This window comes from Parapedobacter sp. GCM10030251 (assembly GCF_042666505.1).
Lineage (GTDB): Bacteria > Bacteroidota > Bacteroidia > Sphingobacteriales > Sphingobacteriaceae > Parapedobacter.
Genome location: NZ_JBHTDN010000011.1, coordinates 1 through 115,343, shown reverse-complemented (window position 1 = coordinate 115,343; position 115,343 = coordinate 1). Strand labels below are relative to the sequence as shown.

General features: G+C 48.8%; 91 protein-coding genes (1 of these 91 running past the window's edge). 63 read left to right on the top strand and 28 right to left on the bottom strand.

Annotated features, from left to right (window positions below):
• From ACFQRK_RS21080 to ACFQRK_RS21000, 17 genes are all read left to right on the top strand, one after another.
• Window positions 1–1,526: the 3' portion of a BNR-repeat neuraminidase N-terminal domain-containing protein gene (locus ACFQRK_RS21080; RefSeq protein WP_379010170.1), read on the top strand. It extends 133 nt beyond the left edge of the window; the window shows 1,526 of its 1,659 coding nt (coding positions 134–1,659); its start codon lies beyond the left edge, outside the window; it ends in the stop codon at window positions 1,524–1,526.
• Between the two features lie 37 nt (window positions 1,527–1,563).
• Window positions 1,564–3,510, top strand: a complete 1,947-nt coding sequence (locus tag ACFQRK_RS21075; RefSeq protein WP_379010168.1) for a fasciclin domain-containing protein — start codon at window positions 1,564–1,566, stop codon at window positions 3,508–3,510.
• Window positions 3,511–3,526: 16 nt separating this feature from the next.
• Window positions 3,527–6,754 (top strand): SusC/RagA family TonB-linked outer membrane protein, encoded by a 3,228-nt coding sequence (locus ACFQRK_RS21070; RefSeq protein ID WP_379010167.1) that lies wholly within the window; start codon window positions 3,527–3,529, stop codon window positions 6,752–6,754.
• A 13-nt stretch (window positions 6,755–6,767) separates the two neighbouring features.
• A complete protein-coding gene (locus tag ACFQRK_RS21065; protein WP_379010165.1) occupies window positions 6,768–8,312 on the top strand; it encodes a RagB/SusD family nutrient uptake outer membrane protein in 1,545 nt (514 codons plus the stop codon).
• Window positions 8,313–8,323: 11 nt separating this feature from the next.
• Window positions 8,324–9,760 carry a fasciclin domain-containing protein gene (locus tag ACFQRK_RS21060; protein WP_379010163.1) on the top strand — a complete coding sequence of 479 codons (1,437 nt, stop codon included), beginning with the start codon at window positions 8,324–8,326 and terminating at the stop codon, window positions 9,758–9,760.
• 23 nt (window positions 9,761–9,783) lie between these two features.
• The gene (locus tag ACFQRK_RS21055) at window positions 9,784–12,576 is read left to right on the top strand and encodes a SusC/RagA family TonB-linked outer membrane protein (protein WP_379010161.1); all 2,793 of its coding nucleotides are present in this window, start codon (window positions 9,784–9,786) and stop codon (window positions 12,574–12,576) included.
• Between the two features lie 177 nt (window positions 12,577–12,753).
• Window positions 12,754–14,262 (top strand): RagB/SusD family nutrient uptake outer membrane protein, encoded by a 1,509-nt coding sequence (locus ACFQRK_RS21050; RefSeq protein WP_379010160.1) that lies wholly within the window; start codon window positions 12,754–12,756, stop codon window positions 14,260–14,262.
• 10 nt (window positions 14,263–14,272) lie between these two features.
• Window positions 14,273–16,228 (top strand): exo-alpha-sialidase, encoded by a 1,956-nt coding sequence (locus ACFQRK_RS21045; RefSeq protein ID WP_379010158.1) that lies wholly within the window; start codon window positions 14,273–14,275, stop codon window positions 16,226–16,228.
• Window positions 16,229–16,485: 257 nt separating this feature from the next.
• Window positions 16,486–17,616, top strand: coding sequence for an exo-alpha-sialidase (locus ACFQRK_RS21040; protein WP_379010156.1), 1,131 nt, complete (start codon window positions 16,486–16,488; stop codon window positions 17,614–17,616).
• Between the two features lie 107 nt (window positions 17,617–17,723).
• Complete coding sequence (locus tag ACFQRK_RS21035; protein WP_379010154.1) at window positions 17,724–20,894, top strand: SusC/RagA family TonB-linked outer membrane protein; 3,171 nt, start codon at window positions 17,724–17,726, stop codon at window positions 20,892–20,894.
• Window positions 20,895–20,905: 11 nt separating this feature from the next.
• Complete coding sequence (locus tag ACFQRK_RS21030) at window positions 20,906–22,360, top strand: RagB/SusD family nutrient uptake outer membrane protein (RefSeq protein WP_379010152.1); 1,455 nt, start codon at window positions 20,906–20,908, stop codon at window positions 22,358–22,360.
• A 6-nt stretch (window positions 22,361–22,366) separates the two neighbouring features.
• Window positions 22,367–23,839, top strand: coding sequence for a sulfatase (locus ACFQRK_RS21025; RefSeq protein WP_379010151.1), 1,473 nt, complete (start codon window positions 22,367–22,369; stop codon window positions 23,837–23,839).
• Between the two features lie 178 nt (window positions 23,840–24,017).
• Window positions 24,018–25,424: a sialate O-acetylesterase gene (locus ACFQRK_RS21020; protein ID WP_379010150.1), complete on the top strand. Its 1,407-nt coding sequence runs from the start codon at window positions 24,018–24,020 to the stop codon at window positions 25,422–25,424.
• Between the two features lie 52 nt (window positions 25,425–25,476).
• Entirely contained in the window at window positions 25,477–26,409 is a 933-nt protein-coding gene (locus ACFQRK_RS21015; protein ID WP_379010148.1) for a dihydrodipicolinate synthase family protein, read from the top strand.
• A 35-nt stretch (window positions 26,410–26,444) separates the two neighbouring features.
• Window positions 26,445–27,545 (top strand): galactose oxidase, encoded by a 1,101-nt coding sequence (locus ACFQRK_RS21010; protein WP_379010146.1) that lies wholly within the window; start codon window positions 26,445–26,447, stop codon window positions 27,543–27,545.
• Window positions 27,542–28,771 (top strand): MFS transporter, encoded by a 1,230-nt coding sequence (locus tag ACFQRK_RS21005; RefSeq protein WP_379010145.1) that lies wholly within the window; start codon window positions 27,542–27,544, stop codon window positions 28,769–28,771. The genes ACFQRK_RS21010 and ACFQRK_RS21005 overlap by 4 nt, the downstream gene beginning before the upstream one ends.
• Before the next feature lie 2 nt (window positions 28,772–28,773).
• Complete coding sequence (locus ACFQRK_RS21000) at window positions 28,774–29,724, top strand: dihydrodipicolinate synthase family protein (protein ID WP_379010144.1); 951 nt, start codon at window positions 28,774–28,776, stop codon at window positions 29,722–29,724.
• A gap of 21 nt (window positions 29,725–29,745) precedes the next feature.
• Here ACFQRK_RS21000 and panD read toward each other — a convergent pair whose 3' ends face one another.
• Window positions 29,746–30,114 carry an aspartate 1-decarboxylase gene (gene panD / locus ACFQRK_RS20995; protein WP_379010142.1) on the bottom strand — a complete coding sequence of 123 codons (369 nt, stop codon included), beginning with the start codon at window positions 30,112–30,114 and terminating at the stop codon, window positions 29,746–29,748.
• A 31-nt stretch (window positions 30,115–30,145) separates the two neighbouring features.
• Window positions 30,146–31,195, bottom strand: a complete 1,050-nt coding sequence (locus ACFQRK_RS20990) for a DUF6695 family protein (protein ID WP_379010141.1) — start codon at window positions 31,193–31,195, stop codon at window positions 30,146–30,148.
• Between the two features lie 259 nt (window positions 31,196–31,454).
• Here ACFQRK_RS20990 and ACFQRK_RS20985 point away from each other — a divergent pair, with 259 nt between their 5' ends.
• Window positions 31,455–34,493: a ThuA domain-containing protein gene (locus tag ACFQRK_RS20985; RefSeq protein WP_379010139.1), complete on the top strand. Its 3,039-nt coding sequence runs from the start codon at window positions 31,455–31,457 to the stop codon at window positions 34,491–34,493.
• Window positions 34,494–34,610: 117 nt separating this feature from the next.
• Here ACFQRK_RS20985 and ACFQRK_RS20980 read toward each other — a convergent pair whose 3' ends face one another.
• The gene (locus tag ACFQRK_RS20980; protein ID WP_379010137.1) at window positions 34,611–35,363 is read right to left on the bottom strand and encodes a hypothetical protein; all 753 of its coding nucleotides are present in this window, start codon (window positions 35,361–35,363) and stop codon (window positions 34,611–34,613) included.
• A gap of 190 nt (window positions 35,364–35,553) precedes the next feature.
• Here ACFQRK_RS20980 and ACFQRK_RS20975 point away from each other — a divergent pair, with 190 nt between their 5' ends.
• Together ACFQRK_RS20975 and priA are read left to right on the top strand one after the other, a co-directional pair.
• Window positions 35,554–35,943 (top strand): DUF423 domain-containing protein, encoded by a 390-nt coding sequence (locus ACFQRK_RS20975; RefSeq protein WP_379010135.1) that lies wholly within the window; start codon window positions 35,554–35,556, stop codon window positions 35,941–35,943.
• Window positions 35,944–35,960: 17 nt separating this feature from the next.
• Window positions 35,961–38,444 (top strand): primosomal protein N', encoded by a 2,484-nt coding sequence (gene priA, locus ACFQRK_RS20970; protein ID WP_379010134.1) that lies wholly within the window; start codon window positions 35,961–35,963, stop codon window positions 38,442–38,444.
• Here the strand turns inward: priA and ACFQRK_RS20965 are convergent.
• On the bottom strand, window positions 38,438–39,175 hold the full coding sequence (locus ACFQRK_RS20965; RefSeq protein ID WP_379010132.1) for a hypothetical protein: 738 nt from the start codon (window positions 39,173–39,175) through the stop codon (window positions 38,438–38,440). The genes priA and ACFQRK_RS20965 overlap by 7 nt on opposite strands.
• 70 nt (window positions 39,176–39,245) lie before the next feature.
• Between ACFQRK_RS20965 and ACFQRK_RS20960 the strand changes: the two genes are divergently transcribed.
• A complete protein-coding gene (locus tag ACFQRK_RS20960) occupies window positions 39,246–39,902 on the top strand; it encodes a protein-L-isoaspartate(D-aspartate) O-methyltransferase (RefSeq protein WP_379010131.1) in 657 nt (218 codons plus the stop codon).
• A 20-nt stretch (window positions 39,903–39,922) separates the two neighbouring features.
• On the top strand, window positions 39,923–41,731 hold the full coding sequence (locus ACFQRK_RS20955; RefSeq protein ID WP_379010130.1) for a DNA mismatch repair protein MutS: 1,809 nt from the start codon (window positions 39,923–39,925) through the stop codon (window positions 41,729–41,731).
• A gap of 7 nt (window positions 41,732–41,738) precedes the next feature.
• On the opposite strand, the gene smpB is transcribed toward ACFQRK_RS20955, so the two are convergent.
• The 4 genes from smpB to ACFQRK_RS20935 all read right to left on the bottom strand — a co-directional run bounded on the left by smpB (window position 41,739) and on the right by ACFQRK_RS20935 (window position 44,686).
• A complete protein-coding gene (gene smpB, locus ACFQRK_RS20950) occupies window positions 41,739–42,194 on the bottom strand; it encodes an SsrA-binding protein SmpB (protein ID WP_379010129.1) in 456 nt (151 codons plus the stop codon).
• 55 nt (window positions 42,195–42,249) lie between these two features.
• Complete coding sequence (locus tag ACFQRK_RS20945; RefSeq protein ID WP_379010127.1) at window positions 42,250–42,912, bottom strand: metal-dependent transcriptional regulator; 663 nt, start codon at window positions 42,910–42,912, stop codon at window positions 42,250–42,252.
• Between the two features lie 99 nt (window positions 42,913–43,011).
• Window positions 43,012–43,890, bottom strand: coding sequence for a succinate--CoA ligase subunit alpha (sucD, locus tag ACFQRK_RS20940; protein ID WP_379010126.1), 879 nt, complete (start codon window positions 43,888–43,890; stop codon window positions 43,012–43,014).
• Window positions 43,891–44,143: 253 nt separating this feature from the next.
• On the bottom strand, window positions 44,144–44,686 hold the full coding sequence (locus ACFQRK_RS20935) for an RNA methyltransferase (RefSeq protein WP_379010125.1): 543 nt from the start codon (window positions 44,684–44,686) through the stop codon (window positions 44,144–44,146).
• Window positions 44,687–44,790: 104 nt separating this feature from the next.
• Here ACFQRK_RS20935 and rpsT point away from each other — a divergent pair, with 104 nt between their 5' ends.
• Window positions 44,791–45,045 (top strand): 30S ribosomal protein S20, encoded by a 255-nt coding sequence (rpsT, locus tag ACFQRK_RS20930; protein ID WP_379010124.1) that lies wholly within the window; start codon window positions 44,791–44,793, stop codon window positions 45,043–45,045.
• 73 nt (window positions 45,046–45,118) lie between these two features.
• On the opposite strand, the gene ACFQRK_RS20925 is transcribed toward rpsT, so the two are convergent.
• Together ACFQRK_RS20925 and ACFQRK_RS20920 are read right to left on the bottom strand one after the other, a co-directional pair.
• On the bottom strand, window positions 45,119–45,979 hold the full coding sequence (locus ACFQRK_RS20925) for a DUF1080 domain-containing protein (RefSeq protein ID WP_379010123.1): 861 nt from the start codon (window positions 45,977–45,979) through the stop codon (window positions 45,119–45,121).
• A 32-nt stretch (window positions 45,980–46,011) separates the two neighbouring features.
• Entirely contained in the window at window positions 46,012–46,824 is an 813-nt protein-coding gene (locus tag ACFQRK_RS20920; protein WP_379010122.1) for an AraC family transcriptional regulator, read from the bottom strand.
• A gap of 176 nt (window positions 46,825–47,000) precedes the next feature.
• Between ACFQRK_RS20920 and ACFQRK_RS20915 the strand changes: the two genes are divergently transcribed.
• The 4 genes from ACFQRK_RS20915 to ACFQRK_RS20900 are packed head-to-tail and all read left to right on the top strand — an operon-like array spanning window position 47,001 to window position 52,204.
• On the top strand, window positions 47,001–48,491 hold the full coding sequence (locus ACFQRK_RS20915; RefSeq protein WP_379010120.1) for a succinate CoA transferase: 1,491 nt from the start codon (window positions 47,001–47,003) through the stop codon (window positions 48,489–48,491).
• Window positions 48,436–49,419 carry a pseudouridine-5'-phosphate glycosidase gene (locus ACFQRK_RS20910; RefSeq protein WP_379010119.1) on the top strand — a complete coding sequence of 328 codons (984 nt, stop codon included), beginning with the start codon at window positions 48,436–48,438 and terminating at the stop codon, window positions 49,417–49,419. The genes ACFQRK_RS20915 and ACFQRK_RS20910 overlap by 56 nt, the downstream gene beginning before the upstream one ends.
• A 51-nt stretch (window positions 49,420–49,470) precedes the next feature.
• On the top strand, window positions 49,471–50,409 hold the full coding sequence (locus ACFQRK_RS20905) for a LysR substrate-binding domain-containing protein (protein WP_379010118.1): 939 nt from the start codon (window positions 49,471–49,473) through the stop codon (window positions 50,407–50,409).
• A gap of 1 nt (window position 50,410) precedes the next feature.
• Complete coding sequence (locus ACFQRK_RS20900) at window positions 50,411–52,204, top strand: chloride channel protein (protein WP_379010116.1); 1,794 nt, start codon at window positions 50,411–50,413, stop codon at window positions 52,202–52,204.
• Between the two features lie 82 nt (window positions 52,205–52,286).
• Here the strand turns inward: ACFQRK_RS20900 and ACFQRK_RS20895 are convergent, their stop codons facing one another.
• Entirely contained in the window at window positions 52,287–53,027 is a 741-nt protein-coding gene (locus ACFQRK_RS20895; protein WP_379010114.1) for a DUF1080 domain-containing protein, read from the bottom strand.
• Between the two features lie 199 nt (window positions 53,028–53,226).
• Here ACFQRK_RS20895 and ACFQRK_RS20890 point away from each other — a divergent pair, with 199 nt between their 5' ends.
• From ACFQRK_RS20890 to ACFQRK_RS20875, 4 genes are all read left to right on the top strand, one after another.
• Window positions 53,227–55,230, top strand: a complete 2,004-nt coding sequence (locus ACFQRK_RS20890; protein ID WP_379010113.1) for a DUF3857 domain-containing protein — start codon at window positions 53,227–53,229, stop codon at window positions 55,228–55,230.
• Window positions 55,231–57,132, top strand: a complete 1,902-nt coding sequence (locus tag ACFQRK_RS20885; protein ID WP_379010111.1) for a DUF3857 domain-containing transglutaminase family protein — start codon at window positions 55,231–55,233, stop codon at window positions 57,130–57,132.
• Between the two features lie 69 nt (window positions 57,133–57,201).
• Complete coding sequence (locus tag ACFQRK_RS20880; RefSeq protein ID WP_379010109.1) at window positions 57,202–59,541, top strand: carboxypeptidase-like regulatory domain-containing protein; 2,340 nt, start codon at window positions 57,202–57,204, stop codon at window positions 59,539–59,541.
• A gap of 2 nt (window positions 59,542–59,543) precedes the next feature.
• A complete protein-coding gene (locus tag ACFQRK_RS20875) occupies window positions 59,544–60,329 on the top strand; it encodes a DUF4249 domain-containing protein (RefSeq protein ID WP_379010108.1) in 786 nt (261 codons plus the stop codon).
• Between the two features lie 11 nt (window positions 60,330–60,340).
• Here the strand turns inward: ACFQRK_RS20875 and ACFQRK_RS20870 are convergent, their stop codons facing one another.
• Window positions 60,341–60,946 (bottom strand): polysaccharide deacetylase family protein, encoded by a 606-nt coding sequence (locus tag ACFQRK_RS20870; RefSeq protein ID WP_379010107.1) that lies wholly within the window; start codon window positions 60,944–60,946, stop codon window positions 60,341–60,343.
• 146 nt (window positions 60,947–61,092) lie between these two features.
• Between ACFQRK_RS20870 and ACFQRK_RS20865 the strand changes: the two genes are divergently transcribed.
• Window positions 61,093–62,379, top strand: coding sequence for a TolC family protein (locus ACFQRK_RS20865; protein WP_379010105.1), 1,287 nt, complete (start codon window positions 61,093–61,095; stop codon window positions 62,377–62,379).
• A gap of 19 nt (window positions 62,380–62,398) precedes the next feature.
• Entirely contained in the window at window positions 62,399–63,745 is a 1,347-nt protein-coding gene (locus ACFQRK_RS20860) for an efflux RND transporter periplasmic adaptor subunit (RefSeq protein WP_379010104.1), read from the top strand.
• On the opposite strand, the gene ACFQRK_RS20855 is transcribed toward ACFQRK_RS20860, so the two are convergent.
• Entirely contained in the window at window positions 63,742–64,014 is a 273-nt protein-coding gene (locus ACFQRK_RS20855; RefSeq protein ID WP_379010103.1) for a helix-turn-helix domain-containing protein, read from the bottom strand. The two genes, ACFQRK_RS20860 and ACFQRK_RS20855, sit on opposite strands and share 4 nt — an antisense overlap.
• 285 nt (window positions 64,015–64,299) lie before the next feature.
• Between ACFQRK_RS20855 and ACFQRK_RS20850 the strand changes: the two genes are divergently transcribed.
• The 8 genes from ACFQRK_RS20850 (at window position 64,300) to ACFQRK_RS20815 (ending at window position 75,423) form a co-directional block, all read left to right on the top strand.
• Window positions 64,300–64,524 (top strand): hypothetical protein, encoded by a 225-nt coding sequence (locus ACFQRK_RS20850; RefSeq protein ID WP_379010102.1) that lies wholly within the window; start codon window positions 64,300–64,302, stop codon window positions 64,522–64,524.
• A gap of 112 nt (window positions 64,525–64,636) precedes the next feature.
• Window positions 64,637–65,839, top strand: a complete 1,203-nt coding sequence (locus tag ACFQRK_RS20845; RefSeq protein ID WP_379010100.1) for an HlyD family secretion protein — start codon at window positions 64,637–64,639, stop codon at window positions 65,837–65,839.
• An 11-nt stretch (window positions 65,840–65,850) separates the two neighbouring features.
• Window positions 65,851–68,064, top strand: coding sequence for a peptidase domain-containing ABC transporter (locus ACFQRK_RS20840; protein WP_379010099.1), 2,214 nt, complete (start codon window positions 65,851–65,853; stop codon window positions 68,062–68,064).
• 68 nt (window positions 68,065–68,132) lie between these two features.
• Window positions 68,133–68,501: a hypothetical protein gene (locus tag ACFQRK_RS20835; protein ID WP_379010097.1), complete on the top strand. Its 369-nt coding sequence runs from the start codon at window positions 68,133–68,135 to the stop codon at window positions 68,499–68,501.
• Between the two features lie 116 nt (window positions 68,502–68,617).
• On the top strand, window positions 68,618–69,142 hold the full coding sequence (locus ACFQRK_RS20830; RefSeq protein WP_379010096.1) for a ferritin: 525 nt from the start codon (window positions 68,618–68,620) through the stop codon (window positions 69,140–69,142).
• Window positions 69,143–69,287: 145 nt separating this feature from the next.
• The gene (locus ACFQRK_RS20825; RefSeq protein ID WP_379010095.1) at window positions 69,288–72,020 is read left to right on the top strand and encodes an outer membrane beta-barrel protein; all 2,733 of its coding nucleotides are present in this window, start codon (window positions 69,288–69,290) and stop codon (window positions 72,018–72,020) included.
• 38 nt (window positions 72,021–72,058) lie between these two features.
• The gene (locus tag ACFQRK_RS20820) at window positions 72,059–73,027 is read left to right on the top strand and encodes an NAD(P)H-quinone oxidoreductase (RefSeq protein ID WP_379010094.1); all 969 of its coding nucleotides are present in this window, start codon (window positions 72,059–72,061) and stop codon (window positions 73,025–73,027) included.
• Between the two features lie 104 nt (window positions 73,028–73,131).
• Window positions 73,132–75,423: a GH92 family glycosyl hydrolase gene (locus tag ACFQRK_RS20815; RefSeq protein WP_379010093.1), complete on the top strand. Its 2,292-nt coding sequence runs from the start codon at window positions 73,132–73,134 to the stop codon at window positions 75,421–75,423.
• 20 nt (window positions 75,424–75,443) lie between these two features.
• Here the strand turns inward: ACFQRK_RS20815 and ACFQRK_RS20810 are convergent, their stop codons facing one another.
• On the bottom strand, window positions 75,444–76,310 hold the full coding sequence (locus ACFQRK_RS20810; RefSeq protein ID WP_379010092.1) for an AraC family transcriptional regulator: 867 nt from the start codon (window positions 76,308–76,310) through the stop codon (window positions 75,444–75,446).
• A gap of 169 nt (window positions 76,311–76,479) precedes the next feature.
• Between ACFQRK_RS20810 and fucP the strand changes: the two genes are divergently transcribed.
• Genes fucP through ACFQRK_RS20775 form a run of 7 tightly spaced genes read left to right on the top strand, consistent with a single transcriptional unit; the run spans window position 76,480 to window position 83,075 of the window.
• Entirely contained in the window at window positions 76,480–77,739 is a 1,260-nt protein-coding gene (gene fucP, locus ACFQRK_RS20805) for an L-fucose:H+ symporter permease (protein ID WP_379010090.1), read from the top strand.
• An 18-nt stretch (window positions 77,740–77,757) separates the two neighbouring features.
• A complete protein-coding gene (locus ACFQRK_RS20800) occupies window positions 77,758–78,111 on the top strand; it encodes an L-rhamnose mutarotase (protein ID WP_379010089.1) in 354 nt (117 codons plus the stop codon).
• On the top strand, window positions 78,104–79,762 hold the full coding sequence (locus ACFQRK_RS20795; protein WP_379010088.1) for a UxaA family hydrolase: 1,659 nt from the start codon (window positions 78,104–78,106) through the stop codon (window positions 79,760–79,762). Before ACFQRK_RS20800 ends, ACFQRK_RS20795 begins: the two co-directional genes overlap by 8 nt.
• A 45-nt stretch (window positions 79,763–79,807) precedes the next feature.
• Window positions 79,808–80,578 (top strand): SDR family NAD(P)-dependent oxidoreductase, encoded by a 771-nt coding sequence (locus ACFQRK_RS20790; protein WP_379010087.1) that lies wholly within the window; start codon window positions 79,808–79,810, stop codon window positions 80,576–80,578.
• Between the two features lie 3 nt (window positions 80,579–80,581).
• Window positions 80,582–81,436, top strand: a complete 855-nt coding sequence (locus tag ACFQRK_RS20785) for a fumarylacetoacetate hydrolase family protein (protein WP_379010085.1) — start codon at window positions 80,582–80,584, stop codon at window positions 81,434–81,436.
• Between the two features lie 17 nt (window positions 81,437–81,453).
• On the top strand, window positions 81,454–82,290 hold the full coding sequence (locus ACFQRK_RS20780) for an amidohydrolase family protein (protein ID WP_379010084.1): 837 nt from the start codon (window positions 81,454–81,456) through the stop codon (window positions 82,288–82,290).
• Window positions 82,291–82,292: 2 nt separating this feature from the next.
• Window positions 82,293–83,075, top strand: coding sequence for an SDR family oxidoreductase (locus ACFQRK_RS20775; protein ID WP_379010083.1), 783 nt, complete (start codon window positions 82,293–82,295; stop codon window positions 83,073–83,075).
• A 23-nt stretch (window positions 83,076–83,098) separates the two neighbouring features.
• Here the strand turns inward: ACFQRK_RS20775 and ACFQRK_RS20770 are convergent, their stop codons facing one another.
• A complete protein-coding gene (locus ACFQRK_RS20770) occupies window positions 83,099–84,052 on the bottom strand; it encodes an acetyl-CoA carboxylase carboxyltransferase subunit alpha (RefSeq protein ID WP_379010081.1) in 954 nt (317 codons plus the stop codon).
• A 184-nt stretch (window positions 84,053–84,236) separates the two neighbouring features.
• Here ACFQRK_RS20770 and ACFQRK_RS20765 point away from each other — a divergent pair, with 184 nt between their 5' ends.
• Both ACFQRK_RS20765 and ACFQRK_RS20760 read left to right on the top strand, forming a co-directional pair.
• Window positions 84,237–86,402 carry a glucoamylase family protein gene (locus ACFQRK_RS20765; protein ID WP_379010080.1) on the top strand — a complete coding sequence of 722 codons (2,166 nt, stop codon included), beginning with the start codon at window positions 84,237–84,239 and terminating at the stop codon, window positions 86,400–86,402.
• 105 nt (window positions 86,403–86,507) lie between these two features.
• Entirely contained in the window at window positions 86,508–86,969 is a 462-nt protein-coding gene (locus ACFQRK_RS20760) for an OmpA family protein (RefSeq protein ID WP_379010078.1), read from the top strand.
• Between the two features lies 1 nt (window position 86,970).
• On the opposite strand, the gene murI is transcribed toward ACFQRK_RS20760, so the two are convergent.
• On the bottom strand, window positions 86,971–87,846 hold the full coding sequence (gene murI / locus ACFQRK_RS20755) for a glutamate racemase (protein ID WP_379010076.1): 876 nt from the start codon (window positions 87,844–87,846) through the stop codon (window positions 86,971–86,973).
• Window positions 87,801–89,225: a glycoside hydrolase family 125 protein gene (locus ACFQRK_RS20750; RefSeq protein ID WP_379010075.1), complete on the bottom strand. Its 1,425-nt coding sequence runs from the start codon at window positions 89,223–89,225 to the stop codon at window positions 87,801–87,803. Before ACFQRK_RS20750 ends, murI begins: the two co-directional genes overlap by 46 nt.
• A 200-nt stretch (window positions 89,226–89,425) precedes the next feature.
• Here ACFQRK_RS20750 and ACFQRK_RS20745 point away from each other — a divergent pair, with 200 nt between their 5' ends.
• Together ACFQRK_RS20745 and aroQ are read left to right on the top strand one after the other, a co-directional pair.
• The gene (locus ACFQRK_RS20745; protein WP_379010074.1) at window positions 89,426–91,066 is read left to right on the top strand and encodes a gliding motility protein RemB; all 1,641 of its coding nucleotides are present in this window, start codon (window positions 89,426–89,428) and stop codon (window positions 91,064–91,066) included.
• A gap of 72 nt (window positions 91,067–91,138) precedes the next feature.
• Window positions 91,139–91,561, top strand: coding sequence for a type II 3-dehydroquinate dehydratase (aroQ, locus tag ACFQRK_RS20740; protein WP_379010072.1), 423 nt, complete (start codon window positions 91,139–91,141; stop codon window positions 91,559–91,561).
• Here aroQ and ACFQRK_RS20735 read toward each other — a convergent pair.
• From ACFQRK_RS20735 to ACFQRK_RS20710, 6 genes are all read right to left on the bottom strand, one after another.
• Window positions 91,500–92,717 carry a multidrug effflux MFS transporter gene (locus ACFQRK_RS20735; RefSeq protein WP_379010070.1) on the bottom strand — a complete coding sequence of 406 codons (1,218 nt, stop codon included), beginning with the start codon at window positions 92,715–92,717 and terminating at the stop codon, window positions 91,500–91,502. The genes aroQ and ACFQRK_RS20735 overlap by 62 nt on opposite strands.
• A gap of 45 nt (window positions 92,718–92,762) precedes the next feature.
• Entirely contained in the window at window positions 92,763–93,590 is an 828-nt protein-coding gene (gene lgt / locus ACFQRK_RS20730) for a prolipoprotein diacylglyceryl transferase (protein ID WP_379010069.1), read from the bottom strand.
• A gap of 81 nt (window positions 93,591–93,671) precedes the next feature.
• Complete coding sequence (rimK, locus tag ACFQRK_RS20725; protein WP_379010068.1) at window positions 93,672–94,598, bottom strand: 30S ribosomal protein S6--L-glutamate ligase; 927 nt, start codon at window positions 94,596–94,598, stop codon at window positions 93,672–93,674.
• A gap of 43 nt (window positions 94,599–94,641) precedes the next feature.
• Window positions 94,642–95,061, bottom strand: a complete 420-nt coding sequence (locus ACFQRK_RS20720; RefSeq protein ID WP_379010067.1) for an ATP-dependent zinc protease — start codon at window positions 95,059–95,061, stop codon at window positions 94,642–94,644.
• 8 nt (window positions 95,062–95,069) lie between these two features.
• Window positions 95,070–96,248, bottom strand: a complete 1,179-nt coding sequence (locus ACFQRK_RS20715; protein WP_379010066.1) for an AIR synthase related protein — start codon at window positions 96,246–96,248, stop codon at window positions 95,070–95,072.
• Between the two features lie 9 nt (window positions 96,249–96,257).
• Window positions 96,258–96,803, bottom strand: coding sequence for an OmpA family protein (locus ACFQRK_RS20710; protein ID WP_379010065.1), 546 nt, complete (start codon window positions 96,801–96,803; stop codon window positions 96,258–96,260).
• A gap of 76 nt (window positions 96,804–96,879) precedes the next feature.
• On the opposite strand from ACFQRK_RS20710, the gene ACFQRK_RS20705 reads away from it, so the two are divergent.
• Complete coding sequence (locus tag ACFQRK_RS20705; RefSeq protein ID WP_379010064.1) at window positions 96,880–97,992, top strand: Gfo/Idh/MocA family protein; 1,113 nt, start codon at window positions 96,880–96,882, stop codon at window positions 97,990–97,992.
• Window positions 97,993–97,995: 3 nt separating this feature from the next.
• Here ACFQRK_RS20705 and ACFQRK_RS20700 read toward each other — a convergent pair whose 3' ends face one another.
• On the bottom strand, window positions 97,996–98,550 hold the full coding sequence (locus ACFQRK_RS20700; RefSeq protein WP_379010063.1) for a hypothetical protein: 555 nt from the start codon (window positions 98,548–98,550) through the stop codon (window positions 97,996–97,998).
• Window positions 98,551–98,562: 12 nt separating this feature from the next.
• Window positions 98,563–99,543: a GlxA family transcriptional regulator gene (locus ACFQRK_RS20695; protein WP_379010062.1), complete on the bottom strand. Its 981-nt coding sequence runs from the start codon at window positions 99,541–99,543 to the stop codon at window positions 98,563–98,565.
• Between the two features lie 170 nt (window positions 99,544–99,713).
• Between ACFQRK_RS20695 and lepA the strand changes: the two genes are divergently transcribed.
• From lepA to ACFQRK_RS20670, 5 genes are all read left to right on the top strand, one after another.
• Window positions 99,714–101,504: a translation elongation factor 4 gene (lepA, locus tag ACFQRK_RS20690; protein ID WP_379010060.1), complete on the top strand. Its 1,791-nt coding sequence runs from the start codon at window positions 99,714–99,716 to the stop codon at window positions 101,502–101,504.
• 47 nt (window positions 101,505–101,551) lie between these two features.
• A complete protein-coding gene (locus ACFQRK_RS20685) occupies window positions 101,552–102,430 on the top strand; it encodes a bifunctional 5,10-methylenetetrahydrofolate dehydrogenase/5,10-methenyltetrahydrofolate cyclohydrolase (protein ID WP_379010059.1) in 879 nt (292 codons plus the stop codon).
• Between the two features lie 137 nt (window positions 102,431–102,567).
• Entirely contained in the window at window positions 102,568–102,975 is a 408-nt protein-coding gene (locus tag ACFQRK_RS20680) for a hypothetical protein (RefSeq protein ID WP_379010057.1), read from the top strand.
• Between the two features lie 262 nt (window positions 102,976–103,237).
• Window positions 103,238–103,912, top strand: a complete 675-nt coding sequence (locus ACFQRK_RS20675; protein ID WP_379010055.1) for a response regulator transcription factor — start codon at window positions 103,238–103,240, stop codon at window positions 103,910–103,912.
• A complete protein-coding gene (locus ACFQRK_RS20670; RefSeq protein WP_379010054.1) occupies window positions 103,913–105,193 on the top strand; it encodes a sensor histidine kinase in 1,281 nt (426 codons plus the stop codon). It abuts the gene before it with no gap.
• Here ACFQRK_RS20670 and ACFQRK_RS20665 read toward each other — a convergent pair.
• Window positions 105,181–105,453, bottom strand: coding sequence for a hypothetical protein (locus ACFQRK_RS20665; protein WP_379010052.1), 273 nt, complete (start codon window positions 105,451–105,453; stop codon window positions 105,181–105,183). The genes ACFQRK_RS20670 and ACFQRK_RS20665 overlap by 13 nt on opposite strands.
• Window positions 105,454–105,947: 494 nt before the next feature.
• On the opposite strand from ACFQRK_RS20665, the gene ACFQRK_RS20660 reads away from it, so the two are divergent.
• From ACFQRK_RS20660 to ACFQRK_RS20645, 4 genes are read left to right on the top strand one after another with little or no spacing between them, the layout of a single operon-like run.
• Window positions 105,948–109,127, top strand: coding sequence for a SusC/RagA family TonB-linked outer membrane protein (locus ACFQRK_RS20660; RefSeq protein WP_379010051.1), 3,180 nt, complete (start codon window positions 105,948–105,950; stop codon window positions 109,125–109,127).
• Window positions 109,128–109,138: 11 nt separating this feature from the next.
• Window positions 109,139–110,653, top strand: coding sequence for a SusD/RagB family nutrient-binding outer membrane lipoprotein (locus ACFQRK_RS20655; protein ID WP_379010050.1), 1,515 nt, complete (start codon window positions 109,139–109,141; stop codon window positions 110,651–110,653).
• Between the two features lie 26 nt (window positions 110,654–110,679).
• Window positions 110,680–111,297 (top strand): DUF5011 domain-containing protein, encoded by a 618-nt coding sequence (locus ACFQRK_RS20650; RefSeq protein WP_379010048.1) that lies wholly within the window; start codon window positions 110,680–110,682, stop codon window positions 111,295–111,297.
• 21 nt (window positions 111,298–111,318) lie between these two features.
• Window positions 111,319–111,810 carry a lipid-binding protein gene (locus ACFQRK_RS20645; RefSeq protein WP_379010047.1) on the top strand — a complete coding sequence of 164 codons (492 nt, stop codon included), beginning with the start codon at window positions 111,319–111,321 and terminating at the stop codon, window positions 111,808–111,810.
• A 107-nt stretch (window positions 111,811–111,917) separates the two neighbouring features.
• Here the strand turns inward: ACFQRK_RS20645 and ACFQRK_RS20640 are convergent, their stop codons facing one another.
• The gene (locus ACFQRK_RS20640; RefSeq protein WP_379010046.1) at window positions 111,918–112,583 is read right to left on the bottom strand and encodes a hypothetical protein; all 666 of its coding nucleotides are present in this window, start codon (window positions 112,581–112,583) and stop codon (window positions 111,918–111,920) included.
• Between the two features lie 217 nt (window positions 112,584–112,800).
• On the opposite strand from ACFQRK_RS20640, the gene ACFQRK_RS20635 reads away from it, so the two are divergent.
• On the top strand, window positions 112,801–113,025 hold the full coding sequence (locus ACFQRK_RS20635; protein ID WP_379010045.1) for a hypothetical protein: 225 nt from the start codon (window positions 112,801–112,803) through the stop codon (window positions 113,023–113,025).
• 321 nt (window positions 113,026–113,346) lie between these two features.
• On the opposite strand, the gene ACFQRK_RS20630 is transcribed toward ACFQRK_RS20635, so the two are convergent.
• Entirely contained in the window at window positions 113,347–114,822 is a 1,476-nt protein-coding gene (locus ACFQRK_RS20630) for a M43 family zinc metalloprotease (RefSeq protein ID WP_379010043.1), read from the bottom strand.
• Window positions 114,823–115,343: the final 521 nt, after the last annotated feature.

Genomic DNA, 115,343 nt, shown 5'->3' with positions numbered 1-115,343 from the left:
ATAACCCAGTATTGCGAATCAACGTTAAAATGCCCGAGTCAGCCAAGTCGTCCAAGCTTGAATCGATACGGATATCAACTAAGGGAACGACAACTGTTAAGGATATCAAAGCGATCCGAATCTATTACTATGAGCGTGATTCAGCGGCCGGATCTATGAACGATGTGGAAAGGCCTCTTTTTGGCCAATCGACCAAGAGAGGTAAGGAGATCCGTATCCGCGGCGGGCAGCAATTGCATCCCGGCGACAATTTTTTTTGGGTATCTTATGAGCTATCCGGCGAAACGGATCTCGATCACGTTATTTCTGCGGGTTGTGTATCGGTGACTATCGATGGAAAGACGCAGCAGGTTGATGCGATTGCACGGCCCCTGGAGCAGCGCGTGGGGATAGCCGTGAGGCGACATAAACAGGACGGGGTACATACCTCCCGGATTCCGGGTTTAGCGAGAACCAATAAGGGAACCCTATTGGCAATATTTGACGCCCGCTACGAAAGCGGCCGGGATTTGCAGGGACATATCGATATTGGGCTGCATCGGAGCACCGATCAGGGACAAACCTGGGAACCTTTGCAGATTACGATGGATATGGGGGAGTGGGGTGGCTTGCCACAGAAATTTAACGGCGTGTCCGATGCTTGCATTTTGGTAGACCGGAATTCGAATACAATTTACATTGCTGGCTTGTGGATGCATGGGGTCATTAATGAAGAAGGCAAATGGCTTGCCGGATTGAACGAGCATAGTGATGACTGGAACCATCAATGGCGTAACAAGGCCTCCCAACCGGGGTTTGGCGTGCGTGAAACATCCCAATTCCTGATCGTGAAAAGTACCGACGACGGGAAAAGCTGGAGTGCGCCCATCAACCTGACCCGCCTATGCAAGAAGGAGGAATGGTGGCTCTGGGCACCTGCGCCCGGCAACGGCATTACCTTGTCTGACGGAACCCTGGTGTTTCCGACGCAAGGAAGGGACGAAAAAGGAAGGTCGTTTTCCAACATCACCTACAGCACCGATGGCGGAAATACGTGGAAAACCAGTAACCCGGCTTACTCGGGCACCACGGAGTGTGCCGTCGTGCAACTAACCGACAATCGATTGATGCTGAATATGCGATCCGGCAGGAATAAAGGCCGACTGGGAACCGACAATGGCCGGGCCATTGCGGTAACCGACGATTTGGGCGATTCCTGGACCGAGCATCCGTCGTCTTTCAACGCACTTCCCGAACCGGTCTGTATGGCGAGCCTGTATATGCACACCGATGGCACGGGCAAATCCATGCTGCTGTTTTCCAATCCGAACTCGAAAGAGTTCAGACACAACATGACCCTAAAAGTCAGTCACAACGACGGGAATACCTGGCCGGAAGACCAACAGATATTGCTGGATGAGGGCCGCAGCAGGGGCTATTCCTGTCTAACCACGGTGGACGATCGCCATATCGGCATTCTTTACGAAAGCAGTCAGGCGGACATGGTCTTCCAGCGGATTGACATTGGCGAATATCGACTTGACTGAGTAACCGCACTACTGTAACCGATTTACTATACTGATTATGATTACACATCAACGTTTATCTCGTTTGTTTTATGGCATGCTGTCGTGCATGATGCTGGCCGGATGTGCAAAAAACATAGCCGAATACTATAACCCGCGGAGCACCCTGGATAAGAACATCGTCCAGGTCTTGGAAGCAGACGGCAGGTTTTCCGAGTTTGTAGGCATCATCGACCGGCTGAATCTCCGGACCGTGTTGGGAGAGGCCGCCATCTATACGTGCCTGGCGCCCCTGAATGAACACGTAACGGCTTATTTTTCTCAAAAAGGCTATAGCTCAATGGATGCGGTTCCGGAAGAGGAATTGCGCAAATTCGTTAACTACCATTTCATCAATGGGATGTATTATCAATACGACATCGAGCAGCGATACACGAACGCCACTACGGCGATTGGAAGGAGCCGGGCTACGCAGTACCGGTCGCGTACCGAAAATAAGGTGCCCGGCAAAGCGGTACGGTTCTTTACGCCGCCTTTTTTTCAGCTGCAGTCGTCGGATCACGCCGATTTATTCGGTGAGATTGCAAGCCCGGGAGCGTTCATGGTGGAGGGCGCCCGCATATCGGACACCGACCGGGACATCGGTGCCAGTAATGGCGTCATCCATGTGCTGGAAACGCCATTGAACATACTGCCCAGGACCGATGAAGCATTGGCGGCCGATCCGGAGACATCGCTGTTCAGCAGCTGGCAGGAGAAACATGTGGCTTACGTACTGGGGGAGAAGGATGAGTTCGGCTGGGTAGATACCACCTTGTATAAAACGTACAGCGTGGGTCGGAACCTGGCTGACGAAAATGTGCAATCGACGTTGCTTGTGCCTACCGACGAAGCGATCCGGACCTATTTTGAACCTTACCTTCCGGAATTAGACAACACCATCGATTCGGTTCCGCAGCGGGTGATGGCATCGCTGATCCGTGCGTCCCAGATCCCGAACCTTTATTTTAAAAGCGACCTCATCAGCAAGGAAGACGGAGGACTCCGTGAAGCCAAGGCCTATGTATACCTAACGCCGGATATTGATCCGGTCATTTCCGGGTCGGTGCTGGCCAGCAATAGTGTGATCTATAAAACGAACACGTTGATCGAGTCGGCCGAGATGAACAGTGTGGAAGGTGGTATATACATGAAGCACAAGACATACAGCCAATGGTATTGGATGTTTGAACGGACGAATCTGAAAGCCGGGTTAACCGATGGTTTGTCTTTTCAGCACCCTAAAAAAACACTGCTCGTCCAGTCGGATGATGTCTGGGGATTTCCGTTGGCATCGGACATGCTTGCAGAAGAACGTGAATACCGATTCCAGCAATGCCGATCGGGTATATTGAATCTGGATATACGGGAGGACGGCGGTTTCCGTAAACGTTTTTATGCGACAGACTTCGGCTACGTACTGTATGATGACGGGCGTTTCTACGACCATACCGGTCATTCTGTACAGTTGTTGACCACTGAAGCGGTATGGGAGCGGACGAACGGCGCGATTTTCGAAATCGATGGGTTCCTGACGCCGTTGGATCCGTTGGATGCGATGCAGAGCAGCTACGCGAAAATTTTGGCAGACCCTGAACTATCGCTGTTTGCGGGCGCTATTGACCGTTCGGGAATGGCCGCCCAGCTGCAATTGACCGGTTTTTTTACGTTCACGATTTTCGCGCCATCAAATGCTGCGATCGAGGCTTCTGGCGTTGATCTCCAAGCCATGGAAACGGATGAACTATCCCGATTTGTCAACACGTATATCGTACAGAACCGCTTGATTTTTACCGACGGCGTTTTCAACGGGCAGATAGCCAACAAGAACGGCGACCGGCTGCGGATCGACGGCGCCTGGGATTCCTTTCGCGTCAGCGATGCAGCCGGTAAGACAATTTCCATCGCCGCAGGAAATGCACAAGGCAACAACGGGGTGATTCACAAGATTAACCAACTATTCTAAACCTTTCCATTAAGATATGAACAGAATACGTATCAAACTGACGGCATCGGTCGTACTGCTTTTAGGCTTGCTTAACGGTGCATGGGCACAGGAAGTGCTGCGGGGCAAGGTTTATGCCGAAGCCGTGGGTACGCCGCTTTCGGATGTTTCCGTTACCTTGGTCAATGCGAACAACCTGATATTGCGCGGCGGAAAGACAAACAACGATGGGATATTCGAAATAACCCGACACCCTGATGCGGAAAAAATCAGGTTTTCAAATGTTGGGTATCAGTCCCAGGAATTTCGGTTGCAATCGGGGGCAAATCGCACATTTGAGATTGTGCTGGTTTCCGACCACCATGAGCTCGAGGCTGTGGAAATCACTGCGCAGCGGGAACCGAAGGCCGATTTGGGTTTCCTGTCCATAGATCGGCGGGAATTGTCGAGCGCCATTGCCTCCGTAGACCTTACGGGCGTGGAAAATATGCCGGTGGCTTCGGTCGACCAACTGTTGCAGGGGATGGCCCCCGGTCTGCAGGTGGTGGCTGCCAGCGGCGACCCAGGAGCTTCGGCCTCCATCCGCATCCGTGGAATTTCGACCATTTCGGGAATCAATGATCCACTGTGGATCGTAGACGGGTCGGAAGTAATCGGAAGCAATTATCAGGTGGAAAGCATATCGGATTTTGGATTCAGTCCGATCGGCGACCTCGACCCTGCTGATATTGAATCGATCGATATCCTGAAAGATGCATCGGCCACGGCCCTGTATGGCTCACGCGGGGCAAATGGGGTAATCGTCATTAAGACGAAACGGGGCAAGCGGGGCAAACCGCAATTGACATTCAATTCACGCTTTACGCTGACCGAAGTGCCAAGAACCATCCCGATGCTGTCGGGTGATGAACAACGCATTTACTACCTGGAAAAATGGACCGGCGGTGCGGACGATGGGACAGCTCATCCGCAGCTGCGGGGAGATTTGCGGCGCGCCGATGCCTGGATATTCAATAATAATACGGACTGGATGGACGCCATCACGCGTACCGGTATTTACCAGCAATACAATACGGCACTGAGCGGCGGCGGCGAACGGATCAATTACTATTGGGGATTGGGGTATACCAATCAATACGGTACGACCAAGGGAACGGGATACGATCGGTTCAATACCCGGTTCAACCTGAACTATACGGTTTCCGATAAATTGAAGGTATCCGCCGACCTTACCTATACCAACTCGCTGACGGATAAGCGGGGGCAGAACCATCCGGTAAGTGTCGGTAGCCAGGGTGTGAACCCGATTCTGTTTGCACGTGAGACGCCCGCATATTTTCCTATCTACTCAAAAAATGGGTTGAATTACTTTGTGGACCGGAATGCCGGGGTGTCGGATCACTCGCGGTACAACCCGCTGGCACTCATCGATTATTCCACGTACTTAAGCCGGGCTAATCGGTTCATGGCGTCCACGGCGGTGGATTACCGGATACTCGATAACCTGGAATTCCGCACGCAGCTTTCCGCGGATTTCCGCGAATCGGCCGACGAATATTTTCTCCCGGGGTATGCCACGGATGCACGGCCCGGCGAGGTGCTCTACAACGCAGGGCAGCAAACGGAAGGATATCAGCTCATGATCAATAACAACAACCGGTTGGTATGGTCGGCCGTGCAGCACGAAAAGCACCGGCTTACCTTTACCGGTGTATTTAACTTGAATATCGACCGGGACAACTCTATGGAAGTGTCCTACTACAATGGCGGTTCGCCGCAATTGCGCGCGGCAGACGCGTCGGCGGTGATCGATGGGGCAAGGGGCAAATTCGGAATCCGGAAATACCTGGGCATGTTCCTGCAGGGACACTACGCACTGAACGACCGGTATTTCCTTACGGTGACAGGTAAGACGGAGGGCGACTCCCGTTACGGCAGCGATAATCCGTATTCCGTGTTTCCGGCAATCGGTGGTGCCTGGGAGATCGCGAAGGAGCCCTTTTTGGCCGATGCGGAATGGATCAATTCGATCAAGCCGCGTTTTGCCTTTGGGATTACCGGCAATCTGCCGAATGTCCTAAACCTGTATGACATCGCCTACAGTACGGGCGTGGGATATATGGGGGAAACGTACATCTATCCATCCAAGTTCGCCAACGACAACATCCGCGAGGAACGCACGACCGAGTACAACATCGGTGTGGACTGGAGTTTGTTCGATAACCGGCTGACCGGTCAGTTTGACTATTATACGCGTACGACCAACGACCTCCTGTTGCAAGAACGTCTCTCAACCACGTTGGGGTATGAAAATCAATACACGAATTTCGGTCAGGTACGCAACAGCGGATTGGAGTTCGGGGTAACGGCGGTAATCCTGAAAGGTAGCGACACGCGGGTCCGCTGGAAGTCATTCTTCAACATCGCGGCGAACCAGAACAAGCTCATGAGCTTACCCAGCCAGTTTGACGAAGATGCGTTTTCGGCCACTGTCAGCGGATTCTCTTCCAAGCTGCAACCGGGCGACGTCATCGGCGGTTTTTATGCGTATCGGGCACTGGGTGTCTATGCGACGGATGCCGACGCGATACTACGTGCGCCCGATGGAAATATCATCTATGAAGCTGACGGTGTTACGCCGAAATACATGCGTTACGGCTCCAATACCGGCCACCAGTTTAAGGGGGGCGACATGATTTTCGACGACATCAACGGCGACGGCATCATCAATCAACTGGATCGGGTACAGATCGGTGATGCGAACCCGTTGTTTTTCGGGGGATGGAACAATACGGTCAACTACAGAAACTGGGCGCTTACTGTCAATTTCCAATACCAATACGGGAATGACGTCATCAACGGTACAAGGATCCAAATGGAGCAGATGCGTTATTCCCATAACCAATCGCGCTCGTTACTGGCCCGTTGGCGGCGGCAGGGGGATATCACTGACATCCCCCGGGCACTGCCGGACGGCGAATGGAACCGCGTGGCTTCTTCGCGTTGGGTGGAGGATGCGTCTTACCTGCGCCTGAAAACGGTATCGTTAACCTACAATGCCGACCGGGAGTTTACGAACCGTTTGGGATTGGGGATACGCCAGTTGAGCGTATTTGCGACCGGGTATAACCTTTATACCTGGACGAACTACCTCGGTGTGGACCCCGAGGTACCGATTACCGGTGGCGTGCTGTTATTTGGTGTCGACCTGGCTACGACTTCACCGGCGAGACAGTTTACCCTGGGACTGAGGGCAACATTTTAACACGACAATACGAATGATGATGACAGCGAATATAAAATATGGAATCTTAGGGCTGTGCATGGTACTGACCGTCTCCTGCGACCGGATCCTCGAGGTGGACGTGCCGGATAATTTAGTCCACAACGAATTTTGGCAGAACCGGGATCAGGTGTATTCGTCACTGATCGGACTGTACACCTCCCTGCACAATAACCTGAATAGTTACCACGCTTGGGGCGACGTTCGGTCGAGCTTTTATGCCCCCGGTACGGGCGATTCGTTTACCGGCGCTTATGGGCAATTTATGGGACACGACGTCTACCCGGATAACGGATTGCTTTCCTGGGCTTCGGTTTACCGTTCCATCACCTGGATCAATTCGTTCATCAAGAATGCGCCGACCGCACTTGAACACGATAATACATTCAGTCCGGCCGAACTCCAATCGATGATGGGGGAAGCTTATGCCCTCCGGGCGTTGAACTATTTTTACCTGGTACGGGCCTTCAAGGAGGTTCCGATTATCAATGAGCCTTACGAGTCGGACAACCAAAAGTTCGATACGTCCCCTTCTTCCGAGGACGAAGTATTGGATTTTATCGAGGCCGATCTTCAGCAGGCACTCAACGATGCGCCGTCTACTTTTGAAGCGGTAAACCATCGCTACGGACGTATTACGAAGAACGCAGTCAGAGCCCTTTGGGCTGATGTGAAGCTCTGGCGTAACGACTACCAGGGATGTATAGACCTCTGTAACCAGCTGGAAGCACAGTATGCCGGTGCGCTGGTCAGTCCGCTGTCGTGGTATACCATTTTCAATCCCGGAAATTCCACGGAAAGCATTTTTGAGTTCCAATACGGTCAGCTGGGGCCGGCTTCGCCGTTGTATGGTTGGTTCGCGTTGGTCTCGCGAGCAAACGCGGACGGTGAAAAGTACCTGGCCAATGCAACAAACGTCAACATCAACGCGGCCGAAGTACTTTATCCGCCGGTGCTGCCCGGATATGCAAGCTCGGATACCATCCGGCTAAAGGCGTTTTCGTTGGTAAACCCGTCTCCGGTTTCCAACGGTTACGGCGCAGCCATGGAGGTCTATAAGTTTCTTGGGACGGCGCCCTACCAAGTATCTTATCGCCCCGCCAATGCCCGTGATGCTCATTATATCTTCTATCGATATCGGGAAGTATTATTTATGAAGGCCGAGGCCTATGCGATGCTGAACCGGTATACCGAAGCGGAGCAGCAGATCAACATCATTCGCGAACATTGCAACATCCCCGCACTTGCGCCCGGCGAGGGCGGCGAGGGAACCGAGTTTATGACCAGGCTGTTGATGGAGCGCGAATACGAGTTGGGCTTTGAAGGGAAAGAGTGGTTTGCCGCGGTGCGGGTGGCCCGCAGACCGGGATATGAAGGGGTTTTGCGGGAAAAGTCTGCCCTGAACAATTCGATGGGAATATCCTATCAGGTCGTCCGCGCGCGATTGCTCGACCCCGAAAGCTGGTTTCTGCCTTATCATTTGGCGGAGGTAGAGAACAATCCCCAGCTGGATCAGAAACCCTATTATAAAAATAAATAAAGCGCTAAACCATGAAATACGTATATCAATTGTTTGCATTGTGTCTCATCGTGGGCACGCAGGGCTGTGATAAGGAGCTGTCGGGAGCACGGTATGATAGCACCGATCAACTTCAGATTATGGACTACATCGACAGCCGGGAAGACCTGGCTACCTATCGGCAGTTGGTGGATTATGTGGGGCAGCGGAGTTTGCTGAAAACGGCCGGTACCTATACGGTGTTTGTTCCTACCAACGAGGCATTCCAGCGCCTGTTTGCTGAACTTAGGGACGACGGTCAGCCCGTCACTGCCATCGAGGATGCCAGTCCGGAGTTCTGGGTCGCTTATTTCCGGTATCATCTGCTGGATCGGAAGATTAATACCAATGAGTTCACCCATGGTCCGCTGCCTTATCCCACCGTATTCAACGACAAGTACGTCTTGGCCGATATCAGTGATTCGTACCAAGCCATCCGGTTGAATAACCTAGCCACCATCACCGAATACAATATCGAACTGAGTAACGGATACGTCAATATTGTGGACGATGTGCTGGCTCCGCCAACGCGGAGCGTCTACGAAGCCTTGGAAGCTTCGGGGAAATATAGCGTCATGCTGGACTTGATGGAAAAACACGGATACGGTGATTACCTTCGGGACAGCACAGTCACCCTGCTGATCGAAAGCGATGCGGCCTTGCAGCGCAGCGGTTTTTCGCTGGAGACCATTGACAATGTGGACGATTGGCTGAAATACCACATCATTCCTGACTCGGGTTATTTTCTTAACCTATTGACCGCACAGCGGTTTTATCCACTGTTCCGGGATGAGGCGCTAAGCTTCCAGGTAGATGAATTCGGGCAATATTATGTGAACAACGACTACCGGTTTGACCAGTCGCGGGATTTCGGAATCGATAAAGTTTCCAGCAACGGAATCTACCATACACTGGATACACTGCTGGAGGTTGTCGAGGCACGTCCATCGACCATCCGGTTGAATCTCTATCCTCCCGGAAGCCCATATGGTGCACAAAATGTATTTGCGGAGGCGCCTGCACGGATTTTACTGAACACGGGTACACGCAGTTATCACCAGAATCAGGAGTTCCGGATCACACAATTCGACGCGACCCAGGTGGGCGATTTTTTCTGGCTGACGGTACCGGATGTTCCGAAGGGAGATTACCGGATCCGCATCATGCACCGGGGCGGCGGCACGCGGGGAAGGTTCCTCACGATCTATAACGACGAGATCGTAAAGGAGGATATCGTGATGAGTAAGCAGGACGGGGTATTTGAAGAGTGGGATTACCTCATATACAATTATGGCGGTGATATTACCGTGGAAGATCGGGGAGACGTCACGTTGTATTTTGCTTTCGCCGGATTTGGTTCCAATTCAAACCCGGGTTATTGCTGCGATCTCTTGATGGATATGGTGGAGCTGATACCAATAACTAATTGAAGACCTAACAAATGGATATGTCAATGAAATTTTTATACACGAGGTTGGTTGCACTTGCCGTGCTTGCGAACGTGGTAGGATCGGCTTCGGGGCAAACGGGAAGGGATACCGTGGATATGGGCAGATTGCAGGACAGCGTAATCGCTGCTGTGACCCAGGTCCGCATCCCTGTACAAAGCGATGCGGTATCCTTTGCCGAGGCGCTATCGGGAAATGCTAAGATTCAGGTCACGGAATCCGGTGTTGTCGGTTCAGCGCCGCAACCGATGATCAGGGGGATGCATAGCATCCATTTAAATGTCACACCACACGTCTTTGTCGATGGGGTGCCGGTTCGGTATAACCGGGCGCTCCCGTCGTTTCTTTCCATATTCGAGCCTACGCGATTCAGTTTCGTTAACCCGCACGACATCGGTGCGATCTACGTGGCCAATGGTGGGGAGGAACTCGCCGAAATCGGTGGCCGGGGCGCAAACGGAGCCATTTATATCACGACCGAACGGGGTGAGTTTGGCGGCACGCAAATCGACTTTACGGCAAATTACGGTTTGTCAAACGCAAACTATCGGATAGACCGCATGGGTGCCGACGGGTTTAAGCGTTATCTCTGGGAATTCATGCGTGAGAACGGTGCGTCCGATGCCGAGCTGGCGGCAAATCCGGTATTCGATCCGGCTTTGCCGCAATATGCCTATCATACGGACTGGGTGGATATGATTACGAGGAATGCAGCGTTCAACGACTACCACCTGAAATTGAAAGGGGGCGATGCCGATGCGAACTACCTGTTCAGTGTAGGTTACACCGACAAGGAAGGAACGCTGATCGGTAATGATCTGCAGCGCATCAGCATGCGTTTTAACCTGGATTATCAGCTATCCCAGAAATTTAAAATTACCAATAACTTATCCTATGCCAACACGACGGCGGGTTACCTCGAACAGGGCAGCAATTGGGATGTCCATCCCATTTATGCGGCGGCAACCAAGGCACCTTTCATGGAACGCTATGCCTACACGGATGACCACCAGCCAACCAACCTGCTGGCCGGTGTCGATCTATTGGGAAAAAGCAATCCGTGGGCATTGGTAAGCAATATGGCCAACGACAACGAGGAAAACCGCGTGGATGGTTCCATCAGCGCCACGTGGCAGGCCGATGAGCGTACATCGTTGACGTCCGTGATGGCGGTGAATTACTTCAACCTGAAGGAGAAGCAGTACCGGCCTGCATTGGGCATCGTCAACGACCGCCACCGTATCCGACAGAATGCACAGCGATCGTCCAGTGAGTTTACGCTCCTGTGGAATACCCATCTTGATCGGAGGGGCACGATTGCCGACTGGGCACGGTATACGGGGCGTGCGGGAGCCTGGGTGGAACTGTTTGAGGAGAAAGCCGTCTACGCGCGGAAGATCAATGCCGGCACGGACGATTATGAAACCTTGGAGCAGGGAACGGTTGACAGTGCATCCAATAGTAAGTTTCAATCCAATCTGATGCGGTTCTACCTGAGTGGGGATTTGCGGATTTTGGATCGCGCGACGCTTTCGGCCAACGTGAATCTGGAAGGTACGTCCAATTTCGGGCCGCGCGGCCGCTGGAATGTTTACCCAGGCGTCAGTGCCGCGGTGGACCTGCTGCGGCCAAACGGCGTAAACAAAATGCAGTTGCGAGCTTCCTGGGGCCTGAGTGGCAACCACGATGTGCGCGGTTTTTATCATTACAATCTCTATTACCCCGTGGGGTATTTCGGATACGGCGGGGCTTACTTAGGGAACGTTGCCAACGCCGATATCGGTCCCGAAATCACCAATACCGTAGATGGCGGGATATCGGCCACGTTATTCCGAAATCGCGTTACGGTTGACGCGGGCTATTATTACAAGCGGACGCACGATCTCATTACCTCCAAGGCCTTACCTGTCGAAATTGGACTGGGACCTCAATTTGAGAACCGGGGTGTCCTGTATTCGGAGGGGCTGGAGCTCGCTCTGAATGTAAGTCTGCTGCCAGACGCAAGCCGGTTTTCGTGGTCGGTCTTCGGAAACCTTTCTACGCTAAATACGCAGTTGGAATCGCTGGCAAACGGGGAAGTGATCAAGACGTTGGGGAATGTCAACGGCGTGGCGCTGACCGGTTATGGGCTTGGTAGTTTTTACGGATACCGCGTCTTGGGTGTATTCGGTTCGGAGGAAGACGTTTACCTGAATAAGGCCGACGGAACAAGCTATCGGCCGGGCGATTACATCATCGAAGATGTAAACGGGGATTCGAAAATTAACGAGCAGGATCGGCAGGTCATCGGGTCGGCATTACCCAAACTCTTCGGCGGGTTCGGAACCACGGTGGGATGGGGGCGCCTTTCGATGAGTGCACAGTTTGCCTATGCTTACGGGCAGGATGTTTACAACAGCTTTAACCAGCGCATGCATCTGATGAGCGATTATTCCAATCAGTCGCCCGCGGTTGCCGGACGCTGGAAATCCGCAATCGAGCCAGGGGATGGGTTGAGCAGGGCGGCCTATGGCGATCCTTCTTTCAATGGTGTCGCATCGGATCGCTGGATAGCCGACGGCGGTTATCTGCGACTGAAGCATGTGACCCTAAGCTATGAAATCGATACCGAGGCTCACCTCCGGTTTCTGCGTGGGGTCAAGCTCTTTGTGACCGGGGAAAATCTACTAACTGTATCAGGTTACAACGGCTTGGATCCGGAAGTGGTTTCCTACAGCGATCCGTTGATGCGGGGGATTGATTTCGGGGCATCGCCTTTGTCCCGTACGTTCGTAATGGGTGTTAAATTGTCGCTTTAACCTTACATGATTGTTAGCATGAACCCGACATGATTAAAATAATGTTATTCACCTTCGTGCTTATTTCAAAAGGTGTTCATGAATGCTTCGCATTTAAGCACATAGGCAATGATTATTTTAATCATCAAAGGCTCCATCTGACAACTGAGAAGTAAAAATAAACAGATGAAATCAGTTATGAGAAAATTACTATGGATCGGCCTTATAGCGTTGTGCGGATGCTCCGACTTTTTTGAAGTCACCCCCTACAACGCCATTGAAGAAGAGGAATTTTACAAGAACCGGGAAGATCTGAACGCCGCCGCTATCGGCATGTATCAGTCCCTGTCAAAAGAAGTGCACAAATTTCTGCTGTGGGGCGACGCCCGTGCGGATATGGTGACAACCGGACAGCCGGAGCCGGATCCTTATGTCAACGAGTTTGTACGGAACAACGTAACGGTGAACAACCCGTATACCGACTACTCGGGTATATACGAGACGATTGCGCGCTGTAACCGGCAACTGGAACGGGTGTACAGCGTCAAGGAGCTGGACGATAAAATCCTTGATCGGGATGCCGGAGCATACTACGGCGAGGCCTTGCTGCTTCGAGCCTATTGCTATTATCTTCTGGCAAGGACTTTTGATCGCTTTCCGATCATTCGCTCTGACTATGCCGAGGAAATCCGTTTTGTGAATGAACAGGGCGACACGGTGTCCCGGTCGACCATGGCCTTGTCCATTCATGAAATCCGGGGGCTGTATCAATTCCCGGAAAATAAGCAGGAAGTGTGGCTGATGATTTACAACGATGTGCTCACGGTTTTGGGAATCCTGCCGCTGAACTATCAATGGGATCGCAATAGTCTGCCTGCCCAACAGCGATACGGACGGGTATCCCAGCCGATGGCCGCTACGTTCGCCACGGAACTCGCTTTGTGGCTTGGCGAATACCAATCGGCATCGGCCTTTGCCAATTCCCCCGTGCTGAATAATAATCACGGCCTGGGAACTTCGGGTAACTGGATTAACCAATTTACCGGATCTTTTGCGGCGCAGCATTCGATGTTCTTGGCGGGCTATCAGTATGAAAGGAGCTTTGAGACGAACCGGCTTCAGGAATTTACGTCACCGATTCCGGGTGATGGAGGGCGATATCATCTCAAGCCGGTTTCGCACGTTATCGATACGGTATTTTCTTATGAAGGGCCGGACATCCGGACGGATTTCAGCTTTAAGGTAATCGGCCAGGATACGGTCATTTGGAAATACATCGGTATGGACAACGTGTCGTCCAGGCGCCCGCCCTATCAGAGCAGTGCGAGCTGGCACTTTTACCGTAGCGCGGATGCGTACCTGCTCAAGGCGCTGGCCGACCTGATGTTGAACGATTATTCCTCTGCATTTAATTTTCTCAATATGGTACGGGAAGCAAGGGGGCTGCTGCCGCTGTTACCCGAGGAGACGGACTACACCAACAAGACCCTTATGATGGAGCTGCTTTTCCGGGAACGAGCGAGGGAATTTGCGTTCGAAGGGAAGCGCTGGTACGACCTGATGCTTTGGTCGAAATTGTCCGGCGAAAACAAGCTGGCACCGCATGTGGCGTCAAAGTACTCGCCGGAGATGGGGGGACAGATCAGAGATAAACTGCAGTTTGAACAGAACTGGTACATTCCGGTCGATCCGCTGCTTTGGAAATAAAAAGATGGCTATGAATACGAACGTCAAAAAAGTAACAACCATGGGGATTTCTATCGAAGAAAAATACGCCGTTCAGCGGGCTGCGTCTGTCGGTTTACTGCTGTTATTTTGTGCGATTGCCATGCTGTTTTCGGGATGTTATAAGGAGCAGCATTTCGGTTTTCCGGGTCCGTTTGATGAGGAGCAACAGTTGCCGGACAGCTTGCCTTTCCCTTTTGATCCGAATCGGGAGGCCGGGATATGGTTAATGCGAAACGGTGTGCCTGATCACGAACGGGTATTATTCAAGGGATATACCGATTTTTATCCGGCGGGCGATACGCTGTCGTGGGTGCCTGAATCGCAGGGAATGCGCTTGATTCCACACCGGAATTACTATCCGATTACCAACGCGGACCATTTCGGTGGCAATCCGAACAGCTATCAATTCAATTGGGTACACAGCAAATATTTTGTGCCAGTGGGCCCTGGAAAGAGTTTTTATATGTATACGAAGCTGACGGTCGGTACGTTTGCGGGGACTGCCCTTGGCTTGGTTCTGGGGAAAAACTGGGAGACCGGACAGGATTTTGTGTTGGGTATGGATGGATTTTCAGCGATCGCGCCGACTTTTTTCGTGAACCTATACGGAACGACGGTGAACGTGGACCCTAACCAAGGATGGCCTACGGTGAATGAAGTGATTGTGCCGGGCGTTCCCGCGGAAATTGAAGTGGTGATCCACGACAGCTTTTTTTATGTGAAGGTTAACGGGACGTTGTGTTTTCAGTTTAAGCTGCCGGGGGAGACATTTTATTTTACCCCGCACATCAGGCCCTGGCGGAATTTTGTCACGGTACACGATTATTATATCGAAAGCATGGACGCCTTTTCGGTGGATTATGCCATGCACGAGCAGGAGCAGGGCTACAACCGTATACAGGCGCCGGCATTGGCACAGGCAGCAAACGGTGATCTTTTGCTCTTCGCTGAAGGGAGGTCAAATCCGCGCTCCGCAATTGAACGCGTAGCGCAGCAGACCATGCCGGCGGGAAACACGGATATCATCCTGCGCCGATCTACGTCGCAGGGTACTTCGTGGGAAGCGCCACTTTCGGTGGTTGCCGGGCAAGGATCCGATCAAACATTTGCGTTCCCGCAGGTAGTGGCGTCCAACGACGGTCGGATCATTCTTCATTACAGTTCATTGGCGGGGTACGAAGAGAGCGGAAGATATACATACGATACAGGCCAACAGCGTGTTTACCAGGTAATTTCAAGTGATGACGGGCAAACATGGTCTTCGCCGACTGAAATTACCGATTTCCTGAAAACCGATGCGGGGTATTTGAGGAACGGCCCGGGCCACGGCATTCAGCTGGTCTCGCATGCATTTAAGGATCGGTTGGTCATGCCGGTCGCGTACGGCGATCGGCAGGTGCGCGTTGCACTTTCCGACGATGGTGGGCAATCGTGGCGGCTGTCGGAACCTGTATCCGGCAATAACCGCCTTTCCGGTGCGGTCGTAGAGCTTGCCGATTCCCGGTTAATGATGGTGCTTGGACATAACAATACGGCACCCCGGAACAGACTTGTAACCTTCAGTAGCGATGGCGGCGAAACGTGGGCCGCCCCGGAGAACCTCAGTTCAACCGTGGGTACCGGAGATTTCGGGCACATGTTCCATGCAGCACTGGTCCGGTCGGTGGATGGAACTGTGCATTTGATCACGCCCACTAACCGGGAATCCGACACCCAAACCTATAACGGTCCGGCTTACGGGGTCACACCCACCTTGTTTTCGAGCGTAGACGGTGGCCGATCCTTTGAGCAAGGGGTACCCCTGTTCGACCGACCGACGTACCGCACCTACAGTTCACCGATCGGCGCGATGGACGCCGTGGCATTGAGCGATGGAACTGTGGTCGTTGTGGGTGAAGGCGGCGTGGAAAGCCCCAGGGAAGGGATAGTAGTTTATCGGAAATAAAACGAATACGAGTATGAAAGGACTAATCGCGGAAACAGAGACAGACGGGTTTTCACCCTTTCGTGCAGGCAAGAGTTCGCCGGATTCCCGGTGCCAAGCATCCATGCCAGCGTCATTCGATCGATTACCATCGGTTCAACCTGGCTTAGGTAACGGACAGCGCAGAGTAAGGACGCAATTGTGATTATCGCTATCTTGCACGTCCCGAAAGGCAGTGACAAGCAAAAAGTTGAAATTTGATAAGGTTTAAGTTTATTATGAGAAAGAACATGTTAGGAATGAATTCAGTGGCAATCGTCGTGTGTTTGTTGTGTTTGCTACCTGTTGAACGAGCTACTGCCCAAGAAGGTATAAAAGTGTTTGAACCGAAATCGGGAGCATACTCATCGACGCGGATCCCTGCTTTGGTACTCACCAAAAAGGGGACACTCCTCGCCTTTGCAGCCGGCCGGATTGAAAGCGCGAGCGACTGGGCCGATATGGATCTGCTGGTACGGCGAAGTGAAGATGGGGGAAATACCTGGGGACCGATACAGGTTGTGGCCGAACGTGCGGGCAGTAAGCCGACGGACAATCCAACTCCGATTGTCGGGGCCGATGGTACGATACACCTGCTATACCAACGTGATTATGCCTACGCCTACTATACGCAGTCGACCGACGACGGACTCACGTGGTCGCCGGCAGTCAATATTACGCCGACGTTTGATGCATTTAAAGAGGATTACGACTGGAAAGTGCTGGCTCCTGGACCGGGCCACAGTATACAGCTTGAAAACGGCCGCCTGTTGGTTCCCGTTTGGCTTGCCGATTCTGATAAATTGAAACCGCATCGGAGTCACCGGCCTTCACGGATTGCCACCATATACAGCGATGACAACGGAAAAACCTGGCAGCGGGGAGCTCTGGTGCCCGATGCCGAAGGATTTAAAAATCCGAGTGAAACCATGGCTGTAGAGCTTCCCGATGGCCGCGTAATGCTGAGCATTCGAAACGAGTCGGAAAAAAGACGAAAAGGCGTAAGTTACAGTAAGGATGGAATTTCGGATTGGACGACGCCGAGCTATGACGAAGGATTATTCGAACCGATTTGTATGTCCAGTATCCTCGCGACACCCTATAAAGGAACCGATTACCTACTCTTCTTGAATCCAGACAGCGAAAATATCCCCAAGCATCCCCGTCAGAATCTGACGTTGAAAGTAAGTGCGGATAACGGGAAGACCTGGCCCGTGGAACATGTGGTCAATGCAGGAATTTCAGGGTATTCAGACCTTGCCATTGGACCTGATGGCACAATCTATTGCTTGTTTGAAACGAAGCTTAACCCTAAGGATAGCTGGTCGTTGGTATTGAAACGGCTTACGCTGGACAAATTGGTTAAATAATCAATAAGATAATTTTAATAATTATTTGGAACTGTCAAAAAGTATCTCCTATATTTGTTGATATGTTCTACATAAATACCAATTATCCAAAATAAATTAATTGAGCTATGAGGGGTGTTTCATTGTTTATTATGGTCCTTTGCGGCCTGGTATTTTCGAGCCAGAAACTAGCCGCACAGGATCGAAGGGTGACAGGTACCGTCGCTGGGGCTGACGGCAAGCCTTTGCCCGGGGTGACGGTGTCGTTGAAAGATACGGATCTGGAAACGACTACCGACGAGCGGGGTGTTTTTTACATAAACGCACCATCCAACGGGGGAGTCCTTGTTTTTTCGACGATCGGATTTGAAACGAAGGAGGTGACCATTCCGGTGTCGAACGAAGTAACCATTACGTTGGCTGAGGCGAACGAAAGCCTGGATGAGGTCGTAGTGGTGGGATATGGAACCCAATCCCGCCGAACCATTACGTCCGCTATTACAAAAATCGGCGGTGAGGCCTTGCGGGATATTCCCATCAGTACGGTAGGAGAGGGCCTGCGGGGCAAGGTTGCCGGCGCGCGGGTGTATCAATCCAACAACACCCCGGGCGCCGATGCGGTATTCCGGATTCGAGGCGGCTCTTCGATCAATAAATCGAATGATCCACTGGTGTTGGTAGACGGGGTAGAGCGCGCATTCTCCGGTATTAATCCCAATGATGTTGAATCCATTGAGGTGCTGAAAGATGCGGCCTCGACGGCCATCTATGGGTCTCGTGCATCCAACGGGGTCGTCCTGATAACGACCAAGCAGGGATCGGCTTCACAGGCGCCGCGTATTACGTTTGATGCAAGCCTGGCGCACCAACAACCTGAAACGCTGATCGATTTTATGAACGCCAGGGACTATCTAAATACCGTGAGACCGGCCGTGGCGTTGAGTCCAAATCCGCAGTACAACAGTGCTTCTGGATATTCGGCGAGTTCCGGCAACGATGAAAACTCACTCTATTCGACTCGCTACCTGCGGGATGGCGAAGCCGTGCCCGCAGGCTATAGTTCCATGCCGGATCCGCTAGATCCCAGCAAAACACTGATTTATCAGGATAACGATTATCAATCACTCATGTACCGCGACGTGCTCTGGCAAAATTATTACTTGGGCATAGACGGGGGAAATGAATTTCTTCGCTATGCAGCCAGTGGCGGATATACGGATGACGCCGGGGTTGCCTTAGGTACCGGTTATGCGCGTTACAGCGCCCGTGCGAAAGCAGACGTGAAGATATCGGACCGACTGAGTTTGAATACGGCGTTCGACTTTTCGTCGACGAGTTCAAGCCAGTTTGAAAATCAGATGAATGTAATCGCCCGCGGCCTGGCTACGCCGCCGACACAGAAAGTATATTATGCAGATGGTCGCCCAACACCCGGTTACAATGCGACCTCGCCCAATCCGGTTTGGTGGGATTATACCCGCGATGTAGCAAACAAGGATCGTCGGCTTTCCCTGATCGGTGGACTGAACTACCGGATTCTGGATCAGTTGAAGGCCAATGTTCAGATTTCGAGTTATAATCACGTTACGCAATACGATTATTTTGAAAAGGCGCATGAGTTCAGCGGATTGCGGACTACCGAGGCCGAATTCGGTGAGTTGGGAAGAACCAAGCTGGACGCATATCTTTCCTACGATGACACCTTTGGGCGTGCTCATTCCTTGTCTGGGATGGCGGGCTATTCCTATCAGGTGACTGACAACAAGGGGTTTTCAGCCAGTGCTACCGGTGCCAGTTCTGATAAAGTCCCCACGTTGACAGCTGGGCCGAACAAAACCGGTGCCGATAGTAAGTTTGAGAAGGAAGTGCTCATCGGCTATTTCGGACGCCTTTCGTATGACTACCTGAAGAAGTACCTGTTGATGGCCACGTTCCGGGTCGATGGGTCTTCGCTGTTTGCGGCAGAGAACCGCTGGGGCTTTTTTCCGGGGATATCGGGTGGCTGGGTGATTTCAGACGAAAATTTCCTGCAGGACAGCCGTGTCATCAACTACCTGAAGCTACGGGCCAGTTACGGGCAAACCGGTAACAACTCCATCGGGCTGTACGACGCATTGGGCCGGTATGCAACCGATGCGCGGTATAACGGGAATGCGGGTATCGTGCCCACGACCATGCCGAACAGGGACCTGACTTGGGAAACCTCGACGCAACTGGATGTTGGTTTTGATTTCGGTTTTGTCAATAATCGGATCTCGCTGAGTGCAGATTATTTCAATAAGGTCACGGAGGATCTGCTGTTTAGCATGGAACTGCCGAACACATCGGGATTCGATAATGTGCAAACCAACGTCGGCAAGGTGCGCTTCCATGGGTTTGATTTGGAGTTATCATCAAGGAATATCGAGACAGACGCGTTTTCCTGGGATTCCAAGCTTACCTGGAGCTTTGTGAAGAATAAGGTGCTTGAATTGCCGGATAACGGGCGCGACCGGAATCGCATCGGAGGGATCACCCTCGAAGATGGAACCGCTTATGGCGGTACAGCCGAAGGCGAGCCCCTGTACCGGTACTACGGCTATGTGGTAGATTACATTTTGCAGAATGCGGAGCAAGCGGCCAATGCGCGCTACGATGAGCGTGCCCGGGGTTTTGACCCGGCAGATGGGCAAAGTGTGCGCGGCAGAAAGCTGCCGGGCGACTACGAATGGAAGGATCGGGACGGGGATGGACGGATCACGGCCATGGATCAATTTGAGCTTGGGGTTACCGTGCCGCACACGACCGGAGGGTTGAATAACTCCTTTTCCTATAAGAACTTCAGCCTGAATGTATTTGTGGATTGGGCGTTGGGCCATTCAATTAACCACAACGCGTACATGCGCTATTTCATGAACACGTTCGCTAACAACTATACGATTGTAGATGCGGTAAAGGAAACGTGGAAGCAAGAAGGCGACCAGACGAAATATGCCCGGTTTACCGCCAACGACCCCGATGCGGGCAATTCAAATTTCTCGAGGACCTCCGATGTATTCAATTACAAAGGCGATTATCTGTGTTTGCGGGAAGTAACCCTGCAATACCGCATGCCGGAAAAAATGTTCGGTAAGTTGGGCATCAAAGACTTGACGCTGACGTTGTCCGGAAACAATTTGCACTACTTCTCGGCCGTGCAGGGGACTGGTATTTCGCCCGAAGTAGGGGCGGCCACCACCTATTCCAATGCCAGCGGAAATGCCTATTACAACTATCCGCCGATTAGGAGATTCTCGATTGGGGCCAAAATAACCTTATAAATCACAGCGTCATGAAGAATAGTCGATTTTATTATATCTATATAATGGCTGGCTTGCTAGGACTACAGGCTTGCCACGATAAACTGGATGTAGACCAGAAAAGTGCCATTACGGCGAACTCCATGTGGGAAGACGAGGGGGATGCCCAGGCAGCCGTTTACGGGGTGTACAACAAGATGCGCTCTGCATTTTCCGATGCCTACATTTTCTGGGGAGAGTACCGTTCCGGTTTATGGGGACCGGGTCTTGCTACCAACGCTACCTATAGCGATCCGTTTACCAACCAGTTGAACGCAACGCACGCCCATGCCAATTGGCAAAATTTGTATACGACCATCAACGATTGCAATCTTATCTTGAAATACGTACCGGACATTCCTTTTGTCAATGAGGCGGACAAGAATAAGGTACTGGCCAATGCCTTGTTCGTCCGTGCATTTTGTTACTACTGGATTGGCCGGGTTTGGGGCAATGCTCCCGTGCTGTTGAATGGTTTTGAATCGGGGCAACAAGAGGATTTGTATCCGTCGCGCGATCCGGCTGACCGCGTGTTTGATCAGGTTCGAATGGACCTGGAAACGGCCAACTCGCTGATGCCGGAAGATGTGACGGACCGGGATATGGCGTCAAAGGCAGCGATCAATTTGCTGCAGGCTGACTATTATTTATGGATGGCAAAAGTGAGGGGAGCGGGCACTGCGGCGCTGAACCAAGCAAAGCAGGCGGTTGACGCTGTGTTGAACAACGCGGGCTACGCGTTGATGTCGGACTTTTCTAGCGTATTCAGCAGTGAACTCAACCAGGAAATTGTATTTGCATGGAGCTACGTAATGGATGAATATACCGGCGGCTATCCGGCAGATCACTTGGTGCCTTTGCAGTACATATCGACACAGTATGTCGAAAATCCGATCAAGGTAGGGAGCCATCAGCAATGGATCTTTTTGACGGACGACTACAAAGCATTTCTTTCCGAAAACGAAGACGATCAACGGACCAACGTGAGCTTTCAGACCTTTTTTGATGCGCCAAAAAACGCGACCTTCCAATGGATCAATAAATACGCAGGAAGCTGGGAAAATCAGACGCGCGTTTTTGATGCCGATATTGTGGTCTATCGGTATGCCGATGCATTGCTGATGAGTGCAGAGATTGAAAATGCGTTGGGTAATTCTCCCTTGGCCGTGGAACGGTTGAATGCCATCGCCAAACGGGCTTATGACCGTGAAAACTTTTATTCTTCCGCGCTTTCACCGGCTCAGGTGGATCGGCAGATCTTGACCGAGCGTAAAAAGGAGTTCGTCTCCGAAGGAAAAATATGGTGGGATTTAATCCGTTTCGGCGTTGTGTTTGATGAAGTGCCCAGCCTGGCAGGCCATGAAGACGAAGCGCACATCCTGCTTTGGCCTGTACACAACAATTCCATTAATACGAATCCAAACATCAAGCAAACGCCCGGATATTAATAGCCTATGTGCAGGCTCGGAAACAACATAAAAAGGGGATGGTTAGGAGCCGTGCTTATTGTATGGCCGCTAAGCGATGCGATCGGGGGTAAGGCAACGGATCAGGTTCCTCTTGACCGGTTCAATGTGCTCTTTATTGCGGTAGACGATCTGCGGCCGCAATTGGGATGTTATGGAGATTCCATAGCGATTACGCCCAATATCGATCGATTGGCAGCAAGAGGTATGGTTTTTAACCGGGCGTATTGCCAGCAGGCCGTTTGTGCACCATCCCGGGCTTCGGTATTGACAGGCCGGCGGCCGGACGTTACAAAGGTCTGGGATTTGCAAACGCATTTCAGGGAGGCGCTTCCGGATGCGGTTACCTTACCACAGTATTTCAAAAAGCAGGGATATGAAACCCGGGCCGTCGGTAAGATTTACCACGATCCAAAAGATGCACAGGACCCGGTTTCCTGGTCGGTGCCCGAAGTGCTGTCGGTAACCGATGAAGCAGGCGGTAAATATGTCCTAAGCGAAAACCTCGCTTCAAAACGTTCGTGGAAGGCCGCGGCAACGGAGTGTGCCGAGGTACCTGACAGCGCCTACGTAGACGGAAAGGTACGCATAGCTGCCGTGGAGGCTATACAGGCAATGAAGGATACCAATTTCTTCTTGGCGGTGGGATTCAGACGGCCCCATCTACCGTTTTCGGCGCCAAAGAAATATTGGGATCTGTATAAAAATGTTGCCATTCCCAAGCCTACCCAGCCCATGCCCCCGACAGATGTTCCGCAGCTTGCTCTGCATGACGGTGCAGAACTTCGGGGATACACCGACATTCCGGATGTCGGGCCATTATCAGGGGAACTCGTCGAGCAACTGCCCCTGGGCTATTATGCCAGCATCAGTTTTGTCGATGCCCAGATCGGCCATTTGCTGGATGAACTGGAACGGCAGGGATTGCTCGATAAGACGATTATCGTGCTATGGAGCGATCACGGTTTTCACTTGGGCGAACTGGATCTTTGGTGCAAGACAACGAATTTCGAATTGGACACACGCGTGCCGCTGCTGATTTCGGTACCCGGCACGCCCCATCGGGGAAAGCACACGGAAGCCGTTGTCGAGTTAGTCGATATTTACCCGACTTTGGCCGATTTGGCTGGATTACCCGCGCCCCGCGAGGTAGACGGTGTTAGCTTGAAACCCTTGCTGGCCCGGCCGGGCAGGTCGTGGAAAAACAGGGCATTCAGCCAATTTCCGCGCCCTTGGATGTATACGGATACGCCCAACGTGATGGGATACAGTGTGCGGTCGGAAGCGTATCGGTATACGGAATGGCGGAACATCGGTGACAGCGCGGTGATCGCATCGGAACTTTATCGGTATAACGGGATCGGTATTGAAACCGAAAACGTGGTTGCGCAGCCCCGTTATCGAAAGGAATTGCGGAAAATGCGTGCGTTATTAGATTCGATGTGGAAGAAACGGTACTAGCATGCGACATAAATCTTTAACGCAATTCTGGCCGATGCGGACAAACCGAACAGCCCGTTTGAGAACGCTCATGCCGACAGTCTACGCCAATCAGGTGTCAGATATGGAAAAACCAGGTAACGTAAGGCACGTTGAATATGATTCCGCACAAGGTGGTATCACACAAAAAATAAGGTATATGCAACGGAATGTTTTAATAGCCCTAGTTATTTTTTTGCTCATAAGTGCTGTAAACAGCAAGGCATACGGTCGTATTGAATTGCCGGCAGTAATGGGCAACGGGATGATTTTGCAGCAGCAGGCAACCGTGCCGATCTGGGGAACTTCGGATGGTACTTCCATAAGGGCTACAACTTCATGGAACGGCAAAGAGTATCATGCCAAGGTAGGTGACAAGGGGAGGTGGCGGCTGATGATCGAGACCCCGAAAGCTGGCGGCCCGTATGAGATTTTTCTAAGTGACGAACGTGATAAAAGGGTGATAACCGACGTGCTGATCGGTGAAGTTTGGCTGGCTTCGGGTCAGTCCAATATGGGAATGCGGGTAGGAAATCCACCTAGAGACACGGTTTTGCATGCCGGTAAACTGATTGCGGAAGCGGGCAATCCGCTGATCCGTCTATTCCGGGTACCGGTAAAATCCGCGGTCCACCCGCTGGACAACTGTGATGCGGAATGGACGGCTCCCGATTCGGCATCGGTAGCAGCGTTCAGTGCGGTTGCTTATCAATATGCCTTGAACTTACAGCGTGAGCTTGGTGTGCCGGTCGGCATTTTGCAATCGGCCTATGGCGGTACCCAAGTGCAGGCATGGATGGACTCAACCACGCTGAACAGTTTTCCCGAATTGGCCGATCAGCCCGTACCCGGGAAAATTACAAAAAATACACCGACCGTGCTATTCAACGCGATGATCAACCCCATTCTGGGATATGGTATCAAAGGCGCGATATGGTATCAGGGAGAGGGAAACCGCGCCACGGCCAATCGCTACGAAGATTGGTTTGTTGGAATGGTAAGCGGATGGCGGCAACGCTGGAATCAAGGAGATTTTCCGTTTTACTATGCACAGATTGCTCCCTATAAATACGACGGAAAGCAACAGTCGGCTTACCTGCGCGAGGCTCAACTGGCAGCCGCAACAAGCCTATCGAATGCCGGCATGGTAGTCACCATGGACGTGGGTTCCGAACAGACGATCCATCCGCCGGATAAGACAACCGTCGCCCGGCGTTTGTCAGACCTCGCTCTCGCGGAAACGTATAAGCAGCAGCGGGGGGAAGTGCAGAGTCCGGTGGTTAAGCGCATCAAGTGGAAAGGTACGAAGGTGCGATTGTATTTTGACCACGTCGCGGATGGATTAACCGATTCAGGAAATGGGCTGCATGCGTTTGAGCTGGCGGGCGACGACCGCGTATTCTACCCTGCCGAGGCACGTATTGTAGGAAAGCACATTGTTGAGGTGCGCTGCGAAGAAGTCCCTAATCCGGTGAGTGTACGGTACGCGTTTAAGGATTGGGTACGAGGCGATTTATTTAATTCCGCGGGATTGCCTGCCTCGTCCTTCCGGACGGATAATTGGTAAAAAAGATGAGGGTTTAGCTAAAAAATTCACTTAATTTATATAACTATATACGATGATTAGAATACAGGGTCTTATTGCTGCTACATTTGCGACATTTCATGCCGACGGTTCGCTCAACCTGGACGGGATACCCCCTTTGGTTGAGAAACTGGTAGACGACGGATTAAAAGGGGTGTTTATCTGTGGCACAAATGGCGAAGGACCGAACCTGACGATTGAAGAACGGATGGCTGTGGCGGAAGCGTATGTTGCATCGGCAAAAGGAAGGTTGTTGGTGTTCGTGCATGTGGGCCACACGTCGATCGCCGAATGCCGCAAACTTGCTGCGCATGCAGCGGAAATCGGAGCGGATGCCATTTCTGCGGTGGCCGCGTTTTACTTCAAACCGGTTAACGTGGCGAATCTGGTAGATAGCATGGCACAGATAGCTGCTGCAGCACCTAACACTCCATTTTATTATTATCACATCCCTGCGTTGACCGGCGTTGGTATGGATATGGTGGATTTTCTCCGCCTCGGGGAGGAAAAAATACCGAATTTGGCAGGTATCAAATATACGGCGGCGACCATCCACGAATACCAGGCATGCTTGAACTTTAAAGATGGCAAATTTGACGTGTTGTTCGGCTATGACGAATTGCTGCTTCCCGCACTTGCTGTAGGAGCAAAGGGGGCAGTCGGCAGTACCTATAATTTTGCGGCTCCGCTATACCTGCGTGTCATGGAACTTTTTGAGCAGGGTGAGTTACACGAAGCGCAACAACAACAACTGCTGCTTGTCAATATGATCCGGGAGATGGTGAAGTTTTCACCCATACCCGCCCAAAAGGCGATTATGGAAATGATCGGGATGGACCTCGGCCCCTCACGCCTGCCGTTGGTGTCACTTTCCGGACAGGACAGGCAATTACTGCAATCCAGGTTGGAAGCCCTTGGTTTCTTCAATGCCTTGAAGCAGATTAAACCGGTGAACGATCGCGCATGAATCATTTGACACCTGGAAAAAACAGCTGGATAGTTATGATGGCATTGACGATCGGACAGGGCTGCCAGCCCGCCGGATCAGCACGTATTACATGGGAACAAGCCACACAGGTACCGGATGCCGTCGGTTTTGCGGGTGCCTACGCGGGGGTCAGCAACGGACATCTGCTCGTGGCCGGTGGAGCAAATTTCCCCGAAGGGACACGGCCCTGGTCGGGCGGCACCAAGCAATGGAGCGATAAAGTTTTTGCGTTGGCCGAAAAGGACGGGGAATGGAAGGAAGTTGGCCGTTTGCCGCGGCCGATGGGATATGGCGTATCGGTAACGTGGCAAGACCAAATAATCATTTTGGGAGGCGCCGATCAATCGACGCATTATGCGGACGCCTATTTGCTTCGGTATGAAGCGGGAAAGTTGATCACGGAAAGACTGCCTGATCTGCCTGCACCGAATGCCAACGCCTGCGGGGCTTTGTTGGATGGGGTTCTTTACGTGGCGGGCGGATTGACTCACCCGGCCGATACATCTGCTGCACTCACCTTTTGGTCGCTCGATTTGAACCGCCCCCGTACGGAATGGAAATGGTCCGTGCTGGAAAGCTGGCCCGGGCCTTCCCGGATGTTGAGCGTAGCCGGTGTTTTGGACAATGCGTTTTACCTGATGAGTGGCGTGGCGCTGCATGTACCGGAAGGCGATTCGCTGGCCCGTCGCACCTATTTAAACGATGCCTATCGGTATGCGCCGGGACGCGGTTGGGAGCGCATCGCGGATCTACCGCACGCCGTCGCTGCAGCCCCGAGCCCGGGCTTTTCATGCAATGCCGACAAGCTATGGCTATTCGGTGGCGACGACGGTAGTCTTGCCGACCGGAGCAGCGCGCTTCAGGACCGGCACCCGGGCTTCCGCAAAGACATCCTGTCGTATGAAGCAGGATCAGATTCGTGGCAGGCGGTGGGCGAGATGCTTACGGATAAGCAACCCGACCCGGAGAATCGTCCCAATGCCAGTACCTGGGCGCCAGTAACCACGCCGCTGGTGATTTGGAACGGACAGGTAGTTCTTCCGATGGGCGAGGTGCGCCCGGGTGTCCGTACCAACCGCGTGTTGATGGCTACACTAAATAAACAACAACCATGAAAAAAGCACTGAATACCCAATCCTGGTATCCTTGGGTACTGGTCGGCGTACTGTGGATCGTCGCATTCCTGAACTACCTCGACCGGATTTTATTGACCACCATGCGCGACCCCATTGTAGGCGAGTTCTCACTGACAGACGCCCAGTTCGGTTTGCTTACCTCCGTGTTTCTCTGGTCTTACGGGATATTCAGTCCGTTTGGTGGCTTCCTCGCCGATAAATACAGCCGAAGAAATGTGATCATTTTCAGTGTCGGGGTGTGGTCGCTGGCTACCGTATGGACTGGCTATGTGTCTTCATTTGAAGAAATGATTGCCGCACGGATCGTGATGGGGATAAGCGAGGCTTTCTACATTCCTGCGGGGCTGGCATTAATTACCGACTACCACCGCGGAAAGACGAGGTCGTTGGCTACCGGACTCCATTTCAGTGGGCTTTATACCGGATTGGCCCTCGGAGGGGTCGGAGGCTATATCGCTGAGCTGTGGGGATGGCGCTACGGATTCCACATCTTCGGAATTTTTGGTTGCGTCTACGCACTGTTGCTGTTATTCCTCTTGCACGATCGAAAAACAGATGACGTCGTTGTTGCCGATGGCGAGCCAGCAGGTTCGGTAAGGCTGGGAGCGTCCATTCGGTCGTTGTTGAATGAACGTTCTTACCTGGTTTTGCTGGTGTATTTCGTCGTTTTGGGTATCGCCAACTGGCTGATTTATGCGTGGCTTCCTACTTTCCTGAAAGACCGCTTTGCATTGGGACTGGGTGAGGCAGGCATATCGGCTACCTTATACCCCCAAATTGGGTCATTTATCGGCGTGGTGTTAGGCGGGATCTGGGCCGATCGATGGTCCAAGGCGAATCCCCGGGGGCGGATATTGGTGATTGTGCTGGGTTTTACAGTAGGTGCGCCGGCATTGATCTGGATGTCATGGACGAGTGTCTTTGTCATAGCCATCCTGGTGTTGTTGCTTTTCGGCATTGCCCGGGGGTTTAGCGACGCGAACCTAATGCCGGTCGTAAGACAGGTTGTCGACAGCCGTTATGCCGCTACCGCATATGGAATTCTGAATTTCCTGAGCACCCTAGCAGGCGGACTGATGGTTTACGTGGGCGGCGCGCTGAAAGACGCCGATATAAAATTGTCGGCTATCTATATTGTCGCCGCAGGACTTCTTTTATTGGGAACATGGGCACTTCTGCTTGTTAAGGTAAAAAGGGAATCGTAACCATGAGTGGGATTGAACAGTTGACGGCGGTGACTTGCCGGGGAAATTGGGGAACGTTGCTGTTGCCTATTAATGCAGACGAATCGATTGATTTCCATAGGTTGTCTGCCGAAATGGATGCATTGATCGCCGCACGGGTAGATGGTATCTATTCCAACGGAACAGCCGGCGAGTTCCACACGCAGACTGAAGCGGAATTTGATCGCGTAAATGAGTTGCTGGCTACGAAGTGCCAAGCCAGTAACATGCGATTTCAGATCGGAGCATCGCATCCCGTTCCGGTAACGATGGTGGAGCGCATCCGGCGCACGAAACACCTGAATCCGGCCGCATATCAGGTTATCCTGCCCGATTGGGTTCGGGTTACGGAGAAGGAGGCCATTGATTTCCTGACGAAAATAGCAGCCGAAGCAAGCCCCATACCCATTGTATTGTATAACCCACCGCATGCAAAGCACGTGCTGCAACCGGAACAATACCGTGCTTTGGTGGAACGTGTCCCCACACTGATCAGTATCAAATTATTGGATGGCGATGATAACTGGTACAAACGGATGAATCCCGTCGCGGAGAAAGTGGCGGTTTTTGTGCCCGGACATCATCTGGCTACAGGCGTTTCAAAGGGCATTGCCCGGGGTGCTTATTCCAATGTTGCCTGCCTAAACCCGTGGGCGGCACAACGGTGGTGGCAATTGATGCAGGCCGATATGAACGAAGCATTAGCCGTTGAACAGCTTATTCAACAGTTCTTTGCACGCTATATCGTTCCGTTTGCCGAACAGGGATACAGCAATCCCGCATTGGATAAATTGCTGGCTGCTGTGGGCAATTGGGCAGATGTTGGGACACGACTGCGTTGGCCATACCAATGGATATCAACGACGGACGTGTCCCGTATAAGGCGAGCTGCTAAAGAAATGTTACCGAAGTGGTTTCTTGAGACGGGATCCTGAAAGGAAACAAACTGGACCGAATTAATAATTATACCGTTCCACGGAAGCAATCTGGTTACCTTCCTTGGTGAACACCAATACCGGTTGGTAACTGTCGGCTTCCGTTTCGGTAACCTTAAAGAAGCTGAGGATGTGTACCGTGTCGCCTACCTTGGCATGTAATGCTGCGCCGCCATTCATGCAAACTTCGCCGCTGCCGCGTCTGCCGGGAAGCACGTAAGTCATGATGCGACTGCCGTTGATCGCGTTGTTAATATATACCTGTTCGTATTTTTTGATTTGCGCTGCATCCAATAGATCAGCATCTACCGTGATCGATCCATTGTATTCAACGTTTGCCTCGGTTACTTTAACGGTGTGGATTTTTGATTTTAAAATAGTTAACTCCATTTGTTGTTATTGTGTTTTTTTAGTTTGATTGTCATGCGGTCCGGACATAGCTTTCAGCGTGCTCGCACGTCTCCAAAAGAAACGACTGTTCGTGTTGAATCACAACATGCCGCTGATAATGGCAGTCGAACGTAAACCGATACGGCCGGGAAAGGTCTATCCCATCATGGGGCTGACAACGCACCTGATAATCGATCCGGCCATCTATCCCATACTTGACTACCAAGAACGTGCCAGTTTCTGTATCTTGTTCAAGCACGTACCAAGCGCCCTCACCAATGCCGCCTAACCATTGGGCACTTGCAGGTATGGATGCAGGTCTTGTTGGCTCTGCGGTATTGCCCGGATGGCGGTCGCAGGGGAGTTCCTTCGCTTTGGCCGCCGATACGTTGTGAAGCAGTAAATCGATTTGGAAGTGAAGCGATTGCCAGCGGGTCATCCGCTTGGACGTCAAATTGCCCCGGTGGTAGCAATACACCACCTTATCCGGCGACGCATTCACCACATTGCTCATCGGACTCGGTTTGAGGCTTTCGGGAAATTTTACCCGTTGCTTTGCCGGGTTTCCGGTTGCCCACCCGGCTAGCAGTACCTGGGCAACAAACCGCGAGCAGCTGTTATTGCCTTTGGCGACGGCCCCGTAAGGAATGGGCCCTTGATTCACCAGGTGTTCGGCAAACCGTGCGGCTTTTCCGTAAGAGAGGCTGTTGGCGATAGAAAAGAAAAGCCTGCCGCCTCCATGGGTGGCGTTTTCTTTCTGATGGAGTTCCGTTAGAATTTCCTGTAAATTTTGAAGGGTTCCATGCGCGTCGATCTGCGCACGCGTAGCAAGCGCCAGCCTTGGGTCGGATGCTGCCGACCGTGCCCGCCCACATCCACGCGGCGTGATGTACCGACCGAAATCATAATAATTCAGTAATCCATTTCGATGGTTTACCAATACGATTGCAGCGTGGCCTACCTTAAAGTTCAGGTTTTTTACAATTCCAACTCGTTTCAGGACGGCCATCCACTGTTCATCTCCACGTGCAGTTTGGTCAGGCCAAGCAATAACTAATGCTAAGTCTCGGTATTCTTCCAACGTATCCTCCGTTCACTACTTTTTCATCCAACTTGCGTTTTCATCCGCACGATTTACCTCTATCTGCAATGAAACCTGCGTCCGACCACTGCTGCCGCAAGTTGATCACAGATTTCACTGGCAGTGAAGTAACCCTTAGAATCTGTAAAGAATTGGGAATTTCGGGTCCTGCTTGAGGAAAGATAAATTTAATCATCATATTGTCATAGAAATTATCATTTTTGTAACCCAGATATTGCTAACGTGATAAAACCGTAACATGAAACATCTTAGAGCAGATATTGGCCGAATGCCTTTTATTTTTATCCTTGTTTTTGCCATCGTTGGCATAAGCTCTTGCAACAAGCGCAGTGGCAAGCCAAGGATATTGGTGTTCAGCAAAACAGCTGGATTCTATCACGAATCCATCCCAGCGGGTAACGAAGCCATACGCAAGCTTGGCGAAGAAAACGGATTTGAGGTAGATACCACCACAAATGCCGCATGGTTTACCGAAGACAGCCTGAAAAATTACTCGGCGGTGGTATTCCTGAGCACGACGGGTGATGTGCTCGACTATCGTCAAGAGGCAGCATTTGAACGGTATATTCAGGCGGGGGGAGGTTTCGTAGGAATCCACGCCGCATCGGACACCGAATACGATTGGGGTTGGTTCGGCCGTTTGGTTGGGGGGTATTTCGAAGGTCATCCCCATCCCCAGGACGCGAGCTTCCATGTACTTGACACCAACCATATGGCGACCAAAGGGCTGCCCGCAACGTTCCGGTATAACGACGAATGGTATAATTTCAAGAAGCTTCATCCGGACAACAACGTATTGATCACCATTGATGAAAAAAGTTATGAAGGGGGGAAAAACGGTGAAAATCACCCAATGGTTTGGTACCGTGAATACGATGGGGGCCGTTCATTTTACACCGCATTGGGACATTCTTCGGAGTCCTTCCAGGATCCCCTCCACCTGAAATTGATAGCGGGCGGGATTAAGTATGCAATTGGCAAAAACCAAAAGCTCAACTACGGTAAGGCAAAGACGCAGTTGCCACCTGAGCGGCAGCGTTTTACCAAAACACAGTTGCACCAGGGAGGACTTTTTGAACCTACTGAAATGGCTATATTGCCAAATTTTGACATCCTGATTGCTCAACGGCGTGGTGAATTGATGTTATATAAGCAGGAAAGCCGCACCGTGGAACAGGTTGGTTTCCTAAACGTATATCACCAATCCGGCGTACCTAACGTGAATGCCGAGGAGGGGTTCATGGGATTGGCCCTCGATCCGGACTATGAAAACAATAAGTTTATTTATGCTTTTTATAGTCCCGTGGATACATCGGTAAATCGATTGTCGCGGTTTGTTTTTGATAACGGCAAACTTGATTTAGCGTCAGAGAAGGTGGTTCTGCAGTTTTACTCGCAGCGGCAGATTTGCTGCCATACAGGCGGTTCCATTGCCTTTGGAGGCAACGGATTACTGTATCTGTCTGCAGGTGACAATACCACGCCTTTCGATCAGCCGGATCCTTCCAAATACAAAAATCACGGATTTGCACCGTTGGACGGGCGACCGGGCTATGAGCAATATGACGCCCGTCGGTCATCAGGCAATACCAATGATTTGCGGGGCAAAATCCTGCGTATAAAAATATTGCCCGATGGCAGTTATGAAATACCGGACGGCAATCTTTTCCCCAAAGGGACCGATAAAACCCGGCCGGAGATATACGTAATGGGTAACCGTAACCCTTACCGGATTTCGGTTGATCAGAAAACCGGCTATCTTTATTGGGGGGAAGTGGGGCCCGATGCAAACAACGATAGTCTGAGCACACGCGGTCCACGGGGTTACGATGAGGTAAACCAAGCGAGGCAAGCAGGGTTTTTCGGGTGGCCGTTATTTGTGGGCAATAACTACGCATACCGTGCCTTTGATTATACAACCGGCCGATCCGGCGAAGCGTTTGATCCTGAACGACCGGAAAACAACTCGCCCAACAACACCGGACTGACGACCCTTCCACCGGCACAACCGGCCTTTATCTGGTATCCCTATGCGGCATCGCCAGATTTCCCGCAGGTAGGTACCGGCGGCCGGAATGCAATGGCGGGCCCCGTTTATTACACCGACAGGTTCCCGGAAGAAACTCGTTACCCGGATTACTACAACGGTAAGTTGATTATCTATGATTGGATCCGGGGATGGATCAAGGCAGTCACCATGCAGGCTAACGGCGATTTTGACAAAATGGAACCTTTTATGGAGGGCGAGTCGTTCGCGAACCCGATTGACATGGAGGTGGGTAAGGACGGCAGGTTGTACATCCTGGAATACGGCAGGGGCTGGTTCGCTAAAAACAAAGATGCAGGTATCGTGCGGATCGACTACCTCTCGGGTAACTTGCCTCCACAGGTAGGCGAAGTGAGGTTGGAGAAGAAGAACGGTTCGGTTCCATTTACCATCCATGCTACCGTAGAAGCTACCGACCATGAAAACGATAAGCTGACTTATACCTGGAAAATCGGGGAGACCATCCAGGAGACAGCGGATCCGTCGATCACGTATACACTGGATCGATCAGGGGAATATCCCGTAAGCGTCACGGTGAGTGATCCATCAGGTAATCGGACCGAATCAAATCCCGCATCGATCTATGCCGGGAATGAGGAGCCGTCTGTTGAAATTATTTTGTCCAATACGACCGGCTTCTACACGCCGGGAGAACGCATTGAATATGAAGTGAAAGTGGATGATCATGGTCGGGAAATCGATCCGGCTAACTTGGTAGTATCGGTGGATTATGTAAAAGGTACGGATCTCGCCGGCGCTTCATTGGGGCACCAACAGGTATCTGAACTTGTTTTGGGCAGGAGTCTGATGATGGCGTCGGATTGCCAGTCTTGTCACAAAATATCAGAAAAAAGCGTGGGTCCTTCGTTTATGCAGGTAGCCAAAAAATACCAGGGCCAAAAAGATGCTACGTCTTACTTGGTGGATAAAGTTTTGAATGGCGGAAGCGGCGTTTGGGGAGAAGTTGCCATGGCCGCGCATCCGGGCATGAAAGAAGGCGAAGCTAAGCAAATCGTTCAGTGGGTACTGTCGCTCGCAGATGATCAAGCCGCAAAACAGAAATCGCTGCCCGCCAAAGGCGTAATCGTAGCTAAAAAGTCGGATGCAGGTGCTGAAGAAACGGTGCTACGCTTCCACGCCCAATATACAAATACGCCCGGCATGGGAATCCGGCCATTGCCCGGATCGAAGACGGTGGACTTGAAGTTAGCCCCAAAATCAGCTGACTGACGTTGGCTGATGGGGTATGACCGTTAAGGGTATGGTGGCCGGGGGTCGCCCCAAAAAAGGGGGGTGGGCGGCTCGCGGATAGTCCGCTTGTGAGGCTCAGACTACTTTGCAAGGAACTCAGTCGTAGCGATAGCAATACAATCTGCGATCATCGTCTTTACCACAAAGCAGGTAGTTGGCTTCATTGCCCACGAGCGGGCCATAGTAGGACAGTGGACCGCACCCCGTCGGCAAGCTATCGACCGGGCTGTTTTGGGGCGGATATTCATCGATGCCAGCGTTTGCCAAGTTCGCGCGGTTACTCCGAATTTGGAGACGCCTTCCCCGACCATCGAAAGAAAGAATGCGATTGCCTGCTTGTACGTTGATCCGGACGTCGCCGTTGTTCTCATAGGCAGGTGTGGCGCCGCTCTCGGTAGCTCTTTGCGGAAGCTGTAGCGAAAAGCCTGGTAACGGATCCCCCTCGTTGTCGATGCGGTATAACCGCTCGGCGGTGGTGAATAGCAGACTACTGTCGGGAAGCTGGTGTATTTTGCCTACGATGGCACCCGGAAGCTGAGCGTTCCATAATTTTTCGCCATTTGCCGAAACCGCATACAGAATGTGATACGCATCCTGCACCAATACAAACCGGTGGGCATCGTTCAGCAAAAAGACAGCGGGTTCGTTTGCCGGCTCCGCGTTTAAGTCAAAAGTCCATAAGGGAACGGCATGCTGAGCGGTTGCATCTGCTGCCGATGTATCCACATCGGCAATTTCCCCGCCTTCTTGCCAAAGCTGGTCCTTCTTTTCCAGATTCGAGAAATAGACGTACGAGGTGACAACGATGGCAATGAACACAACCGAAGTGATGATGATCAGATTCCTCATTCTTACAAACTTAGTTAAAAAGCCATGCATTCGTGAATATCAATTTAAAAAAACGGCTTCTTGCCGGGCCAAACAAGGTTGTTTTCCCTTAGTAGCAGTATCTTGCATATCCACCTAATTATCGTTATGTTTGGCAAAATAATCTGACATAAATTGGCCTTCAATACATCAATTGAAAAATTATCGACGAATGAATAAACGGATTATACTCACCGCTTCCTTTTTTGGCCTGACCGCTGTGGTACTGGGAGCTTTTGGGGCTCACGGTTTGGAAGGCAAAATCAGTGAAGACCACCTGGAGACCTGGGAGACGGCAGTCGATTACCAATTTTACCACACCGTAGCTTTGTTATTTTTAGCTACTTTCTCACGGGCAAAAAACAGCTACATCAGATTTTCCTTTGTTACGTTTACCTTGGGGATTTTGTTGTTTTCCGGGTCCTTGTATCTTTTGAGTACCTATTCAATCACCGATTTCGGGGCGCCGACCATTTTAGGTCCTGTAACCCCGGTGGGGGGATTGTGTTTCATTCTGGGGTGGACGGGCCTATTTATTGCCACCATAAAAAACAAGGGATAGACCTTATTCCGTTTGCCATGCTCGAATTTACGGAAGGTAATGCCGATATGCGTACTACGTTATTCGTAGAGGTGGTGCTACCTTTGGCCCTTTCCAAAACCTACACCTATCGGGTTCCCAACGCGTGGAATGCAAGGGTAGCGGTAGGTAAGCGGGTTATCGTTCAGTTTGGAAAAAACAAAGTCTATTCAGCGGTCATTTATCAGATAACCCATGAAGCGCCCGAACGTTATGAGGCAAAGTATATCTTGGATATCCTGGACGAGAGTCCGGTAGTGGATCGTGCCCAACTTCGTCTTTGGGAGTGGATGTCGGCTTATTATTTGTGTACACTCGGCGAAGTCATGCAGGCGGCTTTGCCTGCCGCTTTAAAACTGGCGAGCGAAACACGGATCATCGCCGCAGATGTAAGTTCGGTGGATAGGTCGTCGCTTAATGACAAAGAGTTCCTGATTTTGGATGCCTTGGAGATCTCGCCGGAATTGAAGGTAAGCGATATTGTTAAATTGCTTGGCCAAAAGACGGTATTTCCTATATTGAAAAGACTGTTCGACAGGGGGTTGGTGCTGATTTCGGAGGAGATTGCTCCGAAATACAAGCCCAAATTAAAGACCTTTATTTCGCTGCACGCCGACTATGGCGATGATGTGGGGCGAAAGTTGTTGCTGGAAATGCTTAGCAATGCTCCGAAACAACAAGACGCTGTTTTGGCATACCTCCAATTGAATCGGCGCCTTTCCAGGATAACCAAAGCCGATATCCTTGAAGCCAGTGGATGTGGTTCAGCGAGTATTACTGCCTTGATTAAAAAGGGGATATTTATTGCTGAGGAGCGTGCGGTTAGCCGTCTCGCCGGTGAGGATGTTGAACTCACAGGAGACTTTACGCTCAGTGACGTCCAGTTAAAGGCATTCGACGAAGTCAATGATCGGTTTGCGGCAAAGGATGTGGTGCTCTTGCATGGCGTCACGGCCTCAGGAAAAACGCAGGTATACATCCGCCTTATTGAAGAAGCGGTAGCCCAGGAAAAAAATGTGCTGTACTTACTTCCTGAGATCGCACTTACTACCCAGATAACCGAGCGCCTACGGCTACATTTCGGTGGTAAATTAGGCGTCTATCATTCGCGGTTTAACGATAACGAGCGTGCGGAAGTCTGGAACAAGGTGCTCAATAACGAGTACCAGGTGATTGTGGGGGCGCGCTCAGCCGTTTTTTTGCCGTTTCGCGCATTGGGGCTCATTGTTGTCGATGAGGAACACGAGACCTCCTATAAACAGTTTGATCCGGCTCCCCGCTATCACGCCCGTGATACCGCCATTTACCTTGGCCATATTCACGGTGCAAAGGTGTTGTTGGGATCGGCAACGCCTGCCGTAGAAAGCTATTATAATGCCCGGGCGGGAAAATATGGGCTGGTTGAATTGAAACAGCGCTTTGGAGAAGCCAAGCTTCCTGATATTGTGTCCGTGCATATCGGCGAGGAAAACCGGAAGGGCAATATGACTTCCTATTTCAGCAATACGTTGCTTCAGGAAATGGAAAACGCCGTTGCTCAGCGACAACAGGTCATTCTTTTCCAGAACCGGCGCGGGCACACGCCGCTCTTACAATGCAAAACCTGCGGCTATATCGCGAAATGCATTCACTGTGATGTCAGCCTGACCTATCACAAAAGCAGCGGTAAGTTACATTGCCATTATTGCGGATTTTCGGAAGATCCTATACAGGTGTGTCCCGCCTGCGGGTCCACACATATAGAGAGCAAAGGTTTCGGCACTGAAAGGGTGGAGGAGGAGCTGGAAACATTGCTGCCAGAGGCGCGTATCGGTCGCCTGGACTTGGATTCCACGCGGGGGAAACATGGTTTTGATCGGGTATTGAATGCCTTCGATGAGCGCGTTTACGATATTTTGGTAGGCACCCAGATGGTCGCCAAAGGGTTGGATTTCGGAAACGTAAGCATAATCGGTATTATCAATGCCGATGGCTTGATTAACTACCCCGATTTCAGGGCACATGAACGCGCGTTTTCGCTACTGGCCCAGGTCAGCGGAAGGGCGGGCCGCCGGGATAGCAATGGGAAGGTTATCATCCAATCCTATGCACCCCATCACCGCATTATCCAGCAGGTGATCGCCAACGACTACGAAGGTATGTTCATGGCGGAGGTAGCCGAGCGTAAGAATTATGCCTATCCGCCTTTTTTTCGGCTATTCCGGCTGGATGTAAAGCATAAAGAACAACCGATTGCGCACGATGCATCTTACCGATTGGCAACTTCGTTAAGGGAAGCGTTGGGTCATCGGGTGGTAGGCCCTGAGGCCCCCTTGGTAGGGCGTGTTCGCAACCATTACATTTTCAGCATCCTGCTTAAGGTGGAGCGCGTGGGCACAAGTGTAAGCAAGGTAAAGGAATTGGTTAAGGCCATCCTGCAACAATTCGAAAGCCACAAGTCCAACCGAGGTGTCCGTGTGCAGGTAGATGTAGATCCCTATTGATTGAGTATACCGAAGCTGTATTGCAGCGTGACGGCTGCCACAGGCCCAAAAAAATACTCCCATCGGTAACGCTTTGTTTGATTGGGCGCACCGGTAAAGGAATGGTCGCTGTAGTTGTTTACTTTCTGGTAGGTATACGCAATGTTAAAATTGGCCTCGGCACTGACGGCTATCCGTGGAACAATGTATAATTTTGCACCGACGAAAGGAGAAAATAACAGGGCATTCTTATTGTCTTCAGCAAATACAGGAGAATTCTCAAATCCTTTGGTGCTAAACTTTTGGACCATAAATCCCAGATCTGCTCCAAAATAGGGCTGAAACCGGGAATAATTCAGATTTTTTTCTGCCCCAACCTTAACCGCTGTGTTTTGCAATTTTCCCGTTACCTTGGGAAAACAGCCCTCGCACTCGTTATCAAACTCGATGTCGTTGTTAAAATGGGCTGCCTGCAGCCGATAACTGATTTGATTGTCGTTTATTTTGAATAATAGGCCATTGAAATAAGAAGTGTGGAAAGGCTGGCCTGAAGGCTGGTTAAGCAACTGTGGAAATTGCTCATAGGCATACGTGCGAACGGCAATCGTATACCAATAATCTGTGTTGAAATGATACCTCTTTTTCTTGGGGACGACGATAGCGGGGTAATCCACCGTATCAATTCTCGTTACCTGTGCGGACAGCTGACCAGCTCCGAAACACAATAAGAGCGTTAAAAGAATATACCTCATCCGCAATAGTCGTATTTGTCTCCTGCGAAAATAGAAATTTTTCACCTAATCTACGTATTTTTGGAGCATAATGGCATATAAGTTTATTGACAATTACCGTGAACGGGGAGCGAGGAAGCAGTTGGTCGAGCTATTAAAACGGCGGGGGATAGAGGACAAAAACGTGCTGGCTGCCATCGGCAAGGTTCCACGGCATTTTTTTTTCGATGAAACTTTCTGGAACCAGGCGTACAAAGACATTGCTTTTCCAATCGGCGATGGACAGACCATTTCTCAGCCTTATACCGTTGCATACCAGACGGAGCTGCTGCATATCCAGCGTGGGGACAAGGTGTTGGAAATAGGGACGGGTTCCGGTTACCAAACCTGTATTTTGCTTGAATTAGGCGCCGACGTGTATACGATCGAACGTCAACGCAGTTTATACGATCGAACCATCCGGGTGCTGCCGTACATGGGGTATAGGCCGCACTTTTTCTTAGGCGACGGTTCCAAGGGGATACCCGAACATGCACCGTATGACAAGATACTGGTCACGGCTGGGGCACCGTTTGTGCCCGATGTTATGCTGAAGCAAATTCGAATAGGGGGGGTGATGGTTATACCGGTTGGAAGCGAAAAAGAGCAGAAAATGGTGACCATTCTTCGTGTTGGGGAGCAGGAATACGAACGGATTGAATTGGATACGTTTCGGTTCGTTCCGTTGGTAGGCGACCAAGCGTGGTAGTAGGGAACAAGTGATAGCGGATGGAAAATATTTTTGATGCATATCATAGGAATATAACGGACAGCCATTCGCAGCTGGCTGGCTTGCGCCGATCCATTAATCGTAACTCGCTGCTGCGCCTTGCTGCGATTATCGGAGGCGGAGCAGCGTTGTTCATGGCTGTGCAGTCGGAGCAGGTGGGATTGGTAACCGGAGTTTTTTTTGCGGTTATCGTGCTGTTTGCTGGATTGGTATGGCGACAGAGCAAGCTGGAAAAACGGAAAGTGGAGCTGGAGAGTTTTCTGGCGGTCAATCAAAATGAAATTGACCTTTTGGAAGGGAAACCTAATCGGTACTCTGACGGTCGGGCATACATGGATAGTCGCCATCCTTACAGCGGTGATCTGGATATTTTCGGACCTTCGTCGCTCTTTGCATTGCTTAACCGTGCGGCTACCCCTCAAGCCAATGCCTCATTGGCTGGATGGTTGTCAGCACCGGCGGGTACCGACGATATCAAGGTTCGGCAGCAGGCAGTCGCAGAGTTGGCAGATGACCTGGATTGGTGTCAGAAGTTTCAGTCCCGGTTGTGGTTTAACCTGCATCATCCGATAGATTTTAAGCATCAATTTGCGCAGTTTTTGCGCAATTCTGATACGCCGTTCGGCAACCGGGGCTTGCGGCTGTATGTCAAAGCGGTGCCTTGGCTGATGGCGACGCTTATCATTGCCGCAGGGTTCATTCCGGTGTTTTCGGGAGTCGCTCTGTTCTTCGCCCTTATGCACCTGTTGGCTGCCATTGGATACGGCAGAAAAGTAAACCGGATAGCGGGATTGACCGACCGGGCGGGCCGTCTATTAAGTGAGTTTGCCGCGGCATTTGAATTGATCGAGAATAAAGCATGGCAGAGCGAGCGTGGCAGGGAACTGAGTCTGTCTTTGCGATCGGCCGAGAACCATACACCCGTTTCGGTAATATTCAGGGAATTGGCCACACTGATCGATCGGCTGGATTATCGGTTGAACATGTTGGTGGGGGCCGTACTCAACATGGCGGCCCTTTGGGATTTCAGGCAGGTGTTTGCACTGATTGAGTGGCGTAAAAAGTACGGCACGGACGTTCTCGAGGCGTTTAATGCCGTCGCTGAGTTCGAAGTGTTGGGAAGCTTGGCAGCGTTGCGAAGGAATCACCCCGGATGGGTGTTCCCCCTAATTATGGAAACCGAAACCCCGTTTTTTGCCGCGGAAGCACTTGCACATCCCCTGATTCCGGTGAGAAATGCTGTGCCCAATGACTACCAAATGGACGGCCACCGGATCGCCCTGATTACGGGATCGAATATGGCCGGTAAAAGTACCTTCCTTCGTACAGTCGGAATCAATGCGGTGCTGGCATTCTGCGGGGCACCTATTTGCGGTAAAGAGATGCGGGTGTCCGTTTTCTACTTGATTACCTATATGCGCATTGCGGATTCGCTGAATGAAAGTACTTCTACATTCAAGGCCGAATTGAATCGCATACAAACGGTCCTGAGAACGGTGGAAAGCCAATCGGATACATTTTTTCTTATTGACGAGATGCTGCGAGGAACCAACTCGGTCGACAAATACCGTGGATCCAAAGCCATTATCAAAAAGCTAATCGCTTATCGCGGGGTTGGCATGGTCGCTACACACGACCTTCAGTTGGCGAAATTGGCCGATGAATATCCCGGCGTGGTACATAATTTCCACTTCGATATCCAGGTGCGCAGTGGCGAGATGCTTTTTGATTATAAACTAAAAGAAGGGGCATGCACGATTTTCAACGCGTCGTTACTTTTAAAAGGAATCGGCGTAGACGTAGACTGACGTCGTGCTAACCTTTTATTACCCGCGCCAATTCCCGTTTCGTATCCCGCTCTTTTATGGTTTCCCGTTTGTCAAAGTCCTTTTTCCCCTGGGCCAGTGCGATCTCGATTTTGGCAAAGCCCCGGTTACCGATAAAAATGCGCAACGGAATAATGGTAAATCCCCGTTCTTCGCTTTTGGTCTTCAATTTTTTGAGTTCCTTTTTGGTCAAGAGCAGCTGCCGGTCCCGTTTCGCCTCATGGTTATAAAACGATCCGTGCGAGTATTCTGCGATGTGCATGTTACGGATATAGAGACCGTCGTCGAAGAACGAACAAAAGGAATCGTTGATGTTGGTTTTTCCTTCGCGAATGGATTTGATTTCCGTGCCAAGAAGCCGGATACCTGCCACATACGTGTCGAGTATGTGATATTCGAAGAAGGCCTTTTTATTTTTGATATTGATATCTGAAGAGAATGCCATGATTTTCTTTTTTTGCAGGGAATCAGCTTCGCTGATATGCCCCGGTGTGCAACGCTTATACCGGTTTGCAATAAATGTTCTGCGCTACCTTATCCGAGATATTGACGGTCTTGCCGTCGATATCCAGCGCCATGGAGTGATCGAACGCATATTTCTGTATCACATGGACCTGGCTGTGTATGCTCATACCGATTTCGCTGACGTATTGCAGAAAAGACGGACTGTTATCTTTTACAGCGATAATGATATAGGATTGCTGCTCTGTCGCTTCGGTTAACGTGAGGCGGGCTTCATTGACGTAGTCACCTTCGGCCGTTGGAATGGCGTCTCCATGTGGGTCGAATTGGGGAAATCCCAGGAATCGATCCAGCCGTTCCACCAGTTTGTCAGATTTAATATGTTCCAGTTGTTCCGCAACCTCATGTACCTCATCCCAGCTGAATCCTAATTTATCGAATAGAAAAGTTTCCCAGAGCCGGTGTTTGCGTATAATGGCAACCGCTAGATCGCGTCCGGTATCGGTGAGTGATATTTTTCCGTATTTTTCGTAATTGACAAGCTGTTTCTCCCTGAGTTTCTTGAGCATATCGGTGGCGGTAGCCGGACGTACATTTAGTCGTCCCGCCAATTGATTGGTGCCAGCTTCGCCGCCACTGCCTTGCTCGCCGGTGATCCGGAGCAGGGCTTTTAAGTAATTTTCCTCGGTATCGGATAGCATAATCACAAACTTAGGCAACTTGCATGGTATATGCAAAATAGAAAAGGCACCTAACAGGTGCCTAAAAGCCATTTTATATTCTGATTGAAAATTACCCTGTTAAACGTTGACACCCAATTCTTCCGCCATTGCCTTGCCGATCTCTGCAGGAGATTCTACCACACGGATGCCGCACTCCCGCATGATTTTCATTTTTGCCGCAGCCGTATCGTCAGCGCCGCCAACAATAGCTCCTGCGTGCCCCATACGACGTCCCGGAGGAGCGGTTTGCCCGGCAATAAAGCCGACAACCGGTTTTGTGCCATGGTCTTTGATCCAACGGGCAGCTTCGGCTTCCATTCCCCCGCCGATTTCCCCGATTACAATGATTCCTTCTGTCTCAGGGTCGTTCATGAGCAATTCGACGGCCTCTTTCGTGGTCGTGCCAATAATCGGATCGCCACCGATGCCAATGGCGGTCGTGATACCCAGCCCGGCTTTTACGGTTTGATCCACCGCTTCGTAAGTAAGCGTTCCTGATTTGGAGACGACACCGACTTTTCCCTTCTTAAAAATGAAACCGGGCATGATGCCAATTTTGGCCTCGTCTGCTGTGATAATGCCTGGGCAGTTCGGCCCGATTAGCCGAGATTTTTTATCGCTTAGGTAAGACTTTACCTGAATCATGTCTTTGGTAGGAATTCCTTCCGTAATGCAGACGATGACTTCGATGCCGGCAGCAGCAGCTTCCATGATCGCATCTGCAGCAAATGCAGGGGGAACGAAGATGATGGATACATTGGCGCCGGTCTTTTCGACGGCATCCTGCACCGTATTGAATACCGGGCGATCCAAATGCGTCTGGCCTCCTTTACCGGGGGTTACGCCACCAACCACCTGAGTTCCATACTCGATCATCTGTGATGCATGGTAGGTGCCTTCGTTGCCCGTAAAACCTTGTACGATTACTTTGGAATCTTTATTTACTAGTACGCTCATGGTTCTGATTTTTTGCACCGCAAACTTAGGTAAAATTGGGTTTTTTCACAAGTGTTTATTTTCAGCGGTGTTCAAGAGATCGCTTCGCGAGTTTTTCACAAGAGTTTATTTTTAGCGGTGTTCAAGAGATCGCTTTGCTAGTTTTTCACAAGTGTTTATTTTTAGCGGTGTTCAAGAGATCGCTTCGCGAGTTTTTCACAAGAGTTTATTTTTAGCGGTGTTCAACCTTCCGAGGTAGCGATGCACAAGGTGTTCAATCTGCTTTGGGAAGGTAGCATTTCGCATAGATATCCCATAGCACAATGCCGATGGATACGGAGATGTTCAAAGAATGTTTGGTGCCGGATTGGGGGATTTCAATGCATGTATCTATAAATTCCATCACCTGGTCGGCCACACCGTGTACTTCGTTTCCGAATATCAATGCGTATTTTTCGGTCTGTGTGGGTATAAACTGCTGGAGTGAGAGGCTCTGCTTGGCTTGCTCGATAGCGATGAGCCGGTATCCGTCTTGTCGGAGTTGCCGTAATGCACCAAGGGTGTCGGACACGTGTTCCCAAGCTACCGAGTGTGTAGCCCCTAACGCGGTTTTTTCAATTTCACGGTGAGGGGGGCGGCCGGTGATTCCACATAAAATGATCCGTTCAACGGCAAATGCATCCGATGTGCGAAAAGCCGAGCCTACATTATGCAGGCTCCGTACATTGTCAAGCACCAACGTAACGGGAAGTTTGGGCTGGGTTTTGAATGTTTCGACAGACGGTCGCCCGAGTTCATCCATGGATAACTTTTGCATGGGGCAAAGATACGCGTTAAAAATATCTCCAATATATTTTGAATATAAAAAAGAACGTGGTATCTTTGCGGACTGAAAAATTGAAGAAAAAATTAGCTAAATAAATGGCAAATCATAAATCAGCACTTAAGAGAATCCGCGCGAACGCTGCGAAGCGCCTGCGGAACCGTTACCAGGCTAAAACGACCCGCAATGCAATTAAAAAATTGAGGGGTACCACGAATCCCGAAGAAGCAAAGACGTTATTGCCGCGGGTGATTTCGATGCTTGATCGCTTGGCCAAGAAGAATGTCATTCACAAAAACAAGGCTTCCAACAACAAATCGAAGTTGACGAAGTACGTAAACAGCTTGTCATAATAATACTACAGATACATTAAAAAAAGCCGCTCTGATCAGTCAGGGCGGCTTTTTTTAATGTACCTGTAACCAGCTAGTTGACTTGTTTCTTCCTCAATTGCCCAAGAACCTGCTGTAATTTTGCAGAGTCTTCCCAATACGGTTCGAGATTCAGCAATTCCACGCGACGGAAATCGATCGGATGGCTTTCACTTTGCAGCGAGATATATCCACTTTTTAGGGGTTTGCCATCCACTTTTATCGCTGGATCATAGTTTGATACGTTACCTCCACCTATCTGAGGTTTATAATAGGTAAGTACCGTATCACCTTCCAGAATATGATGTACCACCGAGTCGCCTAATACAAGAAACTCGGCAGTTACCCATTGATCGCCATGGTAGGTTTTTGATGAAGAATTGGTGCAATGAGGGGTAAACAGCTCGCCATCTACTTCCATAAATACGTTGGTTCCAGGCGTACATAGGTTGCTGGTGGTCCGTTCATTGGTTCCGTCTCCGCCAAGTAGTTGTCCTTCTATGGATATCGGAAAGTCTTGATCCTTTAACATGGTATTTGGATCCTGGCCATGTAGCATTGCCCCGCTGTTCCGCCAAGCCCACCCTTCACCCCCGGGAGCTTGTTCGTCGACGAAACGGTACTCCACACGCAGCAGATAGGCAGAATACGGTGTGTTGTAATGGATATGGCCATACTGAAAATCGAAATCAGTATAGCCGTCGTAGCGGACCTTGAGTAAGCTATCTTCAACCCGGAAGGTGTTCGCGTAATTGTCTCCGACCTCGTGTTTGGCGATTTTTACCGTCCAATCGTTGAGGTCTTTTCCATTGAAGAGCTGGATCCACTCTAACGGAGTGTCGGTTTCCTTGCCCGCATTGGTGCATGCGGTTGTTGATAAAATCATCGCTGAGGCGATAATAAGGGTTGTTTTCATTGATTCTCTAGTTGAATTATCATTCGGTTAGTTTATCGGTCCCAAAGACTTCTGTGTTTTACATATTCGCTTGGTCGTACACCCACAATTTTCGTAAACGTATTGCTGAATGTGGGTAAACTGCTGTAACCTACTTTCGCTGCCACTTCGTTTATGCTCAATTTATCGTCAAGCAACAGTTTTAACCCTTTTAACATCCGCAAAATAGTAAAATATTGGATAAAAGACATATTAAGTTCTCGTTGGAAAAGCCGGGCGAGCGATCGTTCACTGATACCGAAGCGATCGGCGATTTGTTTGAAACCGATGCTGTCGGAGACGTGCTCGTCCAAGTATTCGACAATCTTTAACAGCCGACTGTCATCCGGATATGGCAACGCCAGTGGCAGTGCACCTTTACTCAGTTCAGGTAGCAGCATTTTGAATGCCTTGGCGATCGCATAACGGCTCTCCTCTTCCGGACGGATGTTTCCATTCCAGCGATTGGTAAACATCATCAGTTCCATCAGCAGGTCGTTAACCGGATAGATGGCGGTTTGTGTGAAAAATGCATCGTCGTATTCGTATACCGGAAAATAGAGATTTCGCATGATCACCTCCGGTGTACTCGGATGGATGCTATGCCGGACGCCTGCGGGGATCCAGATGTAATGCCTGGCCGGTAGGAAATACGACTGCTGGGGGGTGTTTAGGTAGACGACACCACCTTCGGTGTACAGAAATTGGCCCTTTTTATGTTCGTGCTCCGGTATGAATTTCTCACCCATGACGGCGTGATGGCAGTAAATGGTATCTACATATCGGTCTACCTCCGTAATGTAATAGCGGTTTACGTAATGCTCCATTGTTTCGTAAAGCAGGGAAACGGTATATTCTCCTGAATTGTGGGCTAAAATAATGAAAATATGGTGAATTGTCTAAAATGGATAAATTTGTGACCTAATGTGATAAGATTAAGCCGGCTATAACAACTAATATTGTATTTCAGCTTAGTGGATTAGCTGATGTAAAATTCTTCGCTATGTCGTACGATAGAATCAGGGCAACGCAATTAATTGATAAGGTAACCACTGCTGAGCAGGCCGCACAATTATTTAGCCAGGGCATGGTGGTGGGGTCGAGTGGATTTACCAAAGCTGGCGATAGCAAAGCCGTGCTGGATGCTTTTGCCAAACGGGCGGAAAAGGAGAATTTGCAAATTACCCTCATGACCGGTGCGTCGTTGGGACACGATACAGACGCGAAATTAACCCGGGCCGGTGCCTTGGCAAAGCGAATGCCCTTCCAGGTTGATCGCGTGCTCCGGGATGCAATTAATCGGGGCGAGGTATTATTTGTAGACCAGCACCTCAGCGAAAGCGCCGAACTGCTGCATAACCATTGCCTTCCCCCGGTGGATATTGCGGTGATCGAAGCGGCGTTTATCGAAGCCGACGGCAGTATTGTGCCTACTACTTCTGTAGGGAATTCGGTAACTTTTGCTGCGTTGGCAAAAAAAGTTATTATCGAGATTAATACGCGAGTTCCGGAATCTATTTACGGCTTGCATGATATCTTTCAGCCGGAGAATTATCCCTACCGCAATGTCATCCCGATTGTGGCGCCTGAAAACCGGATTGGCCGTAGGTCTATTCCACTCGATATCAATAAAATCGAGGCTATCGTATTTACCGATATTCAGGATAGTCCGGCTGATATTGCACCACCGGACGCAAAAACCATTGCCATTGCGGGACATTTACTGGAATTTTTTGAAAGCGAGGTGAAAAAAGGCCACCTCACTGATAGACTGCTGCCTTTACAAGCAGGGATTGGCAAAGTTGCCAATGCGGTGTTATCCGGTTTCAAGGATAGTAATTTCTATGACCTTCGCATGTTTTCGGAGGTGTTGCAGGACAGTGCCTTTGATCTGCTAGACAGTGGTAAAATGAGTTTTGCGTCTGCTTCATCTATCACCGTTTCCGCGGCATACTACGACCGGGTGTTCGGTAGCCTTCAAAAATACAAAGACAAGGTTGTATTAAGGCCTCAAAACATTAGCAACACACCCGGCCTCATCCGGCGGCTTGGGGTTATCGCTATTAATACAGCCATCGAATTCGATATCTATGGCAATGTGAATTCCACCCACATCGGCGGTACCAACATTATGAACGGTATCGGTGGCTCGGGCGACTTTGCGCGTAATGCTTACTTAAGTATATTTGTTACCCAGGCTGCCTCTAAGGATAACCGGATATCTCACGTGTTGCCGATGGTCTCCCACGTAGACCATACCGAGCACGATGTCGACATCCTCGTGACAGACATCGGACTGGCAGATCTGCGGGGACTTGCTCCCCGCGAGCGGGCAGTTCATATTATCCGCAATTGTGTGCATCCCAATTACCGGGAAGCATTGCAGTCCTATTTTGACCGGGCATGCCGGTTGCGCGGCGGACATACGCCGCACATTCTTGAAGAGGCATTTGGTTGGCACACCCGGTTTCGGGAAACGGGAAGCATGGAATGAAGCGATGCGTATATTACACGATTATCTGGAAATAAAACCTGCCGTGGCGGATGCACTCCGAAAGGGTAGACCGGTTGTCGCCCTCGAGTCGACCATTATATCCCATGGTATGCCCTATCCGAGAAATGTTGAGACTGCGCTGCGTGTGGAGCAAATCATCCGGGAAGAAGGTGCGGAACCCGCTACCATAGCGATATGGAACGGAAAATTGAAGGTAGGGCTCACCGAAGCGGAAATTTTCGAACTTGGCAAGGCATCCGGTGTAGTAAAAGCCTCTCGGCGTGATATTCCGTTTGTATTGGCAAAAAAGGGGCATGGGGCAACGACGGTTGCTGCAACGATGATTATTGCCGCAATGGCAGGAATACGCGTATTCGTGACAGGAGGGATCGGGGGTGTGCACAGGGGGGCTTCTCAAACCTTTGATATATCCGCCGATCTTGAAGAATTAGCCCGGACGGACGTCGCTGTCGTCTGCGCAGGTATTAAGTCAATGCTGGATATCGGACTCACCCTGGAATACCTCGAAACAAAGGGTGTCCCCGTTATTGGCTATCAAACGGATGAACTTCCGGCATTTTATACCCGGAAAAGTGGGTTTAACGTGGATTACCGCGTTGATTCAGTTGATGAACTCGCCAACGCCTTGAAGACGAAGTGGGATTTGGGATTGGCCGGCGGAGTGGTGGTCGCCAATCCGATTCCGGAAAAGGATGCCATGGATTCCGAGCTGATCAACCGGACAATTCTTCAAGCACTTGACGAAATGAATGCACGAGGCATTGCAGGAAAGGAAGCAACCCCCTTTCTGCTCGGTAAAATCAAAGACTTTACCGGCGACGCTAGCCTGATGGCCAATATCCAGTTGGTATATAACAACGCCAAACTGGGCGCCCAGCTGGCCAAAGCACTTGTGGCCGCGTACTGATCATTTGCCCCCTTACTTTTACTTTCTATCTTTGTACAGATTTCTCATACTATGACCCTTACACAATTGGAATATATTATAGCGGTTGACACGTATCGCAGTTTTGTCGCGGCCGCTGAGAAATGTTTTGTGACCCAACCAACGTTGAGTATGCAAATCCAAAAGCTGGAAGAGTCTATCGGCGCGCGTATTTTTGATCGCAGCCGGCAGCCGATTGTCCCAACAGACGTAGGGGTTGAAATTATCAAACAAGCTCGTGTGGTGCTTACAGAAAGCCGGAAAATCAATGAGCTTGTGCAATTGAAAAAGGGTGAATTGGAAGGTGAATTTCGCGTTGGCGTGATTCCCACCATTGCGCCGTACTTGTTGCCCAAAGTGCTGGGGAAATTTATGCAGCGATTTCCGAAGTTGCAATTGCAGATTTGGGAATACACCACGGAGATCATTATCCGTGAATTGAAAGCGGGATTGCTGGATTGCGGAATATTATCGACCCCGGTTTACGATGCGGCCTTGGTTGAGCGGCCAATGTTCTATGAGCCATTTGTCGCCTATGTGTCTTCCGAAAGCTCCATGATTGCCAAGAAAGAAGTGACTTCCGACGACGTATTGGGTGATAAACTGTGGCTCCTAACGGAAGGACATTGCATGCGCGGTCAGGTCTTGAACATTTGCCAGCGAAAGCGAAACATGGAGCCTGAAGGCACCTTTGAATACAACACAGGCAGTGTGGAAACGTTGAAACGGATGGTCGATAGTAACGCTGGAACTACCATTCTGCCGGAGTTGAGCATAGAAGATTTCGACGAAGACCAGTTGGCTCGTGTCCGCTACTTCAGGGCACCCGAACCGGTGCGGGAAATCAGTTTGGTGACCACCCATAACTTCTTGAAAAAGGCAGCGATAGATGCACTGGAGAAAGAAATACGGGAATCTGTCCCAAAGCGTTTTAAATCAAGGAAGAAGAAAGATGTAGTGGGATTTGATTGACATGAAAAGGCAGCAACGGCATATCATTCACCGGCTCAACCAATGGCGGATGCAGAAAATCTCTAACCGCAATTTTATGGTGCTGCTAGCTGTTGTGGTAGGGGTGGTGGGCGGACTGGCAGCTGCGGCCCTTAAGGGGCTTACGCATTCCATAGCGGCCTTTTTGCAGGACGACCTGCAATGGCAATATAAAATTTACCTTTATCTGTTTTTTCCACTTATCGGTATTTTGCTGAGCGTGCTTTATATACGCCGGTTTATCAAAAAGGGGACATTCGAACACGGAATGACGCCTATTATCTATGCAATTTCGCGCAAATCCAGTCGTATTCAGGTTCATAATGTGTATTCGCAAATTATTACGAGTGCACTGACGGTGGGTTTTGGCGGGTCTGCCGGATTGGAGGCGCCGATCGCCTATAGCGGATCTGCTATCGGTGCTAATGTGGGGCGTTTTTTCGGCCTAAATTACCGTGAAGTAACCATGCTCCTGGCCTGCGGAGCCGCTGCGGGCATAGCCGGAGCATTTAATAGTCCCGTAGCCGGAATGATCTTCGCTATCGAGATTCTCCTGCCGGAGTTTTCCATCCCGGCGTTCATCCCCTTGTTGATGGCCGCCGCGACGGCCTCCGTCGTCTCTAAACTGATCTACAGTGAACCGCTCTTTCACTTGGTTACGGACGACTGGGAATTTCAGGCGTTGTTTTTCTACCTCCTGTTAGCCGTTCTGATCGGACTTTTTTCTATTTACTTCGCTAAAGTCAGCGTTTGGGTGAAAAGTGCGTTTGCCAGAATTAAAAACCCTTACCAAAAGGTATGGGTAAGCGGCCTGAGCCTTGGACTGCTGATTTTTTTATTTCCGTCACTCTATGGCGAAGGGTATATTGCCATCCAACAGATTCTTGACGGGCGGACCGATTCCCTGCTGGCAAACAGCATTTTTGCCGACTATCGGCACTTGGGAGGCTTGGTGATGGTATATGCGCTGGTTACGGTATTCGCCAAGTCGCTCGCTTCGCTGATTACACTCAACAGTGGGGGCAACGGCGGCGTGTTCGGACCGAGCCTGGTGATGGGCGGGCTATTGGGGTTCGCATTTTCCTATGGGATAAACCTCACAGGATTGATCGACTTGAATGTCGCAAATTTTGTAGTCGCCGGTATGGCGGGCGCACTCAGTGGGATTATGCACGCACCTTTGACCGGTATTTTCCTCATTGCAGAGATTACCGGTGGATATGCATTGATGGTGCCCCTGATGCTGGTCACGGCGATTTCCTATCTGATCAACCGAACGATATTGAAGTACTCCATCTATACCAAGGTGCTAGCTGAACAGGGAGATTTGCTTACCCACGAGGATAAGGACCGTACCGTATTGAGCATGATGAAATTGCGATATGTGTTGGAACGAAACTTTACCATACTCCGTCCGGATGAACGGCCCGCGGACCGCCGATATGACATTATCCATACCAAACGTAATATTTTTCCTGTGGTCGATCCGGAAGGTAAGTTACTGGGTATTATTTACAGTGAACGACTTTTTGAAATTTTGCTGGGAGAAAATCCGGAAAAAAAAGATTACACCATGCGCGAGCTGGCTGAAAAGCCCGCGGATATTATACAGATGGATGCCAATATGGAAGCTGTGATGCAGAAAATGAACCGGGAAGATATCTGGATTCTGCCTGTGGTAGACGCTGAAGGTAACTATATGGGATTTGTCTCCAAATCCGCAGTATTCAATAAGTATCGCGCATTGCTGATGCGCCAGGCGACCTATCTCGAATAATCGGGGGGCGGTCAAGGTTAATTGCCAATTGGGCGTCTGCTTGCATTGGCAATTAACCGTTCACCTTAACCACCCATCATGACTACAGTTCTTTGATGCGGATGTTGCGATAGGCAACGACATTTCCGTGATCCTGCAGTGCTATTTTTCCCTTGGGATATTTGGCAAAGCCTTCCCAATCTTTAAACTTGCTGGCATTCAGCACCTGTTCCCATTCAGGGGTCCCGATGGTGACATCCGCGGTTTGTACGCCATTTAGCCATAAGGTAATCTGTCCGTTGTTTTTACGAATGCGCGCTTGATTCCATTCGCCGACGGGCTTGGGTTTGGATACTTCCTTACTGCCAATCATGTCATAAAGCGAACCGGCCAGGTGGTTTTCGATTTTGTTGTCGCCCGCATCGATGTTGTCTAATACCTGCATCTCGATGCCGGTTTGGTAAGTTGCGCTAAATTTAGGGTCTTCGTGGACACCGAAGATAATTCCGCTGTTCCCACCGGACGATATCTGCCATTCCAGTTCAAGCTCGTAATTTTCATATTCGCCATCGGTAACGATATCACCCCGTTGTTCACGAGGCACGTCGGGATTGAAAGTCAACGCGCCGTCTTTGACTGTCCACGCTTGGGATACGGTATCCCGCAGGTATGTGTGCCAACCGTTGGTGGTTTGTCCGTCAAATAAGGATACCCAACCGTCGTTCTCCGAAGCAGTTTCGGTAGCCGTCGTATCCTGTCCCCCGTCCGCTTTTTGGCCGGATCCGCATGCAGCCATGACAGCGGCTGTCAAAGCTACTGATAACGTTTTTTTGAAATTTTTCATGTTTGAATTCTGAGATGTTTGATTTACAAGTTTGTTCGGTTTCAATACTACAAACTTATTTTCAAAAACGCATATTTTGGCGGTTTATTTTTGCGAAAATCGGGAGCATGGTTTTTTTTAAAAGTTTTCTTATTATTGTCAGATATTTAAAACTAACTAATGAATTGATAACCTAAACGTTGACTTAACTACTTAACCTATGTCTGAACTGTTTCGAAAATTGCATATGATCGCCGTATGCTCCCTTATACCCGTACTATGCGCGGCTCAATCGGCTGAAATACCTGATCGGGAGTTTGAGTTTGGGAAAGTGCCAAAGGAAGAATTTGCCTTAACGGCTTCCGGTGCGGATACAGCCGCGGCAGCGTTGCGGATCTTTGATGTCGGACGATGCGATTTTAAAATTTCCGACACACGGGGATTCACTTACGTGTTCAGGCGCCACGTCAGGTACAAGATTTTAACAAAAAGTGGGTATGATTTGGCCAATTTAGATATCCCGCTATATCGGTCGTCTAACACTGCGAAAGAAAATATCGTATCGATGAGCGCGGCTACTTACAATCTGGAAGCGGGCGAAATTATAGAGAGCAAGTTGGATAAGGATGCCAAGTTTACCGAAGCGTTGGATAAAAATTATACCATCAAGAAATACGCCTTGCCGAACGTAAAAGAGGGATCTATTATCGAGTTCAGGTATACCATCGAGTCAGATTTTATTTTTAATCTGCGTGGCTGGGCATTCCAGAGTGATATCCCAACACTTTGGTCTGAATATAATGTCCGCATTCCGGAATATTTTCGCTACAAGGTCAACATGACCGGTTATTGGCCGGTTGAGCGCGCCGTCAGCAAAGCGGAGACGGCGAATTACATCCCCGGGCTGGCATCCAAGGCACAGTACACAAAATGGGTCGCGCAAAATGTGCCGGCGTTGAAGGATGAGCCGTTTGTAACCACGTTAAACGATTACCGGTCGAAGATTGACTTCGAATTACAGGGAACTAATTTCCCGAACGAATCCTTTAAGGATTACACCGGTACGTGGCCTAAGATAATCGCCGGCCTGATGGAGGATAAGAACTTTGGACAATATCTAAACAAAAAGGCACACGCAAAGGCATTGCTGGAGAATGTGCCGCTCGATGGTGCAGACAGTATCGCACGAATCGGGCAGATTTATCGATACGTCCGGGATAATGTCAAGTGGGACGATGAATATAGCTTATATACCGAACACCCAAGTCCGAAGACGCTGTTTGAAAAGCGAGTTGGAAATTCGTCCGATATTAACTTAGCATTAATCTGCTTGTTAAAAGCTGCTGGATTCGCGGCTTATCCCGTATTGGTAAGCACCCGTGAAAACGGAATGCACCCGGGTTATCCAGTGATATCCAAGTTTAATAACGTAGTCGTACTCACGGTTGTAAACAGTACTACCTTGCTATTGGATGCATGTGAACCGTTGATGCCCGTAAACATGCTATCCTTCCAGAACCTTTCCCATCAGGGTTTCCTTTTCGACATGGATAAATTAGAAGGGCAATGGATATCGACAGAGACGGAGACCCCGGGCGAATCCAGTTATTTTTACAATTTTACACTCGGCGAGGACCATACACTGACCGGGACTATCCAGGAATCCCACAAAGGTTACAACGGGTTAATGAGACGAACCCAATATCGCTCGAAAGGTACCGAGTCTGAATACCTAAAGGATTATAAAGAAAAGAGAGCAGGGCTTGAGGTCAATCAGTATGAGGCCGTGAACATGGATTCGGTCGAGGACGCACTGGTGGAAAAATTGGATGTTGTGATTCTGGATAATGTAGAAACGGCCGGTAATTTGGTGTATTTCTCGCCATTGCTTTATGAACGGACAAAAGAAAACCCATTTAAACACGATACGCGTAATTTTCCGGTTGATTTTGGCTTTCCAACAAAGGAATATTTTAAAATTATGTTGAAATTTCCGGATAGTTACGTCGTCGATAAACTTCCAAAGAGTATCCTCTACAAACTTCCTGAAGATCGCGCAAGCTTTAAGATATCTTACCTGTCAGAGGGTAAGGCGTTGCTGGTGACCAGTGTGATTGACTTGAAAAAGGGAGTATATACCGCAGAGGAGTATTTCGAACTAAAGGAATTATTTAAAATTATCGTTGAACGACAAGCGGAGCAGATCGTATTTAAAAAGAACTAAATGGCCAGGAAACTTACATTGCTTTTTCCCTTTATTCTGCTGTCCACCGTCCTAACAAAGGGACAGTCCGACTACGATGCCGATCGCATTCCGGCCGGACTGAAGGAAGACGCCGTTGCCGTTGTCCGGACGGAGGAACAGGCGTTTGATATTAGCAGCGCGACAAAGGCACATCTAACGTATCGCATTGCCATTACGATTTTGAATAAAGCCGGCGATCGCTACGCCGAAATGGCGGAGGTCTATGACCGATTTTCGAATATTTCGGATATCCGCGGAGCATTGTACGATGCTTCGGGAAAAAAAATCAAGGACTACAAGAAAACGGACATTAAGGACCGGAGTTTGATATCTGACTTTTCAATGTATGAAGACAACCGGTTAAAATACCTCACTTTCTCCCATACTTCTTATCCGTATACGGTTGAGTACAGTTATACCAAAGAATTTAAGGGGTTCCTTTCAATTCCATCGTGGCGACCTGTCCCAACCTTCGGAATTGCCGTGGAACAGTCTACGTATGTCGTCCAATGCCCGACTTCTTATGAACTAAAAAAAATGACAAGCAATGGGCTTCGGACAGATTCTGCAACGGTGGGGGGCAAAACCCAATATCGATGGACATGCAGCAATGTACCGGCGGTCGTACACGAACCTTACAGTGTCGGACTGGGTGATCTGGTGCCTTGGGTCTCTGCTTCACCTACGGATTTTGAATACGATGGCACACGTGGAAGTGTAAAGAACTGGAATGAGCTTGGTAAGTGGTTGTATGCGCTTGCCGACGGCGAAAGCGTGCTCAATGGTGCGATAAAAAGTCAGGTAGCGGATCTTCTCAAGGGGGCCACAACGAATCCTGAAAAAATAAAGATTCTGTACGACTATCTTCAACAACATACACGCTACGTAAGCGTACAGCTCGGTATCGGCGGATTTAAACCCGTGAATGCCGATAAAGTTGCACAAGTAAATTACGGCGATTGCAAGGCGCTTTCGAACTTTATGAAGGCCTTGCTTAACGAAGCGGGAATAGCTTCCAATCTGGTGGTTATCGGAAGCGGCATGCCGAGCCTTAATGCCGCCTATGCGAGTTTTGGGCAGGCAAATCACATGATTTTGTGCATTCCCGGGGCTGGAGATACGACCTTCCTCGAATGTACGAGCCAGCACTATCCCATGGGGTTCGTCGGCGGCAGCAATGCCAACCGAACGGCACTGATGGTCGGTGCAGACGGTGGAAAGCTGATCGCTACCCCCCGGTATGGTGCCAGCGATAATTACCTGAAACGTACGGCGGAGGTGAACTTTGATGGTGATCTGGTGGCCAGCGTCAACATTACCACCTCCTATGGCCATGCGCAGTTCGAAGATTACTTAGGGGTGCTTCTGCAAGAGCCCATCGAACAGCGGAAAAGTATTCAGGAAAATCTGGGAATCCCCGGCATGGAGCTCGTCAATTATTCCTATTTGCAACCCGATCCATCGAGGCCCGAGCTCACGGAAACGATACAGGTGTCCAGCAAGCAGTTGCTCAGCAGGGGTGGTGACCGCGTATTCCTTACCGCTAACCTGTTGAACAGGAGGGAAACGGTGCCGGCTCAGGTTGCAGACAGAAAAACCCATTTCGCAGTCGCGTTCGACTACTTGGATGAAGACGAGATCAGGTATCACTTGCCGGATGGTTATGCCGCGGAGTACTTGCCCGAGGATGTCGAATTAGAATCCGAGTTCGGTACCTATACCGCGAAGTATGTAGTGGAAGCAGGAGACATTGTGTATCGGCGTACACAGGTCATGAACGGTAAACGTTATCCCCCTGAAAAGTATAACGATTTCGTAACCTTTTGTAAAAAGGTTTATCAGTCTGATAAACAGAAGGTTGTGTTGGTGAAATCGCTCTAGGCAGTCGAATCGCCAAGAAATCTCTTTTTACCGGCGGTTAATTGGCATAAAGCATGTAATATTGTAGGCATGTCGCTTACTCGATTTTGCAGGTACTGTTTTATCGTTATTACAACACTTGCCGCCTTTCCCTTTTTTGTATTTTGCCAGGCTTCTTATACAATAAGTGGCCACGTTCGTGATGCCGGAACCGGCGAAACGCTTATCGGTGCGAGTATTCGGCTGAAGGGACAACCTGCCATTGGTACGCGAACCAATAATTATGGTTTTTTTTCGCTTAAAATACCCGGAGAGCCTCAGGTATTGGTCATTTCGCACGTAGGGTATCAGGAGCAGGAGATGCCGGTGAACCTGACAGGAGACATAACCGTTGAAATTGATCTCAGTAGTGGTGAATTGTTGGAAGAGGTGGTGATTAGTCAATCTTCACATCGGGAAAACGTGCGTAGTCCGCAGATGGGAGTCGCTCGGGTCGACGTGAACGAAATTAAGCATGTACCTGTGTTGATGGGCGAGAAAGACGTACTGAAAACCATTCAGTTGCTGCCAGGAGTTCTTTCCGGCGGCGAGGGTAGCAGTAGTTTCTACGTACGGGGTGGAACCGGCGACCAGAATCTGATTTTATTGGATGAAGCAATGGTGTATAATGCCTCTCATCTTTTTGGCTTTTTCTCCACGTTCAATTCCGATGCAATCAAAGAAGTGAACTTGTATAAAGGCGGGATGCCGGCTCAATATGGCGGAAGGATTGCTTCGGTATTGGATATTACCATGCTGGATGGCAATAAGAAGAGCTTCGGGGCAGAGGGTGGCGTCGGCTTGATTGCGTCGCGCCTGAAAGTGGATGGGCCGATTGTGAAAGACCGGGGATCGTTTATGATCAGTGGACGCCGGACGTATGCCGACCTGTTTCTGAAGCTTTCGAACGACGAAGATGTCAATAATAGCCGGCTTTATTTCTATGACTTGAATGCCAAAGCGAACTACCGATTTGACGAGAAGAATACCGTGTTTCTTTCGGGTTATTTTGGGAGGGATGTGTTGGGGTATGCCAATCTTTTTGGTTTCGATTGGGGCAACGCGACGGGAACGCTCCGCTGGAATCACGTATTGAACAACCGGTTGTTTTCCAACACCACGTTTGTGTATAGCAATTTCAATTACAACGTCAATATCGAAAACGATGACTTCAATTTTGTCATTGCCTCCCGTATACAGAATTACAATTTAAAACAGGACTTTCAGCTTTTTTCATCCAGCAAGAGCACATGGCGTTTTGGCGTAAACCTGCTGCAACAGGGTATTTCGCCGGCAAATATAGACGCCGACGAAAATACGGCGGTAAACAGCTTGCGCTTGGAAGATCGAAAGGGGTTGGAACTGGCGGCCTATCTTTCGCACGAATGGAAGCCAACCGACCGATTGAGCTTGATTTATGGGCTCCGCCTGAATAATTTTCTGCTATTTGGTCCGGGTATGTTCTATACGTACGACGACGACGGGGATGTTGTGGAGGGAACCGAATACCAACGGGGAGACGTGGTACAACGTTATCTGAATCTAGAGCCTCGTTTATCGTTGAGTTACCAGTTGCAGGGAAACAACAGTGTCAAGCTTTCGTACAATCGGAACACGCAGCATCTGCACCAATTGTCCAACTCCACTTCCAGTCTGCCGACGGATGCATGGGTAATGAGCAGTAACAATATCAAGCCTCAAATTGCGGATCAGGCTGCACTGGGTTATTACCAGAATTTTGGCGATGACCGGTATGAATTTTCGGTGGAGTCGTATTATAAATACATGCAAAACCAGATCGACTATCGCAACGGAGCGGATTTGCAGGCGAATGAGCATATTGAAGCCGAACTCCTGTTCGGTACAGGTAGGGCTTACGGTCTGGAGGTATTTTTGAAAAGGCGTGAAGGGCGGTTGAATGGATGGATAAGCTATGCGCTATCCCGTAGCGAACGACGGTTTGCAGGTATTAATGAGGGAAACTGGTTTGCCGCACGTCAAGACCGAACGCATGATGCATCGGTTGTCGGCATGTATCAACTGTCGCCCCGGTGGAATTTTTCGGCCACTTTTGTATACAGTACGGGCAATGCAGTGACGTTCCCCAGTGGTAAATACACGGTGGATGGCCGCACCCTTTGGTATTATACCGAACGGAATGGTTACCGGATGCCCGATTACCACAGGCTGGATTTGGGCGCTACCTGGGAAGCGGCGGCATCGAAACGTTTTAAGTCCAGTTGGACATTTGGAATTTATAATGTATACAACCGGAAAAACGCGTTTATCATTGACTTCAGGGAGAAGGAGGGCAATCCGAATGCCACCGAGGCCTATCAAATCGCGTTGTTTGGGATTATCCCGTCGATTACGTGGAATTTTAAGTTTTAACAATGAACAAGTGGAATCCATATAGCTATCTAATCGGGGCGTCGATGCTGCTTCTGGGGATGGGATGTGAGGATGTTATTGACATAGATCTGAAGGATGCCAAGCCTCAACTGGTAATCGTCGGAGAAGTAAGTAACCGACTGGAAGACCAACAGGTGACCATCAGTCGCACCGTTGCCTTCAGTGCCGATAATGCGTTTGATCCGGTATCTGGCGCGGAGGTCACGGTGTCGGATGAAAGCGGCGGGTCATTCGAATTGATTGAGCAGACCCCCGGAAAATACCGTAGCAGGTTCAAGGGAGAAACCGGACACCTGTATGAGCTACGGGTACGCGTCGATGGGCAGGAATTTAAGGCAACTTCGCGTATGCCAAGCTCCGTATTGCCGGATTCGGTTGGGACGGGCGTCCGAAACATCTTCAATGAGGAGCAAAAATTTATTAGCGTCAAATACCAGGACCCGGGTGGTGTGCCGAATTACTATCGCTATTTGTGGAGTGTAAATGGAGCGCCGCTTAAAGTGGTTCGGGTTACAAACGACAAATTTAACGACGGTAAATATGTGAGTGAGGATGTGACCGACTTCGAAACGGACTTGGTTACCGGTGATGTCGTATCCATCTGGATGCAATGCACGGATAAAGCGACGTTCGATTTCTGGAATGTCGTGCAGTCCAACAACCCGGGCACCGCCGCTCCGGCTAACCCGCCTTCCGTTTTTGGCAAAGGAGCTTTGGGATATTTCAGCGCACAGGCCGTCGCGGAGTATATGATAACGGTTCAATAAAAATTGGACCCCTACAGCACCCCAAATTCATACCCCTCAGCCAACCAATGTTCAATGGCGCGTGGCAGCGCATACGTAACACGGGGAATCGCTTTGATGTTATCGTGAAACACAATGATTGATCCGTTTTGCGTATATTTCAACACATTGCTCAGGCATTTTTCGGGCGGGAGCTTGAGGTCGAAATCACCGCTGAGGACATCCCACATGATGATACGGTAACGATTGAGTTTGGCGTATTGTGAACGTCTGCCACGACCATACGGAGGACGGAAGAGCGAGGTCCCCGTCAGTTGTTCGCATTGGTCCACGTTTTGCAGGTAAATATCATCCGATGTCTTCCAACCGTTGAGGTGGTTGTAGGTATGGTTGCCGATTTGATGGCCATTTTCCAGAAGCCGATCGAACAAATCAGGATGTTTTTTTATATTTTCGCCCACACAGAAGAACGTAGCCTTGACGCCATAATTATTTAAGGTATTTATGATAAACGGTGTAACATCCGGTATCGGACCGTCGTCAAAGGTGAGAAAAATGCGTTTTTCGGTGCGACTGCGGTGCCATATGAGGGTAGGATAGAGCCATCGCAGAACGAAGGGGACTTTGACAGTATACATGGATATTAATAAAAGAAGGAAGTAAAGATACAATTTTGGAGCCAATGAAAAGAAGTTTCTCATGCCTTACCTGTTTGATAGTGTGTTTATGCAGTATGCTATTATCGCCCAAACAAAGTGCAGCACAAAAATTGGTTCCGATTAAAGTGGCTATTTATCACGCGCTGGACAATAACCTCCAGGTAAAGCAGGCCCGGTTTCAAGCGGCCTTATCAGAAGAAGATTTAAAGCAGGCCAAAAGTCAGTTTTATCCATCGTTAAACGCACAAGTAGGTGGCAACATGCGTTTTGGTAGGTATTTCGATCAATACTCAGGTCAATTGGTGCCCTCGGTAAATACGGCCAACGCAGGGGCTTCCGCGGACGTCCCGATTTTTCAAGGGTTTCAACGTGTCAATCAGATTCTTGCGAATAAGAATCAGCTTGCTGCCGATCAAAGTAACGTCGAGAAAGTAAAAAACGATCTGGTATTATCCGTTGCGACCACCTATCTGGAAGCGTTGACAAATCAGGATCTGTTGACTGCTGCCAATCAGCAATTGAAGCTTTCCCAACAGCAACTGGAAGTAGCAGAGGCAAATTATGAGGTCGGAAACAACACCCTGGCCGATTTATCCCAGGCGAAAAGCCAAGTGGCTACCGATGAATTGAATGTGACCTCTGCCCAAAATGCCTTTGAGTTATCCATGTTGAATTTAAAACAGCTCATGGAAATGGATCCCGCCGAAGACATTGCGTTGGAGAAGCCGGCGGTTGCCGACGTCGAGCAGAGCGAAACGCCCCACACAGCCGTCGAAGTTTATCAGCAGGCGTTGAAAGTGCAACCGGATATTGAAGGAGCAACCTTCGCAACGGCAGTAGCCAAAAGCAACATCGACATTGCAAAGGGGAATTATTATCCCACATTGGATTTCGGAGCCGGCTACGGAACCAGTGTATCTTCCGTGGCATCACAGCCGATCGCATTTGATCCAGACGGTCGACCGACTGAATATGGGCGGGTATCGTTCCGCGATCAATTGCGTAATAACGAAAGCCCATACATCGGGTTGACGCTTACCATTCCGATTTTTAACCGGTTTCAGGTCAGAACAGCTGTTAACAAGGCAAAAATTAATTATCAAAACGCCCTGACGAATGAACAGTTGGCTAAAAATAACTTAAATAAGATCGTTAACCAAGCGGTATTGGATCTCCGCTCTGCCGGCAAACGCTATGCCTCCACGGCGACGGCTTTTGAATCGGCCAAGGATGCCTTTGAAGTTATCAGCCAGCGTTATGAGGTAGGCTTGGCCAATTCCGTTGAGCTTTTTACCGCACAAACGACGATGAATAAGGCTGAGTTTGATCATATTCAGGCCAAATATGACCTGGTGTTCAGAAGCAAAGTGATAGATTTTTACCTGGGCAATGAAATCAATTTCGAAAACTAAGCGATAACAAGCAACAGAGATGGCAAAGAAAAAAAATACACTTAAATACGTGCTGATCGGCGCAGGAATTCTGGTAGTAGGGGTAATCATTGCCAATAAAATGGGGTGGATCGGTCAAGGAGACGTGATCAAAGTGGCTACGGACAAGGCGGAGAAGAAAACGGTAAACGAGCAGGTATCGGCGAGCGGTAAAATTCATCCTGAAGTGGAGGTTAAGTTGAGTTCCGAAGTTTCCGGTGAAATCGTCGAGCTGACGGTGAAAGAGGGGGATGTCGTAACCAAGGGGCAGATACTTTGTCGCATACGCCCGGATATTTTGCAATCCGGTTATGAGCGGGCCGTCGCTTCGTTGAATGCTCAGCGTGCCAGTTTGGCTATGGCCGAGCAGCAGCTGAAGCAGCAGGAAGTGAATTTTGCTAACATCGAAGCCAATTTCAAGCGTAACCGGGAATTGTTCGAACGGAAGGTGATTTCTGTTGCTGAATTTGATCAGATCCGGGCCGACTACGAGAGCGCACGGGCAAATCTGGAAGGTCAACGGCAAAATGTTTTGGCTACACGCTACGGGATCGACCAATCTCAGGCATCCGTAAAAGAGGCAGGTGATAACTTGGCCCGGACTACGATTTATGCGCCGGTGGATGGCGTCGTCTCGTTACTTCAGGTAGAGCTCGGCGAACGCGTAGTGGGAACAGCGCAGATGGCGGGTACCGAAATTATGCGTATTGCAAATATGGAAACCATGGAGGTGGTAGTCGAAGTCAACGAAAATGACATCAACCGGGTAGCGCTCAATAACGAGGCTTCGATTGAAATCGATGCGTTTCAAAACCGGAAATTCAAAGGGATTGTTACGGAGATCGCCAGCTCGTCAACCACAGCAGCAACAACTACAACCACCACGGCCGGAACAGATCAAGTAACCAATTTTAACGTAAAGGTTCGCATTTTGCCGGAGTCGTACGCTGATTTATTGAAAAAAGGGCAACCCAATCCGTCGCCTTTCCGTCCCGGTTTGTCGGCTACGGTGGATATCCATACGCAACAAGATACCGGTTTGTCTGTGCCGATACAGGCGGTCACAACCCGTGAATCAGGGGCTACGGACACGGCTAAGGCTGCCAATGCCGCAGCAGGAACTTCCACTGGCGGAATGCCAAAGATGAAGGAATACGTCTTTGTATACAATGGGGCGACAGTGAAGCAGGTTGAGGTGACCACCGGTATCCAGGATGATACGTATATCCGCATCCTTTCCGGACTTAACGAAGGTGATGAGGTGGTTTCCCGGCCATTCAATGCAGTCAGCAAGTTGTTGAAAGATGGCAGCAAAGTTGAAAAAGTAGACAAGAATAGCTTACTCTAGGGGGTGACCTGCCTGACCGCAGGGTCGAGGTGAAGCCGTACGATTCCGTCACTATCGTGCTGGAGCAGTGCCGCACATTCAATTTCCAATACTTCGGCAATCTGAAAGAGTCTTTCCAACGACATTTTATGGAATCCAAGTTCTAGTTTGCTGTAAGCGTTTTGGGATATACCGATTTTCCGGGCGACGTAGTCTTGGGTATAGTTTCTGAACTCCCGCACACGCCGGATATTATTAGCGACCGATTTTGCTTTGGCGTTAGGTTTCATCAGCGTATAATTTTATTCCTTTTCTATTGCGTATAAAAATAGAAAGCCGAAGTAAAAGTTATTAGGCATTTCTTGTTTATTTCATTCATGCCGATCGTCCTGCTGCCTGTATTCCTTCCGGTTGTATTGTATTCCTTTGGGTTGTTTGATTTAATAATGCCTTTATATGATTTCAATCGTAAATTGGCGTTATTTGCCGTATTGATACACTGATTTACAAAGTGTGTCGAAGGGGACGCTGAAAACCTTAAATCAGAGTAAGCACAATTTCTAACTTAATTATCTATGAAACTTCAAGAATTAAATGAGCAAGAACTGAAGGAAACCAATGGCGGTTTATTAAGCCTGAACATTGGCGCAAATCAAAATTCGATCGACGTGGATGCTTCTGTGGATCTGGGTTCAGTAAACAATCTGCTCGGCGGCGTATTGGGCAATGGAAGCGGCTTGTTGGGCGGTCTCCTGGGTACCGTGAATGGTTTGTTAGGTGGTTTGCTCGGCAGACTATAATATCATTCAAGCCATCGATTAGTGCAGGTTGCCGATATGGCAACCGTATGATTGACATCGATTGTATAAGGGGGGGATTTGACTAGGTAAAATCCCCCCATTTTTTTATTCCATGGATGAAAAGTTCTTTCCGGCTGAAATCGTTAGGTATACGACCGAATACCACTACCAACGGTATAACACGAAGACCGTCGTGATCTATCAAATTCTGCTGGCACTTGTACTGATATTTTTTTTATCGCTTTTTTTTGTCAAGGTAGACGTCAGCGTCAAAGCGCTTGGCATACTAAGAGCGGTTTCTGAGAACCACGTGGTCAAATCCATTATTTCAGGGAGAATAGAAGAAGTTTTCGTGAAAGAGAGTCAGGCTGTGGAAGCCGGGCAGGTGTTGGCTCGGATCAAGGCCGATATGCTGGATCAGGAACGCAACATGCTTTCTACCCAACAGCAGGATTTGCTTAACCAGCTTGCGGATTTGCAAAAGCTGACGGCATTGGCATCGAAGCGGGCATTTTCGGGGCGTCCGCCCCTTGCATCCGCTGTATACAGTCAGCAATTTACGTTTTTTTGGCAGAAAGTAACCAAACTTCAGAACCAATTGGCCTTAGCCAAGCGGAATTTTGAACGTTACAAAACGTTGTATGAAAGCCGGGTTATTTCAGCGGCTGAGTATGAGGAAGCACAATTTGTTTATCAGCAGGCGAATACTGACCTGGAATTGTCTTACGACGAACAAGGGGCCGTTTGGCAGCAGGAGTTGAGTGCACTACGGTTAAAAACGGGAGAACTCAGTTCCCGAATAGAACAAGTCGGGGAACAACGTGGCTACTATACGTTGCAATCACCCTCAACCGGGACCGTGCAAGCCATGAAGGGACTCAAAGCTGGTAGTATGGTTAGTGCCAACGAAGTCCTTGCTGAAATTTCGCCAGACTCCGGGATGATCGTGGAGACATACGTTCCGCCTAAGGACATCGGCTATCTGGCGGTTGGTACGCCGGTTAACCTGCAGATAGACGCTTACAATTACAACCAGTGGGGAATGGCTTCGGGTAAAGTGACGTCCATTTCCGCTGATGTTTTCACGGGCCGGGGACAACCTTATTTCAAGGTTCGGTGTCAGCTCAATGATGATAAGCTCATGCTGAAAAATGGATACGAGGGAACGTTAAAGAAGGGGATGACCCTACAGGCGAGGTTTTTCGTAACCAAGCGTACACTCTTTCAATTGTTGTATGACAAAGCGGACGACTGGCTGAATCCAAATGTTATTCCTGCCGCTCAGCAGGCTGGCATTCAACTAGGCAGTCATTAATTGGCATGAATATGCAATTATTCAATTTCGGTCATCTAAAAAAACACATACAGGTTAAACAACACGACCTTACCGATTGTGCGGCGGCCTGTTTGGCATCTGTATTGGGCTGGTATAAGAAGGAGGTGCCAATCGCACGGATCCGGCAGTTAGCGGCTACCGATCAAAAAGGGACAACAGCATGGGGGATCATCCAAGCCGCCCGCAGTCTTGAGCTTTCGGCCAAGGGGGTAAGGGGAGGCGTGGACGACTTGCAGGGGCTCCCATTGCCGGCGATCGCGCATGTGGTGGTCAAAGGCCTGTTGCATCACTATGTTGTCATCTATGCAGTCACCGCCAATCGGATCCAATTGATGGATCCGGCGACCGGTAAGTTGGAATGGTTGGAGATTTCGCGATTTAACGAATCGTGGTCGGGCGTGCTGGTCATCTTAAGTCCCCAGGAAGGGTTCAAGACGGGCAGCGAAAAAATGGGGATATTGAGCCGTTTCAACTACCTGTTGCGACCGCATCGTTCGATCTTATTCCAAGTGGTATTGGGGGCGATGATGTTTACCTTGTTAGGACTCTCCACCGCCATCTTTCTTCAAAAGATCGTTGACTACGTCATCCCCGACGGTAACCGAAACCTATTGAACCTATTGGGGGTGGCAATGATCGCTATTTTGGTGGTAAAGGTGTTGTTGAACCATGCCCAGGTATTGCTGACCATAAAAACCGGGCAGCAAATTGACAGCCGGCTTATCCTCGGCTATTACAAACACTTGCTGAAGCTGCCCCAACACTTCTTTGACAATATGCGTGTCGGCGAAATTATCTCGCGGATGAATGATGCGGTCAAAATCCGGGCGTTTATAAACGAAGCGCTTGTCGGCACTGCAGTAAATGTGTTCATCGTATTATTTTCCTTCGGCTTGATGTTTACCTATTACTGGAAACTCGCTTTCGCTATTTTCCTGATCATTCCGGTTTATGGTTTGATTTATTACGTTTCCAACGTTGTAAACCGAAAAACGCAACGTAAGCTCATGGAAGATAACGCCGACCTCGAGGCGCAATTGGTGGAATCCATTCAGGCCGCCGGAACGATAAAGCGGTTCGGTTTAGAGGAATTTGCCAACCTAAAAACGGAAACACGTTTTATCCAGCTCTTAAGAAGTGTGTATCGCTCGGCTACCAATAGTTTGTGGATCGTAAATGCGAATCAGTTGGCCACGGGTGGCGTTACCTTATTGCTGTTGTGGCTGGGGACTACCTTTGTGCTGGAAAAAATAATTACTCCCGGAGAGTTGCTTTCCTTTTATGCAATCATCGGGTATTTCACCGGGCCTATCGGTACATTGATCGGCATGAATAAAACCGTGCAGGATGCCGTGATCGCCGCCGACCGGCTTTTCGAGGTCATGGATCTGGACCGGGAGGAAGAGACCAATAAAAGCCAGCTCACAGCTGAAATGGTGGGTGATATTGCGTTTGTGGATGTTCATTTCGAGTATGGGTCCCGCACTACGGTTTTCCAAAAACTCAATCTGCATATTCCCAAGGGTAAATTAGTGGCGATCGTAGGGGAAAGTGGATCAGGAAAGACCACATTAATGGCCTTACTTCAGCGTATTTATTCCGTCAGCTCGGGTAAGATTGTCATCGGTGATTATGATATCCGCTATTTGACGAATGACAGTTTGCGCCGAGTGATTGGCGTGGTTCCTCAAGACATCCATCTTTTCTCGGGTAATATTATCGATAATATCGCGCTGGGAGACGCCAATCCGGATATGAGTTCGCTATTGACGCTATGCAAAGAATTGGGGATTTTAGAGTTTATTGAGACGTTGCCTGCCGGGTTCAATACGTACATTGGCGAAAATGGTACTCAGCTTTCGGGGGGACAGCGGCAGCGGATCGCCATTGCGCGGGCCTTATACCGGCGCCCGGAAATTTTGGTGCTTGATGAGGCCACCTCATCTCTTGATTCGATCTCGGAAAATCATATCCAACGTGCCGTCGCCAGCTTTAACGGGCAGGGGAAAACCGTCATTCTTATTGCCCACCGGCTAAGTACGGTCATGGGGGCCGACAAAATTATTGTGCTCGATAAAGGCGAGGTCGTGGAAGAGGGGGATCACACCGGGCTGATGAATATCAAGGGCTATTATTACAACCTGTGGCAGCAGCAGTTCCCACCGGAATTCGCGTTACTGAGTAAGCGGCTGCAAAAAAACTAATCTTAATTAAGTTGGACTGATTATAAATAATACGTATATTCGCCTCCGTTAATTAAAAAGGTTTGACCATGGTTTGCCCTTTGGCTAATTTTGAGGAGGTTTACCGGACGGATCACGGCGCAGTGTACCAATGCAGCCGGCAGAATTGCTATTGGCTCGAGTTTGCGGGGGATACGACGGCGTTCAAGGTTAACGACTTTTTTGCCTTTAAGAAAAAGATTGATGCCATTGACATTTCCGCGATGATTATCGATCCCTCAAGAACGGCTGATTTTACCATTCTCATGCCTTTCCGCACACCCCGGTGTTTTGTTCTGGACATTAACGACGTCTTAAATCTCAGGGAGTTGATGAACGGGGCGAAGTTTATGATCGAGCTAAATAGCGTAGTGAACGCATGCCTGAAAGCCATACCGGTCGGATGCGCTAAACCATAATTTAGACTGAATTTGTATTGTTTTTATTTTGAGTGTTTTACCGCTCATTTTCTGTATTTTTGTATGGAAGGATGAGCGATTAGTGCTCATTGATTGAACTTATAAATATACGTATCATGAAAGATCTATTGCGATTAAAGACATCGTTGAACGAAGAGATAGAAAACATATTGAATGCGCAAATTAAGGTTGAAGCACATTCATCCTCTATTTACCTGGCCATGTCATCGTGGTGCGATGATCAAGGGTACGATTTCAGCTCGGATTTCTTTGCTAAGCAGTCAGAGGAAGAGCGGAAGCATATGTTGAAGCTTTTTAACTATGTAAATGACCGCGGTGGCAAAGCCATTTCTCCCGAGATTGTGAACGTTCCGACTGATTTCGAATCATTCCGCAGTGTGTTTGAGCAAATGCTGGAGCAAGAAATGTATGTAACCCAGCAATTCAACAACATCGCTGAAAAATGTATAAAATTAAAGGATTTTGTGACCTTCCAATTTATTCAATGGTTCCTCGAAGAGCAAATCGAAGAAGAATATGTGGCAAGGCGTATCCTGGAAATGTTTGATGTGATCGGCGAAGAAGGTACCGGACGCTGGGAGATCGACAAACACATTCCCAAAGTGAGTTACGAAGGGTAATAAGCCAGCGTAATCTGCGCTTGGTGCGGGCGGTCTTTTGCAAAAGGACTGCCCGTTTTTTTTGCACACATACGGATAATGTGCTATCTTTCGTTCCTTATATGAGGAGCAGAAATATCAGTTAGTTAGCTATCCCGACATAAATTTGCCATCGATAACCATCCATAGGCTATTCATTCTTGCATTGCTTTTTGTGTCGTTGCAGGCATTTGCGCAACACCAGCGAAAAGAAATCAGCGGCGTTGTGATTGACACCGCCGGGATGCCCCTGTCGGGCGTCAACGTGAGACTCACCACAATATTGGATACCGCATTGGTTATTACGGACGTGAAAGGCGCCTACCGGTTTACGAATATTATCGCTCCCGAGTTTCGGCTTACGTTTAGTATGATTGGGTACAAGATATTGGATAAATCTTATCCGTCGGATTTTCCGGGACCGGTTGTGCAGCTACTCCCCACAGTGCTGCCCCCGCAACAGACGTTGCTAAAGGAGATTGTGATCAATCGTGTACAGCCGATTGTTATCAAGGAAGATACGGTTCAGTATAACATGGACGCTTTTAACGTGCGGCAGAATTCGTTGCTTGAAGAAGCATTAAAATTGCTTCCTAATGTACAGGTGCGGCGAGATGGGACGGTGATTGCGCACGGCAAGCAGATAAGCAGGGTGCAGGTGGACAGCAAGAACTTTTTCGGAGGAGAAGTACTAACCGCGACCCGCAATCTGCCCGCCGATTTTATCCAATCTGTACAAGTGATCGATTATTACGGAGACATGGCGAACAGCACCGGTATCAAGGATTCGGAACCGGAAAAGATCCTCAACATCGTGTTGAAGGAAGATAAAAAACGCATTCTTTTCGGACAGGTGACCGGCGGCGGCGGTACGGTAGACCGTTATATCGGTAGCTTAGGGATTAATAACTTTAACGACGGCCAGGAGTTTTCGGTACTTGGGTCACTCAACAATACCAACACCAGTCTTTTCAGCTATGGTGCACCCACGGGAGCCGGGGTGAGGGAGCGTGGCAATTCGGATCTGACAGGGATGATGGATTCAGAAGATGGTGTAAACACAACCAATTCGGTTGGCTTAAGCTATTCGGATGACCTCTCGGATAAGGTGAGCGTCTACGGAAAATACACTTTTACAAACCGGAAGAACCGTACCCTTGGCAATTCGGTCCTGCAAAGCGTATATGATTCCTATACCATTATCAATCAGGAAAACAAAGAAATTAATACGGATAACATCAATCATTTGATGGCCTGGGATATTGAGGCACAGTTAGATGCACATAATTATTTGAAGATTAGTCCGAACATATCCTACAGCCGAGCGGGATCTGCGCATTTGAGCGAAGACACCATCAAACGGAAAAATATAGTCAGCGAACGTATTTACGAAGCGGAGGAAAATGTGGTTACTCCGAATTTTGATATGGATGTCCTGTATTCAAGAAACTTTCAAAAGCCGGGGCGCAAATTTGTGCTTAATATGCAGGGAAGATATTCACAGCGGGATAAAATTGAAAACATCGACGACTTTTCAGAGAGTACGAATGTAATAACGGGTGATCCGGTGCTGGACGGAGCGTATCGCCTATCACAGAAAGTCGAAAGCGACAATCAAAACCGGGTAGGGAGGGTAAAGGCTTCCTACGTGGAGCCTATTGATAATACCAGCCTCCTCGAAGTGAGCTATGAGTACAATTATACGGCAATAGATAGCTATCGCAGTGTATGGGACCAACTTGGCAAGCAATCTTTTGTCGACTCACTAAGCTTGGATTATGCGTATTTCTTCGAGAGCAACCGGGTGGGGCTGGTTTACCAGATGGAACAAAGCAAGCGATTCAGGTATACCTTGGGGTTTGCCGTGCAGCCGTTACTTTTACAGGGACAAACCGTCGATATCGATACGATCACCCGGCATCGGAACGTCAATTTGATACCCAGTGCGGGTTTCCGCTTTCGTATCAACGACGAGAGCGAATGGTCTATTGAATATTTGGGCACGAATAATCAGCCCAATTTTTCGCAGATACAGCCTATCCGTGACCTGACCAACTCACAAAACATCATTATTGGAAATGCCGAATTGAAGGCAGAATTCGTCAATCGGATTACCACACGTTTCCGCCAAACCAAATTGGGGAAAAACCGATTTTTCGAAGCACAGCTGGCACTCAATCAGGTCCAGAATAAAATTGTCACAAACCGGACAAATCCGAGCAGTACGGTGCAGGAAACTAGTTTTCGGAATACGTCGGGATATTTTGACGCGCGGGGATATTATATGTACAGCACCGCGGTGTTTAACGATAATTTCCAGCTCAACCTCAATGGTACGACCGACTATGTGAATAACGTGTCTTACATCGATGATGTAAAGAATTTTGGGCGTAACTTTATCTATTCCCAAGCCGTGCAAATGCGCTTCATGATGGAGGACGTTATTGAGACGGAGCTGAATACGAGTTATACATTTAATCGTACCCGCTATTCCCTGCGTCAGGGGTATGGATCGATAAATGGCAATGATGCCAATTCCTTTTTGGTCGGCTTAGCGGGCAAAGGATATCTGTCGGACAATTGGGCATTTGGATTCGATCTCTCGCATCGGTTTAACAGTGGTTATAGTTTTGTCAATGCGAACCCAACGCTGCTTAACGCATATATCGAGTGTACTTTTCTGAATAATAACATGGCATTATTGCGGTTGCAGGGTTTTGACCTATTCAATCAGAATACGGGAATTACGCGGGAAGTACTCGGTACAGATATTTTGGACGTGCGGAACAATCGGCTGGCACGCTACTTCATGCTGTCTCTAAATATCCGTTTGCAACGGTATCCAAAGAAGTCCGGATAGCGCCGTTATGCAGCGATAGGAAACAAACAAACGAAGGAATGAATGCAATAGTGATAACAGCCCACGGCGGCATAGAGGGCTTAGCGCTTGCCGACCGACCGAAACCGCTACCCTTTGATAACGAGGTGTTGATTAGGGTACATGCGGCAGGCATCAACCGTCCGGATATTTTTCAGCGCAAAGGTCACTACCCGGCGCCTGCCGGTGTGGTGCCGGATATCCCCGGACTGGAGGTGGCTGGTGTGGTTGAGGTATGTGGCAGTGAAGTAACGCAGTGGAAGCCGGGCGATCGGGTCTGCGCCCTCTTACCCGGTGGCGGATATGCCGAATATGCATCAGCGGTTGCCACGCATTGCCTGCCTATCCCCGATCACCTCAGCTTTGCGGAAGCTGCCGGCCTGCCGGAAGCGCTATTTACGGTCTGGCACAACGTATTCCAGCGTGGTAGACTGCAGGCGGGAGAGGCGTTGTTAGTCCAAGGCGGCAGTGGTGGAATTGGTACGACAGCTATCCAATTAGCGGTGCGGTTTGGTGCTACGGTATACGCTACTGCCGGGTCGGACGAAAAGTGTCGCTTCTGCGAACAACTTGGTGCAATTCGGTGCATTAACTACCGGAAGACAGACTTTGCCGAAGCGTTGTCCGGTATTCCGATCGACGTGGTGTTGGACAGCATCGGTGCGCCTTACTTTGAACGCCATGTGTCGTTATTAACCGAGGAGGGTAGGCTCGTATTTATAAATGCGATGGAGGGGAAATATGCACAGCTGGACGTCATCAAGCTGATGCAGCTTCGGCTTACACTGACCGGCAGTACACTCCGGGCACGTGATGCTGAATTCAAACGTGCGTTGCGAGAATCCATCGCCCAGCATGTATGGCCGCTGGTGGATGCAGGGACCCTCCGACCGGTGATTCATCAAACCTTTCCGTTGGAACAGGCCTCCAAAGCCCATGAATTAATGGAGTCTGGTGATTTTGTGGGTAAGTTGGTGCTTACTATGTAGTATTTATGTTGCTAAACACTTTTAGCATTCCGTTTTTTCATTATTTTTCTCATATTAGCAACCGAGTATAACGTATTATAAACCCCGCAAGCGAATTCGTTGAAATGAGGCAATCATTGATTTTGTTATTTACCCTGGTTACGCAAGCCCTTCAGGCGCAGGATGTAACCCATGTCGAACGTCCACTGGATTATGTAAATGTATTAATGGGTACCCAGTCGGTACATTTATTGTCCAATGGAAATACATACCCCGCTATTGCACGTCCATGGGGTATGAATTTTTGGTCGCCCCAAACGGGAAAAATGGGTGATGGGTGGATGTATACCTATACGGCCGATAAGATCCGCGGATTCAAGCAAACCCACCAGCCATCGCCGTGGATGAACGACTACGGCCAGTTTGCCCTTATGCCCATCACGGGGCGGCGGACTTTTGATGAAAACGAACGTGCCAGCTGGTTTTCGCATAAAGCTGAGGTAGCCCAGCCGCATTATTACAGTGTTTACCTTGCCGATTACGACGTAACGACAGAGCTCACCCCAACGCAACGGGCCGCTCGGTTTCGTTTTACCTTTCCCAAAACGGACAGCGCATATGTGGTGGTCGATGCGTTCGATAAGGGTTCATATGTTAAAGTTGTTCCAGGGGAAAATAAAATTGTCGGATATACCACCCGCAACAGCGGCGGCGTGCCGGATAATTTCAAAAACTATTTTGTAATCGTATTCGATCGCCCATTTGCCAATGTGGGCACGTTTGCCGATTCGGTATTGGTGGATGACCGACTGGAGATTCAGGCCGACCACGTGGGGACCATCGTCGGTTTCCAAATTGGCGACCGGGGCGAACAGGTGGAAGCGAAGGTTGCGTCTTCGTTTATTAGCATAGAGCAGGCCGAGCTGAACCTACGGGAAATCGGGAATAAGGACTTTGAAACGATTAAGCAGGAGGGGGCAGACCAATGGAATGCCGAACTCGGGAAGGTATCCGTAGCGGGCGGTACGATCGATCAGGTACGTACATTTTACTCCTGCCTATACCGGACCATTCTATTCCCCCGCATGTTTTATGAATACGATGCCGATGGCAATGTGATTCACTACAGTCCCTATAATGGAAAGGTGTTGCCCGGCTATATGTTTACCGATACCGGATTCTGGGACACCTTCCGGGCATTGTTCCCCTTCCTCAATCTGGTATATCCGGAAATGAACCGACAGATGCAGGAAGGGTTGGTAAACGCCTACAAAGAAGGTGGTTGGCTACCCGAATGGGCAAGCCCGGGATACCGAAATATTATGGTGGGTAACAATTCGGCCTCTGTGGTGGCCGATGCGTATATCAAGGGGCTGCGGGGCTATGACATCGAAAAATTGTATGAAGGCTTATTGAAAGGCGCCAATAACGCCGGACCGATTACCGCGGTGGGCCGCGCGGGTGCGGAGTACTATACGACGCTTGGCTACGTGCCCTATGATGTGAAGATCAATGAGAATGCTGCCCGTACGCTCGAGTACGCCTACGACGACTTTGCGATTTACCAGTTAGCAAAAGCGCTGGGTCGTCCTGCAGATGAAATCGCGTTATATCGCGAACGCAGCTTCAACTACCGGAAACTATTTGATAAAGAGACCGGCTTAATGCGGGGAAAAAATAAAGATGGGAATTTTCAGCGTCCATTTAATCCGTTTAAATGGGGAGATGCGTTTACCGAGGGGAATAGCTGGCATTATTCGTGGTCGGTATTTCAGGATGTGGAAGGATTGGCACAGCTGATGGGCGGCCATGCGGCATTTGTGCAGAAACTTGATTCTGTATTTTCGTTGCCGCCGGTATTTGACCACAGTTATTACGGATTCACGATTCATGAAATCCGCGAAATGCAGATTGCCAATATGGGTCAATATGCGCATGGTAACCAGCCCATTCAACACATGATCTATCTGTACAATTATGCCGGTGCACCCTGGAAAGCCCAGCATTGGGTGCGGGAAACGATGGAGCGGATGTATCTGCCTACTCCCGACGGCTACTGCGGTGACGAGGATAATGGACAGACCTCTGCCTGGTATGTGTTTTCTGCCCTGGGATTTTACCCGGTTACACCGGCCACGGATGAATATGTACTGGGAGCCCCCTTGTTTAAAAAGGCAACCATCCAATTAGCGGACGGTAAGACCATCGAAATCCAAGCGCCCAATAACGGTAAGGAAAATCGGTATATCCGATCGGCGAAATTCAACGGTCAGGAGTATGGCAAGAATTACCTCACGCACAGCGAATTGGTTAAGGGCGCGTTGTTGCAGTTCGATATGGGCGATGAGCCGAATTTGACACGGGGAACGAAGCCCGGCGATTTTCCGTTTTCGTTAAGCCTAAACGAGGAGCGATAAAACGAAACGTAAATGGTCGGCTACTTCAAATAGGCCCGTTGATAATTTAGTGGACTTTTACCCGTAATCTGTTTGAAATATTTATGGAAACCGGCAAAATTGTGAAAGCCGCTTTCATAGCAGATTTGCTTGACGTTCAAATTGTTTTCGATGAGTAATTTACAAGCATGCCCTACGCGTATTTCGATAAGAAACTGTGAGAAGGTTTTGCCGGTACGCGACTTGAAATAGCGGCAAAACGCATTGCTGCTCATGCCCGCAACTTCGGCCACTTCATCCAGTGCGATCCGTTGCTTGAAGTGCTGAAGGGCGAAATCGTAAATATTATTGATCCGGTCCTTTTCACCGTGCTGAAAATGCGGATTGAATCCAACAGACGATAGCAATTGGGTGGGTTTGGCCTGAGCAATCGCCGTGAGCGCTTCAATCAATAAAACGATCCGTTTGGTGCCTTCTGTGGTGATCAATTCCTCAAGTAGCTTGCTTACGCGCATCCGCGCGATACCCTGCACGGAAATACCTTGCTTGGCTTGCTGTACCAACAGCTTGATGTGTGTGTTTTCCGGAAGGTTAAGAAAGTCCAAACCCCAGAAGTCTTCATTGAAATGCGCCACCCGTACGTCTGCCGCCTCTTGGTTTGCAGGATCCAAATAGCTGTGATCGAAACTCCAGTAATGCGGTAAGTTGGAACCGATGAGCACGACATCTCCCGATGAGAAATTGCGGATACTATCGCCAATGAATTGGGTGCCCCGGCCTTTTTCAAAATGAATGAGCTCAATCTCACGGTGATAATGCCAACGGTTGTTTGCATAAGGCACGGTGTCCCGCCGGACACTGAAAGAGTGAGCGGGACCGGTACTTACCTTTAGTAATTGTGGTTTCATCCGTAAACCGAATTTTCCTTGAATTCAACCAAAAGAACACAATATTCGATAATTTTTATAAAGATACGCTAATATAGCTGAATATATCGCTAATATGCGGGTAACTTTTGAATACTTTGTTTGCTTACTTTGTGGTCTTAACGTTCGAACCAGTTATCGATAAGCACTTATGGCAAAACGACAAATGACGATTCCGGTGATTTTGGTTATTGCTTTGTTTTTCCTGTGGGGATTTGCGCATAACCTGAATCCCATTTTAATTCCTCACCTCAAAAAAGCGTGTCAGTTATCCGACTTCCAATCGGCCTTCATCGACTCGGCCTTTTTTATCGCTTACTTTGCCGTGGCGCTCCCTGCCGGTTATTTCATGAAGCGATTTGGGTACAAACAGGGCATTGTTTTTGGCCTGTTGTTGTTCGCGGTAGGTGCCTTCCTGTTTTTTCCTGCGGCCAATACCCGCGAATACGGATTTTTCCTCGGAGCACTGTTTGTCATTGCCAGTGGACTGACATTTCTGGAAACGGCAGCCAATCCCTATATTAATGCGCTTGGCAATCCAGAGACCGCTACCCAACGGTTGAATCTAGCGCAATCATTCAATGGACTGGCGGCTACTTTAGCCCCCTTTATTGGCGGGCAATTCATACTGTCCGGTAAGACGTTAAGTGCGGAAGATAAAGTGAGCATGTCTGCAACTGATCTGGCTGCCTATCTGCAATCGGAGGCCGATGCCGTTAAAATGCCGTATATTGTGATCGGTGTAATCGTGTTGCTGGTGGCCATCCTGGTAAGCCGTACGTCACTGCCTGAAATCAACGAAGAAATGCAAGTGGATGACGGTTCTGCAGGTGGGAAATCACTTTGGCAAAATAGCAATTTTTTGTTTGGTGTGATCGCGTTGTTTCTGTATGTGGGTGCACAGGTGGGCGTAGTTAGCTTCTTTATCCGCTTTTCGGAACAGGTTGCCGGCGTGCAGGAAAAAGCCGCAGCTAATATGTTATCCGTTGCGTTATTAGGTTTTATGTTGGGACGCTTTGTCGGCACGTTCCTGATGCGCTATGTTACCCCCGCCAGAATGTTGGCAATCTTCGCATTGCTCAGCGTGGTCTTCACCTTGATTTCAGCGGGGGTGGAGGGTATGTTTGCCGTTTATGCCATGGTAGGCGTTACATTTCTGATGTCTATCATGTTTCCCACAATTTTCTCGCTCGCAATCGGCGGGCTGGGGAAAAACACCAAACAGGGATCCTCCATCTTGATCATGGCGATCGTAGGGGGCGCCATCGTTCCGCTGGCCATGGGCCGATTGTCCGATTGGTTTAGCATGCAGAGTGCATATGGTGTGCCTGCTGTTTGTTTTGCAGTTGTATTGCTGTTTGCGCTACGGAATATAAATAGCAAGGTCACGCAGGTCGCTGTGGTACCTTAAACGATAAAAATGATGAATATGAAACGATATGCATTAGCGTTGGACTTGCGGGACGATGAGCGGCTGATAGCCGAATACGAGCGTTTGCACCAAGCCGTCGCACCGGAAATTCAGCAATCCATCAAGGCTGCAGGCATAACCCGGATGGATATTTACCGGTTCGCCGATCGGATGTTTATGATCATCGAAGCAACGGATGACTTCTCATTCGAGGCCAAGGCCGCTGCCGATGCGGCGGATCCCAAGGTCCAGGAATGGGAGCGGCTTACCTGGAAATACCAAAAGGCCATACCCGGCGCTAAGCCGGGTGAGAAATGGGTGGTGATGAAAAAAATTTTTGAACTTAACGGTACTGAGCGGAACGATGGATAAACGACTTTTTTTGCAGATTCATCCCGATGATAACGTATTGGTTGCCTTGCAGGATCTCGCTCCCGGCCTCGAAATTGCATTTGAGGGTCGGCATTTTTCGGTGGTGAGCGGGGTGAAGGCGAAGCATAAATTTACCTTGGAGCCTTTGGAGGCCGGTGCAGAGGTGCGGATGTACGGTGTACTGGTCGGCAAAACCCGTTTCTTCCTGCCACAGGGGGAAACCATCACTACCGAAAACGTTTACCATGCCGCAAATCCGTTCACGTTAGGTGAGCGTAAACTGGATTGGAAGCGGCCGGATGTGTCGGCATTCCAGTACCGGACTTTCCTGGGGTATCACCGTACGAATGGAACCGTCGGTACGGCCAATTATTGGTTGGTCATTCCCTTGGTGTTCTGTGAAAATCGCAATGTGCTGGTTATGAAACAGGCATTGGAAGAAAAACTCGGATATAGTCAGCAGTCGCGTGACTACGAACCGGAAGTGGACCGGTTGATCAAGCTGTATCGCGCCGGTGCAACCGTCGAGGATATTTTGAACGCTGATATTGCCGCCGACCGTGAGCAGATCAACGGGAAGCGGCTGTTTGAAAATGTAGATGGGGTTAAATTCCTGAACCATGAAATGGGTTGCGGCGGTACGCGGATCGATTCGGATGCGCTTTGCGGGCTACTTGCAGGGTACATCACGCATCCAAATGTAGCCGGCGCTACCATCCTGAGCTTGGGTTGCCAACATGCGCAGTCTTCCATACTTCGCGAAGAAATTGCCAAAAGAGACCCGAATTTTGACCGCCCGCTCTATATTTTTGAACAACAACTAATGGGCACGGAGACTAACCTGATACAGGAAGCACTGAAACATACGTTTGCGGGACTGATGGAAGCGAACGAGCAAAGACGCGCGCCCGCACCACTGAGTAAGCTGTGTATCGGTTTAGAGTGCGGCGGATCGGACGGTTTTTCAGGTATCTCGGCCAATCCGGCGTTGGGTTATGTGTCTGATATGCTGGTCACATTGGGAGGGGCGGTCATCTTATCGGAGTTTCCAGAGTTGTGTGGCGTCGAACAGGAACTGAGTGACCGGTGCGTGGACGAGACTACGGCTCTGCGATTCATGGAACTTATGAAGACTTATAATGCGAAGGCGGAAGCGGACGGATCGGGCTTTTACGCCAATCCTTCACCAGGCAATATACGCGATGGACTGATTACTGATGCCATTAAATCGGCGGGCGCTGCAAAAAAAGGGGGAACTTCTCCCGTGACTGCCGTGGTGGATTATCCCGGGGTAGCCAATAACCCTGGATTGAACCTGTTATGCACACCGGGCAACGATGTGGAGAGCACGACGGCAGAGGTGGCAGCGGGGGCGAATGTGGTATTGTTTACTACCGGACTGGGTACACCGACAGGCAATCCGATTGCACCGGTGGTCAAATTAGCTACGAATACCGAATTGTTTGAACGGATGCCCGATATCATCGATATCAATTGCGGTGCAATTATCGAAGGTGTAGAAACCATTGAGCAAACGGCACACCGGATACTCGATTTTGTCATCCTGGTAGCCAGCGGAATTGCGCAACCCAAGGCTGTACAACTGGGTCAAGATGACTTTATCCCGTGGAGAAGAGGCGTATCTTTATAGTTGGTCGTTACGATTTATCTTACTAGATTTAGCAAATTTTAACCGATGTCAAATAAAAGATTAACTGGAAAAACCGCCGTCATCACGGGTGGCGGAAGTGGAATAGGACGGGCAATCAGCCTGTTATTTGCTAAAGAAGGAGCGTTCGTACATATCTTGGAATTGAACACGGAAGGTGCCGATACGTTAGTAGCCGAAATCCAGGCCTCTGGCGGTCAGGCGCAAGCCCATGTATGTGACGTGAGCAACCAGCAATCGGTGTTGGAAGTTGTCGATCGCATTGATTCCATCAATATATTGGTAAACAATGCGGGCATAGCCCATGTCGGCGACGTTGAACACACGAGTGAAACGGATTTCGACCGCATTTATGCGGTCAATGTCAAAGGGGCCTATAATATGCTGTATGCGGTCGTGCCCCGAATGAAAGAACAGGGCGGAGGCGCCATCCTTAACATGGCATCGATCGCTGCTTTGGTAGGAATTACGGACCGATTTGCGTATTCAACAAGCAAGGGAGCCATTTATGCAATGACCTTATCCATCGCCCGGGATTACCTGCATCAGGGTATCCGGTGCAACAGCATTTCACCCGCTCGCGTACACACACCTTTTGTGGATGGGTTCATCGCCAAGAATTATCCGGGTAAAGAGGAAGAAATGTTTGAAAAACTGGCTAAAACCCAACCCATCGGCCGCATGGCGCAGCCTGAGGAGATCGCCGCCATGGCGTTGTTTCTTTGCTCAGATGAAGCCGGATTTATTACTGGAAACGATTATCCCGTCGACGGCGGATTTGTTAAGCTGAATAATTAAACTATGAAATTGATCCGATACGGCGATCCCGGCCGTGAAAATATAGGGATACAATTAGCGGGTGTCAACTACGATGTTTCTGCGTTCGGAGGCGATTACAACGAGGAATTTTTTGAGAATGACGGACTGGCGAGGCTGGAAAAGTTTGTCAAAGCAAATGCCGGCAAACTCGTGGCTGTCCCTGAGGGGACGCGCTTGGGAAGTCCCATTGCCCGACCTTCGAAAATTCTTTGTATTGGACTCAATTACCGCGATCATGCCGCAGAAACCGGAGCAGCCATTCCAAAAGAGCCGATTATCTTTATGAAATCGACTACCTCGCTGAGTGGTCCGTTTGACGACATCGTAATCCCACGAAATTCAACGAAAACCGATTGGGAAGTAGAATTTGGTGTAGTTATCAATAAAAAAGCCAGTTATGTGGATAAAGCGGATGCATTTGATTATGTCGCAGGGTATGTTTTGCATAACGATGTCTCGGAGCGCGAATTCCAATTGGAAAGGGGCGGCACGTGGGATAAAGGGAAAGGATGTGATACATTTGCCCCGATAGGCCCTTTTTTAGCTACCAAAGATGAGATTGCCGATATCAACGACGTCCGGCTATGGCTCAAGGTAAATGGCAAGACGTACCAGGATGGTACGACCCGGGATTTGATTTTTGACGTGCCGTTTATCATCAGCTACGTAAGTCAGTTTATGACGCTGCTTCCCGGTGATGTCATCTCGACGGGAACACCGGCAGGTGTCGGATTAGGGTTCAGTCCCCCGATTTATCTTAAACCGGGAGACGTGGTTGAATTGGGCGCTGACGGATTGGGAACTTCACGGCAGGTTGTAAAGGCATACCACAGCTAAAGAGGTAGCAACTTCGCATGGAACGAATCGACGCGCATCAACACTTTTGGGAGTATCATAGGGTACGGGACGCGTGGATAACGGAGGAAATGGCAGCCATTCGGCGGAATTTCTTTCCGGACGACCTGAAATTCGTATTGGATGCCAATGGTGTATCGGGTTGCGTGGCCGTTCAAACAGATTCATCGGAAGAAGAAACACACTTTCTACTCGAGCTTGCTGCGCAATACACATTTATAAAAGGTGTAGTGGGGTGGGTGGATTTACAAGCGGCGAATGTTGCCGATCGATTGCAGTATTTCAGCCGCTTTCCCAAGCTAAAGGGATTCCGGCACATTGTGCAGGGCGAACAGGATCCCCGATTCCTGTTGCGCCCTGCATTCCTCCACGGCGTCGAATCGTTGGGGAAATTTGGGTATACCTACGATCTACTGATCAAGCCGCATCAATTGGAGGCAGCGATTGAGTTCGTACGCTCATTGCCCCCGCAACCACTGGTGATTGATCACTTGGCTAAACCGTATATTCAAGCGGGAGAAAGGGAACCGTGGGCGACGCAGCTATCAGCCATCGCCCAGTATCCGCATGTGTATTGCAAATTATCGGGTATGGTAACCGAAGCGGATTGGCGCGGTTGGAAACCAATGGACTTCCAGTTTTACATCCGGCATATACTTCAGGCGTTTGGGCCGAAACGGGTAATGTTTGGATCGGACTGGCCGGTATGCTTGGTTGCTGCAGATTATGAGCAAGTGGCTGAGCTGGTGTCAGAGGCAATTGGTGATTTGACAGAGGATGATCGACAGTCGATCTGGTATCAAAGCGCAACCGAGTTTTATGGATTGAATAAGTAATTATGGACTTACAACTAAAAGACAAAGTAGTGATGGTTACCGGTGGCGCCAAAGGGATCGGCAGGGGAATTGCCATGGCATTGGCGGCTGAAGAAGCCATTCCGGTAATTGTGGGTCGGCGCCAACCCGACAACCTGCGCACGCAACAGGAAATCGAGGCCTCCGGTGGAAAAGCGTATAGCGTCGAAGCTGAACTGACCCGGCCAGATGACTGTGAACGGGCCGTCAGAAAGACCCTGGAAGCGTTTGGGCGCATCGACGGGTTGGTAAACAATGCGGGGGTTAATGACGGAGTGGGGTTGGAAGGTGGAAATTACCAGAAATTTATGGATAGTTTGCATAAATCACTCGTTCATTATTACCTTATGGCTCATCATGCACTCCCGGCATTGAAGGAAAGCAAGGGGAGTATTGTAAATATCGGCTCAAAAACGGCGGAGACGGGCCAGGGAAATACTTCTGCTTATGCCGCTGCCAACGGTGGACGCAATGCATTGACGCGGGAGTGGGCCGTCGAACTGCGGAAATACGACATTCGTGTTAATGCGGTAATTGTGGCGGAGTGTTATACGCCATTATATGACACCTGGATTAAAACTTTACCAAATCCGGAAGAAACCCTTTCAAAAATCAACCAACGAATCCCACTGGGCAACCGCATGACTACGGCTGAAGAAATAGCGGATATGGTAGTCTTTCTTTTATCCGACCGGTCCAGCCACACAACCGGCCAATTGATCCACGTGGATGGGGGATATGTACATCTGGACCGCGCGATCGATTGAGAACAAACCGCCGGTCTCGTTGATTATTCGATTACTACCCCCATTTTGCTGAACTTCTCGATGCGTTCAGCAACCAATTGGTTTGCCGGCAAGGCCTTTAGGGTAGCGAGGTCGGCAAGCAGCTGTAGCTTAACGGTTTCAGCTATTTCCTTCGGATTATGGTGAGCACCTCCTAACGGCTCGCGGATGATGCCATCGATGAGGCGATTTTTTAACATGTCATCCGCAGTCAATTTCAAGGCTTCGGCTGCCCTTTCTTTGTAGTCCCAGCTTCTCCAGAGAATCGATGAACACGATTCGGGAGATATAACGGAATACCAAGTATGTTCAAGCATATAGACACGGTCGCCTACGCCGATCCCCAAGGCACCGCCGGAAGCACCTTCACCGATGATGATGCAGATAATTGGTACCTTTAATACCGACATCTCCATTAAATTACGGGCAATTGCTTCGCCCTGGCCCCGCTCTTCTGCCTCAATACCCGGATAAGCACCCATTGTATCAATCAGTGTTATCACCGGCTTATTGAATTTTTCCGCCAGTTTCATTAACCGGAGGGCCTTGCGATAGCCCTCAGGATTGGCCATGCCAAAATTGCGGAATTGTCTTTCTTTCGTGTTCTTGCCCTTTTGATGACCGATAATTACGACCGACTGGCCGTCAATGGACGCGAACCCACCGACGATAGCCTTGTCGTCTTTCACGTTTCGATCCCCGTGCAGCTCTATGAAGTCTTCACAGATCTGATTGACATAGTCCAATGTCTGAGGTCTGTCGGGGTGTCTCGACATCTGAACCTTTTGCCAACCAGTCATGTTCGTATAGATTTCATGTTTGGTCTTTTCCAACTTTTCTTGCAACTCAGCCAAAGTAGCGCTCATGTCCACTTTTGTTTTTTCAGCAACCTGACGCACTTTCTCGATCTGCATTTGCAAATCAGCGATTGGCTTCTCGAAATCAAACGTTGTCTCCATATAAGGTTGTTTGCAAAATCAGGGCGCTAAGTTAGGGAATTGTATTGATTATTTAAAAAGCAGATCAGCGGTATCAACTTTCAACTTTCAATTTTACGTTTCGACTTTCAATTCTCCACTAGATGGCTTGGTTTTTGCGAAGGTATATCCGATTTAAAACGATCGACAGAATTCAATCAAGCTTATGATTAGAACGATTACTTTACTCTCCCTGTTTTTTTTAAAAGGTACATCGCTGGTTATAGCCGATACGTATCCCCAAGTTTTGTTCGAAAACAGTATACTAGGTGGCAATTATGCGTATAGCCGGGTGGATTACAGCGCGGATAGCTGGGTGGAAAATGTGGGCGGAAAATTGCCCGTTTCAGATTCCGTATTCTTTACTCCCGGTAACGCCCTATCGCTCAGATATAATTCGGCAATAAACGGTGCCTGGCGTGCGCAGATTCATTACGCGCCTGGTTCGCGTGGCTATCAGCCCCGGGCGGGTTACGTATTGACTTTCAAAATATTTGTGGTTTCCAATACAAGTATCACTTCGTTGCCCCGAATGGCGTTGACGCAAAAGGGCCAGGCAAGTAACGTAATGGATCTCAGTAAATACATCCGCGATTTTCAACCGAACATGTGGTTGAATGTACAAGTGCCCTTAAACGATATTGCAGGGGTGGATCCCGGTATGCCCATCGATGGGATACAGTTTCTGCAAGGCGAGGCAGACAATAAAACTCACTGGCTTTATATCGATCAGATAGAGTTTTTGCCGGCCAACCCGCCACGTGTGAAGCTCTCTTCGCCGGCGGTTTTGTCGACCGCAGTGGCGTACGACCGGCACGTGGACTTAACGTGGCAGCTGCCCCTGACGCCAAGCATCCGGTATATAAAGATTTACCGGTCGGAAGACAATGAGCATTTTCATCCCGTAGCGATCCGACCGATTTTTGTGCAAAAATGTACAGATTTTGTACCGTATTCAGATCGTACCTACTATTATAAAATAGCGTGGGTCGACTATGGATACCTGGAATCTCCTTTTTCCAACGTGCTCGAAGCATCGCCTAAAACCGCTAGCGATGAAGCGATGGTGGACTTCATACAAGCTGCGCATTTGAATTATTTTATAGAGCGGACGGAAATCAACAGCGGCATGCACGCGATTCACTTTGGTGTGGATGATGCTACGGTTTCTGTAAAGGAAACCGGATTGAGTATATTGGCGTACCTAGTGGGTGTAGAACGCGGGCTCCTGCCCCGTACAGCTGCAATAGGCAGACTCCAACGGATCGTTGACTTTCTGGGGAAGGTCGACCGATACCATGGCGCGTTTCCCGAGAAAATTGACGGCCGCACCGGCGAGGGGATTTTCACGGTCGACACGGTACCCGAAGGGAATCTAACGTCTACCGCATTTTTGATGCAGGGACTGCTCGCGGCGCAGCAGTATTTCGAGGCCGATAGCGGAGAAGCAGACGTACTGACGGCAAAAATTGACACCTTGTGGAATTCGGTCGAATGGGACCGATTTACCATCGAAGGTCAGGAACATATCCTTCTGGACCGATGGTCGCCAACTGTCGGATTCCGGGATGCGTCTCCTCTGGGCGGCTTCGGAGATGATTTTATCTGCTATGTGCTTGCTTTGGCGTCTCCCCAACATGCTCTTCCCGGCAACGCATATACTGCCGGACTAGGATTTCGGAGGGAATTGGCCGATTCGTCTCACGTAATGGAATTGGCTAACAATACATCTTTTGCCGTTAAAGTCGAAGCGACGAACGTAAGTGCTGTACCGGCTTACGTTGAATATCCGTATGCAAAAGATACCACATTGTATAGCCTTCCGGTCACTGTCGGAGCTATAGACACGTCGCTGATGGAGGCTTATAAACCTTTCCTGGCATTCGACCCGCGAGCAAAGCGTGATACATTTGCGGATTATTTTGCCAATCACAGGAATCTGACCCAGGCGTATAAACGACGTGATACGGAAAAGGGCTACGGCGGATTTTCGCGGGATATATGGGGTGCAGAATTATCCGTAGATTCGCTGGATACGCTATGTACAATCAACCCCGCAATTCCCTGTGCAAGTTATGCTTATCTTCCACAAGAAGCGGTACAGTCCATGAGAGCGTTTTATGATAAATTTGGACAAGCGCTGTTTACGGAGTATGGATTCCGCCGGGGAATCGGAATCGATAACAACGCCGTGGCTGACACCTATGACGCCGCAAATCAGGCCGCCGTCGTGGTTATGATTGAAAACGGCCGTAGCGGGTTGATCTGGGATTTGTTTTCGCGAAATCCGGGTATACAGAAGGTTGTTGAAAATTATTTTAACATCGAGTAAATTTTTTTATTTTTGGACTTTTCACAGTTAAGCATGAAGCTCTATCCATTCCTTATATCCGCATTGATTGGTTCCGTGACCATCACTTCTTGTAAGAATAAACAAATGGCTGTTAATCCAGGGGCGCAGGTCAGCATCGATGGTACCCAAGATGGTTTAAAACATGTACAACGCGACTTTGAGGATGCGGCAATGACCGACCGGGGGATCACCGTCACCTTTGATTCGGACGTGCTGTTCCCGCTTAATTCATCCTATCTGACGGATCAGGCAAAAAAGGAACTTGATAAATTGGTGGCACTTCTGGATGAGTATCCGGGAGCCTCATTGATTGTGGACGGACATACCGACGCGACCGGTACCGCAGAATATAACCAGTGGCTGTCTGAAAAGCGGGCCGAATCCGTAAAAAAGTACGCGGTTGACAAAGGACTTGGTGAAAACCGGATTACTACATACGGGCATGGGCAAACCAAACCGATAGCTCCCAATAATACCAAAGAAGGCCGGCAGCAAAACCGCCGGGTCGAGGTCACGATCGTGACCGGTAAGAAAGGTAAGAACTAGGTTAAATCAGTACATTCAGCTCCGAGGCTTTGACCGGCTGGCCGTAAAATCTAGTGGTCTTTTCTTCAAAATCAGCCGCATTGTCCGTTGTGAAAAATTGGACATCGCCGCCTTTCGTACACAACCTTTCGATTTCCCCGTGGCGCTTTAGGTAATCTGCCAGACTGTTGGCAACTAATTGTCCCTGGGCCAATACCCGGATGTGAGGAGGCATGAAACGTTTGATGAGTGGAAGAAGCAGGGGATAATGCGTGCACGCGAGTATAACCGTATCGATATCCGGCGATTGCTGCAGGAGTTGCTTTATGTCCTTCTCTACAAAGTAGGCGGCGCCAGCTGAGTCCAGCTCGTTGTTTTCAACCAGCGGAACCCACAGCGGACAGGCGTGCTGGTATACCCTGATGTCGGGAAAAAATTTTTGGATTTCAATTGGGTAGGAACCGGACTTTACTGTACCCCGAGTGGCCAAAATCCCGATTTGCCGCGTACGCGTGTAATCACCGATAACTTCTGTCGTAGGGCGGATCACACCCAGTACTTTGCGGAGATCCGCATACAACGGCAGATCGTGCTGCTGGATGGTCCGCAGTGCTTTAGCCGAAGCTGTGTTGCAGGCCAGTACAACGAGGTGACAGTTCATGGCGAAAAGCTTTTCGACACATTCCTTGGTATATGCATAAACGGTTTCAAACGATCGGGTGCCGTAAGGCACCCGTGCATTATCACCCAAATACACGTAATCATATTCGGGTAGTCGGGCAACGATTTCCCGGAATACCGTGAGCCCTCCGTAACCTGAATCAAATATACCTATCGGTCCCATTTCGTACCTCAAATCTCTTTCAGCAAAGATGGCCTTTCTCTGTAAGTTTTCCATAAAAATTCACCAAATAATGTATTTGCCCAGGCAAACCATTTACGTGTAAATTTTTTGGGATCATCTTTATGAAAGGATTCGTGCATGAATCCCGTGTCGCCATGCGTACGTTTCAGCGACCCGATGCAGGCCCGTATCTCATTGTCGTCGGTAGATGTCAGTCCCCTCATGGTAATGGCCATGGGCCAAATCATATCCCGGCCGATATGAGGCCCTCCGATACCTTCGGCTGCAGAACCTTTGAAGAAAAACGGGTTATTTTCTGATAGGACAAAGGCACGGGTGCGCTGGTATATGGGATCATTGGTGTCCACGGCACCCAGATACGGCAAGGATAAAAGACTTGGGATGTTGGCATCGTCCATGGTGATGAAGCTCCCGAAACCATCTACCTCGTATGCGTAGATACGGCCGTGTGTTGGATGGTCGATGATGCCGTATGTATTGATTGCCGTCTCCACTTCGCTAGCCAATTTAAGCATCTCTTCAGCCAACGCGGATTCATTGGCTACCTCCTTGAGCAACGTAGCCGATTGCCGTAAACTGACCACTGCAAACAGGTTGGAAGGAATCAGAAATGACAGCAGCGTGGCGTCGTCGCTTGGCCGGAAGCCAGAGCAGATCAAACCGACGGGATTAACGGGGTATCCATACCCGTCAACCTGGAGCGTATCCGAACCGCGTGCCGTGGTACGTTCGAAGCGGTAGGGGCCCAGGTTTTCCTTGCGTTGCTGCTCCTTAAACGTTTTGAGGATGTTCCGTTGCGCAGAGACCCATGCGGCGTCAAAAGGAGATTTATCGCCGGTCTCACGCCAATATCCATGCGCCAGACGGATGGTATAACAGAGCGAATCGATTTCCCACTTGCGTTCGTGGATGCCGGGTTTCATGTCAGTATGATCGCTGCCCCATTCTCCCACACGGGTGGGATCGTTGTAAAATGCATTGGCGTAAGGATCGATGTTAATACATTGACTTTGTTTATTGACTAAACCGGCAATAAGCCGTTGCAGCTGGCCATCTTGCTTCATGAAGGGCAAATATGGCCAAACCTGGGCACAGCTGTCGCGGAGCCACATGGCATCAATATCACCGGTGATTACATAGGTGTATGGCTTTCCATCCCCTTCTTCCGGAAACACCGTTGTGTCCAACGTGTTTGGAAAACAATTCCCGAATAACCAGCCCAGTTCCCTGTCTTTTACCTGCTGCTTAAATGCTTCGATGGCGCCTTCTATGGCCTCGCTAGAAAAATGCCGCTGATCTTTGGGGACACGGACCACCGGATAGTCCTGGGTGGTGGATGCAAGCGAAAGCTTGCTGGCCCACATACCTGCGCCCAATGCTGCGGTCTGCTGAATGAATGTTCTTCGTTTCATGCGAATTCCTCCCGTTATACTGTTTATTTATCTGGATGCAATATGCAAAAAAAAATGAGATATCCGCACGTGCATATCCGTTTTAGCACGGTGGTTTTGGACGTTTTATGGGTCATTATTTGCTTGGGATCGTTTTAAGGTCCATGAATGGCTCAATTCTTGGTAAGCAATCGTATCTTTGCTGACTGATTTTTTGTACAATGATAAAACGTTTACTTGGGAACTATTTACGGGTAATGGGGATACTGACAGCGCTATGCGGTTGTGTATACAGCGGGAGGGCCCAATCGACTTACCAACCTTATTCCTATCATTTTTACCAAAAATTAAATAGTGTATTATATAATACCGATACGAGGCTTCATACCTCGGTAAAGCCGATGATCGTGGATGATTCCCTCCAACCGAAGTATGATGCGCTGATGCAACTGGGCGTAGCAGAACGGTATTCGTGGGGCGGGCGCAAGCTCTACAACGAACATTTGATCGACATCAAAGAAGATGACTACACATTTTATGCGGACTTCCTTCCGGATTTTCAGGTGGGGCGCGATTTTGCCGGGAATGGGCGCACCACTTGGCTAAATACCAGGGGGGCACAGGCCGGCGTAACCATCGAGGATAAATTTTCACTGTATGTGAATTTCTTTGAAAATCAAGCTGTTTTCCCGCAGTACTTGGATGAGTATATTTTTACCCGTACCGTTACCCCGGGACAGGGGTATGGAAAATCCCTTGAAAACGGAAGAAAAAAGGATTGGATGTACGGATCGGCCGTTTTATCCTATGCCGTTAATACGTACCTTAACGTGACGTTGGCCTATGATAAAAACTTTATAGGCGACGGATACCGGTCCATGCTACTTTCGGATGTTTCGTCGAACTATACCGCTTTAAAGTTAACGGGTAAGTTGGGCAATGTGCAGTATTTAAGTATGTGGACCTACATGCTGGATCCGATGCATCCGCGTTCACTTGATTCCCTCCAACGTGCTGGCGATAATTGGAAATGGGGGGCTTTCCAATACCTGGACTGGAATGTGGATAACCGGTTTTCGGTGGGACTTTTCCAATCGGTGGTCTGGGGGAGCCGAAATGCAGCAGGGCGAAGGGGATTTGATTTCAATTATTTCAATCCCATCATCTTTATGCGACCCATTGAGTTGACAAACACGTCTTCGCCCGACAAAATGCATTTGGGGTTAAATACCAAATACAAAGCGTTGAAAAACCTGACGGTATACGGGCAATTCCTGCTGGGGGAATTTACGGCCAAAGAGTTTTTCGCCGGAAATGGTCATGTCAACAACAAATGGGCGGCGCAGTTCGGCTTCCGGGGGTTCGATGCGTTTGGAATCAAGGACTTGAATTTCCTTGCTGAATATAATACGGCGCGCCCGTATACGTACGCGCATTTTGATCCGGTAAGCAACTACAGCAATTACGGACAACCCTTGGCGCATCCTTGGGGCGCTAATTTCAGGGAACTGGTTGGCATACTGAATTATTCTTACAGCCGGTTTGATTTCTCCTTTCAGGGCACTTGGGGGCAATTTGGTACCGATCCGAATTCGAGCAGCAATTTTGGCGGGGATATTTTCCAACCTTACGGTACGCACCAACGGGTATATGGGAACTACATTGGCCAGGGAGTCGAAAACAATCTGCTGTACGCCGACGGTAGGGTGTCGTATCTGTTCAATCCAAAGTACAACCTACGGATCGAAGCGGGAGCTTTATATCGGAGACATGGCGTCCCCGAGCAAGGTATCCATCATCAGACCGGCATGTTGACACTCGGTCTCCGGGCCTCGTTTCGTAATTTTTACTACGATTTTTAAAAGCTGGTATGCGTCTTCGCGATCCGTATGCAATTTTGAAACGAGCAGATTGTTTCCTAAGTTTGCAGGCATATGAGCAACATTGTCATCATCAACGGGCCCAACTTAAATTTGTTGGGGATACGGGAAAAAGGCATCTATGGAGACCGCGATTTCCTGACCTATTTTGAAACACTCCGGCAATCGTATGGGGACGTCATGTTGACGTATTTTCAAAGCAATCACGAAGGGGCGATTATTGACAAAATACACGAGGTAGGGTTTTCAGCGGATGGAATTGTGCTCAACGCAGGAGCGTATACGCATACTTCGCTGGCTATTGCCGATGCCATCGCAGCCGTTACAGCGCCCGTGGTTGAAGTACACATTTCAAATGTATATTCCCGTGAATCGTTCCGCCATCATTCGTACCTTGCCAAGAACTGTAAAGGAGTTATCTGCGGATTTGGGCTGGATGGTTACCGACTGGCCGTGGAGAGCCTGTTAGCAAAATAAACAGACTCAAGGTAGCGCACCCGGCCATCACCGCTGCCATGGGGACGGTGGTCCCGTTGTGAAGATAGCTGACCAATCCCGATGATAAGGCGCCACAAGCCATTTGCAGCCCACCCAGCAATGCTGAAGCACTGCCTGCCAGCTCGCTAAACGGAGCAAGTGCCAACGCAGAGGTATTCGGGAAGACGAACCCCTGCGAGCCGAGGAATAGGAAGATCAGCGCGACCATTACAAAGAGGTTCATGATCCCGGCAACACAGCAGGCGGCAAGCACCAATCCGATGGACGATTGGACGATCAACGCTATTCTGGCAACCGACTCACTGCTGTGCGAACTAAGTAAATAGCGGTTCAGCTGACTCGCCGCGATCAGCGCCGACGCGATCAGGGCAAACACCAACCCATACTGCTTTTCATTAAGGCCGTAGAGTGTAATCATGATATAAGGCGATCCAGCTAGGTACGCATACAATCCGGAAGAGGCCAGGCCGCCGGCAAAAGCGTAGGTAAAAAACTGCCGGGTTCTGAATACCCGCCAATAAGATTGGATAATGGGCCGGGGCATGAGGGATAGATTGGAATTGGCACCCTTGCTTTCGGGAAGGAAAAAGATGACCGCCAATAGTATGCAGGTAGTAATTGCAGCCAATACGAGAAATATGCCGTGCCAGTCCCAATGGGCAATTACAAAACTGCCCAGGGTGGGAGCCACAATCGGTGAAACGCCGATGACCAGCATCAGCAGGGAAAAAATCTTCGCGCTTTCCGTCGGACCATAAAAGTCTCTGACCATTGCTCTTGATGCCACCATACCTCCACAGCTACCCAGTGCTTGGATAAAGCGGTAAGCGATCAGGTGGTCGGCCGAATTGGTCAGCGCGCAACTTAGGGACGTCACAATGTAAATTACCAACCCGACGATTAAGGGGATTTTGCGGCCGAAGCGATCAAGCAGCGGGCCGTATATGATTTGACCGGAAGCGATGCCGACGAAAAAGGACGTAAGTGATAACTGAATATGCGCAACGGTGGTCTGCAGGCTGTGGGCAATCGAATCGAACCCGGGAAGGTACATGTCAATGGAAAAAGGACCAATGGCAGACAATAACCCCAGGATAAGCAAGGTAAAAAAGCCGTGTCTTTGAGAAGATCTCATCAAGATCACAAAATTACGGCTTTGTTCCGGCTTTGGAAAAATTACCTACTTCTTTATCGTTCGAGACGGACGGAATAGAAAATAAACCCCTAAAGCAACAAACGGTATGCTTAATAATTGCCCCATGTTGAACTTCATTCCTTCTTCAAACGCTTCTTGATTTTCTTTGACAAATTCAAGGCCGAATCGTGCGCCGAACAGCAGGATTAAGAAAATGCCAAAGATAAACCCGGGCTTCAGAAAACTCTTCCGATGATAGATGGTCCAAAGCAAGATAAAGATAAGCACATAACTGAGGGCTTCATACAGCTGAGCCGGATGCCGCGGAATCTGATCTACTTGTTCGAAAACCACCGCCCAGGGAAGGTCTGAGGGTAAACCGATGATTTCGGAGTTAAAAAAGTTTCCGACACGAACAAATGCGCCGGCCAGCGGAATGACAATAACGAGCCGGTCCGTAATCCAAAGAAAATCGGTTTTGGTCTTTCGGCAAAAGAGGAAGATGCCCGCCAATATACCGATCGCTCCGCCATGACTGGCCAATCCGTGGAAACCCGTAAGTTTGAATTCGCCATTTACATAGGTGAAGGGGAGCAGCATCTCCAACGGGTGATCTTTGTAATAGTCAAACTCGTAAAATAAACAGTGACCGAGGCGCGCTCCCAGCAATGTGCCCAGGAAAATATAGATGCTCAGTTGGTCCAGCAACTCCTGTGGTTTATTCTCACGCTTAAATATGCGGAGCATCAACACGTAACTGCTAACAAATGCTAGAAGAAAACACAACGTATAATACCGGAGTTCGAAACTTCCAATACTGAATATTTCCGGGCGAACATTCCAATGGATTGCCGCTAGCAGGGTGTCTATCATGGTTATGATCCGTTTGGGTCGGTAAACTTAGATAAATTTGCTTTTATATGCAATTATAATCGCGTTCACGATAAAAGCAAATCATAACTTTTGCCCGGCCTTCGCTTTTCGGTCTTTTCGGTTCTGCTGCTTGAGGATGTATTGCTTTTCAACAAATGCGATCACTTCACTGGCAATGTCTTTTTGCGTAGCTTTTTCAATACCCTCCAGCCCCGGAGAGGAATTGACTTCGAGTACTAATGGTCCACGGTCGGAAGGCAGCATATCCACTCCGCATACCGTTAATCCCAATTCTTTAGCCGCGCGCACGGCAGTTTCGCGTTCGGCTTTATTGAGTTTGATGATTTCTGCGCTGCCTCCGCGATGCAGGTTGGAGCGAAATTCACCTTCCTTGGCTGTACGCTTCATCGCGCCAACCACTCGTCCGTCCACTACAAATGCACGGATGTCGGTACCCCGTGATTCTTTGATGTATTCCTGGATGAGGATGTTGTTACCCAAACCATAAAAAGCTTCTATAACCGATGAGGCTGCTTTTTTGGTTTCCGCCAGTACAACGCCGATGCCCTGTGTGCCCTCGAGTAATTTGATTACAAGCGGCGGACCTCCCACCATCTTGATCAGATCGTCGACGTCGCGGGTTCTGCGGGCAAATCCCGTGATGGGCATTCCGATCCCTGCTCCAGAGAGAATTTGCATACACCGCAGTTTGTCACGCGATCGTGTAATGGATTGACTGGGATTAGCCGATATGACTCCCATTACTTCGAACTGGCGCACGATGGCCGATCCGTAAAAAGTAACGGAGGCTCCGATTCGCGGAATAACCGCGTCAATGTCGGATAGATCCTGTCCTTTGTAGTGCATGCTGGGTTTACCCTGTTTGATGCCCACATAACATTGGCTATGGTCAATAACGACGCATTCATGTCCACGCATCCGCGCGGCCTCTACCAACCTGCGCGTCGAATAGAGGTTTTTGATGGTTGATAAAACTGCAATCTTCACGTGTACTGAAATAAGTCAATAAGTCCTTGATGGATAGAAACACTTATTTTTTCGAAAGGTTTGCCCGCGAAACATCAACGAGAAATTTTCTGCGGATAAACGACCGTCCCAGTAGAACAGGAAATTCCATCCCTGAGCGATCCCGTAGCGAAAGCTCGATGGTATGGATTTCATTAAATAGCCGGATCGTGGTGTTTATGATATATCGATTTTCCTCCTGTCCGAAAGAATTCCGGATTTTACGCTCGCTATGGAAAGGTAATGTGTAGTGTGTTTGCGGCGATCCGAATCGCTCATCCAATGGGCGAAACTCAACATACTGTTTCCGCCCTTTTTTTACCAGTTGGATGTGGGAGCAATGCAATACCGATGTACGCGCTCCCGTATCCACTTTTGCGGAGATACCGGAGAGGCCTAAATCCGGTAAATCTATCGTTTCCTTCCAACCTATGGTCTTCAGCATGACGTTGGTCAGTGATAGATATACTCACCCAAAGCGGATTTAACGGTTACCTGCTTTACGCTGGCTGACTCCACGCGGCCAATGACCTGGGCGGCAATACCGCATTGTTCCGAGATCTGGATAATGTCATCGGCAATGGCAGCCGGTACGTATAACTCCATGCGGTGGCCCATATTGAATACCTTATACATTTCCTGCCAATCCGTTCCGGATTCTTCCTGGATAAGCCTGAATAGGGGAGGGACATCAAATAGATTGTCTTTGATAACGTGCAGGTTATCGATAAAATGGAGAACTTTGGTTTGCGCGCCGCCACTGCAGTGTACCATGCCATGGATATCGGAGCGATGCCTGTCAAGCACCTGCTTAATGACGGGCGCATACGTCCGTGTAGGCGACAGGATAAGTTTGCCCGCAGTGACTGTTCCGTATCCCGGAATTTCGATTTCGTCGGTCAATCGTTTCGTGCCTGAAAACACCAATTCATCGGGAACCGAAGGATCGTAGCTTTCAGGAAACCGTTCAGCAACTGACCTGTGAAACACGTCATGCCTTGCGGAGGTCAACCCGTTGGATCCCATACCACCGTTGTATTCGCGTTCGTAATCCGCCTGGCCAAAGGAAGCCAGTCCGACGATAACATCGCCCGATTGGATACGATGATTGGAAATGACATCGTCGCGTTTCATGCGGCAGGTAACCGTGCTATCCACAATAACGGTACGCACGAGATCGCCGACATCTGCGGTTTCTCCTCCTGTGGAGTGGATCCCGATGCCAAGATCACGAAGCTCTGCCAATATTTCTTCTGTGCCATTAATGATCTCTGCAATAACCTCTCCCGGGATAAGATTTTTATTACGTCCGATCGTCGATGAAAGCAGGATATTATCGGTCGCTCCCACGCACAGAAGATCATCGAGGTTCATGACAATGGCATCCTGAGCGATGCCCCTCCATACGGAAAGATCGCCGGTTTCCCGCCAATAAACATAAGCCAACGATGATTTCGTGCCAGCTCCGTCAGCATGCATAATGTTGCACCATGCCTCATCACCCGTTAGGATATCGGGTATGATTTTACAGAATGCCTTTGGGAATAATCCCTTGTCAAGGTTCTTGATGGCGTTGTGTACGTCTTCCTTGGCAGCGGATACTCCCCGCAGGTTGTATTTAAAATCAGCCATTCCCGCCTTTTACTCTACATGCCTGATTTCTACCCGTCGGTTTTGCGCCCTTCCAGACTCTGAATCATTGGAAGCAATGGGTTTTGTGGCACCGTACCCCTTTACGGTTAGGTTATTTCCATCGATGCCGGAGTTGACCAAATAGAGTTTCACAGCGTTGGCCCTATCGATAGACAACTCCATGTTGTAGGCCGCCGTGCCTTCGACGGACGCATGGCCGTCAATGATGAATTTGGCATCGGGATCTTTTTGCATTTCCCGGCCGATTTGGTCGAGAACGGCGTATGATTCGGTTTTCAGTACCGATGAATCAAATTCGAACTGAATGTTTCTAAAATTATAATTCGGCGGAGACACCGGACTGGGCGTCGATTGTGTAGGTGCGGGGGTTGCCTCTTTTTTCTGGGGTTCGGCTACGACCCGCTCTTCGGGGACGTCTCGTTCAACAACTTCTGCCGAAGGCTGAAGAACAACTTGTTTAGGCTTGCAACCTTGGTAAGAGATGGCTAATGCGCCAATGCATGACATTAATATACAATTACTTACAATTTTCATGTTTAATAACTTTACAGCGGTAAACATAGGAAATATCTGTTAATTTTTCCTATACTTGGCATTTAATAATGTTTCTATGAATACAATGATGGTGCCAACCCTTCGTTTTTTAACCGTATTTTTCGCGATCCCACTGTTACTTGGCGGAGCTGTGGCGCAGGAGCGCCTTAAGGTAGCAGTCGCTGGATTGAGCCACGATCACGTACATACGTTGCTGCGCGCTTACCAGGAACGGAGGATAGAGGTCGTAGGAATTGCTGAGGCAAATACCCGATTGGTGGATCGTTACCGAAAAAATTATGAGTTGCCTGATTCCCTGTTTTTTAGTACCGTAGGCGAGATGCTGAACGTCATTCATCCCGATGTGGTGTTAGCCTATAATGCCATTTCCGAACACGTGGATGTCGCCGAGGTTTGCCTGCCCCTGAAGGTGCCACTGATGGTAGAAAAGCCGTTGGCCGTCAACAACGAACAGGCGCGGCGAATTGCGCAGTTGGCCGCGGAACACCGCACTCCCGTATTTACCAATTATGAAACCACCTGGTATGACAGTAACCAAACCTTAAAACAATTGGTGGAAAAGGGAACTATCGGTCCTTTGAAAAAAGTAATGGTGAAAGATGGCCATCAGGGGCCAAAGGAAATCGGATGCAGCGAAGATTTTCTGAATTGGCTTACCGATCCCACGAAAAACGGAGGCGGCGCATTGATTGATTTCGGCTGCTATGGTGCCAATTTGATGACTTGGCTTATGAATGGCGAACGTCCGGTAGCGGTTACCGCCGTGACGAGGCAGCTCAAACCAGCTACCTATCCTCGGGTGGATGATGACGCAACCCTCATTTTGGAATACAAAAACGGCACAACGGGTATTATTCAAGCTTCGTGGGACTGGCCCTATAGCATCAAGGACTTGCAGGTGTACGGTGAAGCCACTTCGCTTCATGCGGTGGACGCCCACACACTGCTCCGGTATTCCAGTGCACGTGAACAGGAATCCTTGCCATTGGAGACGACGTACTTCAATGACCATCTGTCGTACCTAACGGCCCTGCTGAACGGCGATGCCGATGGAACGGATGATTTGTCTTCGCTGTCAAACAACCTGATCGTTGTTGAAATTCTGCAAGCGGCAAGGGAATCCGCGATGCGCGGCGAACGGGTTCTGTTGGATAGTCCGCAGCGGTAGGGGTTATTCAATCCGGCTTTGCAGTAAGGCATCGCGCCATTGCTGCCGCAATTCGGGGGTAAACCGTTCCTGCGGAATCGCCAACTCAACGGTATGCAGCGCCGTAGGCCCTTCCGCCACGTAGGTAAGTAATACCGTTGATCCACAGTCCCCTTCCGGTGATTTGGTGGACCCGACGGCATACAGAATGGAGGTACGGCCTTCTACGGTCGTTCTGTCGACAATATCCAGTGTCGCTTCGGGACAACCGGCTTTTTCAAACTCCCATTTCTCTTCGGGAGTTCCTTCTGCTTTCATCGGATAGTAACGGCGGTCGATGGTAGTCACCGTAACGGTCTTCACGGGTGCATTTTGTGCCTTACCTTCCTTTACGGTGTATGCAATACCTCGGATGCCTTTTGTGTCTTTGGGAATCTTGGTGCTTTTCCAGCGGGATTCGCCGGGGAAACTGATCACAATTTTTTCCTTGCCGGGCGTGGGTTGGGCGTTTCCGCTCAGCACCCAGCAGGAGCAAATGACGAATGCATATAATGATTTATAGAATATCCGTAATACCATGTTCCCTCTCAGTTAAATTATGGGCTCAAAGCGCATAGCAAATTTATCCCGGTACGCCTTTGGCGTCATGCCGGTATTTTCCTTGAACAGTTGCCGGAAATTTTTCATGTCGTTGTATCCCGCACACAGCATAATCTCAAACAACCCCTTCTCCGTGTTTTCCAGCAATCGTTTCGCCGCTTCTATTTTGGTCTTTTGCAGGTACCGTATGGGAGTTAACCCCGTTGCCTGTTTAAATCTTCTTACAAAATTACGTCTGCTGGCGGGAATGTCAGCAATCGCCTCCTCGATGCTCTTAATTTCGGGAAATTGATTTTTGATTTTGTGCTGGACGCGCATGACCAATTCGTCATCGTGTGTTTCCATGGGTGAAAAATGCCCGAAATATGCCTGGTTTTCGCGGTCCATGTCAATGGCAAAACTTTTCGCAATGCGTATGGCCATCTCCCTGCCACAGCATTTCTGTATCAACGCCAGCATAACGTGAAACCCGCTGGTCGCGCCCCCGCTTGTATAAATATTGGCATCGTGCGTTACCACCGCATCCTGTTCCAGTTTGATTTTTGGGAAATATGCCGCCAATTTCTCCACCGCATCCACGTGTGTGGTAGCACGACGATCGTCGAGCAATCCGGAAGCGGCCAATAAAAAGGCTCCCGTGCAGTTGCTAGCCAATATAGCACCCCGTGCATACTGCTCATGAAGCCAGGGAATAAAGCACCGGTTGTCTTCCAGCGTCTTCGCCATATCGACCTGTCCGAAAGCGGGAATAAAAATCAGATCGTAGGATTGGCCTCTGCCGATCGGCACATAGGCAATATGGCTAAGGCTGTCTGGAATCACTTCTGTATCGGAGGCACCCGCGAAGCTGATCTCAAACAATTCCGATTTACCTTCTTCGTGCAAGAAGCGGTTGACCGTTTCAAATACGTCCACGATCGCAGCAAGGCTCAATAATCGGTATTTACTTGTCAGAAGAATGGACAATCGCATAGCATCACCTGATTAATTTCACCTCAAAGATACAAACCCATCCGTAAATATTCTCTCAAAAAACTATCTTTGCCGTTTGAAGTCGATTTGCATGAATCCCGTCTATCAGCGCCAACGCGAAGCGATGAGTAGCGGTTTCACAAAGCCGCTTCTGCTAAAATTATTTTCGAATGAACCATATTCGCAATTTTTGTATCATTGCGCACATAGACCACGGTAAAAGTACACTGGCAGATAGGTTGTTGGAGTTTACGAATACCATTACCCAACGGGAGGCCCAGGCCCAGCTTTTGGATAACATGGACTTGGAGCGGGAGCGGGGCATCACCATCAAAAGCCACGCCATTCAGATGAATTATGTAAAAGACGGGCAGGAGTATGTGTTGAATCTCATAGATACCCCCGGGCACGTGGATTTTTCATACGAAGTATCCCGGTCCATTGCCGCCTGTGAGGGAGCCTTGCTTATTGTGGATGCTTCGCAAGGGATTCAGGCGCAGACCATCTCCAATTTATACCTGGCGCTGGAACACGATCTGGAAATCATTCCCGTACTTAACAAGATGGACCTGCCCGGAGCAATGCCTGAGGAAGTGAAAGACCAGATTGTGGATCTGATAGGTGGTAAGCGGGAAGATATCATTCCGGCTTCGGGAAAAACCGGCCTCGGTGTGGTAGATATCCTGAACGCGATTGTAGATCGCATCCCGTCGCCCGTCGGCGATCCGGGTGCACCTTTGCAAGCTTTGATTTTTGATTCCGTATTTAACTCCTTTCGGGGCATCATGGCTTATTTCAAAGTAGAAAACGGAGAAATACGCAAGGGTGATAAGGTAAAGTTTATGGCTACTGGCCGAGAATATATTGCCGACGAAATAGGTACATTGCGTCTCAATCAAGTGCCCAAAGAGGTTATCCGCACGGGCGACGTGGGTTACATCATCTCCGGTATCAAAGAGGCAAGGGAGGTAAAAGTGGGGGATACCATTACCCATGTTGCGCGCCCGAGCAAGGACGCAATAAAGGGATTTGAAGAGGTAAAGCCGATGGTATTTGCCGGAATCTATCCGGTAGATACGGAGGATTTTGAAGAATTGCGCGAGAGCATGCATCGCCTGCAGCTTAACGATGCTTCGCTGGTGTTTGAACCGGAGTCCTCCGCCGCGCTTGGGTTTGGCTTTCGTTGCGGCTTTCTCGGCATGCTGCACATGGAAATTATCCAGGAACGCCTCGAACGGGAATTTGACATGACGGTGATTACCACGGTGCCGAACGTTTCCTACAAGGCTTATCTTACGAAAGACCAGCAAGAAATTGTTGTGCATAACCCATCGGACCTGCCCGATCCCAGCAAATTGGACTATGTGGAGGAGCCCTATATCAAAGCCAACATCATCACGAAGGCTGAATTTGTGGGGCCTGTGATGTCTCTCTGTATCCAGAAGCGCGGGATCATCATCAATCAATCCTACCTCACGGCAGACCGCGTGGAGCTGGTGTTCGAAATGCCTATGGGCGAAATCGTCTTTGATTTTTACGATAAGCTGAAAACCATATCGAAGGGATACGCTTCTTTTGATTATCATCAAATCGGCTATCGGCAGTCGGATCTGGTTAAGCTGGATATCCGCTTGAACGGTGAACCCGTTGACGCCCTGTCGTCGCTTATCCACCGGAGCAATTCCTACGAATTCGGAAAGAAAATATGCGAAAAGTTAAAAGAGCTGCTACCGCGGCAACAGTTTGAAATCGCCATACAAGCTTCAATCGGTGCAAAAATCATCGCCCGCGAAAATATCCGGGCGTTACGCAAAGATGTGACCGCTAAATGTTACGGAGGGGATATTTCCCGTAAACGTAAGCTGCTCGAAAAGCAAAAGAAAGGTAAGAAGCGAATGCGTCAAGTTGGGAATGTGGAAATTCCCCAGTCGGCATTCATGGCCGTGCTGAAGTTGGATTAGCCGCATAACGTTCAACTTTCAATTTCAACTTTCAATTTTCAATTATCATGAATCTATTAGACGGTAAACTCGTATCAGCGAAAATCAAGGAAGATATCAAACAGGAGGCTGCGGCCTTTCTAACAAAGACTGGTCGGAAACCTCATCTTGTTGCTATATTGGTCGGTAACGACGGCGCAAGCGAAACCTATGTGGCCAGCAAAATGCGTAACTGTGAACAAGTGGGATTTGAGTCGACCAATATTCATTTCGATACCAGCATTTCGGAAGACGAACTCCTGGCTAAAATCAAAGAGCTCAACGCAGATAGTCGAGTGGACGGAGTGATTGTTCAGCTTCCCCTGCCCAAACACATCGATCCGGAACGGGTAACCGAAGCAATTGACTATCGGAGGGACGTTGATGGATTTCATCCGGTTAACCTCGGCCGCATGCAACGCAACTTGCCTTGCTTCATTCCGGCTACCCCTTATGGTATTCTGCTAATGCTTACCCATTATGGCATTGACACATCCGGTATGCATGCAGTGGTAGTGGGAAGGAGCAACATCGTAGGCAGTCCCATGAGCATCCTACTGGCGCGGAACAGCAAACCGGGAAATTGTACGGTGACGCTTACCCATAGCCGTACCCGGGATATCAAAGAAGAGGTATTGCGGGCTGACATCGTGGTTGCCGCCGTTGGCAAAAAGAACTTTATCACCGCTGATATGGTGAAGGAAGGAGCGATCGTGATTGACGTAGGTATGAATAGAGAGGTAAGTAGCTTAACCAAATCAGGTTATAAGCTTTATGGCGATGTCGATTTCGAGCAGGTTGCACCCAAATCGTCATGGATAACGCCAGTACCGGGGGGCGTTGGATTAATGACCATTGTGGGGCTACTAAAAAATACATTAGAAGCCGCAAAGGGAAGTATTTATTGAAATTGAAAGTGAATACCATTTTTAATAGTTCAGCGGCCTCCGGGCCGAAAGTGGACTGCCAAAAACCGTACGCGATAGCGCAAAAAACATTTTGGTATAACAATTGTTTCTACAGCATTCATAAAAATTTATTAAACATGAAAAAAATAGCATTGACAGCCTTATTTGCCGGAGCTTTGTTTTTTGCCGCCTGCAACAATGGTACGTCCGGAACCGAAACACACGACCATGACCATGCGGAACATGATCACCATCACGATGGGCATGATCACGACCATACCGTAGGCGAACAAGTAGACTCCGTATTGGACACATTGGAGGAAGCGGGTGATACGATTGGTGCGAAGGCAGAAGAATTGGGAGACAACGCCAAATCCACGTTTGAAGATGCAAAAGAGGGTATCAAAGCGGGCGTGAAAAACGCGAAAGAAGAAGTACAGGAAGCTTCGAAAGCTGCCGCTACCGACGTAAAGAACGCGGCCAAGAGGGTAGGCGAAAAGATCGATGAAACCGCGAAAGAAGTAAAGGAAGACCTAAAGAAGTAAAGGGCTAGTGTTTTTCGGCCTACTGCTCGCAAGCTGGGACCCGCCGCGCCTCGCTTACGTCTCCGAGGCTTGATTTGCCGTAGGCCGAAAACACCAGCAATGAACGTACCTATTACCATTATTTACCCCCCCCCCCAATTGGTTAGGATACGCAACACAACTGTAACGCTCCCTGCGGTCCGCGTCACTAGGTTGCTTTTGCGTATCCTAACCAATCTTCTTCCTCCAGCCTTTTTACAGATTTTCGTGATATCTTTGAGACATGAAGCTACTTATCATCGAAGACGAGCAGGGCTTGCGGGATAATATTGTCCAATTTTTGCAGAAGGAGCAATATATTGTCGAGTCAGCCGCGGATTTTCACTCCGCCATGGAGAAAATCGCATTGTATGATTACGATTGTATTTTGCTGGACGTGGGCTTGCCCGATGGAAACGGCCTGAATTTACTGCGAGCATTGAAGTCCAAGCAGAAGCGGGATAATGTGATTATTATTTCGGCCAAAGATTCGTTGGATGATAAGTTGGAGGGATTGAATCTGGGTGCGGATGACTATCTGACAAAGCCTTTCCATTTGGCCGAACTCAACGCACGCATTAAAGCGGTTTTGCGGCGGAAAGCACTGGATGGGGGGAACGTCGTCAAATTGAATAACATGGAGTTGGATTTCAACGGGCGAGCATTGAGCGTGGATGGTGAGGCGATTCACCTTAACCGGAAGGAATTCGATATATTAGCTTTTTTTGTTGTCAATAAGAACCGATTAATCTATAAATCTGCGTTGGCAGAACACGTCTGGGGAGACCATATGGACAATGCGGACAATTTCGATTTTATTTATTCCCAAATCAAGAACCTGCGGAAAAAGTTAAAGGACCACGGCGCTAACCTGGAGATTCAGGCAATCTATGGAGTCGGTTATAAGTTAACCGTATAGATGAAGCTGCTCAATCATACGCTGCTGTACCTGTCGGCTTCGCTGGTGTTTATACTGAGCATCTGGGCTGTGGTTTTTTATTTCAGCATGATGGATGAAGTGTATGATAGCATTGACGATGGCCTGGAAAATTACAAAATGCTCATCATAAAGAAAGCCAGCCGTGATACGTCGTTGTTAGCCAAAAGCCGATTTGACGAAAGCAACTATGCAATACGTCCTGTGGATCGCGAATTCGCCTTGCAGGCTACCGAGGAGTTCAGGGACACCGCCATGTACATGGAGTATGAAGAGGACTACGAAATTATGCGTATGCTCACCACGTATTTTTCCACGCCGCAGTCACAATATTACGAGTTAAAGATCATCACCTCCATGGTCGAGGGCGATGATCTGGTTGCTGACCTACTGCACGCGCTGCTGTGGCTCTATGTCGCGGTGATTGCAAGCGCATTCATTATCAACAATTGGGTACTTCGCAAAATATGGCGCCCATTCTATCAATTACAACATGCGTTGAGAGGGTTTAAGCTAGGGGAGGATAAGACATTTAATCCACCACAGACCAAAGTGACGGAATTTCAGGATATGAATAATACGGTTGCGGAGCTGCTCAAAGCCAATATTGCGGTATTCCAACAGCAGAAACAATTTATTGAAAATGCTTCACATGAACTGCAAACGCCCTTGGCCATCGCTATAAATAAGCTGGAGCTATTGCTTGAACAATCCCAGGGGAAGGAAGGGCAGGCACAATTACTGGCAAATGCCATCCAATACCTGGAGCGGATGACCCGGCTCAACAAGTCGCTGCTGCTGCTCTCCAAAATTGAGAACCGGCAATTCCCGAAGGAAGAGATGGTGGATTTCAACGAGCGATTACGGCTTCACGTCGATGACTTTGAGGAACTTCTCCATTATCGGAATATCACCTTAGACAGAATTGAAAAAGCAAAATTCCAACGGCTTTTTAATGGGGATCTCGCCGATGTGTTGATTTCGAACCTGTTAAAGAATGCAATTGTCCATAACCATGACGGGGGGCGGGTTACCGTTACCATCGAAAAAGACGGATTTGAAATCGCCAACACCGGCAAGCCACAACCGTTGGATTCCGAAAAAATGTTTGCCCGTTTTTATCGGTCGGCAGACCAGTCGTCTTCTACCGGTCTCGGACTGGCCGTGGTTAAAGCGATTGCCCAGCTGTATCAGGCAGAAGTAGGGTACCGTTACGCTAACGGGCTGCACCACGTGTATTTCCGTCTGCCTCACCTGATGTAATCCTCGTCCGCCGGATCCAGGGGCTTGTTGACTTCGAAGCTCGGGTCGGCCGCAGGTTCCTCCAGATTTCGCTGTTTTCTTTTGGGGCGTCCCAACAGATACCCCACAATCACACCAATGAAGAACATGGTACCCAACACGGCCAGTTTTGGGACGGTACGGGTTCCGAATATCCAAAAATTCACTTCATCCATGTTTTTCATGAGTACGACCGTGACCAATACGGTTACTACGATGATGAAAATGGTTTTTGCACGCATGGCTTCTTTTAAATTATTGTAACGAAAGTACTAAAAATCTTTTTGGATATCAGCCTCCTACATGAATTAACATTTTTTAACTTTTTTTTTTGAATTTTTTGCTGTTGAAAGATTATGTTGTATTTTTGGCGCAGCGATAACTAACACACACATAGAAAACAGCACACGTAGACACAAACTATTGGGTAATTTTTACGCGACAAGCACTTGTAATTGGCATCTACCAAATCGATACAAACATATCGGTGTTCGGCCAAATTAATTACCCGTAAGATTTCGACATTTATCATTGTGGCTACCTATTTAAGGAGAGTAAAGTGATGTATCGGACAAGGACCATAGAAAGTAGACGGTACCGGCTCGTCATTAAACCAGGAGAGTAATTCACGATTTTTTGCTTTTTTATTCGCGCCCCCCTGTCGACGATATGCAGGACTATTGGGGTAATTCAACACTTTTTTTAACGACTATTTTTTAACCAAATTCACAAACACATGAAACAAAAATTACTATGTTTCTTTATGTTGGGGATACTGCTGATTGGATCAGCCTATGCCCAAGACAGGAGAATCAGTGGTAGAGTGACTTCAGCGACGGACGGTGCCCCGATATCAGGGGTTTCGGTAATGGCTGTTGGTGGCAGTGCCTTGACACAAACGGATGAGTTAGGGATGTTTTCGATTGACGTTCCGGCGTCGATATCCCAACTTGAATTCCGTTTTTTGGGATATGCCACGCAGCAAGTAACGATAGGAAGCCAGTCGACTATTAATATTCAGTTGGCGGAAGATGCTTCTACGTTGGAAGAAGTGGTGGTTACGGCACTCGGTATTTCTCGGGAATCGAAAAGTTTGGGGTATTCAGCTACGAAAGTCGATTCGGAAGACATTACCAGGACCTCGCCGGTTAGTATGTTCGACGGTTTACAGGGTAAAATTGCTGGTGCAAATATTACTTCGCAATCTGGCGCACCCGGTGCATCAACAAAAGTGGTTTTACGTGGATATTCTTCGATTACAGGAAATAACCAACCCCTGTATGTAATCGATGGGGTTCCCGTAAATAACAGTACGTTTGGAGAAGCGGAGCCCGTCAATCGTTCTACGGACTTCGGGAACAATGCGAATGATATCAATCCCGCGGACATTGAATCTATTAACGTATTAAAAGGAGCAGGAGCAACGAGTTTATATGGTTCTCGTGCTGCTAATGGTGTTATTGTTATAACAACCAAGAAGGGGAAGGCCGGCAAGATTTCCGTCGACCTGAATCATTCAACCACGCTATCGTCCATATTAATGCTACCTAGACTCCAAAATACCTTCGGACAAGGCTGGAGCGGCATATTTGATCCAATTGAGCAGGGAAGCTGGGGGCCGCGTCTTGACGGAGCCAACAGACTTTGGGGAAATACGGTAGACAATGCACGTCTCGTAAAACCTTTCGTAGCATTGGAGGATAATATCCGTGATTTTTATACCACGGGGACGGAACTAAATACCAACTTAGCAATCAGTGGGGGTAATGAACGTTCTACGTTTTATTTATCCTATGGAAACATTTCAAGCGACGGTATTGTCCCCACCGATGCGGATTCCTACAAGCGGAATACGGTAAGCCTTCGGGGTTCTACAAAATATGAGAAATTTACGGCCTCTGGGTCACTCAATTATGTTGGCCGAAAAGCCAAATTTATAGCAACCGGGCAAGGCACTAATACAGGGGCGACTATGTTCCAGGAACTTATCCAGTTTCCGCGGGATATCAGCATTGTGGATGGCAAAGATTACAAAGCAAAATTTTATGACATTAACACCTTCTATACGCCTTATGCACAGAACCCGTACTTCGTGTTAAACGAAAACGGCAACGACTTTAATAGCGATCGGGTTTATGGAAATGCCGAACTCGGATATGAATTTGCCAATTGGCTTTCTTCAACCGTCCGAGTCGGAGGTGATTTCACAAATTCACGCCTGAAAGACTGGCAGGCCATCAACAGACCTGATGGCAATAGTCCGAACGCGTCCCGTCAGGCGGATGTCGGCGGGGTTATGGAAGAAGCCCGGTATTACGGCGAATTCAACACGGACATATTGTTGAATTTCAACGCTCCGATCAATGAGGATTTTACGTTCGACGGCTTATTAGGTTGGAACTACAACCAACGTGAGACCCGAGTACAGACGTCCTCTATTGCGAATCTTACGGTACCAGGATTTTACAACCTTTCCAATTCATCTGCGCCTCCTACAACTTCGGCAGATTATACAAAGAGAAGGTTGTTTGGTGCGTATGCTCAAGCAAACTTTGGTTTTCGCGATTATTTATTCCTCTCGCTGAATGCAAGAAACGACTGGTCTTCAACGTTACCGATCGGCAAGAATTCTTTCTTTTATCCAGCCGCAAACTTAAGCTTGGTCCTGACAGATTTAGCCCCTTCATTGAAAGACAACGGCATCAGCTTTGCTAAATTAAGGGCTAGTTTGGGGCAAACCGGTAACGACGCCGGGGTTTATTTGCTGAGTTCGTTACTCACCGGTGGCGATGTGCTGCTTGGTTTCGGTAATATTACCTTCCCCTTAGGTGGCGTCGGTTCATTCGAGGTCGCAAATCAGATTGGCAACAGTGCCTTAGAGCCAGAAATAACTACGGAATACGAATTAGGTGCTGATGTACGGTTTCTGAATAATCGCCTTGGTTTTGACTTTAGTTATTACAACAAACGTACAGACGGACAGATACTACCAGTGCCGATCGCACATACATCCGGATACGGCTTTCTCGTAATGAACTTCGGTTTGGTGGAAAACAAAGGGATCGAATTGGCTTTCAATGTGACACCTGTTAAGTCAGATATCTTTTCATGGGATTTGAACTATGTATTTGCGCGTAACCGCAATAAAGTAATAGAACTGCCGGAAGGCCTTAATGAAGTGGTGATTGCCAGCGGTTATGATGTCGACTTCGTTGCTGTCAAAGGACAACCGCTAGGAGTGTATAAAGGGCCAGTTGAAAAACGCGATCCGAATGGTAATGTTATTGTTAATCCGTCAAATGGTATTCCGCTTCAAGCAGACGACAAAGAGGTTTTCGGAAATAGCCAGCGTGATTTTACCATGGGGTTAACCAATACCCTCCGATTGAACAGCTGGAGTTTAGGCTTCGCATTTGACTACCGCAAAGGAGGGAAATTTTGGAGTTATACGTCCCAACTTACTGACTTTATAGGAAACTCAGTGAGAACCACGTATAACGATAGAAATCCGTATGTTTTCCCGAACTCGGTTAATGAAATAACGGATTCCGAAGGTAATGTTTCTTATGTAGAGAACACAACGCCTATATCTGTAGAAAACTATTATTCGCTATTCAACAACGGTTCCACCACGCAAACCGAGTCTCGCAGGACGGTATTGGATAAAACGTCCTTACGCTTACGGGATGTGACGCTATCTTATGCGTTCCCGAAAACAATTGCGTCTCGTATCGGCTTGGATGGGCTATCTCTAACGGCATTTGGTCGCAATCTGTTGTTGTGGGTGCCTGCAGAAAACGGATTTATAGATCCCGATGTTAGTACGTATAACAATGACCTTAGGGGCGATTTAGGTGAGTTCGCAGGCGGACCAACCACTAGGTCTTATGGTTTATCATTAAGGGCAACGTTTTAATTGACTGAAAGATGAAAATAGATATAAAGAGTTTGAAGGGAAGGATAGCCACCATTGGTTTGGGCTCCCTACTAACATTCAGTGCTTGCGAAAAGGCATTGGATATTAATCAGGATCCCAATAATCCTGAGGTAGATAAAGGTACACCAGAATTAGTATTTCCTGCAGCTGTAGCTTCTACTGCGGGTGCTTTGGGAGGGGAATATGCCATATTGGGCGGTATTTGGGCACAGTATTGGACACAAAGCTCAGTTTCGAACCAATATCGGGATTTTGATTCATATAATGTAAATCAAAGTAATCTGAACGGCCGGTTCAATGAAGTATTTTCGGGTGCGCTGAATGACTATCATTTTGTTATTCAAAAAGCGCAGGAAACCGAAGATTGGCACTACCTTTTGATGGGCACAGTGATGAAGGCGTATACCTATCAAGTGATGGTCGACCTTTATGATACACTTCCTTATGACGAGGCTTTTCAAGGAGTAGAAAACCTAACACCTGCCTATGAGGAGGGTTATCAGATTTATCAGAAGTTGATTGCAGAACTAGATAACGCGCTTGCATTACAAGCGGGTGCAGATCCGGTGGATCCCAACATGGAAGATGAAGAGAAGGCTTTAGATGTGGTTTTTAAATTTGACATGGCCAATTGGGTGAAATTTGCTAATACCTTGAAGTTAAAGTTATACCTTAGAATGGTCTATGCCCAGCCAGCGGAAGCAGAGGCAGGAATACGAGCCATGTATGACAATGGTGCACAGTTTTTAGATACCGATGCCGAACTGGCGATTTTTGAAGGTACCCAAGACAAAAGCAATCCGTTTTACGAGTTCAACTTCAGGAGATTGAATACAACAACGAATCTACGGGCAAGTGTTACCTTTTTGTCCTTTTTAGAGGCGAATGACGACCCTAGAATCGGCTCATATTTTACGACGACTGCGGGAGCATCAACGTATTCAGGAAACCATCAAGGTGACTACAACAACCCAGATCCGGATTTAGCTGATATATCTGTTGCCAAAGCAGCGGCAGTTGACCCAGTTTACTTTATTTCGGAAGCTGAGTCTTATTTTTTGCAAGCTGAGGCATTGGAGCGTTATTACGAGGGTGAAGGGGCAATCGAGCTCTACAACCGAGGTGTTGAAGCCGCGTTTGCGCAATACGGGGTTGGGGATCGAGCAGCTGATTTTACTGCCCCCGACGGTGTATATGCTTACCCTACGTCCGGTAACTTTGAAGCGAAATTGGAAGCAATTATTGTGCAGAAATGGGCCTCATTTCCCGGAGCTCATGCACTAGAAGGCTTTATTGAAAAGAATAGAACAGGATATCCGAGAACCAGCCCCGTATATTCAACAGACCTGTCATATGTAGCCGGACAGTTTGTTTATCCGAAGAATGGTGTAACAGGCGGGCAATATCCCAAAAGGTTAATTATTCCGCAGGATGAGCGGAATCGCAATCCGAATGTTCCTGCTATCGTACCTATCACAACCAAAGTTTGGTGGGACAAGAAATAGTTTTGTGTTATTAAACAGAAATGACAATGAGAAAATATATATGGGGCTTGGTAGCGACAATTGTGGCGCTGCAAGGCTGCGAAAAATTAGAATCGGAAGGAGTCTCTTTCGAAACCCAGTTTGTGGATATCCAATTAAACGGTGATGCATACATGTCGGTTCCGCTCGGAGAGGAGTTTGTTGATGAGGGAGCGGTAGCTAAGGAGGGTGAGGAAGAAAAACCGGTAACTGTTAGCGGAAATGTGAACGTTAACACCGTTGGTGTATATGAAGTAAAATATTCTGCGGTTAATAATGATGGTTACCCCGGATCTGTGACAAGGATCGTTGCGGTAATTCCAGCGGCGGAACAAGAAGGTGTCAACATAGCGGGCAGTTATAAATATAACGGTAATGTCTACGTTGGTACAATAACAAAATATGCTCCGGGTTTTTATTACATGAATAATCTCTGGGGCCCTAGTCCCGTCCCTTGTTATATATTGACAAGCAATGGCAAAGATTTGATACTCCCACTTACAAATACATCATTTGGCAGAGTGTTGGGTTCTGGTACATTGACAGGTAATGCTCTGGCATTAACGGTTTCGTTGCTGGATCAAAACGGACTAATAGATGTGCCGAGAAATTGGACGAAACAATAACCGCTATTAGAAAATATTCATATGAAAAAGATAGTAAGTATTTTTATTTTATCGACACTGGTCTTCACTTCCTGCCAAAAGGAAGAAGAGGTGGGGGGAACGGCTGTAGAAGCTATGGCAGGTGAATGGTATGTGACCGCGTCGAGGGGAGGTGACTCCTATGATGCGCATTTCTCAACGTATAACACTGCAGCAAATAGTGCCACAGAAATGTGGTTGGATGATTTGGAATCTTTCTGGGAAACAAAAGGAAAAGTAAGTGTTGATCTTGCTAACATGACTTTTTCTACGTCTACACCTGCTCAAAATGAGTATTACGATATGACATTTGAAGTCGCAAATGGTAAGATTCTTAAAGGCGCAGCGAGAGGCCCTGGATCGAACACGCCAACAGATTCCATTTATTTCGAACTGAAATTTAGTGACGATGTTGATGAAGATGGCGTGCAAATAGAAACGCCCTGGATAATATCTGGATATAAGCGGACCGGCTTTTTGGAGGATGAGCCGTAATTGGCTTGTCGACAGAGCCTGAAACCAAAATGGCAAAGCGGTTTTAAATCGCTTTGCCATTTTTTTTGAATTACAAATATTTGCTCTTTCGCTATTCCAATAGGTTATTACAACGAATCATAATATTCGATAAGAGCTGCAAGAACACGATCGTCTTTTAAGTTGGCATGACGTTCGTTCACATAGCTTTTTAAAGCAGATTTTTTATCAGCCAACGCATCTAATATCCCTTTTTCAGTGGCCGACACTTTTCGTAGCTCATTTCCTTTAACCAGATAATAATCTGTCCTTGGTACGAAATTGATTTCGGTGTTGCCCGTAAAATGGTCTTCCCGCTGAATTTTAGATTTTTTGGTGTGCTTCAGCAGAGTGGTGTTTCCTTCATATAAGACTTCAACTAATGTTTGGTCCTCCGGTAGATAGCCGCTTTTAAAAGCCACGGTATCTCCGTTATCCAAGTACGTAAACTTTTTTACCTGCCTATTCGGAGCATATGTGTTGCCGTTTACTTCAATGACAAGTGATTCGGAGGCTTGGTCGTAGTTAAACTTGACGTTCTGATATGTTTTTCCGTCGTCCAGGACTACATCTCCGACTAGCCAATCTGCACTTAAAAACGGAGACGCTCGTAAATCCGTTTTTTTATTGATTAGCATTGGAGCGTAAGTGGGCGAGAGGTAATCCCCAATGGATATCTCTCGTTGCGCAAGTGTGGTTGCAGCGTAGGTTAGCAATAACATGCTAAACATTGAATTGATTAAGAATTTTTTCATGACTTGGGATTTTTATTTTACAAAATTAAAGATACGACTGCTTTAATTATAAAACAAAAGGATATCCGTGTCCATTGCGGAGACTAAACCCAGTCCTGACTTTTAGTTCTTGTTCGACCTGAAAGGAAACAGAATCGGGTGAAACGTATCCGCCGCCGACCAACTGTATATTTTCTGATCAATCGGTCTTTGGCTTTACTCTCAGAATATTAAGGATATGAAAGAGTATAAAGAATACCAGTCTGCCCTGGTCTGTCAACGGCTGGAGAGAGGATTAACGCGGAAGGAATTCTGCACACAGTACAGCATCACGCTGGGGAAACGGGGCTTTTCGATTACAGCCCAGTCCGGCACAGCAGCACCCCGTTGCCCACATTTGGCAGCTCCAGGGATTATCTCCAGACGGAGGGGGATGCGAAAACACCGAGACCATAAATTATAAAAACTTAAAAGAACGATCTCCGGAACTATAAAAATCTGGTTCAAAAATCAAATATATAGTTTATAGGGCGGATACGGTGAACTTCTAGGGGTGCGTAGGAATCTCGTTCGAGTGGCCAAATCATATCCAACCGATTTTTCTTTTGCACGTTAAAGGGAGACTGTACTATTATAACAATCAAAGGAGAGAAGTTATTTTAAATGGAATAAGCCCGGTATTTTATCGGGCTTATTCTGGTAAAACAATATGATATTAAACCAATAACTTTAGAATCACTTTATACATTTTAGACTCCTTCGCGTGCGTAAAATCAACTTTTATTTAAGGACAGGCCGTTGCGTTGTTGGTGTAGAATGTAATAGTTTTAGTAATAGAACCACATCCGTTGGTAATAGTCAAATTATACGTTGCTTGACCAGATCTCATGCCGATATGATATAGACGGCCAGAGCCTGTTATCTGTGCATTAACTCCGCCGCCAACTCGTGTCCAAGTAACGGTGCCGTCTAACGGTTGCTCAATCTGAATATCTCCTTCATACCAATTAGCCATATCTCCTTCTTGAAGATTAGCACAATTAGTGATCGAACGGTGAACAAAAATCCCTGAATTGTAGGAAACAGACATTGGACCGGTTCCCACTATCACAGATTTGGTGACGGAGATGGTACCACATGACGTTGTGATTTGCGCGGTAATTGAACCTGGGCCATCTGAAATTTTGGCTACACTTACAGTGCTATTATTAGTTGGGCCGGAAATGTTGATATTTCCGCTTACGCTCCAGGTAATAGCAGCACCAGAGGGAAAATTGCTTATGCTGTAAGTTCCGGTTGTACAAACAATGTTAGGACCGGTAATTTGACTCATCGCGTTTCTTAGGATTGCACTATTATCAATCGCCGTATGCATCCTGGCTATTTGCAGTGGCGTAAAACTCTGTAAACAACTTGGTAACACATAGGACATTGCATTGTCCGTTAATGGCGAGTAATGCGCGCCATTTGCGTCAGTACCGGTACCGATGTAAGCACAACTAGAAATTGACCATTGCTTGGGGTCGGCAGGTGTATCTGTAACATAATCACCACAGGTGGACGAATTGCTGCCATTGACCAACTCAGGACATTGAGCTGGCCCACCTCCTAGCTCAATGCCAGCGGTTCCTCGATGAGTGTGAAAAAGTCCTAGGCAATGACCGAACTCATGAGCAACTACCGGGGTCAACACATATGACCCGGAAAGTACCAAAGCATTTGAAGGAATCCCGTCTGCTTTACCGAATGAAATTGCGCCCGTAGGTAGCAAATAAACATTTATTGCATTGCTTTGTCTGTTGGTGGCCACAATATTATCAAAGTTCGCGTCGGGATTACCGGAGAAGAATGTATTGTTATCAATGAAGGACCGCCCTTTTTCAACTATACATATGCTTGTCTGTTCCATCCCAATTTGCAGGTTAGACAGAACCTGATTTACCTGAGAAGTGGTTAACCCTCCTGTCCCATCACTTTTGCGAATAACGTGGAAATAGACCATAAAGATCTTATCTGTTATAGAGCTAAGATTATAAGTTTTAATGCCTAGACGTTCGGTTAAGAAATCTTGGGAGGCAATTGTTCCACAATTTAATCCAACTGAATCCTGCAATATATACCGGCTGTTTTGCGTTAGTTCACTAACGTCCGATAAAATGGGTTCGTTTATTTCTATCTTGTGACAGGCCGTGGCGAGCGATATAATAAATATATAGGTGATATAAATGCCTATTTGTCGGAATTTAAAAAATAAATTCATAGCTGTATTAGTTAATAGTAATTTTGATTTAGTTTCGTGGATATCAGAACGGATGACGGATACCTTATTAACCAAATCTTATATTTTCGGAATACATTAATAATTTTAAGTGGGGTGACATTACAAAATGTTCGAGCCAAATATATGATAGCATACGAATACAGGTATGGAGTAAATGTTCCAAGCAGGGTAAAGCTTCGTCCACGCCCCTATAAATTTGTTAAACTTCGGTAGTGTTTATTTAATTGGTAGATGTTAACTTTTATTATAAGCAGCCTAATTGTTGTACTATTCTATAAGGATTAGGCAATATCATCCTAACTTGGTTTATTAAAGTTATTAGTCTGGTAAATTTAAATAATAAATGTTAATATCCAAATGTTTGACTTCCCCGTGTAATCGGTAAATAAGAATACACAACTTTTGGCAAATAAGAGTACACAATAATCGGCAACAATACCTACACAACTTCGGCAACAACTAGTGCAGAATGATTGCAGGCTGCTTCGGTGTTATTCACC

Excerpts from the sequence above, each read along its gene's own strand:
- ACFQRK_RS21075 (WP_379010168.1), top strand. The coding sequence starts at position 1,564 with ATGATTACACATCAACGTTTATCTCGTTTGTTTTATGGCATGCTGTCG.
- ACFQRK_RS21070 (WP_379010167.1), top strand. The coding sequence starts at position 3,527 with ATGAACAGAATACGTATCAAACTGACGGCATCGGTCGTACTGCTTTTA.
- ACFQRK_RS21065 (WP_379010165.1), top strand. The coding sequence starts at position 6,768 with ATGATGATGACAGCGAATATAAAATATGGAATCTTAGGGCTGTGCATG.
- ACFQRK_RS21060 (WP_379010163.1), top strand. The coding sequence starts at position 8,324 with ATGAAATACGTATATCAATTGTTTGCATTGTGTCTCATCGTGGGCACG.
- ACFQRK_RS21055 (WP_379010161.1), top strand. The coding sequence starts at position 9,784 with ATGAAATTTTTATACACGAGGTTGGTTGCACTTGCCGTGCTTGCGAAC.
- ACFQRK_RS21050 (WP_379010160.1), top strand. The coding sequence starts at position 12,754 with ATGAGAAAATTACTATGGATCGGCCTTATAGCGTTGTGCGGATGCTCC.
- ACFQRK_RS21045 (WP_379010158.1), top strand. The coding sequence starts at position 14,273 with ATGAATACGAACGTCAAAAAAGTAACAACCATGGGGATTTCTATCGAA.
- ACFQRK_RS21040 (WP_379010156.1), top strand. The coding sequence starts at position 16,486 with ATGAGAAAGAACATGTTAGGAATGAATTCAGTGGCAATCGTCGTGTGT.
- ACFQRK_RS21035 (WP_379010154.1), top strand. The coding sequence starts at position 17,724 with ATGAGGGGTGTTTCATTGTTTATTATGGTCCTTTGCGGCCTGGTATTT.
- ACFQRK_RS21030 (WP_379010152.1), top strand. The coding sequence starts at position 20,906 with ATGAAGAATAGTCGATTTTATTATATCTATATAATGGCTGGCTTGCTA.
- ACFQRK_RS21025 (WP_379010151.1), top strand. The coding sequence starts at position 22,367 with ATGTGCAGGCTCGGAAACAACATAAAAAGGGGATGGTTAGGAGCCGTG.
- ACFQRK_RS21020 (WP_379010150.1), top strand. The coding sequence starts at position 24,018 with ATGCAACGGAATGTTTTAATAGCCCTAGTTATTTTTTTGCTCATAAGT.
- ACFQRK_RS21015 (WP_379010148.1), top strand. The coding sequence starts at position 25,477 with ATGATTAGAATACAGGGTCTTATTGCTGCTACATTTGCGACATTTCAT.
- ACFQRK_RS21010 (WP_379010146.1), top strand. The coding sequence starts at position 26,445 with ATGATGGCATTGACGATCGGACAGGGCTGCCAGCCCGCCGGATCAGCA.
- ACFQRK_RS21005 (WP_379010145.1), top strand. The coding sequence starts at position 27,542 with ATGAAAAAAGCACTGAATACCCAATCCTGGTATCCTTGGGTACTGGTC.
- ACFQRK_RS21000 (WP_379010144.1), top strand. The coding sequence starts at position 28,774 with ATGAGTGGGATTGAACAGTTGACGGCGGTGACTTGCCGGGGAAATTGG.
- panD (WP_379010142.1), bottom strand. The coding sequence starts at position 30,114 with ATGGAGTTAACTATTTTAAAATCAAAAATCCACACCGTTAAAGTAACC.
- ACFQRK_RS20985 (WP_379010139.1), top strand. The coding sequence starts at position 31,455 with ATGAAACATCTTAGAGCAGATATTGGCCGAATGCCTTTTATTTTTATC.
- ACFQRK_RS20980 (WP_379010137.1), bottom strand. The coding sequence starts at position 35,363 with ATGAGGAATCTGATCATCATCACTTCGGTTGTGTTCATTGCCATCGTT.
- ACFQRK_RS20975 (WP_379010135.1), top strand. The coding sequence starts at position 35,554 with ATGAATAAACGGATTATACTCACCGCTTCCTTTTTTGGCCTGACCGCT.
- priA (WP_379010134.1), top strand. The coding sequence starts at position 35,961 with ATGCTCGAATTTACGGAAGGTAATGCCGATATGCGTACTACGTTATTC.
- ACFQRK_RS20965 (WP_379010132.1), bottom strand. The coding sequence starts at position 39,175 with ATGAGGTATATTCTTTTAACGCTCTTATTGTGTTTCGGAGCTGGTCAG.
- ACFQRK_RS20960 (WP_379010131.1), top strand. The coding sequence starts at position 39,246 with ATGGCATATAAGTTTATTGACAATTACCGTGAACGGGGAGCGAGGAAG.
- ACFQRK_RS20955 (WP_379010130.1), top strand. The coding sequence starts at position 39,923 with ATGGAAAATATTTTTGATGCATATCATAGGAATATAACGGACAGCCAT.
- smpB (WP_379010129.1), bottom strand. The coding sequence starts at position 42,194 with ATGGCATTCTCTTCAGATATCAATATCAAAAATAAAAAGGCCTTCTTC.
- ACFQRK_RS20945 (WP_379010127.1), bottom strand. The coding sequence starts at position 42,912 with ATGCTATCCGATACCGAGGAAAATTACTTAAAAGCCCTGCTCCGGATC.
- sucD (WP_379010126.1), bottom strand. The coding sequence starts at position 43,890 with ATGAGCGTACTAGTAAATAAAGATTCCAAAGTAATCGTACAAGGTTTT.
- ACFQRK_RS20935 (WP_379010125.1), bottom strand. The coding sequence starts at position 44,686 with ATGCAAAAGTTATCCATGGATGAACTCGGGCGACCGTCTGTCGAAACA.
- rpsT (WP_379010124.1), top strand. The coding sequence starts at position 44,791 with ATGGCAAATCATAAATCAGCACTTAAGAGAATCCGCGCGAACGCTGCG.
- ACFQRK_RS20925 (WP_379010123.1), bottom strand. The coding sequence starts at position 45,979 with ATGAAAACAACCCTTATTATCGCCTCAGCGATGATTTTATCAACAACC.
- ACFQRK_RS20920 (WP_379010122.1), bottom strand. The coding sequence starts at position 46,824 with ATGGAGCATTACGTAAACCGCTATTACATTACGGAGGTAGACCGATAT.
- ACFQRK_RS20915 (WP_379010120.1), top strand. The coding sequence starts at position 47,001 with ATGTCGTACGATAGAATCAGGGCAACGCAATTAATTGATAAGGTAACC.
- ACFQRK_RS20905 (WP_379010118.1), top strand. The coding sequence starts at position 49,471 with ATGACCCTTACACAATTGGAATATATTATAGCGGTTGACACGTATCGC.
- ACFQRK_RS20900 (WP_379010116.1), top strand. The coding sequence starts at position 50,411 with ATGAAAAGGCAGCAACGGCATATCATTCACCGGCTCAACCAATGGCGG.
- ACFQRK_RS20895 (WP_379010114.1), bottom strand. The coding sequence starts at position 53,027 with ATGAAAAATTTCAAAAAAACGTTATCAGTAGCTTTGACAGCCGCTGTC.
- ACFQRK_RS20890 (WP_379010113.1), top strand. The coding sequence starts at position 53,227 with ATGTCTGAACTGTTTCGAAAATTGCATATGATCGCCGTATGCTCCCTT.
- ACFQRK_RS20885 (WP_379010111.1), top strand. The coding sequence starts at position 55,231 with ATGGCCAGGAAACTTACATTGCTTTTTCCCTTTATTCTGCTGTCCACC.
- ACFQRK_RS20880 (WP_379010109.1), top strand. The coding sequence starts at position 57,202 with ATGTCGCTTACTCGATTTTGCAGGTACTGTTTTATCGTTATTACAACA.
- ACFQRK_RS20875 (WP_379010108.1), top strand. The coding sequence starts at position 59,544 with ATGAACAAGTGGAATCCATATAGCTATCTAATCGGGGCGTCGATGCTG.
- ACFQRK_RS20870 (WP_379010107.1), bottom strand. The coding sequence starts at position 60,946 with ATGTATACTGTCAAAGTCCCCTTCGTTCTGCGATGGCTCTATCCTACC.
- ACFQRK_RS20860 (WP_379010104.1), top strand. The coding sequence starts at position 62,399 with ATGGCAAAGAAAAAAAATACACTTAAATACGTGCTGATCGGCGCAGGA.
- ACFQRK_RS20855 (WP_379010103.1), bottom strand. The coding sequence starts at position 64,014 with ATGAAACCTAACGCCAAAGCAAAATCGGTCGCTAATAATATCCGGCGT.
- ACFQRK_RS20850 (WP_379010102.1), top strand. The coding sequence starts at position 64,300 with ATGAAACTTCAAGAATTAAATGAGCAAGAACTGAAGGAAACCAATGGC.
- ACFQRK_RS20845 (WP_379010100.1), top strand. The coding sequence starts at position 64,637 with ATGGATGAAAAGTTCTTTCCGGCTGAAATCGTTAGGTATACGACCGAA.
- ACFQRK_RS20840 (WP_379010099.1), top strand. The coding sequence starts at position 65,851 with ATGCAATTATTCAATTTCGGTCATCTAAAAAAACACATACAGGTTAAA.
- ACFQRK_RS20835 (WP_379010097.1), top strand. The coding sequence starts at position 68,133 with ATGGTTTGCCCTTTGGCTAATTTTGAGGAGGTTTACCGGACGGATCAC.
- ACFQRK_RS20830 (WP_379010096.1), top strand. The coding sequence starts at position 68,618 with ATGAAAGATCTATTGCGATTAAAGACATCGTTGAACGAAGAGATAGAA.
- ACFQRK_RS20820 (WP_379010094.1), top strand. The coding sequence starts at position 72,059 with ATGAATGCAATAGTGATAACAGCCCACGGCGGCATAGAGGGCTTAGCG.
- ACFQRK_RS20815 (WP_379010093.1), top strand. The coding sequence starts at position 73,132 with ATGAGGCAATCATTGATTTTGTTATTTACCCTGGTTACGCAAGCCCTT.
- ACFQRK_RS20810 (WP_379010092.1), bottom strand. The coding sequence starts at position 76,310 with ATGAAACCACAATTACTAAAGGTAAGTACCGGTCCCGCTCACTCTTTC.
- fucP (WP_379010090.1), top strand. The coding sequence starts at position 76,480 with ATGGCAAAACGACAAATGACGATTCCGGTGATTTTGGTTATTGCTTTG.
- ACFQRK_RS20800 (WP_379010089.1), top strand. The coding sequence starts at position 77,758 with ATGAAACGATATGCATTAGCGTTGGACTTGCGGGACGATGAGCGGCTG.
- ACFQRK_RS20795 (WP_379010088.1), top strand. The coding sequence starts at position 78,104 with ATGGATAAACGACTTTTTTTGCAGATTCATCCCGATGATAACGTATTG.
- ACFQRK_RS20790 (WP_379010087.1), top strand. The coding sequence starts at position 79,808 with ATGTCAAATAAAAGATTAACTGGAAAAACCGCCGTCATCACGGGTGGC.
- ACFQRK_RS20785 (WP_379010085.1), top strand. The coding sequence starts at position 80,582 with ATGAAATTGATCCGATACGGCGATCCCGGCCGTGAAAATATAGGGATA.
- ACFQRK_RS20780 (WP_379010084.1), top strand. The coding sequence starts at position 81,454 with ATGGAACGAATCGACGCGCATCAACACTTTTGGGAGTATCATAGGGTA.
- ACFQRK_RS20775 (WP_379010083.1), top strand. The coding sequence starts at position 82,293 with ATGGACTTACAACTAAAAGACAAAGTAGTGATGGTTACCGGTGGCGCC.
- ACFQRK_RS20770 (WP_379010081.1), bottom strand. The coding sequence starts at position 84,052 with ATGGAGACAACGTTTGATTTCGAGAAGCCAATCGCTGATTTGCAAATG.
- ACFQRK_RS20765 (WP_379010080.1), top strand. The coding sequence starts at position 84,237 with ATGATTAGAACGATTACTTTACTCTCCCTGTTTTTTTTAAAAGGTACA.
- ACFQRK_RS20760 (WP_379010078.1), top strand. The coding sequence starts at position 86,508 with ATGGCTGTTAATCCAGGGGCGCAGGTCAGCATCGATGGTACCCAAGAT.
- murI (WP_379010076.1), bottom strand. The coding sequence starts at position 87,846 with ATGGAAAACTTACAGAGAAAGGCCATCTTTGCTGAAAGAGATTTGAGG.
- ACFQRK_RS20750 (WP_379010075.1), bottom strand. The coding sequence starts at position 89,225 with ATGAAACGAAGAACATTCATTCAGCAGACCGCAGCATTGGGCGCAGGT.
- ACFQRK_RS20745 (WP_379010074.1), top strand. The coding sequence starts at position 89,426 with ATGATAAAACGTTTACTTGGGAACTATTTACGGGTAATGGGGATACTG.
- aroQ (WP_379010072.1), top strand. The coding sequence starts at position 91,139 with ATGAGCAACATTGTCATCATCAACGGGCCCAACTTAAATTTGTTGGGG.
- ACFQRK_RS20735 (WP_379010070.1), bottom strand. The coding sequence starts at position 92,717 with ATGAGATCTTCTCAAAGACACGGCTTTTTTACCTTGCTTATCCTGGGG.
- lgt (WP_379010069.1), bottom strand. The coding sequence starts at position 93,590 with ATGATAGACACCCTGCTAGCGGCAATCCATTGGAATGTTCGCCCGGAA.
- ACFQRK_RS20720 (WP_379010067.1), bottom strand. The coding sequence starts at position 95,061 with ATGCTGAAGACCATAGGTTGGAAGGAAACGATAGATTTACCGGATTTA.
- ACFQRK_RS20715 (WP_379010066.1), bottom strand. The coding sequence starts at position 96,248 with ATGGCTGATTTTAAATACAACCTGCGGGGAGTATCCGCTGCCAAGGAA.
- ACFQRK_RS20710 (WP_379010065.1), bottom strand. The coding sequence starts at position 96,803 with ATGAAAATTGTAAGTAATTGTATATTAATGTCATGCATTGGCGCATTA.
- ACFQRK_RS20705 (WP_379010064.1), top strand. The coding sequence starts at position 96,880 with ATGAATACAATGATGGTGCCAACCCTTCGTTTTTTAACCGTATTTTTC.
- ACFQRK_RS20700 (WP_379010063.1), bottom strand. The coding sequence starts at position 98,550 with ATGGTATTACGGATATTCTATAAATCATTATATGCATTCGTCATTTGC.
- ACFQRK_RS20695 (WP_379010062.1), bottom strand. The coding sequence starts at position 99,543 with ATGCGATTGTCCATTCTTCTGACAAGTAAATACCGATTATTGAGCCTT.
- lepA (WP_379010060.1), top strand. The coding sequence starts at position 99,714 with ATGAACCATATTCGCAATTTTTGTATCATTGCGCACATAGACCACGGT.
- ACFQRK_RS20685 (WP_379010059.1), top strand. The coding sequence starts at position 101,552 with ATGAATCTATTAGACGGTAAACTCGTATCAGCGAAAATCAAGGAAGAT.
- ACFQRK_RS20680 (WP_379010057.1), top strand. The coding sequence starts at position 102,568 with ATGAAAAAAATAGCATTGACAGCCTTATTTGCCGGAGCTTTGTTTTTT.
- ACFQRK_RS20675 (WP_379010055.1), top strand. The coding sequence starts at position 103,238 with ATGAAGCTACTTATCATCGAAGACGAGCAGGGCTTGCGGGATAATATT.
- ACFQRK_RS20670 (WP_379010054.1), top strand. The coding sequence starts at position 103,913 with ATGAAGCTGCTCAATCATACGCTGCTGTACCTGTCGGCTTCGCTGGTG.
- ACFQRK_RS20665 (WP_379010052.1), bottom strand. The coding sequence starts at position 105,453 with ATGCGTGCAAAAACCATTTTCATCATCGTAGTAACCGTATTGGTCACG.
- ACFQRK_RS20660 (WP_379010051.1), top strand. The coding sequence starts at position 105,948 with ATGAAACAAAAATTACTATGTTTCTTTATGTTGGGGATACTGCTGATT.
- ACFQRK_RS20655 (WP_379010050.1), top strand. The coding sequence starts at position 109,139 with ATGAAAATAGATATAAAGAGTTTGAAGGGAAGGATAGCCACCATTGGT.
- ACFQRK_RS20650 (WP_379010048.1), top strand. The coding sequence starts at position 110,680 with ATGAGAAAATATATATGGGGCTTGGTAGCGACAATTGTGGCGCTGCAA.
- ACFQRK_RS20645 (WP_379010047.1), top strand. The coding sequence starts at position 111,319 with ATGAAAAAGATAGTAAGTATTTTTATTTTATCGACACTGGTCTTCACT.
- ACFQRK_RS20640 (WP_379010046.1), bottom strand. The coding sequence starts at position 112,583 with ATGAAAAAATTCTTAATCAATTCAATGTTTAGCATGTTATTGCTAACC.
- ACFQRK_RS20635 (WP_379010045.1), top strand. The coding sequence starts at position 112,801 with ATGAAAGAGTATAAAGAATACCAGTCTGCCCTGGTCTGTCAACGGCTG.
- ACFQRK_RS20630 (WP_379010043.1), bottom strand. The coding sequence starts at position 114,822 with ATGAATTTATTTTTTAAATTCCGACAAATAGGCATTTATATCACCTAT.